The 109,700-nt window shown below is 67.0% G+C and carries 107 protein-coding genes and 1 pseudogene (2 of these 108 running past the window's edge); 63 read left to right on the forward strand and 45 right to left on the reverse strand.

The genetic code is table 11. The annotated features are described in order from the left end of the window. The 7 genes from ACVJ6E_RS06410 to ACVJ6E_RS06440 form a co-directional block, all read left to right on the forward strand. Positions 1-613, forward strand: the 3' portion of a protein-coding gene (locus tag ACVJ6E_RS06410; protein ID WP_120267541.1) for a GntR family transcriptional regulator. It extends 32 nt beyond the left edge of the window; only the last 613 of its 645 coding nucleotides appear in the window; its start codon lies beyond the left edge, outside the window; it ends in the stop codon at positions 611-613. A 344-nt stretch (positions 614-957) separates the two neighbouring features. Beyond that, the gene (locus ACVJ6E_RS06415) at positions 958-1,650 is read left to right on the forward strand and encodes an amino acid ABC transporter permease (protein WP_067216143.1); all 693 of its coding nucleotides are present in this window, start codon (positions 958-960) and stop codon (positions 1,648-1,650) included. Positions 1,651-1,673: 23 nt separating this feature from the next. Further along, positions 1,674-2,564, forward strand: a complete 891-nt coding sequence (locus ACVJ6E_RS06420) for a dihydrodipicolinate synthase family protein (protein ID WP_120267542.1) — start codon at positions 1,674-1,676, stop codon at positions 2,562-2,564. Positions 2,565-2,580: 16 nt separating this feature from the next. Then, positions 2,581-5,490, forward strand: coding sequence for an FAD-dependent oxidoreductase (locus tag ACVJ6E_RS06425; RefSeq protein ID WP_120267543.1), 2,910 nt, complete (start codon positions 2,581-2,583; stop codon positions 5,488-5,490). A 2-nt stretch (positions 5,491-5,492) separates the two neighbouring features. Beyond that, on the forward strand, positions 5,493-6,221 hold the full coding sequence (locus ACVJ6E_RS06430) for an amino acid ABC transporter ATP-binding protein (RefSeq protein WP_120267544.1): 729 nt from the start codon (positions 5,493-5,495) through the stop codon (positions 6,219-6,221). Between the two features lie 10 nt (positions 6,222-6,231). Beyond that, on the forward strand, positions 6,232-7,641 hold the full coding sequence (hydA, locus tag ACVJ6E_RS06435; RefSeq protein ID WP_120267545.1) for a dihydropyrimidinase: 1,410 nt from the start codon (positions 6,232-6,234) through the stop codon (positions 7,639-7,641). 20 nt (positions 7,642-7,661) lie between these two features. Then, a complete protein-coding gene (locus ACVJ6E_RS06440; RefSeq protein ID WP_120267546.1) occupies positions 7,662-8,072 on the forward strand; it encodes a DUF3830 family protein in 411 nt (136 codons plus the stop codon). 10 nt (positions 8,073-8,082) lie between these two features. Here the strand turns inward: ACVJ6E_RS06440 and ACVJ6E_RS06445 are convergent, their stop codons facing one another. Next, positions 8,083-8,673, reverse strand: a complete 591-nt coding sequence (locus tag ACVJ6E_RS06445; protein WP_120267547.1) for a hypothetical protein — start codon at positions 8,671-8,673, stop codon at positions 8,083-8,085. A gap of 28 nt (positions 8,674-8,701) precedes the next feature. Next, entirely contained in the window at positions 8,702-9,160 is a 459-nt protein-coding gene (locus tag ACVJ6E_RS06450) for an Lrp/AsnC family transcriptional regulator (RefSeq protein ID WP_120267548.1), read from the reverse strand. A gap of 116 nt (positions 9,161-9,276) precedes the next feature. Between ACVJ6E_RS06450 and ACVJ6E_RS06455 the strand changes: the two genes are divergently transcribed. Beyond that, entirely contained in the window at positions 9,277-10,263 is a 987-nt protein-coding gene (locus ACVJ6E_RS06455) for a nucleoside recognition domain-containing protein (protein ID WP_120267549.1), read from the forward strand. A 73-nt stretch (positions 10,264-10,336) separates the two neighbouring features. On the opposite strand, the gene ACVJ6E_RS06460 is transcribed toward ACVJ6E_RS06455, so the two are convergent. From ACVJ6E_RS06460 to ACVJ6E_RS06470, 3 genes are all read right to left on the reverse strand, one after another. Continuing rightward, the gene (locus tag ACVJ6E_RS06460; protein ID WP_120267550.1) at positions 10,337-11,722 is read right to left on the reverse strand and encodes a PepSY-associated TM helix domain-containing protein; all 1,386 of its coding nucleotides are present in this window, start codon (positions 11,720-11,722) and stop codon (positions 10,337-10,339) included. Between the two features lie 129 nt (positions 11,723-11,851). Then, positions 11,852-12,373: a copper chaperone PCu(A)C gene (locus ACVJ6E_RS06465; RefSeq protein WP_120267551.1), complete on the reverse strand. Its 522-nt coding sequence runs from the start codon at positions 12,371-12,373 to the stop codon at positions 11,852-11,854. Positions 12,374-12,449: 76 nt separating this feature from the next. Next, a complete protein-coding gene (locus tag ACVJ6E_RS06470) occupies positions 12,450-12,848 on the reverse strand; it encodes a hypothetical protein (protein ID WP_147421814.1) in 399 nt (132 codons plus the stop codon). A 136-nt stretch (positions 12,849-12,984) separates the two neighbouring features. On the opposite strand from ACVJ6E_RS06470, the gene ACVJ6E_RS06475 reads away from it, so the two are divergent. Further along, positions 12,985-13,560, forward strand: a complete 576-nt coding sequence (locus ACVJ6E_RS06475; protein ID WP_208996619.1) for an XRE family transcriptional regulator — start codon at positions 12,985-12,987, stop codon at positions 13,558-13,560. Positions 13,561-13,570: 10 nt separating this feature from the next. On the opposite strand, the gene ACVJ6E_RS06480 is transcribed toward ACVJ6E_RS06475, so the two are convergent. From ACVJ6E_RS06480 to ACVJ6E_RS06490, 3 genes are all read right to left on the reverse strand, one after another. Continuing rightward, positions 13,571-14,266, reverse strand: a complete 696-nt coding sequence (locus ACVJ6E_RS06480; protein ID WP_120267554.1) for an amino acid racemase — start codon at positions 14,264-14,266, stop codon at positions 13,571-13,573. Positions 14,267-14,348: 82 nt separating this feature from the next. Continuing rightward, the gene (locus ACVJ6E_RS06485) at positions 14,349-15,104 is read right to left on the reverse strand and encodes a methyltransferase domain-containing protein (protein WP_120267555.1); all 756 of its coding nucleotides are present in this window, start codon (positions 15,102-15,104) and stop codon (positions 14,349-14,351) included. After that, positions 15,101-15,451, reverse strand: coding sequence for a nitrate reductase (locus ACVJ6E_RS06490; RefSeq protein WP_120267556.1), 351 nt, complete (start codon positions 15,449-15,451; stop codon positions 15,101-15,103). Before ACVJ6E_RS06490 ends, ACVJ6E_RS06485 begins: the two co-directional genes overlap by 4 nt. 121 nt (positions 15,452-15,572) lie before the next feature. Here ACVJ6E_RS06490 and ACVJ6E_RS06495 point away from each other — a divergent pair, with 121 nt between their 5' ends. The 4 genes from ACVJ6E_RS06495 to ACVJ6E_RS06510 all read left to right on the forward strand — a co-directional run bounded on the left by ACVJ6E_RS06495 (position 15,573) and on the right by ACVJ6E_RS06510 (position 19,048). After that, positions 15,573-15,905, forward strand: coding sequence for an ArsR/SmtB family transcription factor (locus ACVJ6E_RS06495; protein WP_120267557.1), 333 nt, complete (start codon positions 15,573-15,575; stop codon positions 15,903-15,905). A gap of 43 nt (positions 15,906-15,948) precedes the next feature. Continuing rightward, a complete protein-coding gene (locus ACVJ6E_RS06500; RefSeq protein WP_120268320.1) occupies positions 15,949-16,458 on the forward strand; it encodes an arsenate reductase ArsC in 510 nt (169 codons plus the stop codon). A 20-nt stretch (positions 16,459-16,478) separates the two neighbouring features. Continuing rightward, positions 16,479-17,570 carry an ACR3 family arsenite efflux transporter gene (gene arsB / locus ACVJ6E_RS06505; protein ID WP_097176202.1) on the forward strand — a complete coding sequence of 364 codons (1,092 nt, stop codon included), beginning with the start codon at positions 16,479-16,481 and terminating at the stop codon, positions 17,568-17,570. 251 nt (positions 17,571-17,821) lie between these two features. Continuing rightward, the gene (locus ACVJ6E_RS06510) at positions 17,822-19,048 is read left to right on the forward strand and encodes an MFS transporter (protein WP_120267558.1); all 1,227 of its coding nucleotides are present in this window, start codon (positions 17,822-17,824) and stop codon (positions 19,046-19,048) included. A gap of 18 nt (positions 19,049-19,066) precedes the next feature. Here ACVJ6E_RS06510 and ACVJ6E_RS06515 read toward each other — a convergent pair whose 3' ends face one another. Next, positions 19,067-19,960 carry a LysR family transcriptional regulator gene (locus ACVJ6E_RS06515; protein ID WP_120267559.1) on the reverse strand — a complete coding sequence of 298 codons (894 nt, stop codon included), beginning with the start codon at positions 19,958-19,960 and terminating at the stop codon, positions 19,067-19,069. Between the two features lie 126 nt (positions 19,961-20,086). Here ACVJ6E_RS06515 and ACVJ6E_RS06520 point away from each other — a divergent pair, with 126 nt between their 5' ends. Beyond that, positions 20,087-20,707, forward strand: coding sequence for a nitroreductase family protein (locus ACVJ6E_RS06520; RefSeq protein WP_097176205.1), 621 nt, complete (start codon positions 20,087-20,089; stop codon positions 20,705-20,707). A 110-nt stretch (positions 20,708-20,817) separates the two neighbouring features. Then, complete coding sequence (locus tag ACVJ6E_RS06525) at positions 20,818-21,690, forward strand: EamA family transporter (RefSeq protein ID WP_067216097.1); 873 nt, start codon at positions 20,818-20,820, stop codon at positions 21,688-21,690. A 37-nt stretch (positions 21,691-21,727) separates the two neighbouring features. Here ACVJ6E_RS06525 and ACVJ6E_RS06530 read toward each other — a convergent pair whose 3' ends face one another. Beyond that, the gene (locus ACVJ6E_RS06530) at positions 21,728-22,003 is read right to left on the reverse strand and encodes a PilZ domain-containing protein (protein ID WP_120267560.1); all 276 of its coding nucleotides are present in this window, start codon (positions 22,001-22,003) and stop codon (positions 21,728-21,730) included. A 255-nt stretch (positions 22,004-22,258) separates the two neighbouring features. Between ACVJ6E_RS06530 and ACVJ6E_RS06535 the strand changes: the two genes are divergently transcribed. The 5 genes and pseudogenes from ACVJ6E_RS06535 to ACVJ6E_RS06555 form a co-directional block, all read left to right on the forward strand. Further along, entirely contained in the window at positions 22,259-22,837 is a 579-nt protein-coding gene (locus ACVJ6E_RS06535; protein WP_120267561.1) for an NnrU family protein, read from the forward strand. A gap of 194 nt (positions 22,838-23,031) precedes the next feature. Beyond that, positions 23,032-23,703 carry a tetratricopeptide repeat protein gene (locus tag ACVJ6E_RS06540; RefSeq protein WP_120267562.1) on the forward strand — a complete coding sequence of 224 codons (672 nt, stop codon included), beginning with the start codon at positions 23,032-23,034 and terminating at the stop codon, positions 23,701-23,703. Beyond that, positions 23,703-25,067, forward strand: a complete 1,365-nt coding sequence (locus ACVJ6E_RS06545; RefSeq protein WP_120267563.1) for an outer membrane protein assembly factor BamB family protein — start codon at positions 23,703-23,705, stop codon at positions 25,065-25,067. Before ACVJ6E_RS06540 ends, ACVJ6E_RS06545 begins: the two co-directional genes overlap by 1 nt. Before the next feature lie 142 nt (positions 25,068-25,209). Beyond that, on the forward strand, positions 25,210-26,697 hold the full coding sequence (gene der / locus ACVJ6E_RS06550) for a ribosome biogenesis GTPase Der (protein ID WP_120267564.1): 1,488 nt from the start codon (positions 25,210-25,212) through the stop codon (positions 26,695-26,697). A gap of 999 nt (positions 26,698-27,696) precedes the next feature. Continuing rightward, a pseudogene (locus ACVJ6E_RS06555) lies at positions 27,697-28,239 on the forward strand (adenylate/guanylate cyclase domain-containing protein); the annotation flags it as partial. Between the two features lie 44 nt (positions 28,240-28,283). Here ACVJ6E_RS06555 and ACVJ6E_RS06560 read toward each other — a convergent pair. Next, positions 28,284-29,042: a DUF599 family protein gene (locus ACVJ6E_RS06560; protein WP_120267566.1), complete on the reverse strand. Its 759-nt coding sequence runs from the start codon at positions 29,040-29,042 to the stop codon at positions 28,284-28,286. A 337-nt stretch (positions 29,043-29,379) separates the two neighbouring features. Between ACVJ6E_RS06560 and ACVJ6E_RS06565 the strand changes: the two genes are divergently transcribed. Continuing rightward, positions 29,380-30,849 (forward strand): methyl-accepting chemotaxis protein, encoded by a 1,470-nt coding sequence (locus ACVJ6E_RS06565; RefSeq protein WP_120267567.1) that lies wholly within the window; start codon positions 29,380-29,382, stop codon positions 30,847-30,849. Positions 30,850-30,984: 135 nt separating this feature from the next. Here the strand turns inward: ACVJ6E_RS06565 and ACVJ6E_RS06570 are convergent, their stop codons facing one another. Together ACVJ6E_RS06570 and ACVJ6E_RS06575 are read right to left on the reverse strand one after the other, a co-directional pair. Next, positions 30,985-31,434 (reverse strand): hypothetical protein, encoded by a 450-nt coding sequence (locus tag ACVJ6E_RS06570; RefSeq protein ID WP_147421815.1) that lies wholly within the window; start codon positions 31,432-31,434, stop codon positions 30,985-30,987. 14 nt (positions 31,435-31,448) lie between these two features. Then, positions 31,449-32,525 carry a hypothetical protein gene (locus ACVJ6E_RS06575; protein WP_147421816.1) on the reverse strand — a complete coding sequence of 359 codons (1,077 nt, stop codon included), beginning with the start codon at positions 32,523-32,525 and terminating at the stop codon, positions 31,449-31,451. Positions 32,526-33,012: 487 nt separating this feature from the next. Here ACVJ6E_RS06575 and ACVJ6E_RS06580 point away from each other — a divergent pair, with 487 nt between their 5' ends. Then, complete coding sequence (locus tag ACVJ6E_RS06580; RefSeq protein ID WP_120267569.1) at positions 33,013-33,429, forward strand: rhodanese-like domain-containing protein; 417 nt, start codon at positions 33,013-33,015, stop codon at positions 33,427-33,429. A gap of 3 nt (positions 33,430-33,432) precedes the next feature. Here ACVJ6E_RS06580 and ACVJ6E_RS06585 read toward each other — a convergent pair whose 3' ends face one another. After that, on the reverse strand, positions 33,433-34,002 hold the full coding sequence (locus tag ACVJ6E_RS06585) for a hypothetical protein (protein ID WP_147421817.1): 570 nt from the start codon (positions 34,000-34,002) through the stop codon (positions 33,433-33,435). 120 nt (positions 34,003-34,122) lie between these two features. Between ACVJ6E_RS06585 and ACVJ6E_RS06590 the strand changes: the two genes are divergently transcribed. The 5 genes from ACVJ6E_RS06590 to ACVJ6E_RS06610 all read left to right on the forward strand — a co-directional run bounded on the left by ACVJ6E_RS06590 (position 34,123) and on the right by ACVJ6E_RS06610 (position 39,725). Continuing rightward, positions 34,123-34,770 carry a glutathione S-transferase family protein gene (locus ACVJ6E_RS06590; protein WP_199680997.1) on the forward strand — a complete coding sequence of 216 codons (648 nt, stop codon included), beginning with the start codon at positions 34,123-34,125 and terminating at the stop codon, positions 34,768-34,770. A 149-nt stretch (positions 34,771-34,919) separates the two neighbouring features. Next, positions 34,920-36,527 carry a carboxyl transferase domain-containing protein gene (locus ACVJ6E_RS06595; RefSeq protein ID WP_067334173.1) on the forward strand — a complete coding sequence of 536 codons (1,608 nt, stop codon included), beginning with the start codon at positions 34,920-34,922 and terminating at the stop codon, positions 36,525-36,527. A 63-nt stretch (positions 36,528-36,590) separates the two neighbouring features. Then, a complete protein-coding gene (locus tag ACVJ6E_RS06600; RefSeq protein ID WP_120267572.1) occupies positions 36,591-38,516 on the forward strand; it encodes an ATP-binding protein in 1,926 nt (641 codons plus the stop codon). Positions 38,517-38,634: 118 nt separating this feature from the next. Continuing rightward, entirely contained in the window at positions 38,635-39,162 is a 528-nt protein-coding gene (locus ACVJ6E_RS06605) for a c-type cytochrome (protein ID WP_199680999.1), read from the forward strand. A 128-nt stretch (positions 39,163-39,290) separates the two neighbouring features. Beyond that, entirely contained in the window at positions 39,291-39,725 is a 435-nt protein-coding gene (locus ACVJ6E_RS06610) for a DUF1489 family protein (RefSeq protein ID WP_120267573.1), read from the forward strand. A 31-nt stretch (positions 39,726-39,756) separates the two neighbouring features. Here ACVJ6E_RS06610 and panC read toward each other — a convergent pair whose 3' ends face one another. Continuing rightward, on the reverse strand, positions 39,757-40,623 hold the full coding sequence (gene panC / locus ACVJ6E_RS06615; RefSeq protein ID WP_120267574.1) for a pantoate--beta-alanine ligase: 867 nt from the start codon (positions 40,621-40,623) through the stop codon (positions 39,757-39,759). Between the two features lie 150 nt (positions 40,624-40,773). Between panC and ACVJ6E_RS06620 the strand changes: the two genes are divergently transcribed. Together ACVJ6E_RS06620 and ACVJ6E_RS06625 are read left to right on the forward strand one after the other, a co-directional pair. After that, positions 40,774-41,520 carry a vWA domain-containing protein gene (locus ACVJ6E_RS06620; RefSeq protein WP_491676415.1) on the forward strand — a complete coding sequence of 249 codons (747 nt, stop codon included), beginning with the start codon at positions 40,774-40,776 and terminating at the stop codon, positions 41,518-41,520. A 104-nt stretch (positions 41,521-41,624) separates the two neighbouring features. Further along, entirely contained in the window at positions 41,625-42,335 is a 711-nt protein-coding gene (locus tag ACVJ6E_RS06625) for a DnaJ domain-containing protein (RefSeq protein WP_120267575.1), read from the forward strand. Positions 42,336-42,382: 47 nt separating this feature from the next. On the opposite strand, the gene ACVJ6E_RS06630 is transcribed toward ACVJ6E_RS06625, so the two are convergent. Beyond that, positions 42,383-43,960, reverse strand: coding sequence for a serine hydrolase (locus ACVJ6E_RS06630; RefSeq protein WP_120267576.1), 1,578 nt, complete (start codon positions 43,958-43,960; stop codon positions 42,383-42,385). 644 nt (positions 43,961-44,604) lie between these two features. On the opposite strand from ACVJ6E_RS06630, the gene ACVJ6E_RS06635 reads away from it, so the two are divergent. From ACVJ6E_RS06635 to ACVJ6E_RS06660, 6 genes are all read left to right on the forward strand, one after another. Then, entirely contained in the window at positions 44,605-44,934 is a 330-nt protein-coding gene (locus ACVJ6E_RS06635) for a phasin family protein (protein WP_185926536.1), read from the forward strand. Positions 44,935-45,526: 592 nt separating this feature from the next. Continuing rightward, positions 45,527-45,856, forward strand: coding sequence for an ATP-dependent Clp protease adapter ClpS (gene clpS, locus ACVJ6E_RS06640; RefSeq protein ID WP_120267578.1), 330 nt, complete (start codon positions 45,527-45,529; stop codon positions 45,854-45,856). Between the two features lie 9 nt (positions 45,857-45,865). Beyond that, a complete protein-coding gene (clpA, locus tag ACVJ6E_RS06645; RefSeq protein ID WP_120267579.1) occupies positions 45,866-48,292 on the forward strand; it encodes an ATP-dependent Clp protease ATP-binding subunit ClpA in 2,427 nt (808 codons plus the stop codon). Between the two features lie 154 nt (positions 48,293-48,446). Further along, the gene (locus ACVJ6E_RS06650; protein WP_120267580.1) at positions 48,447-49,220 is read left to right on the forward strand and encodes an AzlC family ABC transporter permease; all 774 of its coding nucleotides are present in this window, start codon (positions 48,447-48,449) and stop codon (positions 49,218-49,220) included. Further along, positions 49,217-49,567 carry an AzlD domain-containing protein gene (locus ACVJ6E_RS06655; protein ID WP_120267581.1) on the forward strand — a complete coding sequence of 117 codons (351 nt, stop codon included), beginning with the start codon at positions 49,217-49,219 and terminating at the stop codon, positions 49,565-49,567. Before ACVJ6E_RS06650 ends, ACVJ6E_RS06655 begins: the two co-directional genes overlap by 4 nt. A gap of 119 nt (positions 49,568-49,686) precedes the next feature. Beyond that, complete coding sequence (locus ACVJ6E_RS06660; protein ID WP_120267582.1) at positions 49,687-50,349, forward strand: glutathione S-transferase family protein; 663 nt, start codon at positions 49,687-49,689, stop codon at positions 50,347-50,349. 16 nt (positions 50,350-50,365) lie between these two features. Here ACVJ6E_RS06660 and ACVJ6E_RS06665 read toward each other — a convergent pair whose 3' ends face one another. From ACVJ6E_RS06665 to ACVJ6E_RS06680, 4 genes are all read right to left on the reverse strand, one after another. Next, complete coding sequence (locus ACVJ6E_RS06665; protein WP_120268323.1) at positions 50,366-50,794, reverse strand: HIT family protein; 429 nt, start codon at positions 50,792-50,794, stop codon at positions 50,366-50,368. Positions 50,795-51,008: 214 nt separating this feature from the next. Beyond that, positions 51,009-52,268, reverse strand: a complete 1,260-nt coding sequence (locus tag ACVJ6E_RS06670; RefSeq protein ID WP_120267583.1) for a GNAT family N-acetyltransferase — start codon at positions 52,266-52,268, stop codon at positions 51,009-51,011. A gap of 110 nt (positions 52,269-52,378) precedes the next feature. Continuing rightward, positions 52,379-53,149 (reverse strand): glycerophosphodiester phosphodiesterase family protein, encoded by a 771-nt coding sequence (locus ACVJ6E_RS06675; protein WP_120267584.1) that lies wholly within the window; start codon positions 53,147-53,149, stop codon positions 52,379-52,381. 27 nt (positions 53,150-53,176) lie between these two features. Further along, positions 53,177-53,641 carry a RidA family protein gene (locus ACVJ6E_RS06680; RefSeq protein ID WP_120267585.1) on the reverse strand — a complete coding sequence of 155 codons (465 nt, stop codon included), beginning with the start codon at positions 53,639-53,641 and terminating at the stop codon, positions 53,177-53,179. Between the two features lie 239 nt (positions 53,642-53,880). On the opposite strand from ACVJ6E_RS06680, the gene ACVJ6E_RS06685 reads away from it, so the two are divergent. Further along, positions 53,881-54,735, forward strand: coding sequence for a cell envelope integrity EipB family protein (locus tag ACVJ6E_RS06685; protein ID WP_208996620.1), 855 nt, complete (start codon positions 53,881-53,883; stop codon positions 54,733-54,735). A gap of 63 nt (positions 54,736-54,798) precedes the next feature. Here the strand turns inward: ACVJ6E_RS06685 and ACVJ6E_RS06690 are convergent, their stop codons facing one another. Both ACVJ6E_RS06690 and ACVJ6E_RS06695 read right to left on the reverse strand, forming a co-directional pair. Continuing rightward, positions 54,799-55,827, reverse strand: coding sequence for an amino acid ABC transporter substrate-binding protein (locus ACVJ6E_RS06690; protein WP_120267587.1), 1,029 nt, complete (start codon positions 55,825-55,827; stop codon positions 54,799-54,801). Between the two features lie 75 nt (positions 55,828-55,902). Then, positions 55,903-56,883 (reverse strand): glycosylasparaginase, encoded by a 981-nt coding sequence (locus ACVJ6E_RS06695; RefSeq protein ID WP_120267588.1) that lies wholly within the window; start codon positions 56,881-56,883, stop codon positions 55,903-55,905. Positions 56,884-57,132: 249 nt separating this feature from the next. Between ACVJ6E_RS06695 and ACVJ6E_RS06700 the strand changes: the two genes are divergently transcribed. Next, positions 57,133-57,834 (forward strand): GntR family transcriptional regulator, encoded by a 702-nt coding sequence (locus ACVJ6E_RS06700; protein ID WP_158592620.1) that lies wholly within the window; start codon positions 57,133-57,135, stop codon positions 57,832-57,834. Between the two features lie 12 nt (positions 57,835-57,846). Here ACVJ6E_RS06700 and ACVJ6E_RS06705 read toward each other — a convergent pair whose 3' ends face one another. The 3 genes from ACVJ6E_RS06705 to ACVJ6E_RS06715 are packed head-to-tail and all read right to left on the reverse strand — an operon-like array spanning position 57,847 to position 60,214. Further along, positions 57,847-59,205, reverse strand: a complete 1,359-nt coding sequence (locus ACVJ6E_RS06705) for a DNA polymerase IV (protein ID WP_120267590.1) — start codon at positions 59,203-59,205, stop codon at positions 57,847-57,849. A gap of 38 nt (positions 59,206-59,243) precedes the next feature. Then, entirely contained in the window at positions 59,244-59,924 is a 681-nt protein-coding gene (locus ACVJ6E_RS06710; protein ID WP_208996621.1) for a hypothetical protein, read from the reverse strand. Continuing rightward, positions 59,921-60,214: a DUF3572 domain-containing protein gene (locus ACVJ6E_RS06715; protein WP_245165062.1), complete on the reverse strand. Its 294-nt coding sequence runs from the start codon at positions 60,212-60,214 to the stop codon at positions 59,921-59,923. The genes ACVJ6E_RS06710 and ACVJ6E_RS06715 overlap by 4 nt, the downstream gene beginning before the upstream one ends. 178 nt (positions 60,215-60,392) lie before the next feature. Here ACVJ6E_RS06715 and ACVJ6E_RS06720 point away from each other — a divergent pair, with 178 nt between their 5' ends. After that, a complete protein-coding gene (locus tag ACVJ6E_RS06720; protein ID WP_067216017.1) occupies positions 60,393-60,761 on the forward strand; it encodes a response regulator in 369 nt (122 codons plus the stop codon). A gap of 15 nt (positions 60,762-60,776) precedes the next feature. Further along, entirely contained in the window at positions 60,777-62,198 is a 1,422-nt protein-coding gene (locus ACVJ6E_RS06725; protein WP_120267592.1) for a PleD family two-component system response regulator, read from the forward strand. Positions 62,199-62,208: 10 nt separating this feature from the next. On the opposite strand, the gene ACVJ6E_RS06730 is transcribed toward ACVJ6E_RS06725, so the two are convergent. From ACVJ6E_RS06730 to ACVJ6E_RS06775, 10 genes are all read right to left on the reverse strand, one after another. Continuing rightward, positions 62,209-62,853, reverse strand: a complete 645-nt coding sequence (locus ACVJ6E_RS06730) for a DUF2799 domain-containing protein (RefSeq protein ID WP_199681001.1) — start codon at positions 62,851-62,853, stop codon at positions 62,209-62,211. 669 nt (positions 62,854-63,522) lie between these two features. Next, positions 63,523-63,690 (reverse strand): 50S ribosomal protein L33, encoded by a 168-nt coding sequence (gene rpmG, locus ACVJ6E_RS06735; protein ID WP_120267594.1) that lies wholly within the window; start codon positions 63,688-63,690, stop codon positions 63,523-63,525. 171 nt (positions 63,691-63,861) lie between these two features. Continuing rightward, a complete protein-coding gene (locus ACVJ6E_RS06740) occupies positions 63,862-64,605 on the reverse strand; it encodes an NUDIX hydrolase (RefSeq protein ID WP_120267595.1) in 744 nt (247 codons plus the stop codon). Beyond that, positions 64,602-65,087 (reverse strand): DUF983 domain-containing protein, encoded by a 486-nt coding sequence (locus tag ACVJ6E_RS06745; RefSeq protein WP_067334120.1) that lies wholly within the window; start codon positions 65,085-65,087, stop codon positions 64,602-64,604. Before ACVJ6E_RS06745 ends, ACVJ6E_RS06740 begins: the two co-directional genes overlap by 4 nt. Then, positions 65,084-67,426 (reverse strand): ribonuclease R, encoded by a 2,343-nt coding sequence (gene rnr / locus ACVJ6E_RS06750; protein ID WP_491676416.1) that lies wholly within the window; start codon positions 67,424-67,426, stop codon positions 65,084-65,086. Before rnr ends, ACVJ6E_RS06745 begins: the two co-directional genes overlap by 4 nt. Next, on the reverse strand, positions 67,423-70,158 hold the full coding sequence (topA, locus tag ACVJ6E_RS06755; protein ID WP_120267596.1) for a type I DNA topoisomerase: 2,736 nt from the start codon (positions 70,156-70,158) through the stop codon (positions 67,423-67,425). Before topA ends, rnr begins: the two co-directional genes overlap by 4 nt. 286 nt (positions 70,159-70,444) lie before the next feature. Beyond that, positions 70,445-72,592, reverse strand: a complete 2,148-nt coding sequence (gene scpA, locus ACVJ6E_RS06760; RefSeq protein WP_120267597.1) for a methylmalonyl-CoA mutase — start codon at positions 72,590-72,592, stop codon at positions 70,445-70,447. 9 nt (positions 72,593-72,601) lie between these two features. Beyond that, a complete protein-coding gene (locus ACVJ6E_RS06765; RefSeq protein ID WP_120267598.1) occupies positions 72,602-74,632 on the reverse strand; it encodes an acetyl-CoA carboxylase biotin carboxylase subunit in 2,031 nt (676 codons plus the stop codon). Positions 74,633-74,666: 34 nt separating this feature from the next. Next, the gene (locus tag ACVJ6E_RS06770; protein ID WP_067215996.1) at positions 74,667-76,199 is read right to left on the reverse strand and encodes an acyl-CoA carboxylase subunit beta; all 1,533 of its coding nucleotides are present in this window, start codon (positions 76,197-76,199) and stop codon (positions 74,667-74,669) included. Between the two features lie 57 nt (positions 76,200-76,256). Beyond that, entirely contained in the window at positions 76,257-76,820 is a 564-nt protein-coding gene (locus ACVJ6E_RS06775) for a biotin transporter BioY (RefSeq protein WP_120267599.1), read from the reverse strand. Between the two features lie 246 nt (positions 76,821-77,066). Here ACVJ6E_RS06775 and ACVJ6E_RS06780 point away from each other — a divergent pair, with 246 nt between their 5' ends. The 6 genes from ACVJ6E_RS06780 to ACVJ6E_RS06805 all read left to right on the forward strand — a co-directional run bounded on the left by ACVJ6E_RS06780 (position 77,067) and on the right by ACVJ6E_RS06805 (position 81,658). Continuing rightward, a complete protein-coding gene (locus ACVJ6E_RS06780) occupies positions 77,067-78,482 on the forward strand; it encodes a helix-turn-helix transcriptional regulator (RefSeq protein WP_120267600.1) in 1,416 nt (471 codons plus the stop codon). Between the two features lie 136 nt (positions 78,483-78,618). Beyond that, positions 78,619-79,044: a MerR family transcriptional regulator gene (locus ACVJ6E_RS06785; protein ID WP_120267601.1), complete on the forward strand. Its 426-nt coding sequence runs from the start codon at positions 78,619-78,621 to the stop codon at positions 79,042-79,044. Between the two features lie 69 nt (positions 79,045-79,113). Next, entirely contained in the window at positions 79,114-79,584 is a 471-nt protein-coding gene (locus ACVJ6E_RS06790) for a PaaI family thioesterase (RefSeq protein WP_199681003.1), read from the forward strand. Beyond that, entirely contained in the window at positions 79,577-80,050 is a 474-nt protein-coding gene (locus ACVJ6E_RS06795) for a GNAT family N-acetyltransferase (protein ID WP_120267602.1), read from the forward strand. The genes ACVJ6E_RS06790 and ACVJ6E_RS06795 overlap by 8 nt, the downstream gene beginning before the upstream one ends. A gap of 40 nt (positions 80,051-80,090) precedes the next feature. After that, positions 80,091-81,266 (forward strand): isovaleryl-CoA dehydrogenase, encoded by a 1,176-nt coding sequence (locus ACVJ6E_RS06800; RefSeq protein ID WP_120267603.1) that lies wholly within the window; start codon positions 80,091-80,093, stop codon positions 81,264-81,266. Between the two features lie 11 nt (positions 81,267-81,277). Next, complete coding sequence (locus tag ACVJ6E_RS06805; protein WP_120267604.1) at positions 81,278-81,658, forward strand: DUF1232 domain-containing protein; 381 nt, start codon at positions 81,278-81,280, stop codon at positions 81,656-81,658. 1,033 nt (positions 81,659-82,691) lie between these two features. On the opposite strand, the gene dprA is transcribed toward ACVJ6E_RS06805, so the two are convergent. From dprA to ruvX, 6 genes are all read right to left on the reverse strand, one after another. Next, positions 82,692-83,840, reverse strand: coding sequence for a DNA-processing protein DprA (gene dprA / locus ACVJ6E_RS06810; protein ID WP_120267605.1), 1,149 nt, complete (start codon positions 83,838-83,840; stop codon positions 82,692-82,694). After that, a complete protein-coding gene (plsY, locus tag ACVJ6E_RS06815; RefSeq protein WP_120267606.1) occupies positions 83,837-84,457 on the reverse strand; it encodes a glycerol-3-phosphate 1-O-acyltransferase PlsY in 621 nt (206 codons plus the stop codon). The genes dprA and plsY overlap by 4 nt, the downstream gene beginning before the upstream one ends. 89 nt (positions 84,458-84,546) lie before the next feature. After that, positions 84,547-85,842, reverse strand: coding sequence for a dihydroorotase (locus tag ACVJ6E_RS06820; protein ID WP_120267607.1), 1,296 nt, complete (start codon positions 85,840-85,842; stop codon positions 84,547-84,549). Positions 85,843-85,853: 11 nt separating this feature from the next. Beyond that, entirely contained in the window at positions 85,854-86,810 is a 957-nt protein-coding gene (locus ACVJ6E_RS06825) for an aspartate carbamoyltransferase catalytic subunit (protein ID WP_120267608.1), read from the reverse strand. 144 nt (positions 86,811-86,954) lie between these two features. Beyond that, positions 86,955-87,881, reverse strand: coding sequence for an AEC family transporter (locus tag ACVJ6E_RS06830; protein ID WP_120267609.1), 927 nt, complete (start codon positions 87,879-87,881; stop codon positions 86,955-86,957). Continuing rightward, complete coding sequence (ruvX, locus tag ACVJ6E_RS06835) at positions 87,878-88,393, reverse strand: Holliday junction resolvase RuvX (protein ID WP_120267610.1); 516 nt, start codon at positions 88,391-88,393, stop codon at positions 87,878-87,880. Before ruvX ends, ACVJ6E_RS06830 begins: the two co-directional genes overlap by 4 nt. 121 nt (positions 88,394-88,514) lie before the next feature. Between ruvX and ACVJ6E_RS06840 the strand changes: the two genes are divergently transcribed. From ACVJ6E_RS06840 to gatA, 4 genes are all read left to right on the forward strand, one after another. Then, positions 88,515-89,222 carry a metal-dependent hydrolase gene (locus tag ACVJ6E_RS06840; protein WP_120267611.1) on the forward strand — a complete coding sequence of 236 codons (708 nt, stop codon included), beginning with the start codon at positions 88,515-88,517 and terminating at the stop codon, positions 89,220-89,222. 542 nt (positions 89,223-89,764) lie between these two features. Next, positions 89,765-90,301 (forward strand): hypothetical protein, encoded by a 537-nt coding sequence (locus ACVJ6E_RS06845; protein ID WP_120267612.1) that lies wholly within the window; start codon positions 89,765-89,767, stop codon positions 90,299-90,301. 247 nt (positions 90,302-90,548) lie between these two features. After that, positions 90,549-90,836 (forward strand): Asp-tRNA(Asn)/Glu-tRNA(Gln) amidotransferase subunit GatC, encoded by a 288-nt coding sequence (gene gatC, locus ACVJ6E_RS06850; protein WP_067215953.1) that lies wholly within the window; start codon positions 90,549-90,551, stop codon positions 90,834-90,836. A gap of 168 nt (positions 90,837-91,004) precedes the next feature. Then, positions 91,005-92,480 (forward strand): Asp-tRNA(Asn)/Glu-tRNA(Gln) amidotransferase subunit GatA, encoded by a 1,476-nt coding sequence (gene gatA, locus ACVJ6E_RS06855; protein WP_120267613.1) that lies wholly within the window; start codon positions 91,005-91,007, stop codon positions 92,478-92,480. A 153-nt stretch (positions 92,481-92,633) separates the two neighbouring features. Here the strand turns inward: gatA and ACVJ6E_RS06860 are convergent, their stop codons facing one another. After that, positions 92,634-94,325: a methyl-accepting chemotaxis protein gene (locus ACVJ6E_RS06860; RefSeq protein ID WP_158592621.1), complete on the reverse strand. Its 1,692-nt coding sequence runs from the start codon at positions 94,323-94,325 to the stop codon at positions 92,634-92,636. Positions 94,326-94,732: 407 nt separating this feature from the next. Here ACVJ6E_RS06860 and rpiA point away from each other — a divergent pair, with 407 nt between their 5' ends. The 3 genes from rpiA (at position 94,733) to gor (ending at position 97,571) form a co-directional block, all read left to right on the forward strand. After that, complete coding sequence (gene rpiA / locus ACVJ6E_RS06865; RefSeq protein ID WP_120267615.1) at positions 94,733-95,437, forward strand: ribose-5-phosphate isomerase RpiA; 705 nt, start codon at positions 94,733-94,735, stop codon at positions 95,435-95,437. Positions 95,438-95,526: 89 nt separating this feature from the next. Then, complete coding sequence (locus ACVJ6E_RS06870) at positions 95,527-96,042, forward strand: DUF2059 domain-containing protein (protein WP_120268327.1); 516 nt, start codon at positions 95,527-95,529, stop codon at positions 96,040-96,042. A gap of 155 nt (positions 96,043-96,197) precedes the next feature. Continuing rightward, positions 96,198-97,571, forward strand: a complete 1,374-nt coding sequence (gene gor / locus ACVJ6E_RS06875; RefSeq protein WP_120267616.1) for a glutathione-disulfide reductase — start codon at positions 96,198-96,200, stop codon at positions 97,569-97,571. Between the two features lie 96 nt (positions 97,572-97,667). Here gor and ACVJ6E_RS06880 read toward each other — a convergent pair whose 3' ends face one another. Then, positions 97,668-98,315, reverse strand: a complete 648-nt coding sequence (locus ACVJ6E_RS06880; RefSeq protein ID WP_120267617.1) for a LysE family translocator — start codon at positions 98,313-98,315, stop codon at positions 97,668-97,670. Positions 98,316-98,446: 131 nt separating this feature from the next. Beyond that, positions 98,447-98,704: a YjhX family toxin gene (locus ACVJ6E_RS06885; RefSeq protein WP_120267618.1), complete on the reverse strand. Its 258-nt coding sequence runs from the start codon at positions 98,702-98,704 to the stop codon at positions 98,447-98,449. 310 nt (positions 98,705-99,014) lie between these two features. On the opposite strand from ACVJ6E_RS06885, the gene ACVJ6E_RS06890 reads away from it, so the two are divergent. Both ACVJ6E_RS06890 and ACVJ6E_RS06895 read left to right on the forward strand, forming a co-directional pair. Beyond that, positions 99,015-99,320 (forward strand): phosphatidylglycerophosphatase, encoded by a 306-nt coding sequence (locus tag ACVJ6E_RS06890; protein WP_120267619.1) that lies wholly within the window; start codon positions 99,015-99,017, stop codon positions 99,318-99,320. Positions 99,321-99,330: 10 nt separating this feature from the next. After that, the gene (locus ACVJ6E_RS06895) at positions 99,331-99,690 is read left to right on the forward strand and encodes a DMT family transporter (RefSeq protein ID WP_120267620.1); all 360 of its coding nucleotides are present in this window, start codon (positions 99,331-99,333) and stop codon (positions 99,688-99,690) included. Positions 99,691-99,700: 10 nt separating this feature from the next. Here ACVJ6E_RS06895 and ACVJ6E_RS06900 read toward each other — a convergent pair whose 3' ends face one another. Then, a complete protein-coding gene (locus ACVJ6E_RS06900) occupies positions 99,701-99,961 on the reverse strand; it encodes a DUF6455 family protein (RefSeq protein ID WP_120267621.1) in 261 nt (86 codons plus the stop codon). A 191-nt stretch (positions 99,962-100,152) separates the two neighbouring features. Here ACVJ6E_RS06900 and fliK point away from each other — a divergent pair, with 191 nt between their 5' ends. The 9 genes from fliK to ACVJ6E_RS06945 form a co-directional block, all read left to right on the forward strand. Next, a complete protein-coding gene (gene fliK, locus ACVJ6E_RS06905; protein ID WP_120267622.1) occupies positions 100,153-101,433 on the forward strand; it encodes a flagellar hook-length control protein FliK in 1,281 nt (426 codons plus the stop codon). Beyond that, positions 101,430-101,696, forward strand: a complete 267-nt coding sequence (locus ACVJ6E_RS06910) for an EscU/YscU/HrcU family type III secretion system export apparatus switch protein (protein ID WP_120267623.1) — start codon at positions 101,430-101,432, stop codon at positions 101,694-101,696. The genes fliK and ACVJ6E_RS06910 overlap by 4 nt, the downstream gene beginning before the upstream one ends. A 211-nt stretch (positions 101,697-101,907) precedes the next feature. Next, the gene (locus tag ACVJ6E_RS06915; RefSeq protein WP_120267624.1) at positions 101,908-102,936 is read left to right on the forward strand and encodes a fatty acid desaturase; all 1,029 of its coding nucleotides are present in this window, start codon (positions 101,908-101,910) and stop codon (positions 102,934-102,936) included. A 129-nt stretch (positions 102,937-103,065) separates the two neighbouring features. Then, positions 103,066-103,212: a hypothetical protein gene (locus ACVJ6E_RS06920; protein WP_158592622.1), complete on the forward strand. Its 147-nt coding sequence runs from the start codon at positions 103,066-103,068 to the stop codon at positions 103,210-103,212. Between the two features lie 67 nt (positions 103,213-103,279). Next, a complete protein-coding gene (locus tag ACVJ6E_RS06925; RefSeq protein ID WP_120267625.1) occupies positions 103,280-104,311 on the forward strand; it encodes an abortive infection family protein in 1,032 nt (343 codons plus the stop codon). 304 nt (positions 104,312-104,615) lie between these two features. Next, positions 104,616-106,100 carry an Asp-tRNA(Asn)/Glu-tRNA(Gln) amidotransferase subunit GatB gene (gatB, locus tag ACVJ6E_RS06930; RefSeq protein ID WP_120267626.1) on the forward strand — a complete coding sequence of 495 codons (1,485 nt, stop codon included), beginning with the start codon at positions 104,616-104,618 and terminating at the stop codon, positions 106,098-106,100. 225 nt (positions 106,101-106,325) lie between these two features. Continuing rightward, positions 106,326-107,585 (forward strand): BtaA family protein, encoded by a 1,260-nt coding sequence (locus ACVJ6E_RS06935; RefSeq protein ID WP_120267627.1) that lies wholly within the window; start codon positions 106,326-106,328, stop codon positions 107,583-107,585. Then, entirely contained in the window at positions 107,582-108,247 is a 666-nt protein-coding gene (locus tag ACVJ6E_RS06940; protein WP_120267628.1) for a class I SAM-dependent methyltransferase, read from the forward strand. The genes ACVJ6E_RS06935 and ACVJ6E_RS06940 overlap by 4 nt, the downstream gene beginning before the upstream one ends. Before the next feature lie 356 nt (positions 108,248-108,603). Next, positions 108,604-109,700 carry the 5' portion of a TerC family protein gene (locus ACVJ6E_RS06945; RefSeq protein ID WP_120267629.1) on the forward strand. 469 nt of this gene lie beyond the right edge of the window, so only the first 1,097 of its 1,566 coding nucleotides appear in the window; its start codon is at positions 108,604-108,606; its stop codon lies beyond the right edge, outside the window.

Consider the following 109,700-nt stretch of genomic DNA (forward strand, 5'->3'; position numbering starts at 1 on the left):
TCTCGCGGACGAGACCTATCGCGCCCTGCTGGAGGAGATCCTGTCGGCGCAACTGGCCGGAGGCGTCGTCGTGCAGGAGCGGCGGCTGGCCGCCCGCCTCGGCGTGTCGCGTTCGCCGATGCGCGATGCGCTCGGCCGGCTGGAAGGGCAGGGGCTCCTGGTGCGCAACGGCAAGAGCATGCTCACCGTGCGCGTCATCACCTTGAAGGACTATCTCAACAGCCTCACCATGCGCCTGCTTGTTGAGCCGACGGCGGCCGCGCTCGCCTGTCCCGAGATCACCGAGAGCAAGCTCGCCGAGCTTGCCGCCATGCTGCACGCCATTGACGAGGATCCCGATCCCGATCCGGCGATGATCTGGCGCTTCGACGATGCGCTGCACCAGGGGCTGGGCGAGGCGAGCGGCAATCCGTTCATGGCCGAGACCATCGTCCAGATGCGCCGCTACACGACGATCTTCGAACGGCAGCGGCGGCTGGCACAGCGCAAGCCGGGCCTCGAGGACCATCGAGAGATCCTGGCCGCGCTTGCCGCGCGCGATCCTGAGGCTGCGCGCCAGTGCATGACCCAGCACCTTGAAAAGGTGCGCCAGCGGGTTCTTTCCACCTATTGAGATCCCCGCCGGGCGGGACGAGACGGGCGACATCGGTGCCTTTCGAAGCTGCCTTAGCAGGGCTGTGAGGGAGAGGCGTGCACAGGTCCGACAAAGGGACTTGCGCAGGCCTTGCTGCTGTGTATTAAATCGGTATACCAAATGAATGCGGGAAAAGCAAACCAACCCGTGGCCCCATCTCACCTCGTTGTCTCTTCCTTCTCGGAAGGGCGCGACCCTGTCGCTGGCGCTTGCATGTCGTTCGACCCGTTCCGTCCCCGAAAGCCTGCAGCCGGTCTCCGGCCTGCTTCCTTCGGGGCGGCGGTGCCGCCCGCCTCCTGCCGCACCCGATAGAAAGGCCCGCCATGTCAGTCTGGAACTGGTCAGGTTTCTTCAACTATCTCACCAACGCCTACATTCTCGAAGGCGTCTTCACGACAATCTGGCTGACCTGCGTCTCGTTGTTGTGCGGCCTGTTCCTCGGCTTCCTCATCGCCCTGATGCGCCGGTCGAAGCTGCAGGTGGTGCGCGGCATCGCCTGGTTCTACATCTGGCTGTTCCGCGGCACGCCGCTCTTGGTGCAGCTCATCGTCATCTACACCGCGCTGCCGCAGCTCGGTATCCGCTTCTCGGTGGTGGAGGCCGCCCTGATCGGCCTTGCGCTCAACGAGGCGGCCTATCTCGCCGAGATCATCCGCGCGGGCATCGAGGCCGTGCCGGAAGGCCAGTCCCGGGCCGCCCGGGCGCTGGGCATGACCGAGCGCCAGATCATGCGCTACATCATCATGCCGCAGGCCTTCAAGGTCATCATCCCGCCGCTCGGCAACTCGGTGAACGGCCTGCTCAAGACCACCTCCGTCACCTCCGTCATTTCCATGGAAGAGCTGCTGCGCCGCACCCAGGTGCTCATCCAGGAGAAGTTCATGGTGCTGGAGCTCTTCGCGGTCGCGGCCCTCTACTACCTCATCCTGACAACGCTCTGGGACTTCGTCCAGCGACGCATCGAACGCCGGTTCGGCCAGTCGACCGCCGCCGTGGGTCTCACGGAAAAGCGCTGAACTTTCATAAGGGTAACTTCAAGATGTCTACGAAATTTCGCGGTGTCTTCACCGTGATGATCACGCCGGTCGACGGCAACGGCAGGCCCGACCTTTCAGCACTCGCGGCCTTCACCGACTGGCAGATCCGCGAAGGCGTGCACGGCCTCATCCCGCTCGGCTCCACCGGCGAGTTCCTCTCGCTGTCCGAAGAGGACAAGGACGCGGTGGCGCGCACGGTGATCGACACCGCCGCCGGCCGGGTGCCGGTGCTGATCGGCACCGGCGCGGAGGACACGCGCGAATGCGTCCGGCTCGCCCGCAAGGCGCAGGAGATGGGCGCCGACGGCGTGATGATCATCCCGCCGTTCTACTCCACCCCCACCGACGACGAGCTGGTCGAGCATTACCGCACCATCGCCGCGGCGATCTCGATCCCGATCATGGTCTACAACAACCCGGCGACGTCGAATGTCGACATGAAGCCGGAGCTGCTGGCCCGCATCGCCGAGATCGACGGCTGCGACTACGTCAAGGAATCCACTCTCGAGGTGACGCGTATCCGCGACATCGTGCGCCTTGCCGGCGACCGCATGGTGCCGTTCGGCGGCATCCTCGGGTTCGAATCCTTCGTGATGGGCGCGCAGGGCTGGGTGGCGGTCGCCTCCAACGTCGCGCCGGGGCCGATGTCGCGCATCTTCACGCTCGCGGCCGACGACAAGGATTACGATGCGGCCCGCGCGCTCTATCTGGAGTGGTTGCCGATCATCCAGGCGGTCGGCGGCCAGGCCTATGTTGCCGGCACGAAGTCGCTGCTCTCGCATATGGGCTTTGCGACCGGCGCGCCGCTGCCGCCGCGCCTGCCGCTGCCGCCGGCGCAGGATGCGCAGATGAAGGCGCTGGTCGAGCAGTTCGGCCTGCGCTTCGAGAACTGACCGGAGGCAGACACCCATGTCCGCTGCGGCCCCGCACAACGCCAGGCCGGCCCCAGACCTCGTGACCGTCCATCTGGACGGCGAGGCGCACCGTGTCGATCCGGGCACGTCCGTCGCCGCAGCTCTTGCGGCCGGCGGGCGCTCCGCCTTCTCGCGCGATGCGGCGGGCCGTTCGCGCGGGCTCTTCTGCGGCATGGGCGTGTGCCACGACTGTCTCGTCACTATCGACGGACGGACCAGCCAGCGCGCCTGCATGACCAAGGTGCAGGACGGCATGCGGGTCGAGCGGCAGGCCGCGCGTCCCGACATTCTCTCGTCTTCGCTCACCGACCTTGCACCCGTGCCGGCGGAATTGCCCTCTCGTGCCGTCGACGTTCTCGTCGTCGGCGCTGGGCCGGGCGGACTTTCCGCCGCCATTGCCGCAGCCCGTGCGGGAGCCAGCGTCACCCTTGTCGACGAGCGCCCCGCTGCCGGCGGCCAGTTCTACAAGCAGCCGGCAACCGGGGAAGCGCGGGCAGCGCTCGCCCACGACCGGCAGGCGCAGGACGGTGCCGGCCTTGTCTCCGAGGCCCGCGTCTGCGGCGTGGAGCTTCTCTCCGGCGTCACGGTCTGGGGCGCCGAGCGCCAGGCGGACGGAGCTTCCGTGCTCGGTTGCCTCGGCCCCGACGGCGCCTTCTACATGCGCCCGCGCATGCTCGTTATCGCCACCGGCGCGTTCGAGCGGCCGGCCGCGCTTCCCGGCTGGACCCTGCCGGGCGTCATGACCACGGGCGCGGCGCAGACCCTCCTGCGCAGCTACGCCAGTCTTCCCGGACGCCGGTTCGCCATCACCGGCAACGGCCCGCTCAACATCCAGGTAGCGGGAGAGATCCTGCGCCATGGCGGCAAGGTCGTGTGCCTGGCCGACCGGGCCCGCGCGCCCTGGTCGAGCCCGCGCGATGCCATCGCCATCCTGCAGGCCGATCCGGCGCTTGCGCTGAAGGGCATGGGCGAGATCGCCGCCCTGCAGCGCGCCGGCGTTTCCATCCGCTGGCAGACCCGCGCCGTCGAAGTGCTGGGCGAGAGCCACGCCGAAGCCGTGCGCCTCGAAGGCCCGTCCGGCGAAGAGGTGCTCGAGGTCGATACGGTATTGGTCGGCGGCGACTTCGTCCCGTCCAACGAGCTGTCGCGCCTGCTGGGCCTTGCCCATGTGGTTGCCGGCGACGGCACGCTGGTCGCGCATTGCGACGAGGCCGGCGAAAGCTCCGATCCGCACGTCCATATCGTCGGCGAGGCCGCGCGCTTCGGCGGTGCCCATGTCGCCATGGCGGCCGGGCGTCTGGCCGGCCTCGCCATTGCGCGCAAGCTCGGGCTCGGCGTCGCGCCCGACCCGGCCGCGCAGCGCCGGCTTGCCCGCGCCCGCCGCTTCCAGCAGGCGCTGTGGCAGCTGTTCCGCCCGGCGGAGGACGCGCAGGCCGACGCTGGCGCCACGCTGTCCTGTCGCTGCGAGAGCGTCGGTTTGAGCGTGCTGCGCGAGACGGCCGCCGGCGGTCCGCCGGACATCGCCACCTTGAAGCGACTGACGCGCGCTGGCATGGGCCGGTGCCAGGGGCGCTATTGCGGGCGCACGCTGACCGCGCTGGCCGGCCGTCCGGCCAACGAGACCAACGGTCTGCTCGCCCCGCAGATGCCGCTGCGCCCGGTGCCGCTGGCAGCGCTCGCGCTCGAAAAGCCCGAATGGGGCGGCCACAAGCGGGCCTTGCTGCCCGAACGTCCGCCGCTGGAGGCTCCGGGACCGCTGCCGATCCGTGAGGTCGCAACCCTCGTCATCGGCGCTGGGATTGCCGGCCTGTCGACCGCGCTCTTCCTCGCCGAGGCGGGGGAGGAGGTTGCGGTGGTCGAGCGCGGCTTCCCCGGCGGGCTCGCCTCGGGCGGCAATGCCGGCAGCCTGCATGCCCAGCTGCTGTCCTTCGACCATGGCGCCAAGGCGGAAGGCGACGGCGGCGCCGCCGCCCGCACCCTGCCGCTGCAGCGCGATTCCATCGACCTTTGGCGGGAGCTCGAGGTCCGGCTCGGCCGCGACTTCGAGATGAAGATCACCGGCGGCGTGATGGTTGCCGAGACCGAGGCGCATCTGCGCTTCTTGGAGGAAAAGACCCGCGTCGAGCGCAGCCACGGCATCGACTGCCAGGTGATCGGCCGCGAGGATCTCGCCCGGCTCGAGCCGGCCCTGTCGCCGGCGATGATCGGCGCGGCCTACTGCCCGCAGGAGGGCAAGATCAACCCGCTGGTCGCCACCCGCCATGTGCTGGAGGCCGCTGTCGCGGCCGGTGCCCGCGTGTTCGACCGCACCGAGGTTCTGGCGATCCGGCGCGAGGGCTCTGGCTTCGTCGTGGAGACCTCGCGGGGCACCTTGCGCGCCGGGCGTCTCGTCAATGCCGCCGGTGCCTTCGCCGCGCGGATCGGCGCCATGCTCGGGCTCGACGTTCCCGTCTTCGGCGCGCCGCTGCAGATGGTGGTGACCGAGGCGGCCGCGCCCGCCGTCTCCCATCTCGTTGCCCATGCCGACCGGCACCTGACCTTGAAGCAGGCGGCCAACGGCAATTTCCTGATCGGCGGTGGCTGGACCGCCGGCCTCGATCCCGTGCACAGCCATCCGCGCCCGCTGTTTTCCAGCCTCGAGGGCAATCTCTGGGTCGCCCAGCACGTCGTGCCGGGCCTGCGCAAGCTGCATGTGATCCGCAGCTGGGCGGCGATGAACATCAATATCGATGGCGCGCCGATCCTGGGGCAGCACCCGGCCATGCCCGGCTTCTTCAATGCCGTGACATCCAACGGCTACACGCTCGGCCCCATCGTCGGGCAACTGACGGCGGCGCTGGTGCGCGGCCGCGATCCCGGCCGCGACCTCACGGCCTTTTCCATTTCCCGGTTCCAAGGAGGGTGACCATGATCGAGATCACCGGAGTTACGAAGTACTACGGCAAGTTCCCCGTCCTGAAGAACTGTTCGACCAGCGTCGCCAAGGGCGAGGTCGTCGTCGTCTGCGGCCCGTCCGGCTCGGGCAAGTCCACCCTGATCAAGTGCGTCAACGCGCTGGAGCCGATCCAGGAAGGCTCGATCCGGGTCGACGGGGTCGAGGTCAACGACCCGCAGACCAACCTTCCCGAGCTGCGCTCGCTGGTCGGCATGGTGTTCCAGAATTTCGAGCTGTTCCCGCATCTCACCATCGAGAACAACATCATGCTGGCCCAGCGCATCGTGCTGAACCGCAACCAGCAGGTCGCCCGCACCAGGACGATGGAGCTTCTGGAGCGCGTCGGCATGAGCGGACACGCGCACAAGTATCCGGGCCAGCTGTCCGGCGGCCAGCAGCAGCGTGTGGCGATCGCCCGTGCACTCGCCATGAACCCCAAGGCGATGCTGTTCGACGAGCCGACCTCCGCGCTCGACCCGGAGATGATCTCCGAGGTGCTGGACGTGATGACCTCCCTGGCAAGCGAGGGCATGACGATGATGGTCGTCACCCACGAGATGGGCTTCGCCCGCCGCGTCGCCACCCGCATGGTGTTCATCGACCAGGGCGAGATCGTGGAAGACCGGCCGACCGAGGAGTTCTTCACCGCCCGCCACAACCCGCGCACCGAGGCCTTCCTCGGCAAGATCCTGCATCACTGAGGGGGCGGACATGGACCGTTTCGACCTGATCGTGCGCGGCGGCACCATCGCCACCGCCTCGGACGTGTTCCGTGCCGATATCGGCATTCGCAACGGGCGCATCGCCCAGATCGGCGAGGCGCTGACGGGCGATTGCGAGGTGATCGACGCGAGAGGCAAGTACGTGTTGCCCGGCGGCATCGACAGCCATGTCCACGTCTCGCAGCCCTCGGGCGAGGGCATCGTCATGGCCGACGACTTCGAGAGCGGCACGCTCTCGGCTCTGTTCGGCGGCAACACCACCATCATGCCCTTCTGCCTGCAGGAGAAGGGGCGGCCGATGCGCGAGGCGCTGACCGCCTATCACAAGCTGGCCGAGGGCAACTGCTACACCGATGTCAGCTTTCACCTGATCGTCTCGGACCCGACGGATTCGCTGCTCGGCCAGGAGCTGCCGGCGCTCGCCGCCGACGGCTATTCCTCCTTCAAGGTCTTCATGACCTACGAGGACCTGCGGCTCAGCGATGCGGAAATCCTCAAGACGCTGGACGTCGCCCGTTCGACCGGCGCCACCGTCATGGTCCATTGCGAGAACGAGGACGCGATCCGCTTCCTGATCGCCCGGCACGAGGCGGCCGGCGACGTCGCCCCGCGCGCCCATGCCTCCACCCGTCCCGTGGCGGTGGAGCGCGAGGCGACGCACCGGGCGCTGTCACTCGCCGAGATCGCCGATGTGCCCATTGTCATCGTCCATGTCTCCAACGGCGAGGCGATGGAGGAAATCGCGCGAGCCCGCGCGCGCGGGCTCAAGGTGGTTGGCGAGACCTGCCCGCAATACCTGGTGCTGACGGCCGAGGATCTCGACGGCATGGACTGGGAGGGGGCGAAGTTCGTCTGCTCCCCGCCGCCGCGCGACAAGGCGGCCCAGGCCGAGTGCTGGCGCGGCATCGAGACGGGCGTCTTCGACCTGTTCTCGTCCGACCATTGTCCGTTCCGCTACGACGACGAGCGCGGCAAGCGCAATCCGAAGGGCCTCACCAGCTTCCGGCACATTCCGAACGGCATTCCCGGCGTCGAGACGCGGCTGCCGATCCTCTTTTCCGAAGGCGTGATGAAGGGGCGGATCGACCTGCCGCGCTTCGTCTCGCTGGCCGCGACCGCGCATGCGCGCACCTACGGCCTCTATCCGGAGAAGGGCACCATCGCCATCGGCTCCGATGCCGACCTTGCGATCTGGGACCCGACGGAAAAGCGCACCATCCGCCATGCGGACCTGCATGACGGGGCCGACTACTCGCCCTACGAGGGGCTGGAGATCACCGGCTGGCCGACCACCGTCATCCTCGGCGGTCGGGTGATGGTCCGCGACAACACGCTCGTCGGCGCCAAGGGCGACGGCACCTATCGTTCGGCCCGCACCCGCGGTGCCGCACCGCTTTGACTTCCAAAGGAGGAAACACCATGAAGATCAAGATCACCGCCGGCCCCTTCACCTTCGATGCGGTGCTGGAGACGGAAAAGGCGCCGGAGACCTGCAAGGCCTTCCTGGCGCGCATGCCCTTTGCCGGGCAGATCGTGCATGTGCGCTGGTCCGGCGAGGGCGTGTGGATCCCGCTCGGCGACCTGTCCTTCGGCGTCGGCTACGAGAACCACACCAGCCATCCGGCGCCGGGCCACATCCTGCTCTATCCCGGCGGCATCAGCGAGACGGAGATCCTGCTCGCCTATGGCGGCGTCGACTTCTCCTCGAAGATGGGCCAGCTGGCCGGCAACCACTTCATCACGCTGACCTCCAACCTCGACAAGCTGCCCGAGCTCGGCCGCAAGGTGCTGTGGGAAGGCGCGCAGGACATCCGCTTCGAGGTGGCCTGACCCTTCAGGCTCAGTCCAGCACGGCGAACTGGTCGAGGATCCAGAAGACCTCCGCGGCCAGCGCCACCACCATGAAGGCGATGTGGAAGCGCGACGAGCGTATCCACATCGCCGCGACGGAGAGGGCGGCAAGCACCGTCTGTCGCAGCGGGTAGAACGCCCCGAACGAGCGGAAGTGCTCGGCTCCCTTCATCGCCGTATCCAGCATGTCGATGCAGAACAGCGTCGCCAGCAGCCCGTAGAACCACTTCTGGCGGGTGTGGAAATAGTCCCGGTAGCTCGCATTCTCGCCGACCTTGTCCGGAAACAGGATGGCGCAGGTGAAGAAGAAGCACGAGGCGTAGGCCACCACCAGGAAGTAGAGGTCGAACGTCCAGCGTTCGATCCGGGCCAGGCCGATCTCGAACCACCAGAAATGCATCACGGAAAGCAGCAGGAACAGCGCCCAGCCGATATGGACGCTGTAGAGATGTTCGCGGCTCGGGTTCTGCACCAGGTTGGCGAGCCCGTTCAGCAGGCGCGCCACGCACAGGCCCGTGATGATGCCGATGAACACCCGTACATGCATGAAGGCGCCGGCATTGGGGACGATCGTCTCCATCGTGTCGCGTTCTCCAGTCTCGCTTGTTTCACGGCGCCAGCCGGATCGCCGTGGTCTCCTTGCCGGTGCGGATCACGAACATCGTGTAGAAGCGTGCCACATTGGTCTCGTTGCGGAACAGACGTTCGCACAAGCCGTCGAATTCCTCCATGCCCGACAGCCGGAGCATCAGGACCACGTCGGTCTCGCCGCTGACGCTGTAGGCCTGCACCACCGCCGGCTCGTTCTCCACCAGCGCCAGGAAGCGGCGGGTCTGCTGTTCGCCGTGGCGCTCCAGTTCCACCGTCACCACGGCCTTCAGGCCCTTGCCGGCGCGTGTCGGGTTGAGGATGGCGACCGTGCGGTCGATGACGCCGGTCGCCTTCAGCCTGCGGATGCGGCGCAGGCAGCTCGACGGCGACAGGCCGACCTCCTCGGCAAGGTCGGCATTGGTGCGCGCGGCGTCCGCCTGCAGCAGGTTCAGCAGCTTCCTGTCGATGCGATCCATGGCGTCTCCAGCGTTCGGATCACTATGCAATAAAATTGCACGAAGCTGCAAAGTTTGACCAAAAATGCCGCGCGGCTGCGGTATCGGTAGCGCACGAAAATGTCGGAGTGACTCGAATGTCTGTGCGTGCGCAGCTGATCCAGCGGACCCGCGATACCTTTGGAATCTATTGGGAACTGGTGCGTATCATCGTGCCGGTCATGGTGATCGTCGAGATTCTGGCGCGTCTGGGCGCCATCCGCGCCATGTCGCCGTATTTCGAGCCGGTGATGCAGCTCTACGGCCTGCCGCCGGAGATCGCGCTCGCCTGGCTCACCGGCCTGCTGATCGGCCTGTGGGGCGCCATCGTCATCGTCTTCGCCCTGGTGCCGGTGTCCGAGCTGACCGTGGCCGACATCACCGTCTTCTCGACCCTGCTGCTCTTCGCGCATGCGCTGCCCATCGAGCAGCGCATCATCCAGCGCGCCGGGCCGGGCTTCTGGATCACCACGGTGCTGCGCATCGCCGGCGGTCTCGCCTGCGCGGCGCTTCTCCACCAGCTTTACGAGGCCACCGGCTGGCTCTCCACGCCGCTGTCGCCGGTGTGGATGCCGATGGAGGAAACCTCAACCTGGACCGGCTTCGCCATCGGCCTCGGCAAGACCCTGCTGATGATGCTGGTGATCCTGTTCGGCCTGTGCTGGCTGATGGACATCCTCAAGGTCACCGGCATCATGGACCGGCTGATCCGCGCGCTGGTGCCGCTGTTCCGTCTCGCGGGCATTGCTCCGCCCGCCGTACCGTTCGCGTCCGTTGGCCTGCTGCTCGGCATTTCCTATGGCGGCGGCTTGCTGATCCGCGAGGCGCGGGAATCGCGCGTCGACCCGCGCCAGGTGTTCCTCGCCAGCGCCTTCATGGGCTTTGCCCACAGCCTGATCGAGGACACGCTGATCGTCGTCGCGGTGGGGGCGGATTTCACCAGCGTCTTCTTCGGCCGGCTGCTCTTCGCCGTCGTCGCAACGGCGCTGCTGGCCAAGGTCGTCTCGCTGATCCCGGACTGGATCCTGTTCGCCGAACCGGCACAGGCCCGCGCCGCGCGCGAAGCCGGGGCCGATGCGGCCTGAGCCTTGCCGCCTGACGTTTTACGCTTGAGGCTCGCGGCAGCTTATGCCGCCGCGAGCCGTTTCCGATGCGCCGTCAGCGCGCCGACAGGCACGTGCCGAGCGGGCGGATCACCAGCAGGTCGACGGCCAGCATCGCGATCAGCGACAGGCCGACCAGCGGGAAGACGATGCCGCCGATGGCGAGGATCGCCAGCAGCCCGCGGAACACCCGTCTGTCCGCCGGCATCGGCGGTACGCCGAGGCTTCCCGCTGGTCGCCGCTTCCACCACATCACGCCGGCGGAGACGGCCAGCATCACGATGGCCAGGCACACGACGACCAGCAGGAGCTGGTTCGCCAGGCCGAACTGCTGGCCCATATGCGTGTTGATGCCGAATTCCAGCCATCGGCCGAGCGGGCCGTAATCGGCATAGCTCATGTCGACCAGCGGCTTGCCGCTGTACTGGTCGAGATGCACGACGCGCTGCTGCGCCAGGTCGTCCGGATAGATCGAGGCCGAGTAGACGCCGGTCGGCGAGGAGGGCAGGCCGATGGTGTATCCCCGGTGCAGGCCCAGGCCGTCGACGATCTCCACCGCCCGGTCGAGGCCGATATCGCGTGCCTGCGGCGCGGCGTCGGTTGACTGCGGGATTCGCGCCTGTTCCAGCGACCATGTGGTCGGTGCGATCTCGGCGAGCTTTGCGTCCGACATCGGCACGTCGACGCGCACGCCGGACGGATAGCCGAAGTTGTTGCCGTTGGCCCATTCGTTGACCTTGGCGCCCCAGTTGCCGGACCACGGCATGCCGGTAATTGCCAGAAACACGATGAAGAAGCCGACGAAGATGCCGGTCACCGCATGTGTATCGCGCCAGAACATCCGGCTCTTCGGCGTGCCGCGTATGCTGGTGACGCCGCCGCGCCCGCGTCTGCGCGGCCACCACAGATAGATGCCGGTCCCGACCAGCAGGATCGACCAGCCGCCGACGATCTCGATGACGGCGCGCACGGTCGGGCCGAAATAGCGCAGGCTGTGCAGGTAGCGCACGGTCCACATCACTGTGCCGCGGTCGGGCAGGGCGCCCAGCACCGTGGCATCATAGGGATCGACATAGACGGCCAGCCGCTGGCCCGTGTCGGCGCTGACAGTGATCTCCGCCGAATCCCGGTCACCCGCTGGCGAGATGTATTTCACCGCCCGGCCGGGATAGGCGTCGAGTGCCGCCGCGACGATGGCGGACGGGGCGGCTCTGGCGACATTTTCGCGGACCTCCACCCGTTTCAGGTCCGCGTGCAGGATCGCGTCCAGCTCGTCGCGGAAGAGATAGAGCGCGCCGGTGACGGCGAGCGTGATCATGAAGGGCAGAACCAGAAGGCCCGCATAGAAGTGCCAGCGCCAGACGGCGCGATAGAGGTCGGAGCTGGAAGCGGGGGAGGCGAGCGCCCCCGTTCCGGCGCCCTGCGCGGTGGTATCGGTCATGGATTGATCTCCGGGCACAACGATCCCTGCGCCGCGCGCAATGCGGCGGCGGCGGGACGGCCTCGGTGCCGTTTGTCGGGACGATCCGGTGGCGCCGGCCCGAAAGCCTCGCCCGGCGCCGTGCCGGGATCAGTGGGTGCTGTGGTCGGTCTTCTTGCTCTCGCCGTGACCATGGGCTCCATGGTCCTGCGCCTTGCCGCCGGCGCCCATCTTGTCGGCGGCCAGCTCGACCTCGATGTCGCCACCCTTCTCGAAGGTGAGGGTCAGCGGCACCTTGTCGCCTTCGGCGATGGGCTGCTTGAGGCCGATCAGCATGATGTGGATGCCGCCGGGCGCGAGCTCCACCTTGGCGCCGGCCGGCACCTCGAGGCCATCGGCAAGCGGGCGCATCTTCATGACGCCGCCGGCCATTTCCATCGTGTGGATCTCGACCTTTTCGGCAATCGGCGAGGAACCGCCGACCAGACGGTCGGCCGCGCCGCCCTCGTTGGTGAAGCTCATGAAGGCGCCGGCCACCTTGGCGGCGGGCGGGGTGGCGCGGGTCCAGGGATGACCGATCTGGATCTCGCCGGCCCGGTAGCTGTGGGCCTGGGCGCCGACGAAGGCGACGAGCGTCAGGGCTGCCGCGAAGACGAACTGAAGAATACGCATGGGATAGGCTCCATAAGTCGCAATTATGCTGACCGGCGGCCTTCGGGCGCGGCCGGTCCTTGGGTATTGGCTTGCGTCAGATGGAGATATGCGGCGGTGCGCGGGCCGGTGGCGGCGGTCCTTCCGCGCGCGCAAGCGCGGTCGGAGCCGGGGCGGGCACCCAGGCGTCGGTCTCGGCCGCCTCGGGCGCGGGCAGGTCGATCGCGGCAGGGGCTGCCAGCGTGCCGCCGGCGCAGGCGAGCTTGCACAGCGTCGAGCAGCAGTCGCGGGCGAGGTCCTTGAGCGGATGGTCGTCGCCCGGATCGGCGATTGCCGTCGGCGAACACAGCACATAGGCCGGGCTGGTGCCGTCGGCGGCCATCACCGTGCGCGCATTGGCGGCGACAAGGCCCTGCAGCAGCATGGCAAGGACGATCGTCGCGGCCATCGACCACGTCAGCAACCGGTCCTTCAGGAGTTCCCTCATGCTGTGCATTGCCGCTCTCTAGCGGCCCCGGGCGCGTCTGTCACGAGGGGAAATCGTCGCGGAGCCGATGGCTCCACGGGACGCGCGCTTTTATAGTCGTCGCATGGGCGCCGGCGCAGGGTCGGCATTTGCGAAAGGCGAAGAGGTGGACGGCAGCGAGGGCATCAAGGGAGCAACCGGCATCGGTGCCGTGGTCGGCGCTGCGGTGCGCCGCGAGCGCCAGCGTGCCGGCCTGTCGGCAAGCGAGCTTGCGCGCGCCGCGGGCCTTGCCAAGTCGACCCTGTCGCAGCTGGAGGCCGGGAGCGGCAACCCGGCCATCGAGACGCTTTGGCTGCTCGCCAACGCGCTGGGCGTCAGCGTTGCCACGCTGCTGGAGGCACCACGCGCCGAGGTCGAGGTGATCCGCGCCGGGGAGGGACCGTCGACCCGCTCGGATCATGCCGACTATCTCGCCCGCCTGCTGTCCGCGGCCGGACCCGGCACAAGGCGCGATCTGTACGTGATCGAGGCGGAGCCCGGCTCCCCGCATCTCTCGCCCGGTCATGGGCCTGGCACGCGCGAGCATGTGGTGGTGATGCGCGGCCGCGCCCGTCTCGGCCCGCAGGGGAGCGAGGTGGAGCTAGCCGCCGGCGACTATGCCGCCTATCCGGGGGATGTCCCTCACGCTTTCGAGGCCTTGGAGCCGGACACCCGCGCCGTGCTGATCATCGAGCACGGCTAGGGCCGGCAGATCACCCCTCTACCGCGTGCCGCAGGGCGGCGAGCGCCAGCAGCCGCGTCGAATCGAGCGTCGGCAGCGGCGAGTTGCCGTCGTTCATCAGGAGCGGGATTTCCGTGCAGCCGAGCACCACGGCGTCGCACCCGTCCTCGCGCGCCATGCGGCCGATGACGTGCTGGAAATAGGCCTCCGCCGGGGCCTCCAGCTTCCCGCGCACCAGCTCGTCCATGATGATGCGGCCGATCTCGGTCCGCTCCGCCTTCGTCGGCAGCACGGTCTCGATGCCCTGCTTGCCGAGCGCCTGCGGATAGACGTCGCTTTCGGTCAGCCACACCGTGCCGGTCAGCGCCAGCCGCCGGAAGCCGCGGCGCGCCGCCTCCTCGGCCACCACCTCGGCGATATGCAGGAAGGGCAGGGGCATGCGGTCCGCCACATGCGGCAGGCCTTGGTGGATGGTGTTGTCCGGGCAGATCAGCATGTCCGCGCCGCAGGCTTGCAGCCGCTTTGCACTGTCCAGCATCAGCTCGCCGACGAGATCAGCGCGCCCGGCATCCAGATGGCGGACATACTCGGCGAGCGGCTGCATGTGCAGGCTCACCGGCGGATTTCCGTGGGCCCCGAGCAGGGGCTCGGCTTGCGCGCAAAGGGTGCGGTAGCACTCCGCCGCCCCTTCCGCCGAACAGGCGATGATGCCGACATGCCGTACCATTTCCGCGCTCCATCCATCGTTCCGTACAATTGTTCATTATATCGAACAATTGTGCTGGTCAACCGGACGGGCGGAGAGGCGCTCACATCTTCCGGGCAACGGCGCGGAACACCAGCTCCCACAGGCAGGTGGCGCCGTTCGCCTGCCGCTCCTGTCGCAGCCGCTCGTCCAGCGTGTCCGGATCGGCGCTGGCCATGTCGGTGATGCCGAAGCGCTCCAGCCGGGGCATCACCGCCCGCACGATCATGCCGACGGGATAGCTGCTGTCGGGGGTCAGGAGGTTCGCTTCCGCCCGCACGCTCTCGACGGCAAGGCCCGCTGCGCTCATCACCTCGTGCAGCGTCAGCCCCATGTCGAGCCGCGCGCCTTCTCGGCTCAGCATCTTTGCCAGCCAGTCGCGCACCTCGTCATGCAGGGGCAGGGGATGGCGCCCGGGCACCAGCCGTGAGGCGTCGTGCTCGTGAAAGGCGACGACCCCGCCGGGCCTGAGCGCGGGGCCGAGCGCTTCCACCGCCGCGACCGGATCGCCCTGGTACATCAGCACCCTGCGGCCGACGACGGCGTCGATCGTTCCGTGGCCGGGAAGCTCCGCATCGAAGCCGCCCTCGATGACGCTCACATTGGCAAGGCCTTCGTCCGCCGCCATGCGCCGGGTCATGTCCAGCATGGCGAGATCTCGGTCGACGGCCAGCACCCGGCCCCCAGGGCCGACGCGGCGGGCGATCATCCGCGTCACCGCGCCGGGCCCGCAGCCGATATCGACCACCGTCCAGCCGGGGGCGATTCCCGCCTCGTCCAGCAGGCGCTCGGTCATCAGGTCGACGGGGTTCGTGCTCATGCGGAAGCGTCCTTGTCTGCGGTTCGGCGGGCATCCTCTGCGGCAGCCGCGATATCCGCAAGGCCCACCTCGGCCAGCGGCAGGTGCAGGCGCAGCCGGCGTGCGGGCGCGCCGGCCTCGTGGATGCCGATCACCGTTTCCACGTCCGGGCAGCCATCCTCGCCGCAGGCAAGCTCGCTGATGGAAATCACCGCGTCCTCGCCGGGCGCCAGCACCTGGCGCACCGCCTCCTTGATGCGCTGGCGCTGGGCGTGCCGTTCCGCCTCCGCCTCGGCACCGTTTGCGGCCGGCTCGGGGCGGGAGGGGCGCCGGTCGCGCGGGGCGAACGGATTGACGAAGAGGCTCATGCGCCGGGATCCTGATCTGTTATGTAATAACGTTTCAAGATTGGCGAATGCGGATGCGCGCGTCAAGCCGCTTGCGGAGGGTGTCTTCTCAATGTATCGATATATCCAGAAGGAGAGATAAATGGATAAGATATCCGCACTCGCCGCCCTGGCCGCTCTCGGGCAGGAGACCCGGCTCGACATCTTCCGCCTGCTGGTGCAGGCCGGGCCGGACGGCATTGCCGCCGGCGATGTCTCGGCTCGCCTCGGCGCGGTCCAGAACACCGTCTCCGCCCATCTCAAGACGCTGACCCAGGCCGGTCTCATCCGCGCCGAGCGGGAGGGGCGCATCGTGCGCTACACCGCCGACATGACGGGCTTCCGCGATCTGCTGGCCTTCCTGATGGAGGACTGCTGCAACGGCGCGCCCGAGCTCTGCCGCCCGGTGATCGACGCGGTGACCTGCAAGTGCTGACCCTCGGCCGGCCGTCCGCGCCGGAGGAAACATGGAGAGCAACATGAGCGATCGCATCTACAACGTGCTGTTTCTGTGCACCGGAAATTCCGCCCGCTCGATCCTTGCCGAGGCGATCCTCAACCGGGACGGCAAGGGACGGTTCCGTGCATTTTCCGCCGGCTCCCAGCCCAAGGGCGAGGTCCATCCGCAGGCGCTGGCCCTGCTCGGCAAGCTCGGGATCGAGACAGGCTTTGCCCGCTCCAAGAGCTGGGAGGAGTTCGCCGCCCCGGACGCCCCGGTGATGGATTTCGTCTTCACCGTCTGCGACAACGCGGCCGGCGAGGCCTGCCCCGTCTGGCCGGGCCAGCCGATGACCGCCCATTGGGGCGTGCCCGATCCTGCGGCCGTCGAGGGGACGGAAACCGCGCAGGCGCTTGCCTTTGCCGACACCTGGCGCATGCTTTCCACCCGCATCTCCATCTTCACCGCTCTTCCGCTGGCCTCGCTCGACCGCATGACGCTTCAGGCGCGGCTCGGGGAGATCGGCCGCGACCTGCCTCGCGCAGGCTGACCGCATTCAGGGACAGTCACATGACGGATCACGCTCTCGTGGCGGAGGCGCAGGATGCCCCGGCCATCGGTTTCTTCGAGAAATACCTCACGGTCTGGGTTGCGCTGTGCATCGTTGCCGGCATCGGCCTCGGGCATCTGCTGCCCGGCGTGTTCGGCGCAATCGCCTCCGCCGAGGTCGCGCAGGTCAACCTGCCGGTCGCCGTGCTGATCTGGCTGATGATCGTGCCGATGCTGCTGCGCGTGGATTTCGCCTCGCTGGCCCAGGTCGGCACGTTCTGGCGGGGCATCGGCGTCACGTTGTTCATCAACTGGGCGGTGAAGCCCTTTTCGATGGCGCTGCTCGGCTGGCTGTTCATCGGCTTCCTGTTCCGGCCCTGGCTGCCGGAGGGGGAGATCGATTCCTATATCGCCGGCCTGATCATCCTGGCGGCCGCGCCCTGCACGGCGATGGTGTTCGTATGGTCCAGCCTGACGCGCGGCGAGCCCAATTTCACCCTGTCGCAGGTGGCGCTGAACGATGCGATCATGATCGTCGCCTTCGCGCCCATCGTCGGTCTGCTGCTGGGTCTCTCCGCGATCACGGTGCCCTGGGATACGCTGCTGATCTCGGTGGTGCTCTATATCGTGCTGCCGGTGATCGTTGCGCAGCTGGTGCGCCGCCGACTACTGGCGAGCGGCGGACAGCGGGCGCTCGACCGGCTGGTCGGGCTGCTGCAGCCGCTCTCGCTGGTGTCGCTTCTGGCGACCCTGGTTCTGCTCTTCGGCTTCCAGGGCGAGCGGATCATCGCCCAGCCTCTCATCATCGCGCTGATCGCCGTGCCGATCCTGATCCAGGTCTATTTCAACTCGGGCCTCGCCTACCTGCTCAACCGGATCTCCGGCGAGCAGCATTGCGTCGCCGGCCCGTCCGCCCTGATCGGCGCCTCGAACTTCTTCGAGCTGGCGGTCGCGGCGGCCATCGCCCTGTTCGGGCTGAATTCGGGGGCCGCGCTCGCCACCGTCGTCGGCGTGCTGGTCGAGGTGCCGGTGATGTTGTCGGTGGTGTGGATCGTCAACCGATCGCGCGGCTGGTACGAGCGCGGATCGCGGGTGGCGGGCAGCGCGGACTGACGCCGGCCTGCCGTTTCGCGCGAAGGAAAGCTCTTGCCGGGCGGCAAGCTGCGCCGTAACCCTTGTTCTGGTTTTCGAAGAAGGCGTGCTGCGCGGCCCGGTGTTCCTGTCAGGGGAGGACCGCGCCGACCGTACCCGCCCCACCGATCCTGCCTTTCCCTTGCCGTTCTTGCCTGCGGCTGCCCGTTTCGAACGTTCGACCCGCCAATGCCCGGCGCCGCTCCGGCCCGGTTTCACAAGGACCATGTGAGATGTCGCAGCGCCCCCTTGGCGTTGATGCGCAAGCAGCCGGAACCGGCTGGTTCATCACGGCGCTCGGCATCGCGCAGATCTGTTCCTGGGGCACGCTGTTCTACGGCTTCCCGCTGATCGCCGAGGCGATGCGCGGCGACCTCGGCTGGTCCAAGCCGGTTCTCTACGGGGCCGCGACCCTCGGCGTGGTGCTCGCCAGCATGGCGGCCTATCCGGTCGGCGCGGCCATCGACCGGGGGCGCGGGCGCTACCTCATGGCGGGTGCCTCCGTGCTCGCCGGGTTGCTGCTTCTCGCCTGGTCGCAGGTGGAAGAGGTCGCGGCCTTCTATGTGGTGCTTGCCGGGCTCGGCATGCTGCAGGCGGCAACGCTCTACGAGCCGGCCTTTGCCGTCATCGCCCGGCGCGTCGGCCCCTTGCGGGCGCGCGGCGGCATCACCGCGCTCACCTTGTGGGGCGGGTTCGCCAGCACCGTCTTCATTCCGGTCATCCAGCTCCTGATCGAGACGCAGGGCTGGCGCGGCGCGCTGGTGGTGATGGCTGGCGTCAACGGCCTGCTGTGCGCCTCGCTCTATTTCCTGGCGATCAATCCGGCGCGCGATGCGCCCGCTCCGGTCTACGAGGACGGCAGCGCGCCGCTCTCGGGGCGCCGTGCGGTGGCGGCGGCGATGCGCCGGCCGTCCTATTGGGGCCTGATGCTTGCCTGGGTCTCCTATGCGGCGGCGTTTTCCTCGCTGACCTATCATCTCTATCCGCTGCTGCTGGAGCGGGGGCTGGATGCGGCCGGCGTCGTTGCGGTGATGGCGGTGATCGGCCCGGCCCAGGTCGCCGGGCGCATCGCCATCCGCATGCTGGCACCGGCGGCACCCGTGCGGGTCATCGGCTCGGCGGTCGTCATCGTCTTTCCGCTGGCCGCTGCGGCGCTCGCCTTCGCTCCGCCCTCGGTGCTGGTGATCGGCGCCGTCGCCGCCGTCTACGGCGCGGCCAACGGCATGATCACCATCGTGCGCGGCCTCGCCGTGCCGGAGATGGTCAGCCGCGAGGCCTATGGCGCGGTCAGCGGCTCGCTCACCGGGCCGATGAACTTCATGCAGGCGCTCGCCCCGCTCGCCGCCGCGCTGCTGTGGCAGGCCTCGGGCGGTTATGGCGCGGTGCTGGCGGCGATCTTCGTCGGCGCGCTGTCGCTGTGCCTCGGCTTCTGGTTCGCGGCGCTTAAGGCTCCGCGCTGACCCCGCGATGATCGGGCGTCACGCCTCGCTCTGCAGGTCCTCGGCCAGATAGTCGATCAGCGCGCGCACCTTCGGCAGCAGGTAGCGGCGCGAGGGATAGACCGCATAGACCTGCGTATCCGCCGCAGCCCAGCCGTCCAGCACCGTCTCCAGCCGCCCGGAGGCGATCTCCTCGCGCACGTAAGGGGCGGGGATCAGCGACAGGCCGTAGCCGTCCAGCAGCGCCTCGCGCACGGCAAGGCTGGTCGATATCCGGTAGCGGCTTGCGACCGGCATCGTCACGCGCTCGCCCGCGCGCTCCAGCATCCATTCCGTGGCATTGCCGGACAGCGAGAACTGCACGATCCGGTGGCTCGCCAGTTCCTCCGGGTGGCGCGGCCGGCCGGCCTTGTCGAAATAACCCGGCGCCCCGCAGATCACGTGGCGCATCACCATCAGCCGCCGGGCGACGAGACTGGAATCCTCCAGCTTCGGCGTGCCGCGAATGGCGATGTCGAAGCCGTCCTTGACCAGGTCCACCCGCCGGTCGTCCAGGTGCAGGTCGATCTCGACTTCCGGATAGGCTTGCATGAAGGCGGTGAACGTGCGCGACAGGCGGGTCACCGTCAGGCTGATCGGCGCCGCAACCCGCAGCAGGCCGCTCGGCCGGTGGCGCAGCGGCTGCATCGACCCGTCCGCCTCGGCGAGATCGTCGAGAATGCGGGCCACCTGCTCATAGTAGAGCCGGCCCGGCTCGGTCAGGCTCATCCGCCGGGTCGTGCGGTTGAGCAGGCGCACGCCGAGATGGGCTTCCAGCTCGCCGACATTCTTGCTGATCGCCGCCGGCGACAGCGACAGGCTGCGCGCGGCTCCGGCGAAGGAGCCGTCGTCCACCACCCGGCGGAAGATGCGAAGTGCGGTGAGCTGTTCCATTATTATTCACTATGCGTTGCGAGTGATCGGATGAATAGCCCGATTATCGCAGAGATGGAACGGGAATATCTCTTGGGCAACGCAGGGAGCACGGGCTCCCGGTACTGTTCACGGAGAAATCGCACCATGACCGCAACCGATATCGCCACCCTTCTGGAAGGCCGCGTCTCGGCCAACCTGTTCGATCCCGCCGTCGGCCTTGCCGTCGCCGAGGTCGAGGAGCTCGTCCATCTCGCGACGCGCGCGCCCAGCGCCTACAACCTGCAGAACTGGCGTTTCATCGCTGTTGCCTCGCCGGAGGCCAAGGCGCGGCTGCGCGAGGCGGCCTATGGTCAGGCCAAGGTGTCGGAGGCTGCCGTCACCTTCATCATCGTCGGCAGCCACCCGGATGCAGAGGGTCTCGGCGAGCGGCTGCGCCCGTCTGTCGAGGCCGGGTTCATGCCGGCTGGCATGGTCGCTGACTGGACCCGCGCCGTTGCCGATGCCTATGGCGCGGACCCGGTTGCCGCCCGCGACGAGGCGGTGCGCTCGGCGACGCTTGCCGCCTCCTTCATGATGGTGGCCGCCGCGGCCAGGGGGCTCGCCAGCGGTGCGATGGTCGGCTTCGATCCGGCCCGCGTCACGGCCGAGTTCGATCTCGCCGAGGGCGAAGTGCCGGTGATGCTGCTCGCCGTCGGCCGCGCCGCGCCCGGCAACTGGCCGCAAAAGCCGCGTCGTCCGCTCCGCGAGGTGCTGTCGCACGCCTGATCTGCCAGTTGGGCGAGGGGGCTTGTCTGCCCCTCTCGCGCCCGCCAAGATCGCCGGGCGGCGTTCCTGCCGTCCGGCCCGTTCCCGCCCTTCCTCAAACGAGGCCCGTCATGTTCCGCGCTTCCGATCTTCTGACCACCGCGCTCGCGCCGGTGGTCTGGGGCAGCACCTACATCGTCACGACCGAGCTGCTGCCTCCCGGCCATCCGGTTTTCGTGTCCGCCGCCCGCGTCCTGCCTGCCGGTCTGCTCCTGCTGCTGCTGGTGCGCCAGTTGCCGCGCGGGGAGTGGATCTGGCGGTCCTTCGTGCTGGGCGCGTTGAACTTCGCCATCTTCATGGTGCTGCTGTTCATCGCCGCCTACCGGCTGCCCGGGGGCATCGCCGCGACGGTCGGCGCGGTCCAGCCGCTCATCGTCATCTTCGTGGCCGCCGTTGTTCTCGGCAGCGCGATCCGGCCCCTTGCGGTTCTCGCCGCCCTTGCCGGCCTGTGCGGGGTCGCCTTGCTGGTGCTGCGCAACGAGGCGGCGCTCGATGCGGTGGGCATCGCGGCGGCGCTGGGCGGTGCGGTGTCGATGGCGCTGGGCACGGTGCTCACCCGTCGCTGGCAGCCGCCGGTCTCCCCGCTCGTCTTCGCGGCCTGGCAGCTTCTCGCCGGCGGGGTGCTGCTGGTGGCGATGGCTGCCGTGCTGGAGCCGCTGCCGCCGGCGCCGAGCGCGCGCAACATGGTCGGCTTCCTCTACATGAGCCTGTCCAGCGCGCTGACCTATGTGCTGTGGTTCCGCGGCATCTCGCGGCTGGAGCCCTCGGCTGTCGCCTCGCTCGGCTTCCTCAGCCCTACCACCGCGGTTCTGCTCGGCTGGGGACTGCTCGGCCAGGCGCTCGCCCCGGCGCAGATCGCCGGTGTCGCGCTGGTGCTGGCAGGCGTCTGGGCCGCGCAGGTCGCGGTGCGGCGCAGGGCCGTGCCGGCTGCGCCCCAGCCTTGAGGAAAACGTGTCGAGACAAACCTTGCGGGACGGCGGCTCAGCCCGCCGTCTCGTCGTCCTCGCTCTCGAACTGGATGCCGAGTTCGGTTGCGGTGCGCCAGCGCACGATGGCGGTGACGACGATATCCTCGTTGACGATGCGCAGCTCGAAGCGGTCGGGGATCTCGGCGGTGCTCGGAAGCTTCAGCAGGGCACCGTCTTCGGACAGGTTGCGGACGCGGCATTCGTGGATTTTCGCCCCGCCATCCACGACGATCCGTCCGCTTTTCAGCGTGCGGTGACGCGGACTGCTCCGCCTGTCGCGAATCGTCATCTCATCCGGCCTCCCAAATCGGGCGAACTATGGCCCCTCTTGCAGTGATTCTCCAAGCTGGTTGCGGCTGGATTAGGCCGATAATCGGGTTTTTTGCGGATTGACCGCGGCAACGGAATAACGGCGGCGCCCGTCGTTTTCCTGCAACAGTGAGGTCCCTTGCGCGAAACTTGCCGGCCTTGGTCGTCCCTGCGGCTTGACCCTGGCGCTACGGCAGGTCAACCCTGACCGCACACAGAGGGAGACTTCATCGCCATGACATTGCTCGTCCTGGGACTCATCGTCTTTATCGGCGTGCATGCCGTTCCGATGATGACCGATCTGCGCGACAGCCTGAGGGCCCGGCTCGGCGCCGGCGGCTATCGCATTGCCTTCACCATCGCCTCGCTCGCCGGCTTCGCGCTGCTGGTCTACGGCTATGGCGCGGCACGGGCGGAAGGCTCGCCGCTTCTCTACGATCCGCCGGTGTGGATGCGGCATGTCACCATGCTCTTGATGCTGCCGGTCTTCGTCTTTCTGGTCGCCTCCGGTGCGCCGACGGGGCGGATCAAGAAGGCGGTCAAGCACCCCATGGTGCTGGCGGTGAAGATCTGGGCCTTCGCCCATCTTCTGGCCAATGGCGATCTGGCCTCGGTTCTGCTCTTCGCCAGCTTCCTTGCCTGGGCGGTGATCGACCGGATTTCGCTGAAGCGGCGCCCGGCGACCCTGGGCGGAGCTGCGGCGGGCGCGCCCTCGGCAGCCGGCGACATCGTCTCGCTCGTCGTCGGCCTTGGCCTCTATCTCGCTTTCGTCTTCTACCTGCACGAACTGCTGATCGGCGTGCCGGTCGTCTAAGGAGACGCCGCGTGACCTGCCTCACTTGCGCCACGAAGACGCGCAAGGGGAGAGGCGCGCGCTCATTTCGGTGCCTGCCGCCTTTCGAAGCGGTCACTGCCGTTTGCCAGTGAAAGGTCAAATGGATATGGTGGCGCCGCGCCGCTCCGGCAGACCGGGCGGCGCATTTCTCAAGTATCGGGAATTCGCAGCGTATGTCGGACATTTTTCGCGAGGTCGACGAGGAGATCAGGCACGAGCGCTACAAGCGCCTGTGGAACCGTTTCGGTACCTACCTGATCGCCGTTGCTGTCCTCATCGTTGCCGCTACCGCCGGCTGGCGCGGCTGGCTTTACTGGCAGGAGAGCGCGGGCCGCGAGGCTGGCGACATCTATGTGAGCGCTGCCCGTCTTGCCGATCAGGGCAATTTTGCCGAGGCTGAAGCACGGCTTGCGGAACTGGCGAACGGTCCCGGCGGCTATCCGCAGCTCGCCGGCATGCGCGCTGCCGCGCTGAAGGCGCAGGCGGACGACAAGGCCGGCGCCATCGCCGCCTTCGACGCGATCGCCGCAGACACCAGCGCCGCGCCGCTGCTTCGCGATATTGCCCGCCTGCGCGCGGGCTACCTGTCGCTCGACCTTGAAGACTATTCCGGCGCTTCGCAGCGTCTCGAGGCGCTGTCGGGCGACGACAATGCCTGGCGGTTCCTTGCCCGCGAGGCGCTGGCGCTGGCCGCCTGGAAGCAGAACGACACGGCCGCCGCCCGCCGCTGGCTCGGCGGCATTCTCGACCAGGAGGGAGTGCCCGGTGACGTCGCCTCGCGCGCCCGCACCCTGCTGGAGCTGATCGACGCCGCCGAAGGCAAGCCGGCCGGGGAGGGCTCCTGATGAGCATTCGAGCGAATAGTCACGCGTTCGGCCGCAACGGATCCCGCACCTTCCTGCGCGCCGCGACCCTGTCGCTGGCGGCGCTGGCGCTGGCCGGCTGCTCGTCGCTGTCCGATCTCAATCCCTTCTCCAAGGAAACGGTCCTGCCGGGCGAGCGCGAGGCGCTGTTCGACAATGCCGTTCCGGGGGGTGAGGAAGGCAACAAGACCGCCAGCATCGGCTCGGCCAGCTCCGTCGAATGGCGGCAGGGCGGGGGTGATGCCGGCAACAATTCCGGCAATGTCTCGGCCTCGATCTCCGGCGGCCGCGCGTGGCGTGCCTCCGTCGGCGGCAGCGGCGGCGGCATGTTCTCCGGCACCGTGCGCATTGCCGCGCGTCCTGTTTCCGACAATGGCCGCATCTTCGTCTACAACCAGAATGGCGATGTGACCGCACTGTCGACCAATGGCGGCCGCCTGTGGCGCCGCTCGCTGCGGCCCGAGGGCGAGAGCGGTGTGGCATCCGGCGGCGGTGTCGCCGTCGATGGCGGCCGCGTCTTCGTCGCCACCGGCTACAGCCAGCTCGTCGCACTGGACGCCTCGTCCGGCGCGGTCCTGTGGACCAAGAGCATCAACGCACCGGCCCGCCAGGCCCCGGCCGCGGCCGGCGGCACGGTCGTCGCCGTCACCCAGACCGGCGAGGTTCATGCGGCGGCCCAGGACGACGGCGCAGAGCGCTGGACCTATGCCGGCATCGCCGAAAGCAGCGGCTTGCTCGCCTTCGCCAATCCGGCGATTTCCAGCGGCACCGTCATCGTGCCCTTCACCTCCGGTGAGGTGATGGCGCTCGACATGAAGAACGGCGAGCCGAAATGGGTCGAGGGCGTGACCCGCTCCTACCGCACCCGTGCGGTCTCCGGCTTCACCGACGTTTCGGCCAGCCCCGTCGTCAATGGCGACATGGTCTTCGCCTCCGGCGTGTCGGGCCGTCTCGTCGCCTCGCGGCTGCGCAACGGCGAGCGCGTGTGGGAGCAGGACGTCGGGTCGCTGCATACGCCCATCGTGTCCGGCGGCAGCGTGTTTCTGATCGATATCGAGGACCGCATGGTCGCGCTGGAGCGCTCCACCGGCAAGCCGCTGTGGCGCACCGTGTTGCCGAATGTCGAAGGCAAGAAGAAGAGCCGCATCAACTGGGCCGGCCCGGTGCTCGCCAACGGCGTGCTCGTCGCGGCCTCCAGCGACGGCCGGCTTGTGCGGGTGGATGCCACCTCGGGCCGCGTGCTCGGCGTGTCGCAGACATCGGAAGACATCTACGTGACCCCGATCATCGCCGGCGGACGGATGGTGACCATCACCTCCAAGGGCGACGTCGTCGCGTTCAACTGACGGGGCGCGGGCGCGCATCGCCCGGCCGGCTCCTTCGCTTCTCGCATCCCGCGTCCGTGCCGGCGCGGGATGCTTCATTTGATCCAGGCCCGCGGCGGGTGTATTCCGCCCGGGCTTTCGCCATTTCCGGGGTTACAGGACCGTGCCTGCCAAGATCGCCATCATCGGACGCCCGAACGTCGGCAAGTCCACCCTTTTCAACCGTCTGGTCGGCAAGCGGCTGGCGCTGGTGGACGACACGCCGGGCGTGACCCGTGATCGCCGTCCGGGCGACGCGCGCCTCGGAGATCTGCGCTTCACCATCCTCGACACTGCCGGTCTCGAGGAGGCGGACGCCGCCAGCCTCGAGGGCCGCATGCGGGCCCAGACCGACGAAGCCATTGCCGATGCCGATGCGGTGCTGTTCGTGATCGATGCGCGCGCGGGCATCACGCCGAGCGACAGCCATTTCGCCAACGTGCTGCGGCGGAGCGACAAGACCGTCATCCTGATCGCCAACAAGGCGGAAGGGCGCTCGGGCGAGAGCGGGCTCTACGAGGCCTACAGCCTCGGCTTCGGCGAGCCGGTGGCCATGTCCGCCGAGCACGGCGAGGGCCTTGCCGATCTCTACCAGGCGCTGCGGCCGGTGGTCGATGCGGTGGAAGAGCGCGAGGAAGCCCTGATCGCCGCCGAGGCGCGGGCCGCGGAAGCGGCGCTGCCGCCGGGCGAGATCGCCGAGACCGATGTCGAGCTTGCCACCGACGAGGATGGCGAGGTCGTGGAGGAAGAGGACAAGGGCCCGCCCGCCGGCAGTGCCCAGCGTCCCTTGCGCGTGGCCGTCGTCGGTCGTCCCAATGCGGGCAAGTCGACGCTGATCAACCGGTTCCTGGGCGAAGAGCGCCTGCTCACCGGCCCGGAGGCCGGCATCACGCGCGATTCCATCTCCGTCGACTGGGTCTGGCGCGACCGGCACGTGAAGATGTTCGACACCGCCGGCATCCGCCGCAAGGCGCGGGTGCAGGAGAAGCTGGAAAAGCTCTCCGTCGCCGACGCGCTGCGCGCGATCAAGTTCGCTGAGGTGGTCATCGTCACGCTGGATGCGACCATCCCTTTCGAGAAGCAGGACCTGCAGATCATCGATCTCGTCGCGCGCGAAGGCCGCGCCGTGGTGATCGCCATCAACAAGTGGGACCTGATCGAGGACCACGCCGAGGCGATGCAGCGCATCTCCGATGCGACCGAGCGCTATCTCAACCAGATCCGCGGCGTGCGCATCGTCACCCTGTCGGGCCTGCACGGGCGCGGCCTCGACAAGCTGATGGACGCGGCCTTCCAGTCCTACGACATGTGGAACCGGCGCGTGTCGACCTCGCGTCTCAACCGCTGGCTCGACGGCGTGCTGGTCCACCATCCGCCCCCGGCGGTGGCCGGCCGGCGCATCAAGCTGCGCTACGTCACCCAGGTGAAGGCGCGCCCGCCGCATTTCGTCGTCTTCTGTTCGCGTCCCGAGGTGCTGCCGGAGAGCTATACGCGCTACCTGGTCAACGGCTTGCGCGAGACGTTCAACATGCCCGGCACGCCGATCCGCCTCAGTTACCGCAAGGGCGAGAACCCCTATGCGGCGAAGGCAAAGAAGCGGAAGATCCACTAGGTCGTGAACTCATAATTGTGCCGGAAACGGCGTCCGTTCGGGCAATGATATGCTAGGAGGAGCACGATGGCCGGGGCAGGTCCCCCCGGCCGAGCGATCCGACGCCGCAGATCGAAGCTCGAACGGCGCCCTTCGGGTATGCCGGAACCCGCCGGCAACAGCGTCGCAAGCCCTTGAAAACCTAATGGTTTCCTGCGGCCTTGCTCCTTGTATCCGATCGGGTTCGGGCATACCGTTTCTCGACAGAATTATGAGTTCACGACCTAGGTCCGATCTCGGGATCAGGATCTTGTGAAGGGGAGCGGCGCCTTGCCATCTTCCCTTCCGCGTCCTCGCGCACCACATGACAACACGCGCGCGGGGCGGGCCTGCACGCAATCAGTTTGCTCGTGCCGTGTGCGGCGCGGGACGGCCGCCGGTATTGCGGATGCCGGACGGTGCAACGCCAAAGGGGCGCCGCGCATGACAATCAGTGCAAGTCTCGTCGCCGCCGAGGTCATGGAGTGGCTCCATGGCGACGCGGTGCAGGTGGAGGAAGTCTCGACGCTGATCGAGACGCTGGCGATGCGGCTCAACGAGGCCGGCGTTCAGGTCGACCGGGTGGTCACCGGCATTTCGGTGATGCACCCCAACGTGCGTACCGAGGGCATCACCTGGACGGCGGAGCAGGGCATCGAGCTGCGCCGTTACATGGAGACGGCCGAGAGCATCAAGGCCTACGACAACAGCCCCTTCAAGGTGGTGTTCTCCGAGCGCCGCAGCGTGCGCATTCGCCTGCGCGCGGGCGGCGAGCTGCCGGCCTACGGCATCGTGCCGGAGCTGCTGGAGGCCGGGTACACCGATTATGTCGCGCTGCCCCTGCCGTTTTCCGACGGCACGGTGAAGGGCGTCACCTTTGCCACCCGCCGCACGGGCGGCTTTTCCGGCGCGGAGATCTCGCTGCTCGACACGATCGCCCGGCCGCTGGCGCTCCTGTGCGAGCTCTACACGCTGAAGCGGATGAGCCACACGCTGCTCGATACCTATGTCGGCCGGCGCGCGGGCGCGCGGGTGCTCGCCGGTACGGTCAAGCGCGGCGACGGCGAGACGATTTCCGCCGTGGTCGGCTTTTTCGACCTGCGCGGCTATACCGAATTGTCCAACGTGCTGCCGGGCGACAAGCTGATCAGCCTGCTCAACGGCTATTTCGATGCCGTCACCCGCGCGGTCGAGGCCCATGACGGGGAAGTGCTGAAGTTCATCGGCGACGAGGTGATGGCGGTCTTCCCCTATGCCAGCGAGGACAGTGCCCGCCATGCGGCGCGCCAGGCGCTGCTGGCCGCGCGCGAGGCAACGGCCTCGCTCTCAGAGATGAACCGCGACTGCTGCGCCGAGAAGCCGCCCCTGCGCGTCGGTATCGCGCTGCATGCGGGAGATGTGTTCTTCGGCAATGTCGGGGCCGAGGCGCGGCTCGACTTCACGGTCGTCGGGCCGGTGGTCAATCTTGCCGCGCGCATCGCCGCGCTGACCCGCGACCTGGAACAGGACATTCTCGTCTCGGATGCCATCGCCGACCTGATGGGGTGCCATGCCGGCGCGCTCGGCAGCTACCGGGTGAAGGGGTTCGAGGAGCCCGTATCGGTGTTCATGCCGCCGGCCGGTTCGATCGGGGCGGATGGCAGCTGGTGCAATTCGGCTGCCAGCGCCCTTGCCCTGGAGGCGAACTGACGGCGGGCCAGCACGCAGACCACGAAGAGCGTGGTGGCCATGAACACGCGCGGGTCGACGAACCAGCCGAGATACCCGACGGAGAAGAAGAAGGCCCGCTGGCCGCGATTGAAATGCGTGCCGGCGAGCACCATGATCCCGGCCGCCTTCTCGGCGAAGGCGCGGCGATGCAACTCGGGCGCATTCTCCTCCGGCATCGCCCCCATCAGGATCGTGGCATAGTTGAACAGCCGGTAGGCCCAGCCGAACTTGAAGAAGGCATAGGCGTAGATCAGCGTCAGGCCGATCACCTTCAGCTCCCACAGCGCCGGGTTGCCGCCGCCCTTGAGGCCGAGATCGCTCATCATCTTCAGGATCGAATCGGTCGAGGTCAGCAGCGCGAAGCAGCCACCGATCGCCAGCAGCGAGGTGGAGGCGAAAAAGCCCGTACCCTGCTGCAGGCCGGCGGCGATCCCCACATCCATGATCCGCACCGGGCGGCGACTCATCATCTCCATCCAGCCGCGGCGATGCATGTTCATCTGATAGGACAGGGTGCATCTTTTCAGCGATGACAGCTCCACCAGAACGTTGAATCCCAGCCACGCGGCGATGAACCAGGCCAGTGCCGCCAGATCCGTTCCGGCCAGGTTGATCATTTTCGCTGTCCTTGGATGTTCCGTTACGGTATTTTTCTGCCGAAGTCTGGCCTCGTATGCGATAAGGATCAACCGCCTGCATACGGGAACGCCCCGATGCCTTTCCCGTCGTTTTTTGCCCTTTTGTGCGGCAAAATGCGAGGGAAGAAATTTCCGGCGTTTTATTCCGAAGTGCCGTTGAGGTATTTTACTTATATACTGTCGGTTTTGGATAAAATTTTATACATTATAGTCCCATAGTATTATTATGGGAGCTTGATTTATTTAATCGGATTAGGAGTTTCTAAATACGATCGGTAGTACGCTGCCCGAGTTGAGTTCTCGGGAGAATGACTCCATGTTCTACGATAAAAAGATGGCGTTTATCGAGGCTATCGGTCGGTCACAGGCGATCATTCAATTCAGCCCGGACGGCACCATCATCGATGCCAACGAGAATTTCCTGAAGGCGGTTGGTTACCGACTTGAGGAAATCCGTGGCAAGCATCACAGCATGTTCGTGAGGCGCGCCGATCGCGAGAGCGAAGAGTATCGCGCCTTCTGGTCTTCTCTGGGGGGCGGCGCTCTGCGCTCCGGCGAGTTCCGCCGCATCGGCAAGGACGGCCGGGATATCTGGCTGCAGGCCACCTACAATCCGGTCTTCGACCGCGCCGGGCGCACCGTGCGGGTGGTGAAGATCGCCGCCAACATCACCGATGCAAAGCGGCGCAGCCTCGAGGTGGCCGGCGAGATCGACGCGATCCGCCGCTCGCAGGCCGTGATCAGCTTCTCGATGGACGGCACGATCCTGGATGCCAACGACAACTTCCTGAAGGCCATGGGTTATCGGCTCGACGAGATCGTCGGCAAGAACCACCGCATGTTCGTCAGCGAGGACTACGCCCGCAGCCCCGAGTATCGCCGGTTCTGGGAAGAGCTGCGCAGCGGCCGCTTCCAGGCGAATGAGTTTCTTCGCTTCGGCAAGGGCGGCAAGGAAGTCTGGATCCAGGCGAGCTACAATCCGATCCTCGACGAGGACGGCAAACCGGTGAAGGTGGTCAAGTTCGCCACCGACCGCACGGCGCAGGTGCAGCTGCGACGGCGCCGCGAGGCCGTTCAGAAGCAGATCGACGGCGATCTGGACTCCGTTGTCGCCGCGATTACCCAGGCGAGCGCCCAGGCGGCCGACGCCTCCGCCTCGTCATTGCAGGCCTCCGGCAATGTGCAGGCGGTCGCCTCCGCAACGGAAGAGCTCGTCGCCTCCATCGGCGAGATCAACCGGCAGGTGGACCAGGCCATGCACGTGGCCGGGCGCGCCGTCGAGGAGGCACGCAATTCCTCGGCCGTCATGACCGGGCTTGCTGCCAATGCCCGCAAGATCGGCGAGGTGCTGGAACTGATCGACAGCATCGCCTCGCAGACCAATCTCCTGGCGCTCAACGCCACCATCGAGGCCGCCCGCGCCGGAGAGGCCGGCAAGGGGTTCGCCGTGGTGGCCGGCGAGGTCAAGAACCTTGCGGCGCAGACCTCGAAGGCAACCGAGGACATCAGCTCGCGCATTGCGTCCGTGCAGGAATCCTCTTCCGAGGCAGAGGGCTCCATCCAGGCGATCATGCAGATCATTCAGGAGATCAGCGATATTTCGGCAAGCGTCGCCGCGGCGATCGAGCAGCAGTCCGCCGTGACCCGCGATATTTCCGGCAACATGCAGCAGGCCCATGCCGGTGTCGTTGCGATCAGCGGCAACATGCAGTCGCTGTCGGCGGAGACCGAGCGGGTCGAACACGCCACGGTAAAGGTGCGCGAGGCCTCCCGCTCCATCGCGTAAGGAGGCCTGCGGCCTTGCTGTTCGAGTGAAAGTCCGGCGGCGGCATCGTGCCAGCCGCCGGGGCAAGAGTGATCGGATCGGCGTCCGGTCCGGTCCGGTTCGTTCATACGATCTGGCTGAAGGGGCTGTGGTCTTCTAAAAGGCCCATTGATCGTCAATGAACAACTGCTCCAGAACTTCAGCAATGAAGTCGACGCCCTCGGAATAGTTGTCGATCTCAATGAAATCCGGATGATCCGCCAATACAGTTTCTATACTTGATTCTGCGTTGAATCCGTATCCCGTCATGGCCAAAGAGCTCGAGACATATTCTGGGTCTACATCTCCATTGTTGTAGAATACGGAATCCTGCGGATCGGTTTCGATGAAGTTGAATGCTTCATGCCTGAGTGTTTCGCGGCCTTGCCTTACCTCCTGGAGAAGATAATTTTCATAAAGCAATCGTGCTCCTTCGACAGCACCTGGGCTCGCGGCCGCTGCACCGGCGTTGTGTGCCATCCTATTGAGAATTTCTTGGTCGTTCGCGTTGTTATAGAACCTGAAGGCGTCTTGGAGGTTGTGCTGAAATCCGAGTTTTTCTGCCATTGTCACTTAACCTCTTATTCCTGAAGCAATTTCTTCTCGTACTGATCTGCGACCCCGGGGTTGCAGACGGTTTGCTCGCTTTCCGCCTGTTCGGCGGTGTAGGTAGAATCGTAGAGACGCTCGACTGCTCGGCTGAATTGCCGGTCGTCGCGTGACCGTTCGGCGGTCTCAAGAAAACTGCCGATCCCGTTTTCAGTGAATTCCTTCATGTATTCGTAGCGGGCGAGCAGCACCTGCCTTCGCGCATAATCGTCGTCCGGGGCCGCGACGTCGCAGGGGAATCCCATGAAGAACGGTGCGCCCGTGGCGCGCGCGATGATCTCAGCGTCGCGGATCTGCGCTTCCACCCTCTCTCGCGTCAAGTCGACGAGTTCTCTGGCCGAGTACATCGACATGTCGATCTTGTAGACGATGGCGCCGAGGAAGTTTTTTTCGAAATACTCCTTCCGGGTGATCGAGGAGCACTTCGGCAGCTGGCCGATTATACGCTCCTGCTCCTCGCGAAGTCGCTGATAGCGCTCGCCAAGCTCGTCCGCGAGAGCTTTCTGTTCCTCGATCGCCTTGGCGGCGGTCACCCGTCGGGCACTTTCCTTGAGTTCGCGGTAGCTCGCCTTCACGAGGCGGTAGTAGTCGCGCATGAGCGTCTGCCGTTGCTCCTCGCTCAGCGTCGATCCGGTGCAGGCCGGTTGGCCGGTAAAGGGGGCCGCTGTGGCAGCTGTCGCAGACGAGGGGCCATAAGCCGGTGCGAGCGCAAGCGCGAGCAAGAGAGCTATCGATCTTTTCAAGCAGCAGGCCTTTCGCTTGTGGGCCGAACGGACGAGCAGCACCCGCCCTTGGCGCAAACTCCGGGCAAAAATAACTGGAGTCAATTTGTCACCTTTAACGGTAGGCCAACTATCCTCGTTGGCTGCGTGCCCGATCGACTGCTTGTCTGCGCCGGCGTTTATCCCCGTTTTCGGCGGCGACGCCGGGTTGCGATTTCGAGACGGGAGTCTCGAAAATTCTCGAAATTCGATACGGATTTCGAGAGCTCGTCGCAAAATTTCGAGACGCTTGCGCGCAAGAATCGCGAGAGGATTGGCGAGGGGCATCGAACTGTCATGCGTGACGTGCAGGTCAGCTCGCACATTTTTTGCGCTTGCGAAATAATTGCCAAATCGTTAAATCCCGCTGCAGACCGAACGCGGCGCTTGGGGGCAAAACACGCGCCGCCACACTCGGGCAACAAGGAACTTCATGGACGAACAGGTTCAGAAATCCTGTTGGGGTGTAACGGCTTGGGTCGTTCTCCTGGCGGGTGGCGCGCTTGCGCTGATGTATGTGTTCGGCGGGGATGTCACCCCCGCGACCGTGGCCATCGCAAACTAAGGCGGTGCCGCGCCCGCGAAAGCGGAGGCGCAAGGGCGGTCAGCTTAACGAACTGCGGGAATTATCAAGGGCGCGGAGAAATCCGCGCCCTTTTCGCGTCTTGCTGGCCGGCTTCGGCGGGGACAGGGCTTGCCCTGCGCCGGTGGCTCGGCAAACATGGCGTCCCGCCCGGGAGCCGGGTGGAGCGTGCCGGAGTGCAGGGAGAGAGCGATGGCGGGACAGATCACCAAGGGATACAAGGCCTTGCTCGAGGAGGCTAACGCCGCCGTCGAGACGCTGGAGGTCGGCGAGGCCGTGGCGCTGCATGGCGATCCCGGTGTCGTCTTCGTGGATATCCGCGACATCCGCGAATTGGAGCGCGAGGGCCGTGTCCCCGGCGCGGTGCACGCGCCGCGCGGCATGCTGGAGTTCTGGATCGACCCGGAAAGTCCCTATTTCAAGCCCGTCTTCGGCGAGGACAAGCGGTTCGTGTTCTTCTGCGCCGCGGGCTGGCGTTCGGCGCTGGCAACGCACGCCGTGCAGCAGATGGGTCTTGCCCCGGTTGCGCATGTCGCCGGCGGATTTTCTGCCTGGCGGGAGGCCGGCGGGCCGGTGGATCTGCCGGGCGGCGAACCGAAAAAGGCCTGAAGCTCAGTTGGGTAGCGTTTCGACGCCGAGGGGCGCCTGAGCGGCGCTGGGGCTGCGCGGGCGCGCCCGCGGGTCCACCGTCTGGAACATCATCTGCCGCAAGACGGGGATCCCGGCCGGCGCGCTGGACAACAGTCCGCCATAGCTTTCCGGCCCGGCCTCGAAGAGGATAAGCATCACGGGACCGATCTGCGGCCAGCTGACATCCGCGCCCCAGGCGAGCACGTCCGCGGCATTCTCGCGGCCTGCCAGCGCGATGGCGTCCTCGCGCGACAGCGACATCCCCTTGCTGTGAGGCCAGGTAATGCGGGCCAACCCGTCGGGAATTCTCCATAATTTCAAGGTGGTACCGATGTCGAGCAGCAGCTCTTCGCCATTCTCGCGGCGCTCGATATGCACGATGCGCTGGTCGAGTTCTCCTGGCACGACCTTCAGGTTGCCTTCGCTTCCGCTCACCACGACCGTATTGGCGACCCGGTAGGCGTAGCCGTCCGCCGCGGCGGGGAGAACCGTCCCGGCCGTGGCGAAGAAGAGCGACAGGCTCGCAGCGAGTGCCTGTCTGAAGGCTTGCAACGGGAACGGGTTCATCGGACCTTGCGGGAGCGGGGATTGAGGACAGCATTCTAACCCTGCCAGATTTACGAAGGGTTGCGTGATGCCGGCGTTATGACCGGCGGAGACGGGAGAGCGTTGATGAGACTGGTGATCGGCAACAAGACCTATTCCTCGTGGTCGTTGAGGGCCTGGGCGGCGGCCCGGCTGTCCGGCCTGCCTTTCGAGGAGGTGCTGGTGCCGCTCGACACGCCGGAATTCGCCAGTCAGGTCAGGAAGGTGTCTCCTGCCGCACGGGTGCCGGTGCTGGTCGACGGCGATCTGGCGGTGTGGGACTCGCTGGCGATCATCGAGTATCTGGCGGAGCTTGCCCCCGCCGGCCGGCTGTGGCCGCAGGACCGGGCGGCGCGGGCGCGGGCGCGCTCGATCTGTGCGGAGTTCCATTCCGGTTTTTCGGACTTGCGCGGGCATTACCCGATGAACCTGCGTCGCACGCCGTCGCCGCATCCGCACCTGCCGGATGCCGCGAAGGACATCGCGCGCGTGTGCGAAATCTGGCGCGAGTGTCGCAGTGCCCATGCGGGGCAGGGGGATTTCCTGTTCGGCGCCTTTTCCGCCGCCGACTGCTTCTTCGCACCCGTCGTCAGCCGCTTTCTCACCTACCTTCTGCCCATGGGCGAGGTCGAGCGCGCCTATGCGGAGGCGGTCATGGCGCACCCCATTCTCGTGGAGTGGCGCGAGGGCGCGGCGACCGAAGCCTGGGTTGTCGATGCGGACGAAGTGGATTAGTCCGCCTACAATATTATGAAAATAAAGCGAAATATGGATGGTATTGACTAAAACGTAAGCGTCATTCACTGTCCGCCGCAGCATGAAACCGACAAGCTCGAGAGGGGCGCTCGCCGCCTCATCCCGACAGCAACCGGGGGGACGACCAGGTGGCGATCCTGCGCAGCAATTCCACGACCCACGGGCCGGAGGTGGAGGCCAACCGCGCCGCCTGGGCCGGACTTCGCGCCGACCTTTTGGACAAGCGCCGCACGGCGGCGCTCGGCGGTCCCGAGCGGGCGCGCCAGCGGCACCTGTCGCGCGGCAAGCTGCTCCCGCGCGAGCGCGTCGCCCGCCTGCTCGATCCCGGCAGCCCGTTCCTGGAAATCGGCGCGCTTGCCGCCCACGGCCTGTATGACGACGCCATCCATGGCGCCGGGCTTATCACGGGCATCGGCCGGGTGTCGGGTCGCGACTGCATGATCGTGTGCAACGACGCCACCATCAAGGGCGGCACCTACTATCCGATGACCGTGCGCAAGCATCTGCGGGCGCAGGAAATCGCGATGGAGAACCGGCTGCCCTGCATCTATCTGGTCGATTCCGGCGGTGCCAACCTGCCGAACCAGACCGAGGTTTTTCCCGACCGCGACCATTTCGGCCGGATCTTCTTCAACCAGGCCAACATGTCGTCCATGGGCATCCCGCAGATCGCGGTGGTCATGGGCTCATGCACCGCAGGTGGTGCCTATGTGCCTGCAATGTCTGACGAAACCATCATCGTGCGGCAACAGGGGACGATCTTCCTGGCCGGTCCGCCCCTGGTCAAGGCGGCGACGGGCGAGGAGGTTTCGGCCGAGGATCTGGGCGGTGCCGAGGTGCATACCCGCGTTTCCGGCGTTGCCGACCATTATGCGGTCGACGACGATCAGGCGCTGGCGCAGGCCCGCCGCATCGTCGCCAATCTCAACAGCACCAAGGCGCCGGACCTGGCGCTCGCCCCCGTTCGCGCGCCGGTGGTCGACCCGCGCGATCTGGATGCGGTCGTGCCTGTCGATCTGAAGAAGCAGTACGATATTCGCGAGGTCATCGCCCGCATCGTCGACGGCTCGGAGCTCGACGAGTTCAAGGCGAATTACGGCACCACGCTGGTGACGGGCTTTGCCCGCATCCACGGTATTCCAGTCGGCATCATCGCCAACAACGGTATCCTGTTCTCGGAATCGGCCGTGAAGGGCGCGCATTTCGTCGAGCTGTGCTGCCAGCGGCGGATTCCGCTGCTGTTCCTGCAGAATATTACAGGCTTCATGGTGGGACGTGAATATGAAGCGGGCGGGATTGCCAAGGACGGGGCGAAGCTAGTCACGGCTGTCGCTTGCGCCAAGGTGCCCAAGGTCACTGTAATCGTTGGCGGTTCCTATGGCGCGGGCAACTACGGCATGTGCGGGCGCGCCTATGCGCCGCGCTATCTGTTCATGTGGCCGAACGCGAGGATATCCGTGATGGGCGGCGAGCAGGCAGCCAGCGTTCTGGCCACTGTCCGGCGCGACAATATCGAGGCCGATGGCGGCAGCTGGAGCGCGGAGGAGGAGGCGGCCTTCAAGGCGCCGATCCGCGAGAAATACGAGGCGGAAGGCCATCCCTACTACGCCACGGCGCGCATGTGGGACGACGGCATCATCCTGCCGGAGGAGACCCGCACCGTTCTGGGCCTTGCCTTCTCGTCCACGCTTAACGCGCCGGTGCCGGAGACCCGTTTCGGCGTCTTCCGCATGTAATCCCCGTCGCGGGGCGCCTGTGCGGCCCCGCTCGACTTGCCCATTTCAACGAGGACCCACCCCATGCTGGACTCGGTGCTGATTGCCAATCGCGGGGAAATCGCCTGCCGCATCATCAAGACCGCGCGCCGTCTCGGCCTGCGCACCATCGCCGTCTATTCCGAAGCCGACCGCGACGCGCTGCATGTGCGCATGGCGGACGAGGCGGTCGCCATCGGCCCCTCGCCGAGCTCCGAAAGCTATCTGGTGGGCGAGCGCATCCTGGAGGCAGCCAAGGCGACCGGGGCGGCCTCGATCCATCCCGGCTACGGCTTCCTGTCGGAAAACGCTGCCTTTGCAGAGGCTTGCGCGGCGGCAGGCATCGTCTTCGTCGGGCCTTCGGCGTCCGCGATCCGCGCGATGGGCCTCAAGGATGGGGCCAAGGCCCTGATGGAAAAGGCCGGCGTGCCGGTGGTGCCGGGCTATCACGGCGAGCGTCAGGAAGCCGAGTTCCTCAAGCAGAAGGCCTATGAGATCGGCTATCCGGTCCTGATCAAGGCGGTTGCCGGCGGCGGCGGCAAGGGCATGCGCCGCGTGGACAAGGCGATCGAGTTCGAGGCCGCCCTTGCCTCCGCACAGCGCGAGGCGAAGTCCGCCTTCGGCGATGCCCGCGTGCTGATCGAGAAATTTGTCCTCAACCCGCGCCATATCGAGATCCAGGTCTTCGGCGACGGCAAGGGCAATGCCGTGCACCTGTTCGAGCGCGACTGTTCGGCGCAGCGCCGCCACCAGAAGGTGCTGGAGGAGGCGCCGGCTCCCGGCATGACCGACGAGACGCGCGCTGCCATGGGCGCGGCCGCGGTCGCGGCGGCCAAGGCCGTCAACTATGCGGGCGCGGGCACCATCGAGTTCATCGCCGACGGCTCGGGGACCCTGCGGCCGGACGGGTTCTGGTTCATGGAGATGAACACCCGCCTCCAGGTCGAGCACCCGGTGACGGAGATGATCACCGGCCAGGATCTGGTCGAGTGGCAGTTCCGCGTCGCCTCGGGAGAGGGCCTGCCGCTGTCGCAGGACGAGATCGCCATCAGCGGCCACGCGGTCGAGGTGCGCCTCTATGCCGAGGATCCGGACACGGGATTTCTGCCCTCCACCGGCCGGCTCGACCTGCTGGAACTGCCGGAAAGCGAAGGCGTTCGCATCGATACCGGCGTCGAGACGGGCGCGGAAATCTCCGCCTTCTACGACCCGATGATCGCCAAGCTGATCGCCTACGGCCCCGACCGGCAGACCGCGCTGGACCGGCTGGCGGCGCAGTTCGACCGCTCGCTGATCGCCGGCCCGAAGAACAATCTCGCCTTCCTGGCCGCGCTGGTCGCGCATGAGGACGTGCGCCGGGGCGGCTTCGATACCGGGCTCATCGACCGCGACCTTGCCCGGCTGACCGCAGGCGAAGTGGGCGAGGAGACCATCGCCGCGGCCGTCGCCGCCTTGGTGCTGCCGGAAGCCGCCGCCGAGACCTCCGGTTGGCAGGATCCCTTCGCGGCGACGAACGCGTTCGAGCTCACCGGCCGCCGGCAGACCGGCTTGCGGGTCGAGGTGGACGGCGAGCCGCGCGAGGTCGCCATCGAGTGGCAGGGCGGCACCGCCTCGGTCGCCGGAGGCTCTGCGTCCGGTGCGGGCCGCGTCGTGCGCAGCGACCGCGGCACCTATGCGGTGGAGGCGGGGCGTGCCGTGCGCGTGACCCTCGTCGATCATCTCGCCCGTGTCGCTGAGGACGCGGAAGGTGCATCCGCCGTCAAGGCACCGATGCACGGCAAGGTGATTGCCGTCGATGTGGCGCCCGGCGACCGGGTGGAAAAGGGCGCGCGACTGGCCGTGGTCGAGGCGATGAAGATGGAACATGCCATCACCGCGCCGCGCGACGGCACCGTCGAGACGGTCTTCGTCACGGAAGGCGCACAGGTCGACCAGGGCGCGCCGGTGGTTGCCCTGGCGGACGAGGACTGACCCGGGTTCCGTTTTCACCGGAATACCCTGCGTAAGGTGACGGCCGTCACAGAGAATGCGCGCCAGAAAGAGCATGGATCCCGCCGCGGCCTGTGAGGCCGCGCTTATGGAGGGAGCCATGCGGTTCTTTGATTTTGGAAATGTAGTTCTGCTTGCCGCGCTTGCGCTCGTGCCGGCCCGGGCGGATGCGGCCGGGCCGCAGGATCAGGTCGAGCGTGGCCGTTATCTGACGGAAATGATGGGCTGCAACGATTGCCACACGCCTGGATACTTTCTCGGCAAGCCGGACATGGCGCACCGCCTGTCGGGCTCGGAAGTGGCGTTCGAAATTCCGGGCATGGGAGCCTTTGCCGGGCCCAACCTGACGCCGGACAAGGCGACCGGCCTCGGTGCCTGGTCGGATGCCGAGATCGATACGGTGATGCGCACCGGCGTGCGGCCGGACGGGCGCACCCTGGCGCCCAGCATGCCGTGGCGGTCCTTCGCCTCGATGAGCGCGGAGGACATGGCGGCGATCATCGCCTATCTGCGTTCGCTTCCTGCGACCGAGCGCAAGGTGCCCGGTCCGTTCGGTCCGGGCGAGACGTCGAACACGTTCGTGATGCGGCTCGTGCCGCCGGGCGCGGTCGTCGCCGGCGCGCCGTAAGGACGGGCACCCTGTTCGGGCCGCGCGGGTTTGCTGCGCGGCCCTTTTGCCGTTTCGCCTGTGCATAGCGGGCAGGGCGGGAGAGTTGCGGGTTTGCCGGCGCGCGCGGAGCCCTATAACAGGGGATCATGCCGCTTCATCTTCTGAAACTCTGCGTCGGCGTCGACGCCATCGAGGATCTTCAGGCCTGGATCGATTTCCGCCTGGAGGAAAAGCGTGCGAGCGGCGAGCCGGCCGAGCAGTATCACACCACCAGGATGATCCCGACCCGGCGCGAGGAGCTGCTCGACGGCGGTTCGCTCTATTGGGTGATCAAGGGCTCGATCCAGGCGCGCCAGCACCTCCTCGACATCCGCCCCTTCACCGATGCGGCCGGCGTCAAGCGCTGCCAGCTGGTGCTGGAGCCAGTGCTGCACCCCACGCGGCCGCAGCCGCGCCGCCCGTTCCAGGGCTGGCGCTATCTCAAGCCGGACGACGCACCGGCAGATCTCCGCAAGATGGCCGGCGGCGGCGACATTCCCGACGCGATGCGCCGGGAACTCGCCGAACTCTGCCTGATCTGACCCGCGCCTTGCGCGGGGGCCGGCCTGTCGTTCAGGCCCAGCCGGAGGCCGGGCGGGTGACGGCCATGTTGTCGATCAGCCGGGTCTTGCCGAGCTTTGCCGCGACCAGCAGTCGGGCGCTGGTGCTTTCCGGTCCCACCGGCGCCAGCGTTGCGGCATCGCACAGTTCCAGATAGTCGACCGCGAACCCGCCTTGCGTAAGCTGCGCGGTGCCGTCCGCCAGCACCGTTGCCACCTGCTCGCCGGCTTCTATGCGTGCGATCGCCTGCATCAGGACCTGCGGGACCAATGCGGCGGTGCGGCGGGCGTCGGCATCGAGATAGCGGTTGCGCGAGGACATGGCGAGCCCGTCCGCCTCGCGCACGGTCGGGGCGCCGACGATGGTGGTGGGGATGCCGAGATCGGCAACGAAGCGGCGCACCACGGCGAGCTGCTGGTAGTCCTTCTCGCCGAACATGGCGATGTCGGGCAGGGTGGCGAGGAGCAGCTTGGCGACGACGATGGCCATGCCGTTGAAGAAGTGGGGGCGGGTGATGCTCTCCAGCCCGGCGGACGGCCCGCCGACGGTCATACCGGTGGCGAAGCCCTGCGGATACATCTCCGCGACCGAGGGCAGGAACACGCCCTCCACCGACAGCTCTTCCAGCATGCGGATGTCGGCTTCGTTGTCGCGGGGATAGGCGTCGAAATCCTCCGTCGGGGCGAACTGGGCGGGATTGACGAAGATCGAGACGATGATGTGCTCGGCCTGCTCGCGCGCGGCGCGCACCAGCGACAGATGGCCCTCGTGCAGGGCGCCCATGGTCGGCACCAGCGCGATGCGGTGTCCGGCGGCGCGTGCGGCGGCAATGCCCTCGCGCAGGTCGGCAACGGTCTCGTGAACCCTCGGCCTGGTCATGTCTTGCGGTATCCTCCCGTCTGCGACACCGTTCCCGTCGGCGTTGGCTACGGTGTTTACCGCCTTTTGCGGTCGCGGTTTGGATTTTTCCGCAATGGGCGCCATATCAATTGCAACTGACTGCAAGGCTTGCGCGAATGGCGAGGAGGAATGGTGGACGACGACCGCAGGATGGAGACGACACGCTCGCGCGCACCGGCCGACAGGAGCGCGGGCAAGACGCCCGCGGCCTCGGCCCGGAGCGAGATCTCCGCGTTTCTCGGCGCGGCGCAGGCGACCCGTAACGTGGCGACGGCCGGACGGTTGGTGATCGCGCTCGATGCGACCATGAGCCGCCAGCCGACCTGGGACCGGGCGTGCTCGATCCAGGCGGAAATGTTCACCGCGGCCGGCGAGGTCGGCCGGCTCGCCATGCAGCTCGTCTATTTCCGCGGCTTCGGCGAGTGCGCCGCCTCCAAATGGGTGGATGACGGCGAGACGCTCGCCCGGCTGATGACCCGTATCGACTGCCGGGGCGGTCAGACCCAGATCCGCAAGGTGCTCCGCCACGCCATCGACGAGACGCGCCGGCGCAAGGTTCAGGCGCTCGTCTATATCGGCGACTGTGTGGAGGAGGATGTCGATGCGCTGTGCGCAAGGGCGGGGGAGCTCGGCCTGCTCGGCGTGCCGGCCTTCATCTTCCAGGAAGGGGCGGATGCCCACGCCGAGACCGCGTTTCGCGAGATCGCCCGGCTGACGCGAGGCGCGCATTTCCGTCTCGACGGGTCGTCGGCGCGCGAGCTTGCCGATCTGCTGAAGGCGGCGGCGGTCTATGCAGCGGCCGGGCGCGAGGGGCTGGAGCGGTTGACGCGCGGCGGTGATGGCGGGGCGAAGCGGCTGCTGCAGCACCTTGGCTGAGGCGAGACCCGGCCTGAAGAGGTGAGGCGGGCGGGCGCTCCCGAAAGGCCGTCTCGGGCCTTATAGTGCCGGCACCTGCAAGATTCCGAAAGACGAGGACAGGCATGGGATTTTTCCTGCTCGGCATCGGGCTTCTGGCCCTGCTGCTGGCATTTGCGCATTACACGACGCGGGCGAACCCGTCGGACCTGGCGCGCCAGATGAAGACGGCGGGCGGCATCGGTCTCCTCGCTGTTGCGGCGGCGATGCTGGTTTTCCGGCGCATCGACCTTGCGATGCTGGCCGGCGGCTTCGGGCTGACGCTGCTGGGCCTGCGGCGCGCGCGCGGCTTCCGGCCGGCAGGCGAGGGCCAGAACGGCGAAAGCGGAGCGACCTCGACGGTGCGCTCCGCTTTCCTGGAGATGCGTCTCGACCATGACAGTGGTGCCATGGCGGGCGAGGTTCTGGTGGGCCGCTTCGAGGGACGAACCCTCGACAGCCTGTCACGCGAAGAGCTTTCGGCCCTCTATGGCGAGCTGTCCGGGGATCCGGACAGCCGCGCCTTATTTGAGGCTTATCTCGACCGCCGGGAGCCCGGCTGGCGTGTAGACTTCGAGGCGGATGCCGCAGCGGGGCATGGAAGCCCGGCGGGCGCGGGCACCATGACCGAGCAGGAGGCCTACGAGGTTCTGGGGCTTTCTCCCGGCGCCGGCGAGGCGGAAATCCGGGCGGCGCACCGCCGTCTTATGAAACGCGTCCATCCCGACCAGGGGGGGAGCGGATTTCTCGCCGCCAAACTCAACGAGGCGAAGGACCTGCTTCTCGATCGTCATTGAACTCACCAGTACGCGTGACAAGTTGATCTGGGTGATGGGCTGACGTCCTACTGATACACTGCGTAGCAGTTGAACCGCTTCTGCTTCAGGTCGCGGCAGGCGTTCCAGGCCGCGGTCTTGGTCTCGAACCCGACGAAGCGGGCGCGATAGAGGGTGGCACCGCCGGAATCGACCGGCTCGGTGTAGGGGTCGTAGCCGCGCAGCTTCGAGCCGAGCGCGCCCTGTGCCTTCTTCAGCATGCTGACGGCCGCATGCTCGCTTTCGGCGGCGGCGATCTGCACCTGCCAGCCCGGCACCGGGTCGGCGGCATTGTTGGCGGCGACGGTGACCGAGGCATTGGCCGGCGCGTCCGGCAGATCCGCGGTCACAGGCTCCGGATCGGGCAGGGCGGCGGCCACCACCTCGTCGCCGACAGCGGCAACGCGGATGGTCTGGGTGCGCACCGTGCGCACGCCCGGCGAGCGCGGCGCTGCGGTCGGCTGCGGGGTTGCAGCAAGGTCGGCCGCGGCGACCTGCATTGCCTTGCGGCGCAGGATGGCCTTCAGGTCCGGCTTCTGCGGCACCGGTGCGATGGAGCCGGTGACGATGTCGGAGGCGGTCTCGGCGGAGCCTTCGGTCTCGCGCACGGCCGGAGCCGCGACCGGAATGACGCTGGCCGGCTGGCTTAGGGCGGCAACGCGCATCAGCTGTTCCTGCGGCTTGAGGCCGGGCACCGGCACGTTGCGCAGCTCGGCAAAGGCGAGCGGCTTCGGCGTCACCTTCGGCAGGCTGGCCGGGGTCTCGGCGCGGGCCACCAGCATCGGCGCGGTGCGCTTGCCGCGGGTCGCCTTCGGCAGGTACTGCGAGATCAGCTTCTTCATCTGTGCATTGCGCGAGGCGCCGGTGCGCCCGCCCATCACCACGGCGACGATGTGCCGGCCGCCGGTGTTGACGCTGGTGACCAGGTTGAAGCCCGATGCGCGGATGTAGCCGGTCTTGATGCCGTCGACGCCCTTAACGCGCCCGAGCAGGCGGTTGTGGTTGCCGTAGCGGCGGCCCTTGTAGGTGTAAACGCGGGTGTTGAAGTACTTGTAGTACTTCGGGAAACGCTCCTGGATCGCGCGGCCGAGCAGGGCCATGTCGCGCGCCGTGGTCTTCTGGCGGTTGTCCGGCAGGCCCGACGGGTTGTGGAACGTGGTGCGCTTCATGCCGATCTGGCGGGCGGTGCGGGTCATGCGCTGCGCGAAGGCCGGCACGGAACCGCCGACATTCTCGGCGACCACGACGGCGACGTCGTTGGCCGACTTGGTGACCAGCGCCATGATGGCGTCCTTGACCTTGATGGTGCTGCCCGGCTTCAGGCCCAGCTTGGACGGCGGTCGGCTCGCGGCATGCTTGGACACCTTGAGCGGCGTCTGCAGCGACATGCGACCGGCCTCAAGCTCCTCGAACAGGACGTAGAGCGTCATGATCTTGGTCAGCGAGGCCGGATAGCGGGCCGTGTCGGCCTTGTAGCTGTACAGGGTCCGTCCCGACTTCACGTCGACGACGATCCCGGAATACTTCGAGTTGGCGAAAGCGGGAGCGGAAAGCATCGCGGTGAGGGCGAGGGCCATGGCGGCCAGAAGCGCTCCCCGGGTTCCCATTGCAAATGCGCGTCCGACGCGCCGCACACCTTTACTCAGCACAATTTTACCCCACTCGGGTCCAGGTGTTTCGTTTGCGTTGCGATCCGGATCCCCGCCAGCCCCGGCCGGATGCACCGCGTGTTGCCTCATCTTGCCCGAAATACGGTTACGAATGTCCAAACACGACCATGACACGAAACCGGTTTTCGAGATTTTTGGCCGACTTGTCGTCGGCTCCGATGCTGCCGAGAGTCGCAAAAGGCAGTTAATGCGCCGTTACCGGAGGCGCTCCCGGACACGCGAAACCGTGCCCAAAGCGTCGCCCTTGTGCAAGTGCGAGGGAAAAGTCCAGCAATGCCCGCAACTTGCGGCGATCGGGCGGCTTGGTATCGGGAAAAACACGGCCGGAAGCTTGCGAAGCCGGCTATGTTGCAGTGCGAAAGAACTCTTGACAAAATTTGTGCATTGCATATATCTGAGGTTGTTATCGCAAGGCTCGACGCTGAGGCGTGCCAGAGGGAGATCCTTCAGGGTTTTCCGTGGACGTTCGGACATTCGGGCACATCGCGTGCCGGAACCGGCGAGGCCGGACCGGACCGGAACACCGGGGCAATTCACAAGGCCGCAAGGCCTGCACGACAAACGCTCAGAGGTCACCAATGATCAACAATTTCGAAGACATGCAGAAGCTCGGCAAGGACAACATGGACGTCGTCATGCAGAGCTTCGGCGCCATGACCAAGGGCTTCCAGGCGATCGCCTCGGAAGTTGCCGACTACCAGAAGAAGTCCTTCGAGACCGGCACCGCCGCCGTCGAGAAGCTGGTTTCCGCGAAGTCGCTCGACAAGGCCTTCGAGGCCCAGAGCGAGTACGTGAAGACCGCCTATGAGGGCTTCGTCGGCGAGGTCACCAAGATCGGCGAGATGTACAGCGACCTGGCCAAGGACGCGTACAAGCCGTACGAGAGCGCCTTCTCGAAGGTCGCCAAGTAAGCTTTACGTCTCCCAAGACGATCCCGGCGGTCCGCCGCCGGACTTTTGACCCGCAGGCAAAACCTGCGGGTCTTTTTCGTTTCAGCGTCCCCTTTTTTGTCCCAGCCGCAGAAGCGCGCCGTTTCGCGCAGATTGCCGGTCCCGCCCGCCGACAATTCGGCATGTTGCATCGGCGAATGCACAAGGGTGCCATTGAGCTTGGCGCAGGATGCCATACATTAACGGAGCGCGCGGGCACGATTGCCCAAGCGGCTGCTGCAAGGGGCCGGCTAACTGGGGCAAGACCGTTCGCGTCGCGGTCGCGGCACGGATTTCCCGAAACGGGACATGCAGGACGCTGCCTTATCCGGCTTGCCGCAACGACGGAAAGGACACACGCTCCGACTCCGTCCATGCTGGCAAGGCCGGGGACCGAAGAGTCGGACCGGCGTGAGGAAACGCCGGTCGTCTCCAGGCCCTGCAGGGCAACGCCCGCCTGCCGGCCGCGGCAGGAGATGGAAGCGAGAAAGGCGCGTTACGTGACCGCAAGAAAATCACGGGTGTCCGGGCCGCTCACGGACGGAAACCCGTCGCTGGAGGCGATGGAGAGCCAATGACCAACGGACCTCAGCGCGGCAGCGGTGACGACACGGGCAGCGAGCTCGTCACCAAGACGCGGACCGTCGCCAAACGGCCAAACCTGTATCGCGTTCTGTTGCTGAACGACGACTACACGCCGATGGAATTCGTCGTGCACGTGGTGGAGCGGTTCTTCCAGAAGAACCGTGAGGAAGCCACGCGCATCATGTTGCACGTCCATCATCACGGCGTCGGGGAATGCGGTGTTTTCACCTACGAGGTGGCAGAGACCAAGGTCACTCAGGTCATGGACTTTGCCCGCAAACACCAGCATCCTCTGCAATGCGTGATGGAAAAGAAATAGGGGTCGCCCGTGCCGTCATTCTCCCGAAGCCTTGAAAAGGCCCTGCACCAGGCGCTCTCGTTCGCGAACGAGCGACAGCAGGAATACGCGACCTTGGAGCACCTGCTCCTCGCGCTGATCGACGATCAGGACGCGGCCGCGGTGATGCGCGCCTGCAACGTCGATCTCGACGTCCTCAAGCGCAATCTCGTGGAATATATCGACACCGAACTCGAGAACCTCGTCATCGACGGCGATGACGATTCAAAGCCTACCGCCGGGTTCCAGCGCGTCATCCAGCGCGCGGTGATCCATGTCCAGTCGTCGGGCCGGGAAGAGGTGACGGGAGCCAATGTGCTCGTCGCCATCTTCGCCGAGCGGGAAAGCCACGCGGCCTATTTCCTGCAGGAGCAGGACATGACCCGCTACGACGCGGTCAACTACATCTCCCATGGCATTGCCAAGCGCGCCGGCATGTCCGAAGCACGTCCCGTTCGCGGCGCCGACGAGGAAGCTGCGACGGAGGAGGGGGTGGAAAAGCCCAAACAGAAGACGGATGCGCTCGAGGCGTATTGCGTCAATCTCAACGAGAAGGCGAAGTCCGGCCGTATCGATCCGTTGATCGGCCGCGATGCGGAGATCTCGCGCACCATCCAGATCCTTTGCCGCCGCTCGAAGAACAACCCGCTCTTCGTCGGTGATCCGGGTGTTGGCAAGACCGCCATCGCGGAAGGCCTGGCAAAGCGCATCGTCGACGGCGACGTGCCGGATGTCCTGCTGGACGCCACGATCTTCTCGCTCGACATGGGCGCGCTGCTCGCCGGCACCCGCTATCGCGGCGACTTCGAGGAGCGCCTCAAGCAGGTGGTCAAGGAGATCGAGGAATATCCGGGCGCCGTGATGTTCATCGACGAGATCCACACGGTGATCGGTGCTGGCGCCACGTCGGGCGGGGCGATGGATGCCTCGAACCTGCTCAAGCCGGCGCTTGCCTCCGGGACGATCCGCTGCGTCGGTTCGACCACCTACAAGGAGTATCGCCAGTTCTTCGAGAAGGACCGCGCCTTGCTGCGCCGGTTCCAGAAGATCGACGTCAACGAGCCGACCATCTCGGACACGGTGGAGATCCTCAAGGGCCTGAAGCCCTATTTCGAGACCTTCCACAAGGTCCGCTACACCAACGAGGCGATCAAGACGGCGGTCGAGCTGTCGGCCCGCTACATCAACGACCGCAAGCTGCCGGACAAGGCCATCGACGTGATCGACGAGTCCGGTGCCTCGCAGAAGCTCGTTCCCGAGGCGCGCCGTCGCAAGACCATCGGCGTCAAGGAGATCGAGACCACTGTCGCCTCGATGGCTCGCATCCCGCCGAAGTCGGTGTCCAAGTCCGACGAGGAGGTTCTGTCGAACCTGAACGCCACGTTGAAGCGGATGGTCTACGGCCAGAACGAGGCCATCGAGACGCTGGCGAGCGCCATCAAGCTCGCCCGTGCGGGCCTGCGCGAGCCGGACAAGCCGATCGGCAACTACCTGTTCTCCGGCCCGACCGGCGTCGGCAAGACCGAGGTCGCCCGTCAGCTCGCCTCCTCGCTGGGCGTTGAGCTGCTGCGCTTCGACATGTCCGAGTACATGGAGCGGCACACGGTCTCGCGGCTGATCGGCGCGCCTCCCGGCTATGTCGGCTTCGACCAGGGCGGGTTGCTGACCGACGGCGTCGACCAGCATCCGCACTGCGTGCTGCTGCTCGACGAGATCGAGAAGGCGCATCCGGACCTGTTCAACATCCTGCTGCAGGTGATGGACCACGGCCGGCTGACCGATCACAACGGCAAGCAGGTCGACTTCCGCAATGTCATCCTGATCATGACGACCAATGCGGGCGCGTCCGACATGGCCAAGCCGCCGATCGGCTTCAACCGGGTCAAGCGCGAAGGCGAGGATCAGGAGGCGATCAACCGCCTGTTCACGCCGGAGTTCCGCAACCGTCTCGACGCGGTCATCGCCTTCGGCAGCCTGCCGACCGAGGTCGTGCACCGGATCGTCGAGAAGTTCGTCATGCAGCTTGAGGCCCAGCTGGCCGATCGCGGCGTGACGTTCGAGCTGACCGAGAACGCCATCGCCTGGCTGGCCGACAAGGGCTACGACGAGCGAATGGGCGCCCGCCCGCTCGCCCGCGTGATCCAGGAGCACATCAAGCGGCCGCTGGCCGATGAGGTGCTGTTCGGCAAGCTCAAGAAGGGCGGCACGGTCAAGGTGTCGGTCTCGGAAGACGCGGCCGGCCTGTTGCTGGAGACGGTCGAGGACACGCCGGTCAAGCCGAAGGCGGAAAAGCCCAAGACCGCCCGCCCGAAGCGCCGCCGCAAGCCGGCGGCGAAGAAGGCCGAGGCTGCCGCTCCGCCGAAGAAGGGCGGTTCGGCCAAGAAGAGCCTGGTGCCGAAGGTGCCGCTGGCGGACTGACGGCTCCGGCATTCATCGCCGCGCTTCCTGCGCGGCCTCGCGGAACGGCGCCCTTGCGGCGCCGTTTTGCATTTCGGCTTCAACCTGCTAGGTAGGATGCTCTCCCTGCCGCTCCCCCTCCCGGAGCCGGCGCCTAGTCTTGCGGTCTTGTTTCATGCCGACGTCCCCGTCCGCATCCCCGGAGCCATTGCCGGATCAGCCGGAGGCCGGCGCGCAGCTGCCCTCGCGCGTTTGGATCCTGCGCGGCATCCGGGCAGCGGTTTCCATTCCCGCGCTCATTCTCGCAGCCGCCTTCGTCGGCTATGCCGGCCTTGCCCGTGAGAGCGGCTTCACGCTCGGCGAGACGCTGGCCATGGTCGGCTTCGTCTGGGCCCTGCCGAGCGTCGTCGTGCTCACCGGCGCGATCACCGCCGGCATGGGCCTCGTGCCAGCGGCCATTGCGGTCGCTCTCGCTTCGGTCCGCCTGATGCCCATGACCATGGCCCTGATGCCGGTGCTGCGGGTCGACGGCCGGACACGCCGCTGGCAGCTGCTGATCGCCTCGCATTTCGTTGCCGTCACGGCTTGGGTCTGGGCCATGCGGTATCTGGAGGAGCATCCGCGCGAGGCGCGGCTGCCGTTCTTCCTTGGCTTCGGCGCTAGCCTGACGGTTTTCGTCTTCTGCATGACCGGCATTGCCTATGTGCTGGTGGAGGACATGCCGCTGTTGCCGTCGGCGGCCCTGTTCATGCTGACGCCGGTCTATTTCCTGTGCTCGCTGTGGGGCGCGGCGCGCATTTCGGCCGACAAGGCGGCGATGGCCATCGGGCTGCTGCTCGGGCCGCTGTTCCATCTCTACATGCCGGGGCTCGACCTGTTGTGGACCGGGCTGGTCGGCGGCACGCTCGCCTATGTCGGCACGCGGATCGCGCGAAGGGGGCTGCGATGAGTGCTGCCGATGCCTGGTGGTGGCCCTATGTGATGATCGTGGTGGCCGGCTGGCTCGCCACCGACATCTGGCGCTGGCTCGGCGTCTTCGCCAGCGGCAAGCTGCGCGAAGACAGCGAGGTGATGATCTTCGTGCGTTCCATCGCGACGGCCCTGGTCGCCGGCGTGATCGCCAAGCTGATCCTGTTTCCCGCCGGCGCTCTGCAGAGCGCGCCGGTGGCGCTGCGCATTGTCGCGGCCGCCTGCGGCTTTGCCGCCTTCTTCGCCTCGCGGCAGAAGGTGGTGGTGGGCGTTGCGGTCGGCGAGGTCGTGCTGATCGGCGGCTGGCTGCTGCTGGGTCTCGGCTGAGGACAAGTCGGGGAACAGGGCGGGCTGCTGACACGAGGCTGTCAGCAGGGGGCTGCTACTCCACCGCCAGCGACGGCGCGATGGCGCGCCGTCCATCCGGCCCCGAAGGAGAGACCCTGATGTCCGACACCCGTTCCGCCGACAAGCTGACGCTGCACTACGCGCCCCGCAGCCGTGCCAGCACCACCCGCGTGCTGCTCGACGAGCTTGGCGCGCCTTACGATCTTCATGTACTGAACATGCGCGCGGGAGAGCTGAAGTCGCCCGAGTATCTGGCGATCAACCCGCTCGGCAAGGTGCCGGCGCTGACCCATGGCGACACGGTTGTGACCGAGTCCATCGCCATCGCGCTGCATGCCGGCGATCTCTTCCCGCAGGCCGGCCTGACGCCGGCTGTCGATGACCCGCGCCGCGGCGCCTATCTGCGATGGATGGTGTTCTATGCCGCCAGTTTCGAACCGGCCCTGATGGACAAGTTCCTCGGCCACGATCCCGGCCCGCAGTCGTCCTATGGCACCTACGACCAGGTGATGGAGACCCTGGCCGAGCAGCTCGGCAAGGCGCCCTACATTCTCGGCGACGAGATCACTGTTGCGGATATCCAGTGGGGGGCGGCGCTGCGCTGGACGCTGATGTTCAAGCTGGTGCCGGACCTGCCGGTCTTCACCGAATATGCCGAGCGCATCACCGCCCGGCCGAGCTTCCTGCGCGTCTTCGAGGACGAGGCACGGCTCGATGCGGAGCATGAGGCCGCCGCCGCAAAGGTGAGCGGCGGCGACTGATCTTTCGCGTTTGGGCTCAGGCGAGCGCGGCGCGGATCTTGTCGGCGTTGGCGGCCAGCACCGCCTGGTCGGCCATCTCGCCCGTATGCGGGCGCATCGGCACATCGGCAAAGCGCGGGATGACATGGACATGGGTGTGGAACACCACCTGTCCGCCCGCGCTTTCCGAGAACTGCTGGATGGTGGTGCCGTCGGCGTCGAAGGCGCGCACCACCGCATGCGCCATCTTCTGCACGGTCTTCATGACCGCGTTAAGGTCGTCTTCGGCAATGTCGAGGATGTTGCGGGACGGAGCCTTCGGAATCACCAGCACATGGCCGTCGCCGCGCGGCATGATGTCCATGATGACGAGGGTCTTGTCGTCCTCGTACACCTTCTGGGCGGGCAGCTCGCCGCGCAGGATCTTGGCGAAGACATTCTGGTCGTCATAGGCGGCAGCTTCGATCGGCATGGCTTTCTCCGGTAAGGGCCGAACAGGCGAACTCGTTGTCCCTTGGCAGCATAGCCGCTGCCGGGGTTCAAGTTCAGAATCAGATTCAAGCTGAGAAATCGATTCAACGGCGGCTTGAGGGTGGCCCGATGGCGCCTCGGGCGGGCCTCGCATATCGATTCAACGGCGGCGAAAAGACGAGTCGATAGAATCGGATGGGGCGAGGTCTTCAGGCTTTCCTGAAGGGCGAGTGCTCGTCGCGGATATAGGCGCCTTCCTGCTCTACCGCCCGGCGCTCGCGCTCCAGATAGTCGGCGACCGCATCGCGCAATCCGGGATGGGCGATGTAGTGGGCGGAGCGCGTCAGGCTCGGCAGATAGCCGCGCGCGAGCTTGTGCGCGCCTTGCGCGCCGGCTTCCACGCGGGGCAGGCCGTGCTCGATGGCATGGTCGATCGCCTGGTAGTAGCAGACCTCGAAATGCAGGAACGGGTGCTCCTCGATGCAGCCCCAGTTGCGCCCGAACAGCGCATGCGAGCCGACGAGGTTCAGCGCGCCGGCGATATAGCGCCCCTCGCGCTTGGCCATCACCAGCAGCACCCGCTCGCCCAGCCGCTCTCCGAGCAGCGAGAAGAAGCGGCGGTTGAGATAGGGGCGGCCCCACTTGCGCGCGCCCGTGTCCTCGTAGAAGTCGTGGAAGGCATCCCAATGCGCTTCCGTGAGGTCCTTGCCCGTCAGCCGCTCGATCTCGATGCCGGCCGCCACCGCCTCGCGCCGCTCCTTGCGGATCTGCTTGCGCTTGCGCGAGGCAAGGTCACTGAGAAAGCCCTCGAAGTCGGCATAGTTCCGGTTCTCCCAGTGGAACTGCTGGTCGGTGCGCTGCAGGTAGCCGTGCTCGCCCGCCGCGTCCCACTCTTCCTCCTCCATGAAGGTGATGTGCGCGGAGGAGGCCTCGCGCAGTGCGCAAAGGTCCTGCAGGCCCTGCGCCAGCGCGGCGATGGCGGCCGGGCGGTCGATGTCCGGTCCGGTCAGGAAGCGCCGGCCGGTCGCCGGGGTGAAAGGCACCGAGCACTGGAGCTTGGGATAGTAGCTGCCGCCGGCACGCTCATAGGCATCGGCCCAAGCGTGGTCGAAGACGTATTCGCCCATCGAATGGGACTTCAGATAGCAGGGCAGGGCGGCAACGGCGCGTCCGTCCGGGTCTTCCAGGATCAGGTGCTGGGGCAGCCAGCCGGCGCGGCGTCCGACGCAGCCGGCCTCCTCCAGGATCGACAGGAAGTCGTGCGATATGAAGGGGTTGAAGGCGGTTTTCGGAGAAACTGATTCAGCGTCTGCAGACTTTGATTCAAGTGGGGCTGGCGACAGCTTGCCGCCGGAATCGAGCTGCCAGCCGGGATTGGCGAGCGCGTCCCACTCCTGGCGCGGAATGTCGGAGAGCCCGCTGATCGCCTTCAGGCGGAACGCGCGGGTGTCTTCGTCGCTTGCGGTCACTCGGGCAGGCCTTCAACGCTTGCGGCCCGCGCGAGGAGGAGCGCGGCGGGCCGGGTGGGAACTCGTTCCTCACATCTAGTGCGCCGCACGCTTCCTGCAAAGACGGCGGGCTAGGAAGACGGGGCAGCGTCCGGATCGAACCCTTCGAAGACGATCTGGTCGGCGAAGGCGCGGGCGCGGGTGAGGTCTTCCGGCGTGCGGACCGTCCAGGCGATCAGCGGCAGGCCGAAGGCCTTGCGCAGCACCGTCGGGGCGAACGCCGGCAGGTCCTTCACCCAGTAGGAGACGAAGCTCGGCCGGGTGCGGACGCTGTGCAGCATGTGGCGCAGGGCGAAGCGCTCGACGCGGCTGGCGCGTCCCCATTCCTTCAGATCGCGGGCACCGTCGCCGAGCGCGCCGCGCGGAATGTCGGGGGCGGCTTCGCGCATCAGGGCCAGCATTTCCGGGTCGAAGGACTTTACCGCGACCGGGCCCGAATAGCGGGCAAGGCTTGCGGCGATGGAGGCGATGAAGGCGCGCTCCGGCGCGCGGCCGAAGCGGGACTTGATCTCGATGCAAAGCCCGGCCTTGCCGTCCACCTGGTCGAGCAGGTCGTCCAGCGTCCAAAGGCGGTCGTCGGTGCCGCGCAGGGCGATGCCGGTGAGTTCGGCAGCGCTGCGCTGGCGCACCGGGCCGCTTTCGAAGGTCAGCCGGTCGAGCGTGTCGTCATGAAAGACAATCGGCACGTCGTCGGCGCTCTGCTGCAGGTCGACCTCGATGGCAAAGCCCTTGTCGACGGCTGCCTGAACAGCGCTCTGGCTGTTCTCGAGGCAGCCGCGCGACTTGTCGTGATAGCCGCGATGGGCGATGGGACGGCTGGTCAGCCAGGAAATGTCACGCATGGTGGTGTCTGCCGTCCCTGAGCCGTCTTACTCGACCTCGAAAATCGCCTCGACCTCGACGGCCACGCCGAAGGGCAGGCCGGCAACGCCGACGGCCGAACGGGCATGGCGACCGCGGTCGCCGAGGGCCTCGACGAGGAAGTCGGAGGCGCCGTTCATCACCTTCGGCTGGTCGCTGAAGTCGGGCGTGGAGTTGACGAAGCCGACGATCTTCACGAGGCGCACGACCTTGTCGAGGTCGCCGAGAGCGGCCTTGGCCTGGGCCAGCAGGTTGATCGCGCAAAGGCGGGCGGCGGCCTGGCCGTCCTCGATGGAGGTACCGGCGCCGAGCTTGCCCTGGAACTGGATGCCGTCCGAACCCATCGGGATCTGGCCGGAGATGAACAGCTGGTTGCCCGTGCGCACGAAGGGCACGTAGTTGGCCGCCGGCGCTGCCGCCTGCGGAAGGGTGACGCCCAGTTCGGCGATACGTGCCTCGATCTGACCCGACATTGCAGTCCTCCTTTGGATGGTCGGCGGCGACATTGGCCCAAATCCGGGGAGGCATCAAGCCGCCTGCCGGGCCGGCACGGGAGAAACGGGTGGATGATCGCGGGGGTGCCCGGCTTCCTGTCGCGAATGGGTCTGGTCGGCGCGCGCCGGATGGGCAAGACTAGGGGCAGGACCTGTTTATATGGCAACAATGGTCGTCCTGACCCTAAGGGCCGGATTGCTCCAAGGAGACAAGCTTCATGTGTCATACCCACTGGACGCGCCCGCTCGCCATGGCCGGGCTTGGCGTCCTGCTGGCGACTGCCGGCGCACCCGGAGCGGCTTTTGCCGGCATTCAGCTGCAGCCGCACCGCGCCGTTTACGACCTCGGGTTGACCGATACGTCGCAAGCCGCCGGCATGAGCGCCGTGCGCGGGCGCATGGTCTACGAGTTCACGGGAAATGCCTGCGAGGGCTACAGCGTCGCGTTCCGTTTCGTCACGCAGGTGGCGGACGAGGGCGGCAACAGCCGCGTCACCGACCTGCAGACGAGCTCCTTCGAGGAGCCGGCCGGCAAGAGCTTCCAGTTCCTGTCGAAGACCTTCATCAACCAGCAGCTCAGCGAAGAGACGCAAGGGCGGGCCGAGCGGACGGAGGGCGGCATCGACATCGACGTGAAGAAGCCGAAGGAGAACCAGGTCGCGCTGAAGCGCAGGGTCCTGTTCCCGACGGAGCACCTGATCACGCTGCTGGGGCGGGCGCAGGAGGGGGAGACGATCTTCGTCGCCGATCTCTTCGACGGCTCGGAGACCGGCGAGAAGGTCTATGAGACCACGGCGGTGATCGGACCGCGCCGCGAGGGCGCCGGCGATGTCGGGCGCGATGCGGAGGCGGCGGTCGGCGAGATCGGCGCGAGCGCCCACTGGCCGGTGACGATTTCCTATTTCGACGAGACCAAGGGCGATGGCGGCGAGCGCACGCCGATCTACCAGCTCAGCTTCCTGCTCTACGACAACGGCGTCAGCCGCCGGCTGGTGCTGGACTACGGCGACTTCGAGCTGCGCGGAAACCTGGTCGAGATGACGCCGATGACGGCGAGCGAGTGCAACCAGTAGCTCTTCAGGCGAGACGGGGGTGCGGGCAGGCGAGGCCGCCCGCACCCGTTTTTTCGGCCGAGATCAGCGGATCGGCGGGGCGAACTGGATGCCGCCCTGCGACCACAGGGCGTTGACGCCGCGCGGAAGCTGCATCGGGCTGCCGGTGCCCAGGTTGCGGTCGAAGGACTCGCCGTAATTGCCGACATGCCGCACGATCCGGGCGACCCAGTCGTTGGTCAGGCCGAGATTCTTGCCGAACTCGCCGTCGAGGCCGAGCAGCCGGCGGATCTCCGGGTTGTCGCTGGTGGCGGCAAGGTCGTCGACATTGGCCTTGGTGACGCCGAGCTCCTCGGCATTGACCATGGCGAAGACCGTCCAGCGGACGATATCGAACCACTCATCGTCGCCCTGGCGGACATAGGGGCCGAGCGGCTCCTTGGAGATGACGCCGGGCAGCAGCATGTGCGCGTCCGGCTCGGCCATCTTCAGGCGGTAGGAGACGAGCTGCGACATGTCGGTCGTGAGTGCGTCGCAGCGCTTGCTCTCATAGGCCTTCACCGTGTCGTCGATGCTCTGGAAGGTGACGAGCTGGTAGTCCATGCCGTTGACGCGGAAATAGTCGGCAAGGTTCAGCTCGTTGGTGGTGCCCTGCACGGTGCAGATCGAGGCGCCGTTCAGCTCGCGGATCGATTCCACGCCGAGGTCGCGGCGCACCTGGAAGCCCTGGCCGTCGTAGTAGTTGACGGCGGTGAAGTCGAGGCCGATGCCGGAATCGCGGCCGAGCGTCCAGGTCGTGGTGCGCGGCAGCACGTCGATCTCGCCGGTCTGCAGCGCGACGAGACGGTCCTTGCTCGACAGCGGCACGAAATCCGCCTTCTGCGGGTCGTCGAAGATCGCCGCCGCCAGCGCGCGGCAGACGTCGACGTCGAGGCCGGTCCAGGTGCCCTTGTCGTCGGCCATGCTGAAGCCGGCGATGCCGGTGCTGGTTCCGCAGACCAGACGCCCGCGCTCCTTGACGATGTCGAGCGTGCCCTTTGCCAGCGCGGCGTTTCCGAGCAGCAGCGTTCCTGCCACTGCAGCCAAAGCCAGCTTGATGCCTGTTGATGCCATTCCATGTTCTCCGGTTGGGTCGTCTTCTTCACTTCAAGGGGCGGGCCTTGCCCGCGCCCTTCCACTGGCGGCGCGCTACAGGTCCATGACCTCGTAGCGGCCATGTGCCGTTGGCCTTGGTGTCGGGTCGTCGCTGATGGGGATGATTTCTGCCGGTTCGGCCCGGGGGGCGGTCTCGCCCTCGCGCCAGATCCAGTAATGGTTCTCGGGAAGTCCGTTGACCGCGACGACCTTGTGACCTCCCTGCGCGTCGATGGCGTGGATGGTGACGCGGCCGATCAGGCCTCCGACCAGGCGGCGCATGTCCTCCACCGCCTCGTAGACGGCGTTCTCGACCGAAGCTCCCATCTTCATGTAGAGCACCACCGCGCGGGCCGTGCCGCAGCGGATGGTCATCTCGCCGACACCGGTGCAGGCGCAGGCGCCATGGCGGCTGTCCGCATAGGAGCCGGCGCCGATCACCGGGCTGTCGCCGAGGCGGCCGGGATACTTCCAGCCCCAGCCCGATGTGCTGGTCGCCGCCGCGATGTCGCGGTTGCGGTCCTGGCCGAGGAACACCGTTGTGTCGCGGCCGAGCTCGGGATCGATCGCCTGCTTGCACAGCTCGCGCATGGGCACGTCCGGCCAGTCGCGGCGCTCCGCCTCTCCGACCTCGGTGGCGAACCAGCGGTTCCAGGCGTTTTGCGCGTGCGGCATCAGCAGCTCGCCGGCCTCCGCGCCGATCTCGCGGGCGAAGCGCATGGCGCCTTCGCCGACCAGGAATTCGTGCGGCAGCTGTTCCATCACCTGGCGGGCGATGGAGACCGGATGCAGGAAGCCGGTCATGGCGCCGACCGCGCCGGTGCGGAACGTCGTCCCGTCCATGACCGAGGCGTCGAGCTCGACGGTGCCCAGAAGGTTGGGCCAGCCGCCGCGGCCGACCGTGCGCACGCTCTCGTCCGCCTCGACCAGGCGCAGGCCCGCCTCGAGCGCATCGAGCGCGGTGCGGCCCTCGGCCAGGAGCTGCGCCGTCGCCGGAATGCCGCAGCCGCCTTCGTTGTTGGAGACGACGATCATGCGGCAGGAGCCTGCATGCGAGCGTGGATTTCTCTCATATTGTATCCAGTTATCTTTGCATCTTTTTGGTCTGCAAATGGCTGTTTTTAGCCGATAATTTCAAGGTCCGATGAAGCTGATATCACCAGTATGACATATTCAGAAAGAAATTGGATTCAATTTTTTTCAGGCGCGAAAGGCTGCTATGATCGCGGCGGATCACGGGGTATGCCTGCCCGACCGACACCGCAAAAGAGACGCGTTTTGCCGATGACATCGATTGCTGCATCAGGAAGCGGCGCTGCCGGGCGCCGCAAGACGACGAGCGCCCAGGTGGTCGACCGGTTGCGCGAGCGCATCCTGAGCGGTGCCCTGCCGGAGGGTGCGCAGCTGCGACAGGAAAAGCTCGCGGCGGAGCTCGGCGTTAGCCGCGTTCCCGTGCGCGAGGCGCTGCACCAGCTGGAGGCCGAGGGGCTGGTCACGCTGGTCTCTCACAAGGGGGCGGTGGTCTCGGGGCTTTCCGTCGACGACCTGGAGGAGACCTACGAGATCCGTGCGCAGCTGGAGGGCTGGCTTCTGGAGCAGGCGATGCCGCTCCTTGGCGAGCGGGATTACGCGCGCGCCGAGGCACTGGTGACGGAGATGGAGAGCGATCCGCGCGACGAGAGCTGGTCGGATCTCAACTGGCGCTTTCACGAAACGCTCTATGCACCGGCGAACCGGCCGCGCACGCTGGAGCTGGTGCACAAGCTCTATCGCAACGCCTATCGACACTTTCCCTTGCCGATCCGGCTGACCGGCGGGCGCGATCGGATGAGCCGCGAACACCGGATGCTGGTCGAGCTGTGCCGCAAGGGCGATGTCGAGGCGGCGCGCGAGCACCTGACGACGCATATCCTGCTCGGCGCCCGGACGCTGATTTCCCGCCTCAAGGCGTTGCGCCAGAAGGAGACGGCCGAGGAGGCCCGGTAAGGCCTTTCGCCGCTAGCGGTCGCGCTGCCGGCGCGGGTCGCCGGCCTTGGTGAGGCCCAGCTCCACCGCCTTCTTGCCGAATTTCGAGCGCAGCGCGTCGACGGCGCGCTCGGCCCGGGCGCGCTGGCCGGCAACCGGATCCACCAGGTCGTCCGGATCGGCGCGCGTGCCGTCGGTCAGTTCCGACACGCCGATGCCGATCAGGCGGAAGCGCTTTCCTTCCGCTGCGGTCTTCAGCAGCTCGTCGCCGGTGCGGAAGATCCGGTCGGCAAGCTGGGTCGGGTCGGCAAGGCTGCGCGAGCGGGTGATGATGCGAAAGTCCGGCGTCTTCAGCTTCAGCGTCACCGTGCGCCCGGCAAGATCCGCCGCCTTCAGCCGCGTCGAGACCTCTTCCGCAAGGCGCCTCAGGATGGCGCGCAGCTGCGCCACGTCGGAAATGTCCGTGTCGAAGGTCGTTTCGCTCGACACGCTCTTGGTCTCGCGATGCGCCGAGACCGGGCGGTCGTCGCGGCCATGGGCAAGGCTGGCGAGCCGGAGCCCCATCGCGCCGTAGCGGCGGGCGAGGTCGACCGCCTCCATCTTCTGCAGCTGGCCGATGGTGGTCAGCCCGTCTGCGGCGAGCTTTTGCTGGAACACCTTGCCGACGCCCCAGATCAGCCCGATCTTCTGTTCGGCAAGGAAGCTCACCGCCTCGGCCGCGCCGATCACCGAGAAGCCGCGCGGCTTGTCGAGATCGGAGGCGATCTTGGCCAGGAACTTGTTGGGCGCAAGGCCGACGGAGACGGTGACGCCGACCTCCTCCTCGATGGAACGGGCGAAGCGCGCGAGCGATTCCGCCGGGGTTGCGTGATGCAGCCGCTCCGTGCCGGTCAGGTCGAGGAACGCCTCGTCGATGGAGAGCGGCTCGACCAGGGGCGTCAGCGCCCGCATGCGCTCGCGGATGTCGCGGCCGACGCGCACGTATTTCGCCATGTCGGGCTTGATCACCACCGCGTCGGGGCACAGCTCGCGCGCCTTGAACATCGGCATGGCCGAGCGCACGCCGCTGATCCGGGCGATGTAGCAGCAGGTGGAGACGACGCCGCGCGTGCCGCCGCCGATGATCAGCGGCCGGTCGGTCAGCTCCGGGTTGTCGCGCTTTTCCACCGAGGCGTAGAACGCATCGCAGTCGATATGGGCGATGGAGAGGCTGTCGAGTTCGGGATGGGAGAGCACCCGCGGGCTGCCGCAGGAGCGGCAGCGCAGGGAGGTACCGCGCACCGCCGCCGGCGCCCGGCTCAGGCAGTCGCGGCACAGGACGGTGCCGGCGCGGCGGGCCGCCTCGGCGCCGCCGCCCGCTATACGTCCCCCAACAGGCACTGCGCCCGACATGTCCCGCGGCTCCGGTCGTTCGGCGGCGGGGTAAGCTCTCAGCCGCCGATCACCTGCCGAATATAGGTGGTCGCGGTTCCCCAGTCATGGGTCTTCAGGCCGGTTCCCTCGATATCCTCCGCTCCGGCGAAGAAGCGCTGGTCGGCGATGAAATGCACTAGCGTGCTTCCTGCGTGGCTGTCGCGCACCGAGCGGATGTTCGAGGGGCTGTCGTCGATGAAGACGACCGGCGCGCTGCGCCCGGCGGCAAGGGCCGCCACCGCCCCGCCCTTGGGGCCGGAATTGGTGACTAGAGGATAGGCCATGCCATGGCTGGTGAGGGTGCGGATGCGCCCCTCGCGATTCCAGGCGCCCGGCAGATTGGTGAGGAACACCACGTCGGCGGCCCCGGCAAGGCTTGCCAGCGCATCGGCGGCGCCCGGCACCGGCTTCTGCAGCTCGACCCACTCGTCGAAGAAGGCCTGGATCAGCGCCCGCACCACGGTCGCCTCCAGCAGAGTGCCGGCCGAATCTGCGATATTGCCGGTCAGCTTGTATTCGTGGCTGAGGAAGCGGTGGCCGGAGCGGCCCATATGCTCTTCCAGATGGGCAAGGAACAGCAGCACCACCTCGTCCACGTCGCAGATGACAAGCGGGCGCCCGGGGCGCGCGGGATGCGTGTCGTGCAGCTGGCGGATCTGGTCGAGCGTTGCCGGCAGCACCGGCGTCGGCGCGTTCATTCGCCGTTCTCCGCGAAGGCGCCGTCGCCATGGGCGGTGTCGAGCGCATGGCGGGCGGTGGCGATGGTGGTCGGGCGCAGGCCGCGCGCCTCGCAGAACGCCAGCAGCAGGGCCTCGTGGCCCATGTAGAACTCCAGCACGCCGATCAGGAAGCCGGGCTCGCCCGCCGCGTCCCTGAGGTCGGCCGGACCGATGCCGGCCAGGGCCAGGAACCGGCCCAGATGCTCCATGTCGGAGGCGAGATAGCCGAGCGCATCGGTGGCGATCGCCTCCGCTTCCTCGGACCCCAAGCGGGATGAATGCCGCCCAATCATTCGCGTTTGCCTTTCCGAAACGAATTCCCTCTACGATATATGGTACCTATCGTGGGTAAGGGGCCGACGCCAGTCACGCTCTCGCCAAGCCGGCGCTACAAGCTGCCGGACGTGAGCCGCGGGAAGGCCGGGCGCGGGGACGAAGGCGAATACTATGGCTAAAACCGTGCTGATTGTTGAGGATAACGAACTCAACATGAAGCTGTTTCATGATCTTCTTGAGGCCCATGGCTACCAGACGCTGCAGACCCGCACGGGGATGGAAGCGCTGGAGCTGGCGCGTGAGCACCGGCCGCAGCTGATTCTCATGGATATCCAGCTGCCGGAGGTTTCCGGGCTCGAAGTCACGAAATGGATCAAGGAAGACGACGACCTCAAGACCATTCCGGTCATCGCCGTCACGGCCTTCGCGATGAAGGGCGATGAGGAGCGAATCCGGCAAGGCGGCTGCGAGGCCTATATTTCCAAGCCGATCTCGGTCGCCAAGTTCCTGGAAACCGTGCGTTCCTATCTGGGCGACTGACCAACGGAAGAGGGCATGAGCGGGCGCATTCTCGTTGTCGACGACGTCAAGGCGAATGTGAGGCTCCTGGAAGCGAGACTGGGAGCCGAGTATTTCGAGGTCCGCTCCGCCGTCAGCGGCGCGCAAGCGCTTGAAATTCTCGCCGACTGGCCCTGCGATATCGTCCTGCTCGACGTGATGATGCCTGGCCTCGACGGGTTCGAGGTCTGCCGGCGAATCAAGACCGACCCGCGCCTTGCCCATATCCCGGTCGTGCTGATCACCGCGCTGGACCGTTCCGAGGACCGCATTCGCGGCCTGCGGGCCGGCGCCGACGAATTCCTCACCAAGCCGGTCAACGATGTCGCGCTGGTTGCGCGGGTGCGCAACCTCATCGGTCTCAAGCGGCTGACCGACGAATTGCGCCTGCGCGCCCAGACCGGCTCGCAGTTCGGCCTTTCCAGCGATTTCGATCCGGCGGGGGAAATGCCCGCCAGCCTTCTCATCGTCGACGACCGGCCGACCTCGGCCGAGCGCCTCGCCGGTGCGCTGTCGCGCGACTACGACGTTGCGGTGGAGCCGTCGGCGGCGCAGGCGCTGCTGTCGGCCTCGAACGGGGCCTATGACACGATCCTGATCAACCTGCGCATGGCCAGCTACGACGCGCTCCGGCTCGTCTCGCAGCTGCGCTCGCTCGATCGCACCCGGCTGGTGCCCATCGTCCTGATCGCCGATGCGGACGATACGGGGCGGGTGACGCGGGCGCTCGATCTCGGCGTCAACGACCACGTGGTGCGGCCCATCGACAAGACCGAGCTGGCGATCCGCGTGCGTACCCAGGTCAGCCGCAAGCGGGCGATAGACCGGCTTTCCGCCGATGTGGAGCAGACGCTGGCGATGGCGGTCACCGATCCGCTGTCGGGCCTGCGCAACCGGCGCTATCTGGAAACGCATCTGGCGAGCGAGTTGCGTCAGGCGGTCGAGGCCGACCTGCCGCTGGCCCTGATGCTCGTCGATATCGACCATTTCAAGCGGGTCAACGACCTGCACGGCCATGACGCCGGCGACGGAGTGATCCGCGATGTGGCCCGGCGCCTGCGCTCGCACACCCGCAGCCTCGATCTCGCCTGCCGGTTCGGCGGCGAGGAGTTCGTGATGCTAATGCCGGAGACCGATCTGGAGAAGGCCGCGGGCATCGCCGAGCGGCTGCGCAAGATCATCGAGTCCGAGCCCTTCCGCCTGCCGTCCGCCGATGAGATTCTGGTCACGGTGAGCATCGGCGTTGCCGTGTTCCAGGGGAGCGGAGACAGCGGGTCGGCCATGTTGAAGCGTGCCGACCAGGCGCTCTATCGGGCCAAGGCCGGGGGGCGCAACCGCGTCGAGCTGGAAGCGGGAGAGGGCGCCTCGGCCCAGCCGCTGACAGGCGGCACGTCCGGCCGCACCGCCCGCATCGGCTAGCTGCCGTCTTCTACTGCCGATAGCCGGGGATGGTGCGGCGGGCTTCCTCGTCCACCTGCGCCACCGTCAGTTCGTAGTCGCGCCGGCGGTCGTTGAGCTCGAAACGGGCATCCTGGATCTCGAATCGCGCGTCCTGCACCTTCTGGCGCAGATCGTTCTGGCGGTCGCGGCAGGCGATGCGCTCGTCGCCCTTCTTCTCGCGGCAGTCGATCCGGTCCAGTTCCGAGCGCAGGCGGTCGATCTCGCTCTGGCGGTTGTCGATCCGCCGCTCCAGCTGGGTGACCTTGTCGCGTGTGGTCCAGATCCGCTTGCCGAGCCGGTGGGCACGCTCGGCTTCTGCGACAAGGTTCGGCGGGCAGATCGGCGACAGGCTGGTGTTCTGGCGGCCGAGGTTGAAGCCGTTGAGCGGGGTGCAATAGAGCTGCACACCCTGGTCCCAGCCGCTCATATAGGCCTGCGGGTCCGGGGTGATGCCGTGGCGGCCGCAATCCTTGATGACGTCGTCGAAGCGGGAGGAGGGGTAGCCCTGCGCGGCGTGGGCGCGACCGATCTCGCTCCAGTCTCCGGCAACGCATTGTTCCTTGGAGACCGTCTCGCAGCCTGCCAGCAGCGCTGCGGCAAGGACCATGAGGAGGGCGGTGAGGCAATGTCTCATGAGGTGTATCCGCTCCGCTGAAACGAGGGCGCGCGGAGGGCTCATGCTGCCGCCCCCCAACGGCGTCTTTTCCTTATCGGCGGGGCGGGTCGCGCGCAACTGCGGCGAGGCGCGGTGCATCGAACAGGGGGGCATAGGTCCACGGCAAACGGCGCCGATGAGGGGCGACAACCTGCCGAATCGAACGTGCCGCCATCGCCTTGCGCAACAATGTTGCGAGCTTTGAGCGTTAACCGAACTTATTTACATAAAAACAAAAGAAAGTTTTAACGATCTCGGCGAGTGTGTTGATTCGGCGGGCCTTTCAGGTACTCTCATCTCAATCGACGGCGGCTGATCTTCGGGTTGCCGCCCCGCTATCTTGCCGACTTCGCCGTTTTCTTCGCGCAGCCGAGCAGGATGCCCCACGGAAAGTTCAGGTCCGCCGCATCTCCTGACACCGTGGGTCCGATCGGCGTCCCCCCGGGTTTGGAGTGGCCTCCTCGTGTCCCGGCCGGGACGCCGATCGCCTACTCCCCAGCGAATCTCATCCCGTTCCCGAAAGCCGCCGCGCGGCCCGCCTGCCTGCGTTCGCGCGCCGTCGGCGTTCGGCGTCACCGGGCCCTGAACGCAAAAAAGGCCCCCGAAGGGGCCTTTGCCGCCAATGCCGTCGCGCGGTGGCGCAAGATCTTACTTGATCTTGGCTTCGCGGAACTCGACGTGCTTCTTCGCGACCGGGTCGTACTTCCGCTTGACCATCTTGTCGGTCATCGTGCGGGAGTTCTTCTTGGTCACGTAAAAGAAGCCGGTGTCAGCCGTCGACAGCAGCTTGATCTTGATGGTGGTCGCCTTGGCCATCGTTCTTGTCCTTGCACTTGTGTCCGGCCATACGTCGGAGCCTCCGTTTCTTCGGAGAAGACGCTCCACCGGTTAGTCTTGGAAAACTGTGCGCGCAACATACGTTCCGCGCGCCCAAAGTCAAGCGGGAAGGCGAGTGCCGCCCCGGGTTTCACGCGCAGGTCCCGTGCGTCAGATTTCCTCGCGCACGAAGCCCTTGCCGCGCCAGTAGTAGAAGGGCACCGGATGGGCCGGGTCCAGTTCCGGATCGTCGGCCAGCCGCGCCTGCAGCTCCTCGATGATCGTCAGCGTGATCGTCGGCAGTTCCAGCGACTTGGCCTCCTGAAGGGTCAGCCAGTGCACGTCCTCCAGCTCGCCGGAGGGGCCGGTGCCCGAAGGCAGGCGGTCGGCCACCGCATCGGCGAAAACGGCGAGAAACCGCGTGTCGAAGCGGCGCGGCCGGCGGGGAGGGGTGATCGCGCGGGCGATCAGGCGCACGGGCGAAAGGTCCGGCAGCAGGCGCCGCTCGGAGAACGCGGCCATGTCGCCGCTGCCCTGCCAGGTCAGATCGCTGGGCGTGCCGACCAGCAGGCCGGCCTCCTCGTAGGTCTCGCGAATGGCGGCGACGGTGAAGGCGCGGGCGCGGGCCTCCGTCTTCGGCCCCTTCATCGCGTGGACCAGTTTGCTGGCAACGCCGGGATGATAGTCGCCGGTGACCGGCACGCGGCTGTCGGCCGGGTCGACCCGGCCTCCGGGAAAGACGAACATGCCCGGCATGAAGCGGTGCCGCATGTGGCGGCGGCCCATCAGCACGCGGTGATTCCCGTCTTCCTTGCGGTCGAGCACGAGCAGCGTTGCCGCATCCTTGGGCCGCAGGTTCGGGTTGTTCGTCTGCCGCTCGGCCTCGGACAGCCGGCGCACCAGGAACTCGTTCATGTGCGAGAGCTGTCTCCGCCGAAGTCGTAGGCCGGCTGGTCGTCGCCGATGGCGTTCGGGTCGAAGCCGTGCATGTAGTTGGCCCATTGCAGGCCGATCAGCGCACCCTTGATCGGCGGCAGGCAGGCCAGCGTCATGATGACGATCAGCGGCAGCCAGAGCACCGTGTGCAGCCACATCGGCGGCACCATCATCATCTCGACCGCCAGCGCGATCGGCAGCACCACGTGGCCGACCAGGAAGATGGTGAAATAGGGCGGGGCATCGTCGGCGCGGTGGTGGTGCAGCTCTTCGCCGCACGAGGCACAGACCGGCTCCACCTTCAGGTACTTGCCGTAAAGGCGGCCGGAACCGCAGGCCGGGCAGCGTCCCTTGGCACCGAACATCATGGCGCGGCTGACATCGCGCTTGGGCTTGGCGTTCGGAGCGCTCGTGGTGATCGCGCCCGACAGCTCGGGCGAGCCTGCATAGGTGACTGTCATTTCCGCCGTCCTTTCGATGGCCGCCCCTTCGACGGATGTCCCGGCTTGGCCGAGCGGCCCGCGCCGCCGCTTCGATGCTTGCGGTTGCGCTCAAGGGTGCGTTCGCGCGCACTCCTCCGCTTGTGATAGTGACCTTCACTCAAAAGTTCAAACCGCAGGGCACCCGCATAAGGGGCCGCTTCGACCAGTCGAACCTCCACCCGATCCCCAAGAGAGTAGGTTTCTCCTGTGGTTCGGCCGCTCATCGAATGCGACGATTCGTCGTAATGGTAGTAGTCGTCGCCGATGGTCGAGGCGGGTACGAAACCGTCCGCGCCGGTGTCGTCGAGGCGGATGAACAGGCCCGACTTGACGACGCCGGAGATCCGCCCGGCAAACCGGGTGCCCACCTGGTCGGCCAGCCACAGGGCGATGAGCCGGTCGATGGTGTCGCGTTCGGCCAGCATCGCCCGGCGCTCGGCGGCGGAGACGTCCGCGCCGATCATCTCCAGCTTGCCGTCCATCCCGTCCGGCAGCCCGTCGTCGCCCAGCTTCAGCGCCCGGATCAGGCCGCGATGGACGATGAGGTCCGCATAGCGGCGGATCGGCGAGGTGAAATGGGCGTAGCGGCGCAGGTTGAGGCCGAAATGGCCGATGTTCTGCGGCGAGTATTCCGCCTGGGCCTGGCTGCGCAGGATCACCTGGTTGACCAGTTCGGCCTCGGGCGTGCCCTCGACCTTCTTCAGGATGCCGTTGAACGCCGCAGGGCGGATGCCGCCGCCGGAGGCGAGGCGGATGCCGAGCGTCCCCAGGAACTCCTTCAGCGCTTCCAGCTTCTCCGGGCTCGAGGCGTCGTGGACGCGGTAGAGCAGCGGCACGCCGTGCTTCTCCAGCGTCTCGGCCGCCGCCACGTTGGCCTGGATCATGAATTCCTCGATCAGCTTGTGCGCGTCGAGGCGGTTGGGCACGTAGACGCCGTCCACCGTGCCGTCCGGCTTCAGGCGGATCTTGCGCTCCGGCAGGTCGAGATCCAGCGGCTCGCGCGCCTCGCGGCCGCGCTTCAGGCACGCATAGGCCGCCCAGAGCGGCTTCAGGATCTCCTCCAGCACCGCATCGGCGACGATGCCCGGCTCGCCGTCGATGGCCGCCTGCGCCTTGTCGTAGGAGATCTTCAGCGCCGAGCGCATCATCACCCGGTGGAAGCTGTGGCCGAGCTTGCGCCCGTCCTTGTCGAAGACCATGCGCACGGCCATGGCCGGGCGGTCCTCGCCTTCCTTCAGCGAGCACAGCCCGTTGGACAGCGCCTCGGGCAGCATCGGGATCACCCGGTCGGGGAAATAGACCGAGTTGCCGCGCAGATGCGCCTCGCGGTCGAGCGGCTCGCCCGGCCGCACGTAATAGGCCACGTCCGCGATGGCGACGGTGGCGACATAGCCGCCCGCGTTGGCCGGGTCCTCGTCGGCGACCGCATGCACGGCGTCGTCATGGTCCTTGGCATCGGCCGGGTCGATGGTGATCAGCGGCAGCTTGCGCCAGTCCTCGCGGCCCGACATCGTCGCCGGCTTGGCGTTTTCCGCCGCCTCGATCACCCGGTCGGGGAAGTCGTGCGGGATGCCGTGGGTGTGCAGGGCGATCTCGGAGACCGCCATTTCCGAATGCATGGTTCCGATGCGGCGGACAATGCGCCCGCGCGGCAGGCCATAGCGGCCGACCTTGGTGACCTGTGCGCCGACGAGGTCGCCGTCTTCCGCGCCCTTGAGATCGCTTGTGTCGATCTCGAGTTCCTTCTGCTTGCGGTCGATCGGCTCCAGGAAGGTGCGCCCGCGCGCCTGGCGCAGGATGCCGAGCACACTCGAGGCCTGGCGGTCCAGCAGCTTGATGATGCGACCCGAGCGGGTCGCCTCGTCGCCGGTCGGATCTTCGGTCAGGCGCACCAAGAGCCGGTCGCCGAGACCGGGGGCGCGCATGTCGGACTTGCGCGGGTCGGGCAGCACCAGGATGCGCGGAGCGGTCCCGTGCTCTTCCTCGTCCCAGCTGGCCGGCTCTGCCAGCAGCTCGCCGTCGCTGTCGCGGCCGGTGACCAGCACCACCAGCACCGGCGGCAGGTCGCCGGGGCGCGAGAGGCGCTTCTGCCGCTTTTCCAGCAGGCCGTCGTCGGCCATCTCGCGCAGCAGGCGCTTCAGGTAGATGCGGGCGCCGCCCGTGATGCCGAAATGCCGCGCGATCTCGCGCTTGCCGGCCATCCCGGGATTGTCGGCGATGAAGGCCATGATCGCGTCCCGGCTCGGCAGCTCGGCCGTGCCCTTGGTCTTCTCGCCCTTTTTCGCCGTGCGCGGACGTTTCGGCCCCTTGGTGGTCAAGCAGTGCCATCCGCGGCGGTGTCCGCCTTCTTGGTCTTCGTCGCCGTCTTGGCTGCGGGCTTCTTCGCCGCGGTCTTCTTGGCGGCAGGCTTTTTCGCGGCCGTCTTCTTGGCGGCGGGCTCCTTGGCGTCCGCCGACTTGGTCGCAGCCTTCTTGGCAGGCGCCTTCTTCGCGCCCTTGCCCGACTTGCCGGCCTTGGCGTTGACGATCTCGATCGCCTCTTCCAGCGTCACCGACATCGGGTCCTTGCCCTTGGGCAGGGTGGCGTTGACCTTCGCCCACTTCACGTACGGGCCGTAGCGGCCATCCTGCACGGTGATCGGCCCGCCGTCCGGATGCTCGCCGAGCTCCTTCAGCGGGGCGGCACCGGCGCGTCCGCGCGACGACTTCGCCCGCTTCTGGGCCAGCGCGTCGACCGCGCGGTTGATGCCGACGGAGAACACCTCGTCGGCGCTTTCCAGATTGGCATAGGTGCCGTCATGCAGCACGAACGGGCCGTAGCGGCCGATGCCGGCGGAGATCATCTTGCCGTCTTCGGGATGCGGGCCGACCTCGCGCGGCAGCGACAGGAGCTGCAGCGCCTTGTCGAGATCCATGTCGGCGACCTGCCAGCCGCGCGGCAGCGAGGCGCGCTTGGGCTTGGCTTCCTCGCCGAGCTGGACATAGGGGCCGAAGCGGCCCGAGCGCAGCGTCACGTCGAGACCGGTCTCCGGGTCCTGGCCGAGCAGCTTCGGACCGTCGGCGATTTCCGCATCGCCCTCCTCGCCGCTGCCCGCCGAAAGCTGGCGCGTGTAGCCGCAATGGGGCGGGTTCTCGTTGGGAACCTTCCCCTCCAGCTTGTCCTTGTCGTAGTTCGAGCAGCCGACGAAGGCGCCGAAGCGGCTGACCTTCAGCGACAGGCGGCCGGCGCCGCAGACCGGGCACTTGCGCGGATCCTCGCCATTGCCCGTGTCGGGGAAGACGTGGGCGGCCAGCATCTCGTTCAGCGCTTCCAGAACCTCCGATACGCGCAGGTCCTTGGTGTCGTGCACCGAGCCGGAGAAATCCTTCCAGAAATCGCGCAAGACGTCCTTCCACGACAGTTCGCCGGCCGAGATGCGGTCGAGCTTTTCCTCCAGCGCCGCCGTGAAGTCGTATTCCACGTAGCGGTTGAAGAAGCTTTCCAGGAACGCGGTGACGAGCCGGCCCTTGTCCTGCGGGATCAGGCGCTTGCCGTCGAGATGCACATAGTCGCGGTCGCGCAGGGTCTGCAGGGTCGAGGCGTAGGTCGAGGGACGGCCGATGCCGAGCTCTTCCATCTTCTTGACCAGCGTCGCCTCGGTGAAGCGGGCAGGGGGCTCGGTGAAGTGCTGCGCCGTCTCGATGGACTGGCGCTCCACCTTCTCGCCCTCGCTCATCGCCGGCAGGCGGCGGGCGTCCTCGTCCTCCTCGTCGTCGCGGCCCTCCTGGTAGAGGGCGAGGAAGCCGTCGAAGCGCACGACCGAGCCGGTGGCGCGCAGGGTGGCCGGGCCGCCGGTGCCGCTGGCGTCGATATCGACCGTGGTGCGCTCCAGTACCGCGGATTCCATCTGCGAGGCGATGGTGCGCTTCCACACCAGCTCGTAGAGCCGGGCGGCATCGGGATCGAGATAGCGGGCGACGTCCCGCGGGCGGCGGGTCAGGTCGGTCGGACGGATCGCTTCGTGCGCCTCCTGGGCGTTCTTCGCCTTGGAGGAGTAGTGGCGCGGCTTTTCCGGCACGTAGTTGTCGCCGTAGTCCTTGCCGATCACCTTGCGGGCGGAGGCGATGGCCTCGCCGGCGATCTGGACGCCGTCGGTACGCATGTAGGTGATGAGACCGACGGTCTCGCCGCCGATATCGGCGCCTTCATACAGCTTCTGGGCGATCTGCATGGTGCGGGCGGCGGCGAAGCCGTATTTGCGCGAGGCTTCCTGCTGCAGCGTCGAGGTGGTGAAGGGCGCGGCCGGGTGACGGCGCTGCGGCTTCGATTCAACGCTCGCGACCTTCAGCGAGGCGGCCCGCAGGAAATCGGCGATCTTGTTCGCCTGGTCCTCGTTGGCGATGTCGAGGCGGCCGAGCTTCTTGCCCTCGAAGGCGGCGATGCGCGCCTGGAAGGTCGCGCCGCCCGCCGTCGTCAGGTTGGCCAGCACCGACCAGTATTCCTGGCGCACGAAGCGCTCGATCTCCGCCTCGCGGTCGCAGACCAGACGCAGGGCGACCGACTGCACGCGGCCGGCCGAGCGAGCGCCCGGCAGCTTGCGCCACAGCACCGGCGACAGGGTGAAGCCGACGAGATAGTCGAGCGCGCGGCGGGCCAGATAGGCATCGACCAGCGGCTCGTCGAGCTCGCGCGGGTTGGCCATCGCGTCGAGGACGGACTTCTTGGTGATGGCGTTGAAGACGACGCGCTGGACCGGCTTGTCCTTCAGCGCCTTCTTCTGCCGCAGCACCTCGAGCACGTGCCAGGAAATCGCCTCGCCTTCGCGGTCGGGGTCAGTCGCGAGGATCAGGCGGTCGGCATCCTTGACGGCGCGGACGATGTCGTTGAGGCGCTTCTGGGACTTCGCATCGACATCCCAGGTCATTGCGAAATCTTCGTCGGGCAGCACGGAACCGTCCTTGGGGGGCAGGTCGCGGACATGGCCGTAGGAGGCGAGGACCTGATAATCCGGGCCAAGATACTTGTTGATGGTCTTGGCCTTGGCCGGCGATTCCACAATGACGATATTCATGAGACCCCAAACAGGAAAACGGTCGCGCCGATCCGTTCGGACGGCGCCTTGCAGCGGATACGGTCTGCGCGACTGACGCGGGACGATCCCCCAAATGCATGGCCGCTGTCAAATGACCTTTCCGGCAGGGCGGGTCAAGGGTCGCTGCGGAATTCGCGGCGGTCCTGCTGCGAAGGGATGAGAGGGGAAGGGGTCTTGCGCCGGCCCGGTGAGGGCTGTTGGCGCGGCGCGGACGACCCTGGGGCAAGGGGCGAGGCGGGCCGAAAAGGCCCGCCTTGTCCGTCGTTTACGCCACGTTCCGGCGGCGGCCGGCGATGAGGTCGAGCACCGAACGGGCGGCATCGAGCACGTTGGAGCCGGGTCCGAAGATTGCCGAGACGCCCGCATCCTTCAGGAACTGGTAGTCCTGACGCGGGATCACGCCGCCCACGACCACGATGATGTCGGAGGCACCGCGCGCCTTCAGCGCCTCGACCAGCTGCGGGGCCAGCGTCTTGTGGCCGGCGGCGAGCGAGGACATGCCCACCACATGCACCTTGTTCTTCACCGCAAGGTCGGCCGCTTCTTCCGGCGTCTGGAACAGCGGGCCGGCTATCACGTCGAAGCCGATGTCGCCGAAGGCCGAGGCGATCACCTTGGCGCCGCGGTCGTGGCCGTCCTGTCCCAGCTTTGCGACGAGCACGCGCGGCGTTTCGCCGAGCGAGGAGGCAAAGTCGGAGAGCCGCTGCACGAGGGTCTCGTATTCCGGCTCGCCCTCATAGGCCGGGCCGTAGACCTGGCGCACCACCTTGGGCACCGCCTCGTGGTCGCCGAAGGCCTCGCGCAGCGCGTCGGAAATCTCGCCGAGCGTGGCGCGGGCGCGGGCCGCTTCCACGGCCGCTTCCAGGATGTTGCCCTCGCCCGTGCGGGCGACTTCGCGCAGCGCGTCCAGGGTCTCCTGCGCGCGCTGGGGATCGCGCTGGCGCCGGGTGCGCTCGATGCGGGCGATCTGGGACTCCCGCACCGCCTTGTTGTCGATGTCGAGGATCTCGATGTCGTCCTCGTTCTCCAGGCGGAACTTGTTGACGCCGACGATCACCTCGTCGCCGCGGTCGACGGCGGCCTGGCGACGGGTCGCGGCCTCCTCGATCATCCGCTTGGGCAGGCCCTTGTCGACGGCTGCGGTCATGCCGCCCTCGGCCTCGATGCGCTCGATGATCTCCCAGGCGCGGGTGGCCAGCTCGTTGGTCAGGCTCTCCACGTAATAGGAGCCGGCGAGCGGGTCGACGACCTTGGTCACGCCCGTCTCGTGCTGCAGGATCAGCTGGGTGTTGCGGGCGATGCGGGCGGAAAACTCCGTCGGCAGGGCGATGGCCTCGTCGAAGGAGTTGGTGTGCAGCGACTGGGTGCCGCCGAGGGCCGCCGACATCGCCTCGAAGGCGGTGCGCACGATGTTGTTGTACGGGTCCTGCTCCTGCAGCGACACGCCGGAGGTCTGGCAGTGGGTGCGCAGCATCAGGGAGGAGGCCTTCTTCGGCTGGAACTCCGTCATGATGCGCGACCACAGCAGGCGCGCGGCCCGCAGCTTTGCCGCTTCCATGAAGAAGTTCATGCCGATGGCGAAGAAGAAGGAGAGGCGGCCGGCGAAGGCGTCGACGTCGAGCCCCTTCTTCAGCGCGGCACGCACATATTCGCGCCCGTCCGCCAGCGTGAAGGCCAGCTCCTGCACCAGCGTCGCCCCGGCTTCCTGCATGTGATAGCCGGAAATGGAGATGGAGTTGAACTTCGGCATCTCCTTCGCCGTGTACTCGATGATGTCGGCGATGATCCGCATCGAGGGCTCGGGCGGGTAGATGTAGGTGTTGCGGACCATGAACTCCTTGAGGATGTCGTTCTGGATGGTCCCGGAGAGCTTGGACCTCGGCACGCCCTGTTCCTCGCCCGCGACGATGAAGTTGGCGAGGATCGGGATCACCGCGCCGTTCATGGTCATGGAGACGGAGATCTGCTCCAGCGGGATGCCGTCGAACAGGATCTTCATGTCCTCGACGCTGTCGATGGCGACGCCCGCCTTGCCGACATCGCCGACGACGCGCGGATGGTCGCTGTCATAGCCGCGATGGGTGGCAAGGTCGAAGGCGACCGAGACGCCCTGCTGCCCGGCGGCGAGCGCCTTGCGGTAGAAGGCGTTGGATTCCTCGGCCGTGGAGAAGCCCGCATATTGCCGGATCGTCCAGGGGCGGCCGGCATACATGGTTGCGCGCGGGCCGCGCAGGAAGGGCTCGAAGCCGGGCAGGGTGCCCAGGTGCCCGATCCCTTCCAGGTCCTCCTCGGTGTAGAGCGGCTTGACCGGGATGCCCTCCGGCGTCTGCCAGACGAGGTCCTGCGGATCGCTGCCCTTGAGCTCCTTCGAGGCCAGGTCCATCCAGTCGCGAACGGTCTTCTTCTCGGTCATGACCCGCTCCTATTCGAATTCCATGATGATCTCGTCGACGGCGAGGCTGTCGCCCGGCTTGGCGGCGATGGTCTTGACCACGCCCTTGCGCTCGGCCTTCAGCACGTTCTCCATCTTCATCGCTTCCACCGTGGCGAGCGTCTGGCCCGCCTCGACGGTCTGCCCTTCCTCCACCGCGATGGACACCACCAGGCCCGGCATCGGGCACAGCAGCATCTTCGAGGTGTCGGCCGGGATCTTCTCCGGCATCAGCCGCGCGGCCATCGCCTGGCGCGGGGTGAGGCAGGAGAGCACCACCTCGGCGCCGCGCTGGCGCAGGCGGAAGCCCTGCAGCGTCGGGTCGACCTTCACCGCCAGCGGCCGGCCGTCGACACTCGCCTCGATCAAGGGCGTGCCCGGCTTCCAGCTGCCGAGAGCGACCTTGCGCGGGGCGGACAGCGCCGTGCCGTCCTCGCCCTCGCGTGCGGCGACCGTGTAGCTGCCGTCGCCGTTTTCGGTGATCGCGACCGGAAACTCCTCGCGCTCCACCACGATGGTCCAGTTCGGACCGACCACCCGGCGGTGGTTGTCCATGGCGCCGCTGATCTGCGTTGCACGCGTCTCGGACACATGGTTGCAGGCCGCGGCCACTGCGACAAGCTCCTGAAGCGCATCGGCCTCCGGCGTGACGCCAGCAAAGCCTTCTGGATATTCCTCGGCGATGAAGGCCGTGGTGATGGCGCCGCTGCGGAAGCGCGGGTGGTCCATCACGGCGGAGAGGAAGGGCAGGTTGTGGCCGATGCCTTCCACCTCGAACCGGTCGAGCGCGTCGGCCATGGCGTCGATGGCCTCGATGCGCTTGGGCGCCCAGGTGCACAGCTTGGCGATCATCGGGTCGTAGAACATCGAGATCTCGCCACCCTCGAAGACGCCGGTATCGTTGCGCACGATGGTGCCGTCCTCGCGGGTGCCTTCCTGCGGCGGGCGGTAGCGGGTCAGCCGGCCGATCGAGGGCAGGAAGTTGCGATAGGGGTCCTCGGCATAGAGCCGGCTTTCCATCGCCCAGCCGTTCAGCTTCACGTCGTCCTGCGTGATCGACAGCTTTTCGCCGGCGGCAACGCGGATCATCTGCTCCACAAGGTCGATGCCGGTGATCAGCTCGGTCACCGGATGCTCCACCTGCAGGCGGGTGTTCATCTCCAGGAAGTAGAAGTTGCGGTCGCCGTCGACGATGAACTCGACCGTGCCGGCCGAGGCGTAGTTCACCGCCTTGGACAGGGCCACCGTCTGCTCGCCCATGGCCTTGCGGGTTGCCTCGTCGAGGAAGGGCGAGGGCGCCTCCTCGATGACCTTCTGATTGCGACGCTGGATCGAGCATTCGCGCTCGCCGAGATAGATCGCGTTGCCGTGGCTGTCGGCCAGCACCTGGATCTCGATGTGGCGCGGCTGGGTGACGAACTTCTCGATGAAGATGCGGTCGTCGCCGAAGGAATTGGCCGCCTCGTTCTTCGACGACTGGAAGCCCTCGCGCGCCTCCGCGTCGTTCCAGGCGATGCGCATGCCCTTGCCACCGCCGCCGGCGGAGGCCTTGATCATCACCGGGTAGCCGATCTCGCCGGAGATCTTCACCGCCTCGTCCGCGTCCGCGATCAGGCCCATGTAGCCCGGCACGGTGGACACGCCCGCCTCGGCGGCCAGCTTCTTGGAGGTGATCTTGTCGCCCATCGCCTCGATGGCCGAGGCCGGCGGGCCGATGAAGGCGACGCCCTCCTTGGCCAGCCTCTCGGCGAACTCGGCGCGCTCCGACAGGAAGCCGTAGCCCGGATGCACCGCATCCGCGCCGGACGCGCGGATCGCATCCATGATCTTGTCGATGACGATGTAGGACTGGTTGGCCGGCGGCGGGCCGATATGGATCGCCTCGTCGGCCATCTTCACATGCAGCGCGTCGCGGTCGGCGTCGGAATAGACGGCGACGGTCTGGATGCCCATCTTGCGCGCGGTCTTGATGACCCGGCAGGCGATCTCGCCGCGATTGGCGATCAGGATTTTCTTGATCATTGTTCTGTCGGTCCCGTTCGTGGGTCTGCGCGCATCACAGCGGAATGTTGTCGTGCTTCTTCCAGGGGTTGGAGAGCTGCTTGTTGCGCAGCGTCGCCAGCGCCCGTGCGACCCGCCGGCGGGTCGAGTGCGGCATGATCACGTCGTCGATGAAGCCCTTCTCCGCCGCCACGAACGGGTTGGCGAAGCGGTCCTCGTATTCCTTGGTGCGCGCGGCGATCTTCTCCGGGTCGCCCAGCTCGGAGCGATAGAGGATCTCGGTCGCGCCCTTGGCGCCCATCACCGCGATCTCTGCCGTCGGCCAGGCGTAGTTGATGTCGCCGCGGATATGCTTGGACGACATCACGTCATAGGCGCCGCCATAGGCCTTGCGGGTGATGACGGTGACCTTCGGGACCGTCGCCTCGCCATAGGCGAAGAGCAGCTTGGCGCCGTGCTTGATGACGCCGCCGTATTCCTGGCTGGTGCCGGGCAGGAAGCCTGGCACGTCGACCAAGGTCAGGATCGGGATGTTGAAGCAGTCGCAGAAGCGCACGAAGCGCGCGGCCTTGCGCGAGGAGTTGATGTCGAGCACGCCGGCCAGCACCATCGGCTGGTTGGCGACGACGCCGACCGTCTGGCCTTCGATGCGGATGAAGCCGGTGACGATGTTGCCGGCATAGTTCTCCTGGAGCTCGAAGAAGTCGCCCTCGTCGGCGATCTTCACGATCAGCTCCTTCATGTCGTAGGGCTTGTTCGGGTTGTCCGGGATCAGGGTGTCGAGCGAATTGTCGATGCGCGCCGGATCGTCGAAGAACGGGCGGACGGGCGGCTTCTCGCGGTTGCTGGAGGGCAGGAAGTCGATGAAGCGGCGCAGGGCGATCAGCGCCTCCACGTCGTTGTCGAAGGCGCCGTCCGCGACCGAGGACTTGCTGGTGTGGGTCTTGGCGCCTCCCAGCTCCTCGGCCGTCACCACCTCGTTGGTCACCGTCTTCACCACATCCGGGCCGGTGACGAACATGTAGGACGTGTCGCGGACCATGAAGATGAAGTCGGTCATCGCCGGCGAGTAGACCGCGCCGCCCGCGCAAGGGCCCATGATCATGGAGATCTGCGGTACCACGCCCGAGGCCATGATGTTGCGCTGGAAGACGTCGGCATAGCCGGCGAGCGAGGCGACGCCTTCCTGGATGCGGGCGCCGCCGCTGTCGTTGAGGCCGATCACGGGCGCGCCGTTCTTCATCGCCATGTCCATGATCTTGCAGATCTTCTGGGCATGGGTCTCGGATAGCGAGCCGCCGAACACGGTGAAGTCCTGCGAGAACACGTAGACCATGCGGCCGTTCACCGTGCCCCAGCCGGTGATGACGCCGTCGCCCGGCATCGAGGTGTCCTGCATGCCGAAATCCACGCAGCGGTGGGTGACGAACATGTCGTATTCCTCGAACGAGCCTTCATCGAGGAAGATCTCGACGCGTTCGCGCGCCGTCAGCTTGCCCTTGGCATGCTGCGCCTCGATACGGCGTGTGCCGCCCGCAAGACGGGCGGCGGCGCGGCGGTTTTCCAGTTCCTGCAAAATTTCCTGCATGGCTGGCCTTTCGGGCTCTGGTGGCGTTGCGCTCTTGTGGCGGCAGCGGACTGATGATCAGCGGGTGCGGGCGCGCACCAGCGTAACGGCGATGGCAGCGGCAAGCACGGACTTCACGATACCGCCGATGACGAAGGGATAAAGCCCCAGTGCGAGGATCGGCTTGTCGAAACCGATGAGCGCGCCGAGCCACAGCAGGCCGGGGGCGAAGACGACGGCCTGGGCCATGATCGAGGCCGGGATCGCCTGCCACAGGTTTTGCGTCCAGCCGCGCTCGGCGAAGATGCCGGCAAGCCAGGCGGAGGCGAGGAAGCCGAGGAGGAAGCCGCCGGTCGGACCCATCATGTAGGCAAGGCCGATGCCCTTGGCGGGCGTGTCGGCGAAGACCGGCAGGCCGGCCGCGCCCTGCAGCAGGTAGGCGGCGACAGCAGTGGTCGCCAGACGCGGGCCGAGCGTGAAGCCCAGCACCAAGAGCGCCAGCGTCTGCAGCGTCATCGGCACCGGGTAGAACGGAACGCTGACCTTGGCCGAGGCCGTCAGCAGCAGCGATCCGGCCAGGGCAATGGCGAGCGAGCGGAGCAGGGTACGGGGCGTGGTGGTGGCGGCGAAGCTGCCGGACATGGCGTTTCCTCCTGGGGGCCGCGTGCGGGGCTTGCCGACCCGGATGCCGCGGGCTCTCGTGTTCGGGGCCGCACGTCGCGTCGGGCATGTCGCCTCGCGCATGCGGCACATTGCCTGTTCGCTACTCCTTTTCGCCTTGCAGCGGGAGAGTTGAAAAAGCCGCAAAGCGAATTTAATCTGTTTGCAAACTTCATTTTGCGAATTTGCAAACATCTCCAGCCGGGCCCCCGCCATGAAGAGCGTGTCATGAAAAAGCTGTTCCTCGGCCGCCAGATCCGCAGCCTGCGCGAGAAGGCCCAGCTGACGCAACGGGATTTTGCCGAGCGCCTCGGCCTGTCGACCAGCTATGTCAACCAGCTGGAGAACAACCAGCGCCCGGTCTCCGCGCCGGTCCTGCTCACCCTGTCGGAGCGCTTCGGCCTCGACCTTGCCTCGCTCTCGGTCGACGACGACGACCGGCTGATCGCCGCCTTGCAGGAGGTCTTCGCCGATCCGGTGCTGGCGGGCGCCGTGCCGGGGCTGCAGGATTTCAAGATGGTCAGCCAGAACGCGCCGGACTTCGCCCATGCGCTTGTGCGCCTGCATCAGGCCTATCGCCAGATGGGCGAGCAGCTGGCTCAGTTCGACGACAGGCTGGCCCGCGACGAGGGGCTCGCCCGCCCGACCCCGTACGAGGAAGTGCGCGACTTCTTCCATTTCGAGAACAACTACATCCACGAGTTGGACCTCGCCGCCGAGGATCTGGCGACGCGCCTGTCGCCTTCGGGGCGGATCTTCGCCCGCGATCTTGCGCAGTATCTGGAGGAGCGGCACGGCATCGCCGTCGAGCGCCGGCGCGCCGGCACCGCGGGGGAGGGCGCCATCCGCCGCTTCGACCGGGAGCAGCGCCGGCTCTATCTCAATGAGGCGCTGCCTGAATCCACCATCGTCTTCCAGCTCGCCCACCAGATCGCGCTGCTGGAGGCCGGCGACATCGTCGAGGCGGTGGTGGCACGGGCGCGGTTCCAGACCTCGGATGCGGCGCAGGTCGCGCGCATCGGCCTTGCCAATGCCTATGCCGGCGGCATGGTGCTGCCCTATCGCGCCTTCCTGTCGGCCGCGCAGGAGACCCGCCATGATCTCGACCTCATCGCCGACCGGTTCGGCGCCAGCCTGGAGCAGGTGGCGCATCGCCTCTCCACCATGCAGCGCCCTCGCCTGAAGGGCATTCCCTTCTTCTTCGCCCGGGTCGACAGGGCCGGCAACATCACCAAGCGCCACTCGGCGACCAAGCTGCAGTTCGCCCGTTTCGGCGCCGCCTGTCCCTTGTGGAACGTGCACCGCGCCTTCGAGAGCCACGGGGCGATCATCCGCCAGCTCGCCGAGACGCCGGACGGCTCGCGCTACATCTCGCTCGCCGCCCACGTGGTGAAGAAGTCCGGCGGCTACAGCGGCCCGGTGCTGCACTATGCGATCGCGCTGGGCGCGGAGATCGCCCATGCGCGCGATATCGTCTATTGCGACGATCTCGACCTCACCCGCGAGGCGGCGTTCGAGCCCATCGGCGTCTCCTGCCGCATCTGCGAGCGGCTCACCTGTCCGCAGCGCTCCGTGCCGCCGCTCAACCGGGCGATCTCCATCGACAGCGACGACCGCCGGCTGGTGCCCTACGCGATCCGCTGACGCCTTGCCTTGGTGAGACGTGCGGAATTCGTTTCATGCTGAAATTATTTCAGCATAAATCCTTGTATTAAATGACAGAAATATATCCTGTTGACTGGAACGTAAACGTCATGCAGGGTTTTCTGCGGAGGAGGCCATGCAGCCCTATTACACTATCACCCAGCTGACGCAGGAATTCGGCGTGACGACACGCACCTTGCGCTTCTACGAGGCGGAGGGCTTTCTCAAGCCGACGCGGCGCGGGCGCCAGAGGCTCTACAAGCCCGGCGACCGGACGCGGCTGAAGCTGATCCTGCGTGGCAAGCGGCTCGGCTTCACCCTCGCGGAGATCCGCGACATCATCACCATGTACGACAAGTCGCCGGGCGAGGCGGGCCAGCTCCAGCTGCTGCTCCAGCGCATCGAGGGGCGGCGGTCGGAGCTGATGGCCAAGCGTCACGACATCGACCTGACGCTGGCAGAGCTCGACGAGGTGGAGCGCGGCGCCCGTGCCCGGCTCGGAGAGCTCGGGCCGATGAGCGACCTGTTCTCCGCCGCGGCCGCGGCGACGAAGGCCGAATAGATCGAAAAGACATGACAAGAGCTCGCGCCTTGGCTCCTTGAAAGCGCGGGCCATCGACGGGAGGATGGGATGACGCAAGTAGCAGAGAAGGTGCGGGCGTTCGAGCCGCGCGACCCCGCCTGGCGCGATCGGGTCGAGGCGAGCTTCGCCCGTCAGGCCTTCATGACGACGCTGGGGGCCAGCATCGACCGGCTGGAGCCGGGCTCGGTCGACCTTGCCGTCGCCTTCGCCGACGGTCTCGTACAGCAGCACGGCTATTTCCATGCCGGCGTCACCACCACGTTGGCCGATACCGCAGCCGGCTATGCCGCCCTGTCGCTTTACCCGAAGGGCTTCGGCGTGCTGACGACCGAGTTCAAGATGAACCTCTTGAACCCCGGCCGGGGCGCGCGTCTCGTCGCCCGCGGGCGGGTCATCAAGCCGGGGCGCACGCTCACCGTCACCGCATCCGACGTCTACGGCCAGACGCCGGGCGAGGAGGACATTCACATCGCCACCGGACTTTTCACAATGATCGCGCTGGAGGGGCTGAATGACTGATGCGCAAGGCGGGGCAGAGGCCACCGTCATCCGCCGGCTGGAGCCGTCCGACCGCGCCGCCTGGGATGCGCTGTGGGCGGCCTATCTCGCGTTCTACAAGCAGGAGCTGCCCGACGGCGTGAGCGATGCCGTCTTCGTGCGGATTTCCGGCGACGGCGCCCACGAGGGTCTCGTCGCCGAACGCGGCGGGCGCCTTGTCGGCTTCGTGCACTACGTGGTGCACGAGACCACCTGGTCCATCGAGCCGACCTGCTATTTGGAAGACCTTTATGTCGACGAGACCCTGCGCGGTGGCGGCGTCGGGCGCGCGCTGATCGAGGGCGTCTATGCGGCGACCCGCCGGCGCGGCTGCCGCTCCGTCTATTGGCAGACCCATGACGACAATGCCCGTGCCCGCCGGCTCTACGACCAGGTCGCGGTGCTGAGTTCCTTCGTGCGCTACGACCACGTGTTTTCGCAGGACTGAGGCGCCGCGCGCCGCCTGCCCATCTTTCGGAGACGAACCCATGATCCGCAACGACTTCCCCGGCTTCAACTTCAACCTCGGCGACACCGCCGACATGCTGCGCGACAGCGTCCGCTCCTTCTCGCAGGACACCATCGCCCCGCTCGCCGACCGCATCGACCGCGAGGACTGGTTCCCGCGCGAGGAGCTGTGGCCGGCCATGGGCGAGCTCGGCCTGCACGGCATCACGGTGGAAGAGGAGTGGGGCGGGTCTGGCCTCGGCTATCTCGAGCACTGCATCGCCATGGAAGAGGTCAGCCGCGCCTCCGCCTCCATCGGCCTGTCCTACGGCGCCCATTCCAATCTCTGCGTCAACCAGCTGCGCCGCTGGGGCACGGATGCGCAGAAGACGCGCTATCTGGCCAAGCTGGTCAGCGGCGAGCATCTCGGCGCGCTGGCCATGTCCGAGCCCGGCGCCGGTTCCGACGTCGTGTCGATGAAGCTGCGCGCCGACAAGCGCGGCGACCGCTACATCCTCAACGGCACCAAGATGTGGATCACCAACGGTCCGGATGCCGACACGATGATCGTCTATGCCAAGACCGATCCGTCCGCCGGCCCCAAGGGCATTACCGCCTTCCTCATCGAGAAGGACTTCAAGGGCTTCTCAGTCGCCCAGAAACTCGACAAGCTCGGCATGCGCGGCTCGCTCACCGGCGAGCTGGTGTTCGAGGATTGCGAGGTGCCGGAGGAGAACGTGCTCGGCGAGGTCGGCAAGGGCGTCAACGTGCTGATGTCCGGCCTCGACTACGAGCGCGCGGTGCTGGCGGCCGGCTGCATCGGCATCATGCAGGCGGCGATGGACGTGGTCATTCCCTACATCCACGAGCGCAAGCAGTTCGACCAGCCGATCGGCACCTTCCAGCTCGTTCAGGGCAAGATCGCCGACATGTATGTCTCGATGAACGCCAGCCGTGCCTATGTCTATGCGGTGGCCCAGTCCTGCGACCGCGGCGAGACCACGCGCGAGGACGCCGCCGGCGCCATCCTCTACGCGGCGGAGAACGCCACCAAGATCGCCCTCGACGCGATCCAGCTGCTCGGCGGCAACGGCTATATCAACGAATACCCGACCGGCCGGCTGCTGCGCGATGCCAAGCTCTACGAGATCGGCGCGGGCACCTCGGAGATCCGCCGCATGCTGATCGGCCGCGAGATCTTCAACAAGACCGCGTAAGGGGCAGGGCGATGCTGCCGCGTCTGGTTGAATGGGCGCGGCAGCTGAAGCGGGACGTCGTCGTGCTGGCCATCGCCTTGCGCGATCCGCAGGCGCCGCTGGTCGCACGGCTTCTCGCCGCCCTCGTCGTCGCCTACGCCCTGTCGCCGATCGATCTCATTCCCGACTTCATTCCGGTTCTCGGTCTCCTTGACGACCTGATCCTCGTCCCCGCCGGCCTCTGGCTGGTGCTGCGGCTGATGCCGGACGAGGTGATCGCCCGCGCCCGCGACAAGGCCGCCACAGCCCCTCCTTGCAAGCGAAGCCGTATTGCCGGCGCGGTGATCGTCTGCCTCTGGCTTGCCCTGGCCCTATGGGCCGGCAGCCATCTGCTGCGCCTGTTGAGGGGCTGACAGCCGAGCGCCTCCCAACTTGCCCGCAACCTCGCTGTGAGCGGTCCATCGTCCGGCAGGATGCGCGAAGGCGCGGGAATGCGCTGCCGCAAGCGCGGCGGGCGTTACGGCGGCGCTTCCCCCCATCTTCCAGCTGTTTCTGCTTCCTGGGTGTGACGCCTGAAGAGGCGCAGGCCTGACGCTGCCCCTGCGCCGATACTTTGCCGGGCGCGCGCCATGCGGCGCGCAAGGACCGCCTTTCGCAGCGCTTCTTGCGTTGGTTGCCGGCGCCTCAATGTAGGCGTGTAGCGAATGCCACCTCTACAACCCGATGAAAACCGGGGTGTCGCCGCCGTGATGGCCGCCTGATGGGCACGACCGGTGGAAAGCCTGTGCCTCATGTCCGTAAAACTGCGCAAGTTGCGGGCAGGCCACGCGAATATCGTGCCGCATCCTTGCCAGCCGTCGTTTTTGACGTGTACTATGATTGTATAAAATCAATGGTTGTATAAACCTTCTGCGACGCCTCGTCAGGCCAACAACCGGGTCACATAATGCCGATAGATCCACAGAATGACCGCTCTGAGGCCGCACGCTACTGCGCCCAGATCTGCCGTGAGCTGAGAGACCTTGCGTCCAATAACGATATGGAATTCCTTGCATATTTGCTTGAAATGGCGCGGGTCGAAGCCTTCGACAGGCATGCGGAGATGGAGCGTTCGGGCGCCGAGAAAGCCGCAAGGCGATAAGTCACATCACAGGTTGCATTCTTTTTTGCATATCTATCGTGCAACCTCGTCGCCCCTTTGGGTTGTAATTTTGGTTGTGCTAAATTCAGCTGCAATCCGCATTGCGGTCTGACCCTCACGGAACGGTGATCGATGCTGCGGGGCGAAGCGCGGCAGCGGGGAACCGGACCGGCGGGCGGGCTGGCTGCCTGGCGCGCTGCAAGGCAGCGGAAATGCCCTTTCCCGAGGCTCGGTTTTCGCCGGCCCCCGCGTGCGTCTCGCGCCCGTCTGATGTCGTCCGCCCGTTGCCGTTCCCGGCGTCTGTCTCAGCGTCCGTCGATCAGGCTGATGCGTTGGCCGCGATGGCGCTCCAGCCGTCCGGCGAGCTCCAGTTCCAGCAGGATCACGTGGACGATGCGCGCCGCAAGGCCGGTGTAGCGGATCAGCTCGTCGACCTCGACCGGCGCTGCCCCCAGCGCGGACAGCACGCGGCCACGGTCGCGGTCCTCCACTTCCGGCGGCTGGACGGGGCCGCCGCCTGCGACCGGTTCCTCGATGTCGAGGCCGGGGGCCTCTTCGGCGATGCGCCGGGGCCCCAGGCTTTCCAGCACGTCGGCGCCGTTCGCTACCAACGTTGCGCCGTCGCGGATCAGCCGGTTGCCGCCTTCCGAACGCGGGTCCAGCGGCGAGCCGGGCACCACGAAGACCTCGCGGTTCTGCTCGGCGGCAAAGCGCGCGGTGTGCAGCGAGCCGGAGCCGCGCGCCGCCTCGATCAGCACCGTTGCCAGCGACATGCCGGAAATCAGCCGGTTGCGGCGCGGGAAGTCGCGGGCCCGCGGTTTCCAGCCGAAGGGCATTTCGCTGACGATGGCGCCGCCCCGGGCGGCGATGTCGTGGTAGAGCTCGCGGTTTTCCGGCGGATAGATGATGTCGACGCCGCCGGCCAGCACCGCTGCCGTGCCGCCCGCCAGCGCCGCGCGGTGGGCGGCCGCGTCGATGCCACGCGCCAGTCCCGAGACGACGGTGTAACCGGCCGCCGACAGGTAGCCGGAGATCTCGCTGGCGATCTTCTGTCCGGCGAGCGAGGCATTGCGCGCGCCGACCATGGCGATGGTCGCCGCATCCGCCAGCCGGTCGTCGGAGCCGAGCACGGAGATCAGCGGCGGGGCGCCGTCGACATGGCGCAGCAGGGGCGGGTAGCCGTATTCGCCGAGCGCCCGCAGGCGTCCGCCGATCCGCGCCAGCGCCTCGATCTCGCGCTCCGCGTCGGCCTGCGAGGCGATGCGGATGGTGCGCTTGCCGCCGCGGCGGGAGAGTTCCGGCAGGGCGGCGAGCGCTGCCTCGGCGGAGCCGGTGTGGTTGATCAGTTCGCGGAAGGTGACCGGACCGACATTCTCGGAGCGGATCAGGCGCAGCCAGGCCAGGCGCTGGCGGTCGGAGAGGGCGCGACCGCGCCCGGTCGCGCCTGAACTCATGCCTTCTGGCCGATCCGGCCTTCGGTGCCCTTGAGCAGGCGGCCGATATTCTCGTGATGCTTGGCCCACAGGATGACCGAGAGCAGCGCCATCAGCTCGGCGACCTGCGCCCGGTCGAAGACGAACCACAGCAGCAAGGGGGTCGCAAGGCTCGCCACGAGGGCGGAGGCGGAGGAGTAGCGCGTCACGAAGGCGACCGCGACCCAGATCGCGGCGAAGGCGAGCGCCGCCGGCCAGTAGAGGCCGAGCAGGATGCCGAGATAGGTGGCAACGCCCTTGCCGCCGCGAAAGCGCAGCCAGACCGGAAAGATATGGCCGATGAAGGCACCGAAGCCGGCGATCACCGCCGGGTCCGGTCCGCCGTAGCGGCTGGCCACCAGCACGGCCACCGTGCCCTTCAGCATGTCGCCGAGGAGGGTGAGGGCGGCCAGGTGCTTCTTGCCGGTGCGCAGCACGTTGGTGGTGCCGATATTGCCGGAGCCGATCTTGCGGATGTCGCCCTGGCCCGCCAGCCGCGTGATGATCAGCCCGAAGGGGATCGAGCCCAGCAGATAGCCGAAAACGAGCGCAGTCAGGTAGTAGGGCCAGGCAAGGGCCCAGCTGATCGGATCGGGCAACGTGCAGCCTCCGGTTGCGGCGACGATGTAACTCTAGAACATCGGATCGAAAAGGGAAATCCGGTTTTCCGCAGCGTTTCGCAAGGGTCTCAGGGCGTCACGATCCGTCCGGCGACGATGGTGTGCAGCACCTCGCCGGAGAAGCGCGCGTCCTCGAACGGGGTGTTCTTGGAGCGCGACTTCAGCCGCGTCTTGTCCAGCACCCAGGGCCGGTCGGGATCGAACACCACCACGTCGGCGGGGCTGCCTGCGGCAAGGCGGCCGGCCTCCAGGCCCAGCCGGCGGGCCGGGTTGCACGTCATCGCCGCGAGCAGGGGGACAAGGCCGATCTCGCCGGAATGGACGAGGCGCAGGCCGGCGGCCAGCAGCGTTTCCAGGCCGATGGCGCCGTCGGCGGCCTCGGCGAAGGGATGGCGCTTGGTCTCCACGTCCTGCGGGTCGTGGCCGGAGACGATCACGTCGATGGTGCCGTCGGCGAGCGCGGCGATCATCGCCTGGCGCTCGTCCTCCGAGCGCAGCGGCGGCGACATCTTGAAGAAGGTCCGGTAGGGGCCGATGTCGTTCTCGTTCAGCGTCAGGTGGTTGACGGTGATGCCGCAGGTGACGTCGAGGCCGTCCGCCTTGGCCCGGGCGATCGCCTTGGTGCTCTCGGCGCAGGAGATCGACTGCGCGTGGTAACGCCCGCGCGTCAGCGCGGCGAGCCGCAGGTCGCGCTCGACCATGATGATCTCGGCCTCGCGCGGGCTTGCCGGCAGGCCCTTCCAGCTGGCCGACAGGCTCTCGTTGATGACGCCGGAGCCCGATAGCGCCGGGTCCTCGGTGTGGTGCACGACGAGCGCGCCGAAGTCGCGGGCATAGGTCATCAGCCGGCGCATGATGCCGGCATGGGTGACCGAGCGGTGGCCGTTGGAGAAGGCGACGGCACCGGCTTCCTGCAAGAGGCCGATCTCGCTCATCTCCTCGCCGGAAAGACCCTTGGTCAGCGCGGCGAAGGGATGGACGTTGACGCAGGCCGTGTCGCGGGCGCGGCGCAGCACGAAGTCGACCAGCGCCGGGTCGTCGATCACCGGGTCGGTGTCGGGGGAGGTGACGATGGTGGTGACGCCGCCGGCCGCTGCCGCCTGGCTGGCGCTGGCCAGCGTCTCGCGGTGCTCGGCGCCGGGCTCGCCCACGGTGACGCCCATATCGACGAGGCCGGGCGCGACGACCGCGCCGGCGACGTCGATCACCTCGGTTCCCTCGGGTGCGCCCTGGTTCTGCGCCGCCGGTCCTGCTGCGGTGATGCGTCCGTTCTCGATCAGCACGCTGCCGGGCGCGTCGAGGCCGCTTGCCGGGTCGATCACCCGGGCATTCGTGAGGAGGATCGGGCTCTGCGGGTTTGCCATGGCCGGGCTCCTCATTTGTTCGGCAGATGGGCGGCGAGCGCCTCGAGGACGGCCATGCGTACGGCAACGCCCATCTCGACCTGCTCGCGGATCAGGCTTTGCGGCCCGTCGGCGATTTCCGGATCGATCTCCACGCCCCGGTTCATCGGGCCGGGATGCATCACCAGCGCGCCCTCTGCGGCCGCCGCCAGCTTGTCGCGGTCGAGGCCGTAATAGCGGAAATACTCGCGCACGGAGGGGATGAAGGCGCCCTGCATCCGCTCACGCTGCAGGCGCAGCATCATCACGATGTCGGCGCCGGCCAGCCCCTTGCGCATGTCCTGGAACACCTCGACGCCCATCTGGGCGATGCCGTTCGGCAGCAGCGTCGAGGGGGCGACGACGCGCACCCGCGCGCCGAGCGCGTTCAGCAGGATGATGTTGGAGCGGGCGACCCGCGAATGCAGGATGTCGCCGCAGATCGCCACCGTCAGCCCGGCGATGGTGCCCTTGTGGCGGCGGATGGTCAGCGCGTCGAGCAGCGCCTGGGTCGGGTGCTCATGCGCGCCGTCGCCGGCATTGACCACCGAGCAGCCGACCTTCTGCGCCAGCAGGTGCACCGCGCCGGCGGCGTGGTGGCGCACGACGATGATGTCGGGATGCATGGCGTTCAGCGTTGCCGCCGTGTCGATCAGCGTCTCGCCCTTCTTCACCGAGGACGAGGCGACCGACATGTTCATGACGTCGGCGCCGAGCCGCTTGCCGGCGATCTCGAACGAGGACTGGGTCCGCGTCGAGGCCTCGAAGAACAGGTTGATCTGGGTCCGGCCGCGCAGCACGGCCTTTTTCTTCTCGACCTGCCGGCTGATCTCGACGGCGGCTTCCGCCTGGTCGAGCAGCGCGACGATCTCGTTGGGCTGCAGGCCCTCGATGCCGAGGAGGTGACGGTGCGGATAAAGCTCCGCGAGGGGGGGATGATGAGCGCTCATTAAAGCCAACCCTATAGGCGCTTCCTTGGCCCGGCTCAAGCGCGGCGAGGCGTTCTCCACCGGCAGTGGCCATCGAGCCGAATTCAGGTGCGTGAGCACGGCGAGCGCAGAAAATCGCGTCAGATGGCCGTGGGAGTGCGTTTCCTAATGAGCGAGCAGCAGGGCCAGCGGCATGGTGACAGCCGCCAGCACTGTCTGCATGGTCAGGATCTCGGCCATCAGCGGCGCATCGCCCCCCATCTGGCGGGCAAGCAGGTAGGAGTTGCCGGCGGACGGCACGGACATGGCGATGATCACCGCCGAAAGCGCCGGCCCGTCCAGCCCGAGCAGCAGGGCGAAGAGGAAGCCGAAGACCGGCATCACCGCCAGCTTCAGCACGGTGGCGGTGGCGAGCGCCGGGCCCGGGCGGCGCAGGGCGGCAAGGTTCAGTCCGGCGCCGACGCAGACGATGCCGATGGGCAGCGCCGCATTGCCGAGGATCTGCAGTGTCGAATCGGCAAAGCGCGGCAGCGGCACGCCGGCGATGTTGAGCGCCAGCCCGAGGCCGGTCGACCAGATCAGCGGGTTCTTGAGGAGATCCAGCGCGATGCGCCCGGCGCTCGGCGGCGAGCCGCTGGCGAAGCGCGCCAGCACCAGCACGTTGATGATGTTGAGCAGCGGGATCATCGCCACCACCGCCACCGCCAGCAGCGCGACGCCCTCGCGGCCCAGCAACTCGTCGGCGATGGCCAGCGCGACGAAGGTGTTCCAGCGGGTCGCGCCCTGAAAGATCGAGCTGAAGCGCGGCCCGTCGATGCCGAATCGCGTCTTCAGCAGCGGCTGCAGCGCCAGCGCCAGCGCCGACATGGCGAAGATCGACAGGACCAGCGCCGCGCTCATGCCGAAGGCAGGGATCGCAATGAAGTCGGTTTTCACGACCGTGCGGATGATCAGCGCGGGAAACAGCAGGAAATAGGCGATCTTCTCGATGCCGCGCCACTGGTCGCCGGTGATCAGGCCCATGCGCGCGACGATGTTGCCGGCGGCGATCACCAGCAGCACCGGAATCAGCGCATTGAAGACGCCGTTCATGGCCGACCGTCGTCCGGCCTCTCGTCCTGCTCGTCGAGGCTGCCGTAGGTCAGACGGTCGAGCAGGCCCTGCAGGATGTACGAGGCGGCCATCTTGTCGACCAGCTCGGCCCGGCGGGCGCGGGAGCGGTCGGCGTCGATCAGCGTGCGGGTGACGGCGGCGGTCGACAGGCGCTCGTCCCAGGCGGTCATCGGCATATCGGTCAGCGCCGCGAGATTGCGGGCAAAGGCGCGGGTCGCCTGCACGCGCGGACCTTCCGTGCCGTCCATGTTCAGCGGCAGGCCGAGCACCAGGCCGCTGACCTCGTGCTTGGCGCAGATGGCGAGCAGGGCGGCGGCATCGACGCCGAATTTCTTGCGGCGGATCGTCTCCAGCGGCGAGGCGATGCCGCGGCCGAGATCGGACAGGGCAAGCCCGATGGTCTTGGTGCCCAGATCGAGACCGATCAGGCGTCCGATGCGGGGGAGGCGCGCTGCAAAGTCTTCCAGCGCAAGGAGAGGATCTGTGGCCATTCAGCGGCTTTAGCACGGCGCGCGAGGGGCGAACAGCTCCGGGATTGCCGTTTGCCGTCAGGTGGCTAGATTTCAGCGGGACATTTCATCCACCGTTTCCGCTTCAAGGGAGGCAGCCATCATGAAGCTCACCTATCTCGGCCATGCCGCGTTCCGCGTCGAAATTCCCGGCGCGACCATCCTCATCGACCCGTTCCTGAGCGGCAATCCGTCCTTCCCCTCGAACATGAGCGTCGAGAAGGCCAGCGAGGGCGTCACCCACATCCTGCTCACCCACGGCCATGACGACCATACCGGCGACACCATCGCCATCGCCAAGGCGACCGGCGCGCAGGTCACGGCGAATTTCGAGGTCTCCATGTGGGTCCAGTCGCAGGGTCATGAGAACATCAACCCGATGGGCTGCGGCGGCACGGTCGATGTCGGCCCGTTCGCGGTCTCGCTTACCCAGGCGCATCACACCTCGTCCTCGCTCGCCGGCGGCTGGCCGCCGGTCTATATGGGCCAGCCGAACGGCCTGATCGTGCGGGTCAAGGACCAGCCGACCCTCTACCACATGGGCGATACCGACATTTTCGGCGACATGGCGCTGGTGAACGAGCTCTACGCGCCGAAGATCGGCATCGTGCCAATCGGCGACCGCTTCACCATGGGTGCGCGCACGGCCGCACTCGCCTGCCGCCGCTTCTTCGACTTCGACACGGTCATCCCCTGCCACTTCGGCACGTTCCCGATCCTCGACCAGTCGGCGGATGCCTTCGTGCGGGAAATGGGCGACCAGAGCTCGCGCGTGAAGGTCACCGCGCCCGGCGCCTCGCTGGAGGTCTGAGGCGGGGCCACGCCGGGGGGGGGGCGAGGCCTCGCATCCCCTCTGCCGTCACCCCGGGCAAGCGGAGCGCGACCCGGGGCCCATTGGTTGCCAGAGCGATAAGTGCGGGCGCGCGCCCGCGCTAACCCCTTACACAGAGTGTCATCCCGGTTTCGGCGTAGCCGAAGACCGGGATCCAGTAACCCCGGATCGTGCGGCCGGAGCTTCGACGTTGCCTCGCGCGAGCCTTGCCGAGGCTGCGGGGTTGCTTTGGCGCCACCATCCGCCCGGTGGATACTGGATGCCTGCCTTCGCAGGCATGACAGCCGAGAGGGGGGCGCCTTCCCGGGTCTTGGCTTCCGCTTGCCCGGCAATGACGTTTGGCGGGGAGCGAAAAACACCTGCCGAGGTTGCCAATGGGTCCCGGCTCTCCGGCTGCGCCGTCGGCCGGGATGACAGCCTGAGAATGACGTGTCCGCCCGCGTCCTGAAGAGGCGTTCTGACGACTGGACAGATGGAGAATGTTCTCGTAATGTTCTCATCAATCCAGAACAGGTGCCGCCATGACGATTGCCCTTCCGTTACGCTCCCGCCTTCGCGTTTCGCCCTTCCGCAGCCGGCTCGACGACTATCTGGTGTCGCTGGCGCGCGGCGATCTTCTCGGCGCGGCGCGGGCGCATTTCGCCCCCGACATCCGCCTGTTCGACAATGGCGCGGCGGCGGCCGAGGGGCTGGAGGCCGTCCTGCGCAAGCTTCACCCGGTCGCTCGCCGCTTCACCATGCTGCGCGGCACGGTCGACGGGCTGGTCTGCGATCGGGCAGGCGAGACGGCGGAGTTCTCCTGCCGCTTCGACGGGGTCGAGGTGGACGGCCGCTTCTTCCGCGAGACGGTGTCCTTCCGCCAGCGCTGGCATCTTGGCCGCATCGTCGAGGAAGAGCAGTGGCGCGGTGCGGCGGCTTTCGCCCATGCCCCCGTTCATGCCTCCACCGGGACGCAGGCTTCTGCGGCTGCGGGTTTTTGCCTGCCGGGCTCGCTGACCTCCGCCGCCTCCCGGCCCGCATCCGGCTCGTCCTGCCGCGGGCAGGGCGCTGCCGCCTGATCAGCGCTCCTGGAGCGAGGCGGACACGCCCTGGGAGCGCAGGAGAGGGCGGACCGTGCGGGCTTCGGCTTGCGGGGCGAAGGATGCGGATGATATAGCCCGGTCAAGCGGGTGCGGCCCGCCGGCCGTTCGGGCCGGCCGGGCTTGCCGGCGTTGCGGCGTGTCCTTTCCATCTCCTTTTCATCCGGGGGAAGGGGCGTTCGCGAGGCCCGCACCTTTCACGGCCTGATCTTGTTGGAGAATTCGCATGTCCGTCGATGTCGATACGGTGAAGCGCGTCGCCCATCTGGCGCGCGTCAAGGTCACGGACGATGAGGCCAGCCGGATGACCGGCGAGCTGAACACGATCCTGGCCTTCGTCGAGCAGCTCGACGAGGTGAACGTGGACGGCGTCGAGCCGCTGACCTCCGTCGTCCATCAGGAAATGAAGAAGCGCGCCGACGTCGTCAGCGATGGCGGCTATCCGGAGAAAGTGGTGGCCAACGCCCCGGCCTCCGACGACAATTTCTTCATGGTCCCCAAGGTGGTGGAATAGGCATGTCTGTCCGGGTGGGCATCGAGAGCCCGCCCGACCATGACATGCGGGCGCTGCCCCGTCGCACTTGACGCGGGCCGCGCGGAGCGCGAGACAGGCTCCCAAGAGACGGCGCCATGCGCCGTGCCACCCAGACCACCAGCGAGATCCAGTCCGAGCGAGACCCCGATGACCGAGCTGACCAAACTGACCCTGACGGAGGCCCGCGCGCGGCTCGCCGCCCGCGAGATCACCGCGAGCGAGCTGACGACGGCCTATCTTTCGGCCATCGAGGCGGCCAATCCGGCGATCAATGCCTATGTCGCGGTCACCGCCGACCGGGCGCTCGAGATGGCCAAGCGCTCCGACGAGCGGCTGGCGCGCGGCGAGGGCGGGGCGCTGGAGGGCATTCCGCTCGGCGTCAAGGATCTGTTCGCCACCGAGGGCGTCCACACCCAGGCCTGCAGCCACATCCTCGACGGGTTCAAGCCGCCGTACGAATCGACCGTGACGGCGAACCTTTGGGCTGACGGCGCGGTGATGCTGGGCAAGCTCAACATGGACGAGTTCGCCATGGGCTCGTCCAACGAGACCTCCCATTACGGCAACGTGGTCAACCCCTGGCGCCGCGAGGGCTCCACCGAGGCGCTGGTTCCCGGCGGTTCTTCGGGCGGCTCGGCCGCTGCGGTCGCGGCCTTCATGTGCGCCGGCGCCACGGCGACCGACACCGGCGGCTCGATCCGTCAGCCCGCCGCGCTCACCGGCACGGTCGGCATGAAGCCGACCTATGGCCGCTGCTCGCGCTGGGGCGTCGTCGCCTACGCCTCCTCGCTCGACCAGGCCGGTCCGATCACCCGGACCTTGCGCGACAACGCCATCATGATGCGCTCGATGGCGTCGGTCGACGCCAAGGACACGACCTCGGTCGACCTGCCGGTGCCGGATTACGAGGCGGCCATCGGCCGCTCGGTCAAGGGCCTGCGGATCGGCATTCCTGCCGAGTACCGGGTCGACGGCCTGCCGGCGGAGATCGACGCGCTCTGGCAGCAGGGCATCGATTGGTTGAAGGCTGCGGGCGCGGAGATCGTCGAGATCAGCCTGCCGCACACCAAGTATGCGCTGCCGGCCTATTACATCGTCGCCCCGGCCGAGGCGTCCTCGAACCTCGCCCGCTACGACGGCGTGCGCTACGGCTTGCGCGTGCCGGGCGAGGATATCGCCGACATGTACGAGAACACCCGGGCCGCCGGCTTCGGCTCCGAGGTGAAGCGCCGCATCCTGATCGGCACCTACGTGCTGTCGGCCGGCTACTACGACGCCTACTACCTGCGTGCCCAGAAGGTCCGCACTTTGATCAAGCGCGATTTTGACGAGGCCTTCGATGCGGGCGTCGACGCGATCCTGACGCCGGCGACGCCGGACGCGGCCTTCGCGCCGGGCGCCTTCAGCGGCGATCCGGTGCAGATGTACCTCAACGACGTCTTCACCGTGACCGTGAATATGGCCGGCCTGCCGGGTCTGGCTGTCCCCGCCGGGCTGAACAGCGCCGGTCTGCCGCTCGGCCTGCAGCTGATCGGTCGTCCCTTCGGCGAAGAGACGCTCTACACCCTCGGCAATGTCATCGAGGAGGCTGCCGGCCGCTTCGAGCCGGGCAAGTGGTGGTAAGACCGTTTCGAGAGGGTTTGCGCAAATTTTCGCGATTTTGACGCGGGATTTTGCAAAATCCGTCTCAATTTTCGATTGTCAAGCGCCCGGCGGTAACCCGTTCGGGCGCCTTGCTTTTTTGTGCTCGGTCCACGCGATTTCGCGACAAGCGCGTCACAGCTTGTAGGCGGTGCGGAAGCCGCCCCAGTGGCGGCCGGCCACGGTGATGGGCGCGTCGATCTCGCGCATCCAGATGATGCTGCCGTTGCCCATGTCGCGGGGATAGGTCTGCACCAGGAAGGGGCGGGTGTTGCGCGCCGCGCTCAGTCCCGCGCGGTCGTCGAAAATCCGCCGGTTGCGGCAATTGGCGGCGTTCCACGCCGGATCGTCGGGGCGCTGCGGCTGGGAATAGACCGCATTGTGCACCGGCAGATAGGCGTTGCGGTCGACCGAAACGCAAAAGACGAGCCCGGTGCCCTTGGCGCGGGTCAGGATATCCTCCTGGATCGGCGGCAGGATGCGCTCCAGCACGGCGAGTGCGCGGTTCGAGACCTGGCGCGGATTGGTGCCGGCCAGCGGCTGGTAATCGGTGTCGAACAGCGCCTCCAGCGTCAGGTTGCCCGAGGATACGGCCGCTTCCATCGCCTCGGTGACGCGGCGTGCGCCGTCCTGTGCCCGCTCGATGGAGGGGGCGAGTTCTCCCCGCACCCGTGCCAGAAGGTCGGCAAGGCGCGTTGCGAAACCTTCGTCCGGATTTTCGAAGGCGCAATGCATGCCGAGGTCGGAGACGGCGACGACCTGCAGGTTGGTGCGGCCGAGGCTGGACAGCTCGACGGTGGCCGGTCCGGTCTGCGCGCTTGCCTCGCCGTCCTGCGGGACAAGCAGCGCGCCGCCCGTGGACAGATCGAGCGTCTTGATGCGGCAGCTGCGGCCGGACTGGGTGAGGGTGCCGGTCAGCTCCGCCGGCAGCCGGTCGTCGCGGCGGCGGTCGCCGATCGCCGTCTGGCGGATCATCATCGTGAACCGGCTGCTCAGACTATTCCCCAGGGCGAGCATGGAGCGGGAGGCCTCGCCGGCGGCCTGTCCGGCGCGCTCGGCGCTGTCGGTGGCCTCGGCGATCGTCGAGACCTTCTCGGTGACCGCACGTACGAAATCGGCGGTTTCCCGCGCGGTTTCGCCGACCGAGCGTGAGGTTTCCATCTGCTGGCCGACGGCCTCGGCAACGGCCGCAAAGCTCGGCAGGATCTCGCCGATCACGCCGATGATGCGGTCGACGGCACGAATACTCCCCTCTGCCGAGGTCTGCAGGCGGGCGATATTGGCGATGATTTCGTCGGTGGCGGTCTGGGTCTCGACCGACAGCGCCTTCACCTCGTTGGCGACCACGGCAAATCCCCGCCCGGCCTCGCCGGCGCGGGCCGCCTCGATGGTGGCGTTGAGGGCGAGCAAGTTGGTTTGCTTGGCAACGTCTGAGATCAGGCGCACGACATTGGCGATGTCGTCGATGGCACTTTTCAGCTCCTGAATGCCGGTGTTCGCCGTGTCGGCGACTTCGCGCGCTTCCTCGGCCAAACGCGAGGAATTCTGCACCTGACCGTTGATCTCGTTGCTTGCCGAGACCAGCTGTTCGACCGAGGCGGCCAGCTGCTGGGCGGTCTCGTCCGCATGGCGCGTCTCGCTGTGCAGCGCCTGGGAGTGGCCGCGGATATCCGACAGGAGCAGCAATTGCTCGCCGACGCGGGTGCGCAACTCTTCCGCGCCCGTGCCGATGCCGTTGGCGGCGGTGCGCAGATCCGACTCGATCAGATCGAGGGTCAGCGCGGTCTGCTGGTCGCGGGCGAGCGACAGCGACGCGCCGGAAGACATGTCCTCGTCGGCCGGGGAGGCGGCCCGATCTTCGCCAGGGGCCGCGTCACTGTTTAAAATCTTGGATATTTCAACAGTTTGTCGACGCGAGGCCGCAAATAGACGCATGGTCATTTCTCCGAAGTGTTCCCACCCTCAATGCGTTATCCGCACACTTGTTGCCCGGGAGCGTGGCACGATTGCTTGAATTGTCTGTTAACGCTGCGGGAGGTGGTGCGCAGTTCGTCATGCCCTTAAAACGTGTTGCCGCCGGCCGCCCGGCATCGTCCCCGTGGTGCCGCTGGTTCTTTGCCTTGCGCGGATCCCATGCTAAACCCGCCCCACACCAGCGGATGGTCGCACCGTGAACAAGTGCGGGCCGGATGCGACAGCCGCACGCGCGGCGAACGGGCGACGAACGGAACGCAATGAGCGAAGAGCTGAAGCGAAAGGCCGCCGAAGCGGCGCTGGAAGAGGTCACGTCGGGCATGCGGCTCGGCATCGGAACCGGGTCGACGGCGGAACAGTTTGTCCGCGCGCTGGCGGAGAAGGTCCGCGAGGGGTTCTCGGTGATCGGCGTGCCGACGTCGGAGCGCACCGCGGCGCTTTGCACCGAGCTCGGCGTGCCGCTGACCACGCTGGAAGCCTGCCCGGAACTGGATCTCACCATCGACGGAGCGGATGAGCTGGACCTGCAGCTGCGCCTGATCAAGGGCGGCGGCGGTGCGTTGCTGCGCGAGAAGATCGTCGCCAAGGCGTCGCTGCGCATGATCGTCATCGCCGATGCCAGCAAGAAGGTGAAGCAGCTCGGCGCCTTCCCGTTGCCGGTGGAGGTGGTGCCCTTCGGCCTTGGCGCGACGCGCAATGCGATCGCCCGTGCTCTGGCCGATCTGGGTTACGATGCGCCGATCCTGCTGCGCGGCGGAGAAACGCCCTTCGTTACCGATGGCGGCCACCATATTCTCGACATCGATTTGCGCGAGATCACCGATGCGGACGCCCTGTCGCGGGCGCTGCTCGATATCCCGGGGGTGGTGGACCACGGACTCTTTCTCGGCATCGCAGATGTCGCCTATCTGGCCGGGGCCGACGGCGTGGAGCGCCTTGTCCCCGCAGCCGGCGAGGAAAACTGACCTTTTAGGAACAGCCCGGCCGAAGCGGCCGGGACCCCGATCACTTGCTCATGGAGTAACCGATGTTTCTTTTCTGCCGGAAGTCCGCGATGGCCGCAGCCACGGCGGCGGCGATGGTTCTCTCGTTCGCCCAGGCGGCGACCGCCCAGGAAACCTTCTCCGACGAACAGATCGCCGCAGCGCGCGAGGCCGTGCAGTCGGCGCAGGCAATCCGCGCGTTCGATGACGTGCTGCCGCTGATGGCCGAGCGCACCCGCGGCCTGTTCATCCAGAACGACCCGGCCAACACGGCAATGATCGACGAGGTTGTCACCGAGGTCGCTCTGAAGCTCGCCGACCGTCGTCCGGAACTGAACCGGGTGGTCTACGAAGTGTGGGCCCGCCGCTTCACCGTCGAGGAGCTGAAGGAGCTTGCTGCCTTCTACAACACGCCGCTCGGCCAGAAGTATTCCCGCGTCGAGCCGGAGCTGCGCGCGCTGTCGATCGGCGCGGCGAAGCAGTGGGGTGATGCGATCTCGACCGAGATGGTGACCCTGGTGCGCGAGGAGCTGACCAAGCGCCAGGAAGCCCAGCAGACCCAGCCGACGGAAGCGCCGGCCCAGTAATTCGGGCCGGTATTTCGGGCCCGACAAACGCGGGCCGCGACTGCCCGGCCGGAGTTGTTCCGGCCGCGGCCATGCCGCCCGGACCCGGGCGCGGGGCATCATGGACGACGGGTCCGGCCGGTCGGCCGCGGCCCTCCAAACGCTAAGGGCGAGGCATGAGCGATTTCGACTTTGACCTGTTCGTCATCGGCGGCGGCTCGGGCGGCGTGCGCGCGGCCCGTATCGCCGCGTCCCATGGCGCGCGCGTCGGCATTGCCGAGGAATACCGCTACGGCGGCACCTGCGTTATCCGCGGTTGCGTGCCCAAGAAGCTGATGGTCTATGCCTCGCGCTTTTCCGAGGAATTCGAGGACGCGGCCGGCTTCGGCTGGCAGGTCGGCGAGAGCAGCTTCGACTGGGAGCGGCTGATCGATGCCAAGGACCGGGAGATCGCCCGGCTCGAGGGGATATATCGCCGCAACCTGGAGCGGTCCGGCGTCGAGCTGTTCGACACGCGGGCCGTGCTGGAGGATGCCCACACGGTGCATCTCCTGACCGACGGACGCCGCATCCGTGCCGAGCGGATCCTGATCGCGGTCGGTGCGACGCCGAATGTCGATGCCACCCTGCCGGGCGGCGAGCACGTCATCACCTCCAACGAAGTCTTCCATCTTGCCGACCTGCCCAAGCGGGTGGTGGTGGCAGGCGGCGGGTATATCGCGGTCGAGTTCGCGGGGATTTTCGCCGGGCTCGGCGCGGAAACGACGCTGATCTATCGCGGCGAGGAAGTGCTGCGCGGCTTTGACGACGATCTGCGCAAGGTCCTGCACGAGGAGATGGAGAAGAAGGGCATCCGCGTGCTGTGCGGCGATGTCTTCTCCTCCATCGAGAAGACCGAGGACGGGCTCATCGGCCATACCCGCAAGGGCGATACGCTGCACGCGGACAAGATCATGTTCGCCATCGGCCGGCGGCCGAACACCGCCGGCCTCGGCCTCGACAAGGCGGGGGTAGAGCTGGCCTCCTCTGGCGCCATCATCGTCAACGAGGCCTCGCAGACCAACGTGCCTTCGATCTACGCCGTGGGAGATGTCACCGACCGGGTGAACCTGACGCCGGTGGCGATCCGCGAGGGCCACGCCTTCGCCGACAGCGTCTATGGCGGCAAGCAGTGGTCGGCCGATCACTCGATGATCCCGACGGCCGTGTTCTCCCAGCCCGAGATCGGCACGGTCGGCCTGACCCAGGCCGAGGCGCTGGAAAAGCATGGTGCCGTCGATGTCTACAAGGCGCATTTCCGTCCGATGAAGCACACGCTGTCGGGCCGCGACGAGAAGATGCTGATGAAGGTGCTGGTCGAGCCGGAGAGCGACAAGGTGCTCGGCGTGCATATCCTCGGCCACGACGCGGGCGAGCTGGTGCAGGTGCTGGGCATCGCGCTGCGGATGGGCGCCACCAAGGCCGACTTCGATGCGACGATGGCGGTGCATCCGACGGCGGCCGAGGAGCTGGTGACGATGCGCGAGCCGACCGAGCGGCTGCGCGCCTGACCGGCCCGACGAGAGCTTCCGAAATGAACACGGGGAGGCGATTGCCTCCCCGTTTTCGTTCGTGTTTTCGCGGTTCGCGCGGTCTGCGCGGCGCCGTCAGTTGGCCGCGCGGCGCCAGCCGAGCGCCAGCAGGCCGGCCCCGATCATCAAGGTGCCGCCGGTGCGGTTGATCCAGCGCCGCACGGACGGGCGGCGGATGCGCGAGCGCACCATCGAGGCCATCAGCCCGTAGGCGGCGGCATTGAGCGCGGCGAGGATAACGAAGGTCGCCTCCAGGATCGCCGCCTGCTGCAGGAGCGGGCGCGCCGGATCGATGAACATCGGCAGGAAGGCGATGAAGAAGACGATGCTCTTGGGGTTGAGCGCCGTCACCGCATAGGCGTGGAGGGCGATGCGCAGCATCGGCGCGCGCGCCGGGGAGGGGCTGCCGTCCGCCATTTCCTGCGGGGCCTCGTCGGCGACCGGTGCGCGCCAGACCTTGATGCCCAGCCAGATCAGATACATGGCGCCGATCCACTTCAGCACCGTGAACAGGGTCGCGGACGTCGCGAGCAGTGCGCCGAGACCGAGCAGCGAGGCGGTCATGGCGGTGAGATCGCCGAGCGCAACGCCGATGACGGTCGCCGAGGCGACGGCCCGGCCATGGGCCAGCGCATAGGAGACGACCAGAAGGATGGTCGGGCCGGGGATGGCCAGCATCACGAAAGAGGCGGCGGAAAAGGCAAGCCAGGTTTCGAAAGACATGGAAAAACACTCCAGCAGGAAGGTTCCAAACCTGCCCAGCAATCCACACTCGCCGGCATTTGGAAAGGGGTAAAAACCTGCAAGTTGGCTGCCGTTGCGGCACCGGGCGGTGCGGCAACGGCAGCCGGGTTTCAGCGGTTGTCGAGTTGCGCGCGAACCCTCAAGAGCCCCAGCCGTGTGATGCGGTAAGGGCCGGAATTGGCGGAGGCGATCAGCCTGCGCCGCTTCAGCTTGCGGAAGAGTTCGAGCGTCAGTCCCGTGTGGTGCCAGCCTTCGCGCGTGACGATGGCGAGCTCTTCTATGCGGCCGCGCTCGTCCTTCTCGACGAGCACGTGACCGCCTTGAGCGAGCAGGTGGAGGACCCGCTGCTCGGCCTTGGAGATGTCCATTTCAGGGATAATTCCGGAGATGCAGTTCCAGCGCGCACGTCACCGCCGCCCGCAACGCAAGCGGTCGTGCGTGGGTTCGTTGCCCGGTCTGTTCTCGATGGACCGGGCTTTACCGGGTCTCGAGCTGGCTGCGCATAAGCTCTCCGAAGTTGACGATCGAGAGATAGGGGCTGGCCGCTTGCCGTGCAAGATCATGCGTGCGAGGGAGCGCGAGGCACCGCGCCGGCGTTGCACAAATGCCGCGGGCCGGTTGGCCGCCGGTCGTGCGATTGCGGTTCCCTTTTTCGGCGGGCGATCCTAAAACACGGTCATGACACCGTCCGAATCCCTGCCGCTGCTTTTCGGCCTTGCGGGCCTCCTCAATCCCTTCGCGCTGCTGATCGGCGCTGCGCTCGGATGGTATGCCGATGCGCGCGCCAAGCTGGTGATCGCGGGCTTTGCCGCCGCGGCCCTGAGCGTGCTGATCGACGTCTCGCTGGCGGCGAGCGGCGTGCCGGCTCTCGGCGGCTACGAGGGCGGGCCGCTGGCCGTGCTGCCGTTCCGTTTCCTCGGGGCTTTGGTCGTCGCCGCGCTGGTTCACGCGATCCGCAAGCGCTCGCGCCGCAACCGCCGCTGAGGCCGCGGCCATGTCCCCCGCCGTCCTGTCCCCCACCGTCCTGTCCTATGCCGCGCTCGCCATCGCCATCGTGCTGGAGGTGATCGGCACGACGGCGCTGCAGCAGTCGCAGCAGTTCACCCGCGCGCTGCCCACGGCGGTGATGGCGGTCTGCTATCTCGCCGCCTTCTACTTCCTGTCGGTGGCGCTGCGGACCTTCCCGGTCGGCGTTGCCTATGCCATGTGGAGCGGGCTCGGCATCGTGCTGATCTCGGCGGTCGGCTATTTCGTCTTCCGCCAGACGCTCGACTTGGCCGCGATCATCGGCCTGGGGCTGATCATCGCCGGCGTCATCGTCGTCAACGTCTTCTCAGGCGCCGTCCGGCACTAAGGTCCTCACCCTAGGCTTTTGCCTGGCCCGTCCAGGTGGCGAAGAGATCGCCGTTGGGGCAGAAATCGGGCGCGTGCGCCGCGCCATCCTCATGCGCATCCAGCCAGTTGGCGCACTCCTCGGGCCGCTCGCAGCCAAGGCAGCGGGAGGCGACCTTGCGCATGGCGGTTTCCATCATCATGCCGCTCGGCATCGCGTCGTCCGCGCCGACCGTGCGCATCATCCGCCCCATCAGTCCGGCGCGTTCGTCGAGGCGCTTCATCAGTCCCATGGCCATCGTCCTTGCTGTCGCGGCGCCGCCATGGCGCCCATCCGTTCATCGACACTATGATGGTTGCGAGTGAAACTATTTGACGGAGATCAAACGCAGGGGACGGAACGCGCGGCAGGATCGGCGCAGGTGCTGAAAATCTGCTAGGCTCGGCTGCTGCCGGCGGTCGGCAGGACGGCGAGGCCCCGCGCATGATCTCTCGTGTGACATCCCCATCCCAGGGCAGCCAGAGCGGCGTCGTCGCGGTGCGGCCGGTCAGCCGCGTGCCGATGCTCAATGTCGGCGATGCCATCGCCGTGCGCGTGGCAAAGCACCTGAGCGAAAACGTCATGCGCCTTGTCGGCGGCGGGGCGGGCGGCGGGTTCCAGCTCGACGTCGAGGGGCAGGAGATGCTGCCGCTGGGCAGCCGCGCGACACTCAGCGTCGAGCGCGGCCCCGACGGCCCACGCTATCAGGTCAGCGCCGCGCCGCAGAACGCCGCCCAAACGCCAGGGCAGGGCACCCCTGCCTCCGCCCTCGGCGAGACCGAGGCGCTGGCGCGCGTCGCCTCGCTCGCCACCTCCCTTGCCGCCCGCCAGGACGGACTGTCCTCGCTCTATGCCGGCCTTGCCGCGGCGCTGGCCGCAGCGCCCGCCGGGGTGCCGGGCGGCTTGCTGCCGCCTGCGGTGACGAGCGCGCTGGCGGGCCTTCTCGGGTTCCGGCTGGATCCGACGGCAAGCCGGGAAGGGCGGCTGGATGGTCCCGCGCTCAAGGCGGCCCTGGAAGGACTGACCGGGCGCGGGGCGGCAGGCGGAGCCGGTTCAAGTCTGGATGATGCCTTGAGCGAGCTTTTGAGCGTTCTCAAGGGCGCGGCCGGGGGGCGCGAGGCGCCGGCCCGGCAGGCGACCCCGCCGCCGCTGCCGGGGATCTCCCGCCATCCGCGCGGCGAGAAGCCGGCCCGCGCCAGCAGCGAACTGGTATCCGCGCTTCTGGCGCGCGACGCAGAGGAGGCCGCCGCCATCCTTGCGGCCAAGACCGATGCGGCGCTGGCCCGGCTGCGGCTCGCCTCGCTGGCCTCGCGCGGGTTGCTCGCCGACGGCGAAGGGGCGGGAGATGCGGCCCTGTTCGACCGGGTGCTCGACCTGCCGCTGGTCGTTGGTGGGCAGACCGCGGTGATCTCGCTGCAGATCGGGCGCGACGACACGCCCGGCCACGAGGGGGAGGGCGCGCATCCCGCCTGGCGACTGCGCTTTGCGCTCGATACGGAGGCGACCGGCGCGGTGGAAGCGCTGGTCGGGCTCGACGGTCCCCGGCTGTTCGCAAGCCTTTGGGCCGTGCGCCCGGACATCGCCGCAGACCTTCGCGAGCGGTTGCCCCGCCTTGCCGCAACGCTTGCCGAACAGGGGCTGGAGGTGGTCGACCTCAAGGTGACCGGCGGACTGCCGGACGATCCGCCGGCGCTCTCGGGCCAGTTCGTGGACGTGGTCTCGTGAGCGGGGACGAGGATCCGCGCCGCCGGCTGGCGGTGGCGCTTCACTACGACCATGCCGGCGCGCCGCGCGTCACGGCCAAGGGGCGCGGCGTCCTTGCCGCCCGCATCCTGGAGCTTGCGGCCGAACATGGCGTGCCGGTGGAAGAGGACGCGGCCCTTGCCGAAGCCCTGTCGCAGATCGAGCTCGACCGCGAAATCCCGATAGAGCTCTACGAGGCCGTCGCCGCCGTGCTGCGCTTCATCCTGATGGCCCGGGGGCGTTGAAGGGCCGTTGAAGGCCCGGCGAGGGACGCATTGTCGCTGACCGCGGCGACGAATTGACTTGCCAAACCCGGACTGAGATGGGAGGTCCCTCCCTTCGGCTGGCGGCACCGCGCCCTTGCGCGGACGGACAGTCTTCCAGGCGGGTTGTTGCCCCATTTCCTCCTTAGGGTCCTGATCCCGAGGGAGGGCTCGCTTCCAGATAGGATAGCCATTGCAGAACACCGACTGCCGCCCGGCCGAAAAGCCGCGCTCCTGGAACGCCTCGCTGGCCAAGTATCGCAAGCCGAGCACGGCGCGCAGCGTCTTCGAGATCATCGCCAGCCTGCTGCCCTTCGCGGCCCTGTGGGCGGCGGCGGCGGTGCTGGTGAACCACGGCCAGTGGTGGGGCCTCGTCCTGACCGTGCCGGCCGCCGGCCTTCTCGTGCGCCTGTTCATGCTGCAGCACGATTGCGGGCACGGCTCGCTGTTCTCCCGGCGCGGGCTCAACGACTGGACGGGCCGCGCGCTCGGTGTGCTGACCTTCACGCCCTACGACTACTGGCGGCGGACCCATGCCATCCACCATGCCTCGACCGGCAATCTCGACCAGCGCGGCATCGGCGACATCGACACGCTGACGGTCAGGGAGTACCAGGCGCTGCCCTGGAGCGGGCGGCTGCGCTATCGGCTCTACCGGCATCCGCTGGTGATGTTCGGGCTGGGGCCCGCATGGCTGTTCGTGTGCCAGTACCGCCTGCCAGTCGGATTGATGCGCGGCGGCCTGGAGCCGTGGCTCTCGACCCTTGCCACCAACCTGTGCATCGCCGCCATGGCCGCGCTGCTGATCTGGGCGGCGGGGCCGGGGGCTTTCCTGATGGTGCAGGGGCTGATCATCCTGATGGCGGCGACCGCCGGCGTCTGGCTGTTCTACGTCCAGCACCAGTTCGAGGAAACCCACTGGACGGTGAGCGGCGAGTGGAACTTCCAGACCGCGGCGCTGGAAGGCAGCTCGCATTACGACCTGCCGCCGATCCTGCAGTGGTTCACCGGCAATATCGGCATCCACCACGTGCATCACCTGTCCAGCAAGATCCCGTTCTATCGCCTCAGTGAGGTGATGCGCGACTTCCCCGAACTGCGCGACATGAACCGCATCACCCTGCGCCAGAGCTTCGGCTGCGTGAAGCTCGTCCTGTGGGACGAGGACACCCGCCGGCTCGTCTCGTTCCGCCAGGCCCGCACGGCCAGCGCCGCGGCGTGAGGGGGCGGAGCTTCAATCCGCTCCCGCCGACATCCTGCGCTTCATTCCGAGGGCGCGGGGCCATTTAGGGGAGTGGCGGACGGCCGCCGATTTGCGCTAGTCTTGGACGAAGACTGGGAGGGCGCCGCCATGAGCGACAATCCGCATATCGGCGAAAGCTTCGAGAGCTTCCTGCGCGACGAGGGCATCTGCGAAGAGGTCACGGCGGAGGCGGTGAAGAAAGCCAATCAACTTGCGATTGAGCTGAAGAAGGCCGAATTCTCTCAACTAGGCTAGGATGATGCGGTGCAGTAGGACTTTAATCCTAGCTGTTACGTACTGGTTATTTTAATTTAGGTGAGACATGCTTGTTGATATTTTTGCGCGTCGATATGATGGTTTGGTGTTGAGAGATAGTTTTGATATTAATGATCGCCGAATTCTACTTCAATCTTTTCGTATTTTGGAAGAAGATATCTATCCATACTATTATGATGGGAAGGAACGTCCCGAATCTGTCGCATTTTGGACAGCCCTTCACAGCACCTTATCTCGTGAATTGGGCTTGAAGGAGTTGTCCAGTCAGTGGTTCTCGTACACAACGAAGTGGAACGGGAACGACCATATCCAGACACATAAGCGTACAATGGTGGCAGTATGTGAAAGTTGGATGACCCAAGAACTCACTGGGACGCCTGATGTCTTCATAAAAGAGCGCCTTAGCCTTATTGAGATCGGCTTTCGTAGCAAAGAGAACGATTTAGCCTCTATGAACGCGAAAGAAATCTCGGAAGGCGAGATAATATTGGCGTCACTGTCGCAATTTGGAAATGGGAAAGATGGCGCACGTGCTCGCCGCGAGAAGAAAGTGAAGGATTTTCAGGCGTCTGTCGAAGAGTTGAATACTCGATTTCGGCAGGCTGGATATCCGTTGAACTATCATAACGGTTTCATCCAGCTCGTTTCCGACGATCTGGTGCAAACAGAGGTAGAAACTCCTTTCTGGTCGCTTCTTACTTCCCCAAAGTGGAAGAACGTAGATAGTGACATGAAGGAAGCGCTCGATCTACGTGACAGAGACGGGAAGAATTCCGCATTCTTTGCGGCAAAAGCACTAGAAAGCACTATCAAGATCATCTCGGACGCGAAAGGATGGACGCAAGGTAACGAGAGGGGAGCTCATAATTACATAGAAAATCTAAGCTCTAAGAAAAATTCATATATTGATGAATGGGAGAGTTTTTCTTTGAAGGGATTTTTTTCTAGTGTTCGTAATAAACTAGGGCATGGGCCCGGTAGCTCCATAATGCCGAATCTATCTCAGTCGCAGACTGAATGGGCTATAGAGTTTTGTATGATTTGGATCAAAAGTTTGATCAAGAGATTTGATTATTGATGCTCGATCAAGATGGCGATCTCAATAGACTTTCGCCGAGGATCGTGGTGGATTCAATATGACTTCGTGATTTTATTGGAAGCGCTACATATCGATAGTCTTGTGGGTCATCTCTCCCCCACCTCCCCCCTTGCGGGGAGGGCAAAGACCCACTACCCACACACTCGAGCGTTCCGGCGTGCGTTTCGGCGCGCGCGGCACGCGTTCAGGACAAGTCCGCCCCTTGGCAAACCTTTTTCGCGCGTGCGCGCGGGGCTCGAGGGGCGGGCGACAGGCACGACACAACGGGCAGGACTTCCACGGCATGAGCATCGTCGACACCCGCACCCCCGATCCCAAGAAGTTCATCAAGGGCGCCACGGGCGACTGGGAAATCGTGATCGGCATGGAGGTGCATGCCCAGGTCACCTCGAATGCCAAGCTGTTCTCCGGCGCCTCGACCGAGTTCGGCAAGGATCCGAACGCCAATGTGAGCCTCGTCGATGCGGCGATGCCGGGCATGCTGCCGGTGATCAACGAGGAATGCGTCAAGCAGGCGATCCGCACCGGCCTCGGCCTCAAGGCGCAGATCAACCTCAAGTCCGTTTTCGACCGCAAGAACTACTTCTATCCGGACCTGCCGCAGGGCTACCAGATCTCCCAGTTCAAGCAGCCGATCGTCGGCGAGGGCGAGGTCCTGCTCGACATGCCCGGCGGCGAGCAGGTGACGGTCGGCGTCGAGCGGCTGCATCTGGAGCAGGACGCCGGCAAGTCGCTGCACGACCAGCACCCGACTATGTCCTTCGTCGATCTCAACCGCTCGGGCGTCGCGCTGATGGAGATCGTCTCCAAGCCGGACCTGCGCTGCGCCGACGAGGCGAAGGCGTATCTCACCAAGCTGCGCACCATCCTGCGTTACCTGGGCACCTGCGACGGCAACATGGACCAGGGCTCGATGCGCGCCGACGTCAACGTTTCGGTGCGCGCGCCGGGCGGGGCCTTCGGCACGCGCTGCGAGATCAAGAACGTCAACTCCATCCGCTTCGTCGGCCAGGCCATCGAGTATGAGGCCCGCCGCCAGATCGGCATCCTGGAGGACGGCGGCAGCATCGACCAGGAGACGCGCCTGTTCGATCCGGTCAAGGGCGAGACCCGCTCCATGCGCTCCAAGGAGGAGGCGCACGACTACCGCTATTTCCCCGATCCGGACCTGCTGCCGCTGGAGTTCGACCAGGCTTACGTCGACGCGCTCGCCGTCGGCCTGCCGGAGCTGCCGGACGACAAGAAGGCGCGCTTCGTCGCCGATTACGGGCTCACCGCCTATGACGCCGACATTCTGGTGGCGGAAAAGGCCTCGGCCGACTTCTTCGAGCAGGTCGCCAAGGGGCGCGATGCCAAGCTTTCGGCAAACTGGGTGATCAACGAGCTGTTCGGCCGGATCAACAAGGAAGGGCTGGAGCTGAGCGAAAGCCCGGTGTCGGCCGGCCAGCTCGGCGGCATCGTCGATCTGGTGGTCGACGGGACGATCTCGGGCAAGATCGCCAAGGACCTGTTCGAGATCGTCTGGAGCGAGGGCGGCGAACCGGCGGAGATCGTCGAGGCGCGCGGCATGCGCCAGGTGACGGATCTCGGCGCCATCGAGGCCGAGGTCGACAAGATCATCGCCGCCAACCCGGAGAAGGCGGAGCAGGCGCGCGCCAAGCCCGGTCTTCTCGGCTGGTTCGTCGGCCAGGTGATGAAGGCGACCGGCGGCAAGGCCAACCCGCAGGCGGTCAACGACCTGCTCAAGGCGAAGATCGGCATCGAGTAAGGGCGGGTTACGCGCCATCGCTCTGGCAGCCAATGGGCCCCGGGTCGCGCTTCGCTTGCCCGGGGTGACGGCTGAGGGGATGCGAGGTCGGCGCGCCACCCACAGGATGTCATCCCGGCCTTGCGGCCGGTATGACGCCCGCGCGCACCGCCCTGTCATCATCCCGTAACGAGAACGGCTTACCCGGCTCACTTCAAGGCAACTTGAGGAGAGTCGGAGGTGGCCATGCTGTCGGGTCAGGCGTCGAACACGAAGTCGGTCAATGCGGGGCGGGGCGCTCTGCTCGGCCGGGCGGTGCATCGCAACAAGGCCCTGTCGGGCGAGGGCGCGCTGGAGCGGCTCTTCACCCTGGCCTTCCAGGGGCTGGTCTATCCGCAGATCTGGGAAGACCCCGAGATCGACATGGACGCGCTGGAGATCGGCCGCGACCACAAGGTGGTGACCATCGCCTCGGGCGGCTGCAACGTTCTCTCCTACCTGACGGCCGATCCGGCCAGCATCACCGCCGTCGACCTCAACCGCGCGCATGTGGCGCTGACCCGGCTGAAGCTCGCCGCCGTCAAGCATCTGCCGGGGCATGACGACTTCTACCGCTTCTTCGGCAAGGCGGACGAGAAGGGCAATGTCGAGGCCTACAACCGCTTCCTGCGCGAGCGGCTCGACCCGGAAACCCGCGAGTACTGGGAAAAGCGCGGCCTGACCGGGCGCAAGCGCATCACCCTGTTCGCCCGCGACCTCTACCACCACGGGCTGCTCGGCTATTTCATCGGCGCCGGCCATTTCGTCGCCCGCGCCTATGGCATCGATCCCAAGGACATGCTGCGCGCCCGCTCGCTGGAGGAGCAGCGCACCTACTTCGACAAGGCGCTGGCGCCGTTGTTCGACAAGCGGATGGTCCGCTGGGCGACGTCGAAGCGCGTGTCGCTCTACGGGCTCGGCATTCCGCCGGCACAGTACGAGGCGCTGGCCGGCAGCGGCCCCGGCGGCATGGCGGCTGTGCTGCGCGAGCGGCTGGAGCGGCTGGCCTGCGACTTCCCGCTTTCGGAAAACTACTTCGCCTGGCAGGCCTTCGGCCGCGGCTACGCCAATGACGAGGCCGGCCCGCTGCCGCCCTATCTGCGGCGCGACCACTTCGAGACGATCCGCGCCCGCGCCGACCGGGTGCGCGTGGTCAACCGCTCCTTCACCGACTATCTGGCCGCGCAGGAGGGGGGCAGCGTCGACCGCTACGTCCTGCTCGATGCGCAGGACTGGATGACCGACGCCGCGCTCAACGCCCTGTGGTCGGAGATCACCCGCACGGCCCGTCCGGGCGCGCGCGTCGTCTTCCGCACGGCGGCCGAGCCCAGCCTGCTGCCGGGCCGCGTCGCGCCGGAGATCCTGGGGCAGTGGCGCTACGATGCGGATCGCTCGCGCAAGCTCGGCTACATGGACCGTTCGTCGATCTATGGCGGCTTCCATCTCTATATCCGCGGCGCGGCATGACCGTGCGGGGAGAAGTGAGGACGTCCAACGGTGCGGAGCTGATGGACGGCATCTACCGCTGGCAGCGGCATGTCTACGACGCGACGCGCAAATACTATCTGCTCGGCCGTGACCGGCTGATCGACGATCTCGCCCCGCCGCCGGGCGGCACGGTGCTGGAGCTTGGCTGCGGCACGGCGCGCAATCTGGTGCTGGCCGCCCGCCGGCACCCGCAGGCGCGGTTCTTCGGCATCGACATCTCGCAGCAGATGCTGGAGAGCGCGCGCGGCTCGATCCGCCGCGCGGGGCTTGATGACCGGATCAGCGTCGCGCAAGGCGATGCGACGGCGTTCGACACGGCGGCGCTGTTCGGCGTCGAGCGCTTCGATCGGGTGTTCTTCTCCTACAGCCTGTCGATGATCCCGCCCTGGCGCGAGGCGCTGACTGCCGGCGCCGGCGCGCTGTCGCCCGGCGGCCGGCTGCATCTGGTCGACTTCGGCATGATGGAGGCCTGGCCGGGCCTGGTGCGCGCGCCGTTCCGCGCTTGGCTGTCCGCCTTCCACGTCGCGCCGCGGGTGGATCTGGGGGCGGCGCTGGAAGCCTGCGCGCAGGCGCACGGGGCGCGGGCCTCGTTCCGCCGGCTGCATGGCGGTTACGCGGTGATCGGGCGGCTGGAGGCGTAAGGCTGCCCCTCTCGGGATGCGCTGCGGGCGCCTGCCGGGTTTGCCCGGTCATGGAACATCCGGCCGTCTGGTGCGTTTCTTGACCGCTGCAACGGCCATGCTAGGCTGCAGAGGCAGCGCGCGGGCACGTCCCGGCGCGCTAAGGAGGGGCGGACAATTCCATGGCGGCCGACGGCGACAGCACGGACGCACGCGACCGACTTTCCCGGGAGCCGTTGGCGATGTGCGTCCGGCGGCTCCGCGTTTCCGCTTCCATTCCCGTTTTCGCAGGCCCAATGCCCGCACCCGCTTGCCGACAGGTCCGGCACGGCGGGCCTTGCGCGCGCCTGCGCCGTCGCCATTAGGAAAGGTTCGATATGGAATTCCTGGCAGATCCGAACATCTGGATCGGGCTTGTCACCCTGGTTTTGCTCGAGGTTGTACTCGGCATCGACAACCTCGTGTTCATCGCCATCCTGGCCGACAAGCTGCCGCCCGAACAGCGCAACAAGGCGCGCCTGATCGGCCTGTCGCTGGCGCTCTTCATGCGCATCGCGCTGCTGTTCTCGATTTCCTGGATCGTGACGCTGACCAACCCGCTGTTCTCGCTGGGCGGCTTCTCCTTCTCCGGACGCGACCTGATCCTGATCATCGGCGGCGTGTTCCTGCTGTTCAAGGGCACGATGGAGCTGCACGAGCGCCTCGAGGGCGCGCACGGCCACAAGAGCGGCAAGATCGTCCACGCGGTGTTCTGGCAGGTGATCGTGCAGATCGTCGTGCTGGATGCGGTGTTCTCGCTCGACAGCGTCATCACCGCCGTCGGCATGGTCAACAATCTGTGGGTGATGATCGCGGCCGTGTGTATCGCCATGGCGGTGATGATGATCGCCTCCAAGCCGCTGATGGCCTTCGTCTCCAAGCATCCGACCGTGGTGATCCTGTGCCTGGGCTTCCTGCTGATGATCGGCTTCAGCCTGGTGGTGGAAGGCTTCGGCCAGCACATCCCGAAGGGCTATCTCTATGCCGCCATCGGCTTCTCGGTGCTGATCGAGGCGTTCAACCAGGTCGGCCGCCACAACCGCGAGCAGATGGTCGTCTCCGGAAACCTGCGTGAGCGCACCTCCGAGGCGGTGCTGCGCTTGCTCGGCGGCAGGGTCGGCGAGCAGCCGCTGGGCGAGACGGTCGACGTGATCGCCGAGCAGGCGGCCCTGGGCGAATTGTTCAAGCCCGAGGAGCAGGACATGATCCGCGGCGTGCTGGGGCTCGGCCAGCGCCCGGTCAGCTCGATCATGACGCCGTCCAACGAGCTGGAATGGCTGGACCTCGACAAGCCGGACGAGGAGCTGCGCGGGGCGATCCGTCGGCTCACCCACGGGCGCGTGGTGCTGGCGCGCGGCAGCGTCGACGAGTTCGTCGGCGTGGCGCTGACCAAGGACCTGCTCAACGCGGTGATCGGCGGCGAGGCGATCGACTG

This window comes from Stappia sp. G46H5W (assembly GCF_058448995.1).

Coding starts and splice junctions, on each gene's coding strand:
- ACVJ6E_RS06430 (WP_120267544.1), top strand. CDS start 5,493: ATGATCGAGATCACCGGAGTTACGAAGTACTACGGCAAGTTCCCCGTC.
- ACVJ6E_RS06895 (WP_120267620.1), top strand. CDS start 99,331: ATGTCCCCCGCCGTCCTGTCCCCCACCGTCCTGTCCTATGCCGCGCTC.
- ACVJ6E_RS06535 (WP_120267561.1), top strand. CDS start 22,259: ATGACATTGCTCGTCCTGGGACTCATCGTCTTTATCGGCGTGCATGCC.
- ACVJ6E_RS06920 (WP_158592622.1), top strand. CDS start 103,066: ATGAGCGACAATCCGCATATCGGCGAAAGCTTCGAGAGCTTCCTGCGC.
- ACVJ6E_RS06560 (WP_120267566.1), bottom strand. CDS start 29,042: ATGATCAACCTGGCCGGAACGGATCTGGCGGCACTGGCCTGGTTCATC.
- ACVJ6E_RS06445 (WP_120267547.1), bottom strand. CDS start 8,673: ATGGAGACGATCGTCCCCAATGCCGGCGCCTTCATGCATGTACGGGTG.
- ACVJ6E_RS06675 (WP_120267584.1), bottom strand. CDS start 53,149: ATGCGTGACATTTCCTGGCTGACCAGCCGTCCCATCGCCCATCGCGGC.
- ACVJ6E_RS06700 (WP_158592620.1), top strand. CDS start 57,133: ATGACATCGATTGCTGCATCAGGAAGCGGCGCTGCCGGGCGCCGCAAG.
- ACVJ6E_RS06450 (WP_120267548.1), bottom strand. CDS start 9,160: ATGGATCGCATCGACAGGAAGCTGCTGAACCTGCTGCAGGCGGACGCC.
- ACVJ6E_RS06495 (WP_120267557.1), top strand. CDS start 15,573: ATGGATAAGATATCCGCACTCGCCGCCCTGGCCGCTCTCGGGCAGGAG.
- ACVJ6E_RS06840 (WP_120267611.1), top strand. CDS start 88,515: ATGAAGCTCACCTATCTCGGCCATGCCGCGTTCCGCGTCGAAATTCCC.
- ACVJ6E_RS06580 (WP_120267569.1), top strand. CDS start 33,013: ATGGCGGGACAGATCACCAAGGGATACAAGGCCTTGCTCGAGGAGGCT.
- ACVJ6E_RS06440 (WP_120267546.1), top strand. CDS start 7,662: ATGAAGATCAAGATCACCGCCGGCCCCTTCACCTTCGATGCGGTGCTG.
- ACVJ6E_RS06480 (WP_120267554.1), bottom strand. CDS start 14,266: ATGGTACGGCATGTCGGCATCATCGCCTGTTCGGCGGAAGGGGCGGCG.
- ACVJ6E_RS06705 (WP_120267590.1), bottom strand. CDS start 59,205: ATGTCGGGCGCAGTGCCTGTTGGGGGACGTATAGCGGGCGGCGGCGCC.
- ACVJ6E_RS06530 (WP_120267560.1), bottom strand. CDS start 22,003: ATGACGATTCGCGACAGGCGGAGCAGTCCGCGTCACCGCACGCTGAAA.
- ACVJ6E_RS06655 (WP_120267581.1), top strand. CDS start 49,217: ATGAGTGCTGCCGATGCCTGGTGGTGGCCCTATGTGATGATCGTGGTG.
- ACVJ6E_RS06685 (WP_208996620.1), top strand. CDS start 53,881: ATGTGTCATACCCACTGGACGCGCCCGCTCGCCATGGCCGGGCTTGGC.
- ACVJ6E_RS06605 (WP_199680999.1), top strand. CDS start 38,635: ATGCGGTTCTTTGATTTTGGAAATGTAGTTCTGCTTGCCGCGCTTGCG.
- ruvX (WP_120267610.1), bottom strand. CDS start 88,393: ATGGCCACAGATCCTCTCCTTGCGCTGGAAGACTTTGCAGCGCGCCTC.
- panC (WP_120267574.1), bottom strand. CDS start 40,623: ATGACCAGGCCGAGGGTTCACGAGACCGTTGCCGACCTGCGCGAGGGC.
- ACVJ6E_RS06740 (WP_120267595.1), bottom strand. CDS start 64,605: ATGAACGAGTTCCTGGTGCGCCGGCTGTCCGAGGCCGAGCGGCAGACG.
- ACVJ6E_RS06625 (WP_120267575.1), top strand. CDS start 41,625: ATGGGATTTTTCCTGCTCGGCATCGGGCTTCTGGCCCTGCTGCTGGCA.
- ACVJ6E_RS06485 (WP_120267555.1), bottom strand. CDS start 15,104: ATGAGCACGAACCCCGTCGACCTGATGACCGAGCGCCTGCTGGACGAG.
- ACVJ6E_RS06690 (WP_120267587.1), bottom strand. CDS start 55,827: ATGGCATCAACAGGCATCAAGCTGGCTTTGGCTGCAGTGGCAGGAACG.
- ACVJ6E_RS06800 (WP_120267603.1), top strand. CDS start 80,091: ATGATCCGCAACGACTTCCCCGGCTTCAACTTCAACCTCGGCGACACC.
- ACVJ6E_RS06610 (WP_120267573.1), top strand. CDS start 39,291: ATGCCGCTTCATCTTCTGAAACTCTGCGTCGGCGTCGACGCCATCGAG.
- ACVJ6E_RS06590 (WP_199680997.1), top strand. CDS start 34,123: ATGAGACTGGTGATCGGCAACAAGACCTATTCCTCGTGGTCGTTGAGG.
- ACVJ6E_RS06860 (WP_158592621.1), bottom strand. CDS start 94,325: ATGTCTTCCGGCGCGTCGCTGTCGCTCGCCCGCGACCAGCAGACCGCG.
- ACVJ6E_RS06460 (WP_120267550.1), bottom strand. CDS start 11,722: ATGACCGATACCACCGCGCAGGGCGCCGGAACGGGGGCGCTCGCCTCC.
- ACVJ6E_RS06890 (WP_120267619.1), top strand. CDS start 99,015: ATGACACCGTCCGAATCCCTGCCGCTGCTTTTCGGCCTTGCGGGCCTC.
- ACVJ6E_RS06660 (WP_120267582.1), top strand. CDS start 49,687: ATGTCCGACACCCGTTCCGCCGACAAGCTGACGCTGCACTACGCGCCC.
- ACVJ6E_RS06880 (WP_120267617.1), bottom strand. CDS start 98,315: ATGTCTTTCGAAACCTGGCTTGCCTTTTCCGCCGCCTCTTTCGTGATG.
- ACVJ6E_RS06470 (WP_147421814.1), bottom strand. CDS start 12,848: ATGCACAGCATGAGGGAACTCCTGAAGGACCGGTTGCTGACGTGGTCG.
- arsB (WP_097176202.1), top strand. CDS start 16,479: ATGACGGATCACGCTCTCGTGGCGGAGGCGCAGGATGCCCCGGCCATC.
- scpA (WP_120267597.1), bottom strand. CDS start 72,592: ATGACCGAGAAGAAGACCGTTCGCGACTGGATGGACCTGGCCTCGAAG.
- ACVJ6E_RS06420 (WP_120267542.1), top strand. CDS start 1,674: ATGTCTACGAAATTTCGCGGTGTCTTCACCGTGATGATCACGCCGGTC.
- ACVJ6E_RS06620 (WP_491676415.1), top strand. CDS start 40,774: ATGGTGGACGACGACCGCAGGATGGAGACGACACGCTCGCGCGCACCG.
- ACVJ6E_RS06565 (WP_120267567.1), top strand. CDS start 29,380: ATGTTCTACGATAAAAAGATGGCGTTTATCGAGGCTATCGGTCGGTCA.
- ACVJ6E_RS06540 (WP_120267562.1), top strand. CDS start 23,032: ATGTCGGACATTTTTCGCGAGGTCGACGAGGAGATCAGGCACGAGCGC.
- ACVJ6E_RS06545 (WP_120267563.1), top strand. CDS start 23,703: ATGAGCATTCGAGCGAATAGTCACGCGTTCGGCCGCAACGGATCCCGC.
- ACVJ6E_RS06785 (WP_120267601.1), top strand. CDS start 78,619: ATGCAGCCCTATTACACTATCACCCAGCTGACGCAGGAATTCGGCGTG.
- ACVJ6E_RS06820 (WP_120267607.1), bottom strand. CDS start 85,842: ATGGCAAACCCGCAGAGCCCGATCCTCCTCACGAATGCCCGGGTGATC.
- ACVJ6E_RS06790 (WP_199681003.1), top strand. CDS start 79,114: ATGACGCAAGTAGCAGAGAAGGTGCGGGCGTTCGAGCCGCGCGACCCC.
- ACVJ6E_RS06500 (WP_120268320.1), top strand. CDS start 15,949: ATGAGCGATCGCATCTACAACGTGCTGTTTCTGTGCACCGGAAATTCC.
- ACVJ6E_RS06465 (WP_120267551.1), bottom strand. CDS start 12,373: ATGCGTATTCTTCAGTTCGTCTTCGCGGCAGCCCTGACGCTCGTCGCC.
- dprA (WP_120267605.1), bottom strand. CDS start 83,840: ATGAGTTCAGGCGCGACCGGGCGCGGTCGCGCCCTCTCCGACCGCCAG.
- ACVJ6E_RS06730 (WP_199681001.1), bottom strand. CDS start 62,853: ATGAGACATTGCCTCACCGCCCTCCTCATGGTCCTTGCCGCAGCGCTG.
- ACVJ6E_RS06805 (WP_120267604.1), top strand. CDS start 81,278: ATGCTGCCGCGTCTGGTTGAATGGGCGCGGCAGCTGAAGCGGGACGTC.
- ACVJ6E_RS06780 (WP_120267600.1), top strand. CDS start 77,067: ATGAAAAAGCTGTTCCTCGGCCGCCAGATCCGCAGCCTGCGCGAGAAG.
- gatC (WP_067215953.1), top strand. CDS start 90,549: ATGTCCGTCGATGTCGATACGGTGAAGCGCGTCGCCCATCTGGCGCGC.
- ACVJ6E_RS06765 (WP_120267598.1), bottom strand. CDS start 74,632: ATGATCAAGAAAATCCTGATCGCCAATCGCGGCGAGATCGCCTGCCGG.
- gatA (WP_120267613.1), top strand. CDS start 91,005: ATGACCGAGCTGACCAAACTGACCCTGACGGAGGCCCGCGCGCGGCTC.
- ACVJ6E_RS06900 (WP_120267621.1), bottom strand. CDS start 99,961: ATGGGACTGATGAAGCGCCTCGACGAACGCGCCGGACTGATGGGGCGG.
- ACVJ6E_RS06695 (WP_120267588.1), bottom strand. CDS start 56,883: ATGATCGTCGTCTCCAACAACGAAGGCGGCTGCGGCATTCCGGCGACG.
- ACVJ6E_RS06525 (WP_067216097.1), top strand. CDS start 20,818: ATGTTCCGCGCTTCCGATCTTCTGACCACCGCGCTCGCGCCGGTGGTC.
- ACVJ6E_RS06415 (WP_067216143.1), top strand. CDS start 958: ATGTCAGTCTGGAACTGGTCAGGTTTCTTCAACTATCTCACCAACGCC.
- ACVJ6E_RS06650 (WP_120267580.1), top strand. CDS start 48,447: ATGCCGACGTCCCCGTCCGCATCCCCGGAGCCATTGCCGGATCAGCCG.
- ACVJ6E_RS06710 (WP_208996621.1), bottom strand. CDS start 59,924: ATGAACGCGCCGACGCCGGTGCTGCCGGCAACGCTCGACCAGATCCGC.
- ACVJ6E_RS06575 (WP_147421816.1), bottom strand. CDS start 32,525: ATGCCCCTCGCCAATCCTCTCGCGATTCTTGCGCGCAAGCGTCTCGAA.
- ACVJ6E_RS06600 (WP_120267572.1), top strand. CDS start 36,591: ATGCTGGACTCGGTGCTGATTGCCAATCGCGGGGAAATCGCCTGCCGC.
- rpmG (WP_120267594.1), bottom strand. CDS start 63,690: ATGGCCAAGGCGACCACCATCAAGATCAAGCTGCTGTCGACGGCTGAC.
- ACVJ6E_RS06795 (WP_120267602.1), top strand. CDS start 79,577: ATGACTGATGCGCAAGGCGGGGCAGAGGCCACCGTCATCCGCCGGCTG.
- ACVJ6E_RS06830 (WP_120267609.1), bottom strand. CDS start 87,881: ATGAACGGCGTCTTCAATGCGCTGATTCCGGTGCTGCTGGTGATCGCC.
- ACVJ6E_RS06520 (WP_097176205.1), top strand. CDS start 20,087: ATGACCGCAACCGATATCGCCACCCTTCTGGAAGGCCGCGTCTCGGCC.
- ACVJ6E_RS06775 (WP_120267599.1), bottom strand. CDS start 76,820: ATGTCCGGCAGCTTCGCCGCCACCACCACGCCCCGTACCCTGCTCCGC.
- ACVJ6E_RS06845 (WP_120267612.1), top strand. CDS start 89,765: ATGACGATTGCCCTTCCGTTACGCTCCCGCCTTCGCGTTTCGCCCTTC.
- ACVJ6E_RS06885 (WP_120267618.1), bottom strand. CDS start 98,704: ATGGACATCTCCAAGGCCGAGCAGCGGGTCCTCCACCTGCTCGCTCAA.
- ACVJ6E_RS06825 (WP_120267608.1), bottom strand. CDS start 86,810: ATGAGCGCTCATCATCCCCCCCTCGCGGAGCTTTATCCGCACCGTCAC.
- ACVJ6E_RS06425 (WP_120267543.1), top strand. CDS start 2,581: ATGTCCGCTGCGGCCCCGCACAACGCCAGGCCGGCCCCAGACCTCGTG.
- gor (WP_120267616.1), top strand. CDS start 96,198: ATGAGCGATTTCGACTTTGACCTGTTCGTCATCGGCGGCGGCTCGGGC.
- ACVJ6E_RS06725 (WP_120267592.1), top strand. CDS start 60,777: ATGAGCGGGCGCATTCTCGTTGTCGACGACGTCAAGGCGAATGTGAGG.
- ACVJ6E_RS06680 (WP_120267585.1), bottom strand. CDS start 53,641: ATGTCGGGTCAGATCGAGGCACGTATCGCCGAACTGGGCGTCACCCTT.
- ACVJ6E_RS06510 (WP_120267558.1), top strand. CDS start 17,822: ATGTCGCAGCGCCCCCTTGGCGTTGATGCGCAAGCAGCCGGAACCGGC.
- ACVJ6E_RS06630 (WP_120267576.1), bottom strand. CDS start 43,960: ATGGGAACCCGGGGAGCGCTTCTGGCCGCCATGGCCCTCGCCCTCACC.
- ACVJ6E_RS06490 (WP_120267556.1), bottom strand. CDS start 15,451: ATGAGCCTCTTCGTCAATCCGTTCGCCCCGCGCGACCGGCGCCCCTCC.
- gatB (WP_120267626.1), top strand. CDS start 104,616: ATGAGCATCGTCGACACCCGCACCCCCGATCCCAAGAAGTTCATCAAG.
- ACVJ6E_RS06720 (WP_067216017.1), top strand. CDS start 60,393: ATGGCTAAAACCGTGCTGATTGTTGAGGATAACGAACTCAACATGAAG.
- ACVJ6E_RS06870 (WP_120268327.1), top strand. CDS start 95,527: ATGGCCGCAGCCACGGCGGCGGCGATGGTTCTCTCGTTCGCCCAGGCG.
- clpS (WP_120267578.1), top strand. CDS start 45,527: ATGACCAACGGACCTCAGCGCGGCAGCGGTGACGACACGGGCAGCGAG.
- ACVJ6E_RS06570 (WP_147421815.1), bottom strand. CDS start 31,434: ATGGCAGAAAAACTCGGATTTCAGCACAACCTCCAAGACGCCTTCAGG.
- ACVJ6E_RS06455 (WP_120267549.1), top strand. CDS start 9,277: ATGTCTGTGCGTGCGCAGCTGATCCAGCGGACCCGCGATACCTTTGGA.
- ACVJ6E_RS06935 (WP_120267627.1), top strand. CDS start 106,326: ATGCTGTCGGGTCAGGCGTCGAACACGAAGTCGGTCAATGCGGGGCGG.
- ACVJ6E_RS06745 (WP_067334120.1), bottom strand. CDS start 65,087: ATGACAGTCACCTATGCAGGCTCGCCCGAGCTGTCGGGCGCGATCACC.
- hydA (WP_120267545.1), top strand. CDS start 6,232: ATGGACCGTTTCGACCTGATCGTGCGCGGCGGCACCATCGCCACCGCC.
- ACVJ6E_RS06925 (WP_120267625.1), top strand. CDS start 103,280: ATGCTTGTTGATATTTTTGCGCGTCGATATGATGGTTTGGTGTTGAGA.
- fliK (WP_120267622.1), top strand. CDS start 100,153: ATGATCTCTCGTGTGACATCCCCATCCCAGGGCAGCCAGAGCGGCGTC.
- rpiA (WP_120267615.1), top strand. CDS start 94,733: ATGAGCGAAGAGCTGAAGCGAAAGGCCGCCGAAGCGGCGCTGGAAGAG.
- ACVJ6E_RS06940 (WP_120267628.1), top strand. CDS start 107,582: ATGACCGTGCGGGGAGAAGTGAGGACGTCCAACGGTGCGGAGCTGATG.
- ACVJ6E_RS06515 (WP_120267559.1), bottom strand. CDS start 19,960: ATGGAACAGCTCACCGCACTTCGCATCTTCCGCCGGGTGGTGGACGAC.
- topA (WP_120267596.1), bottom strand. CDS start 70,158: ATGAATATCGTCATTGTGGAATCGCCGGCCAAGGCCAAGACCATCAAC.
- ACVJ6E_RS06770 (WP_067215996.1), bottom strand. CDS start 76,199: ATGCAGGAAATTTTGCAGGAACTGGAAAACCGCCGCGCCGCCGCCCGT.